The organism is Roseovarius sp. E0-M6, from assembly GCF_037083845.1.
In the GTDB taxonomy this organism is placed as follows: domain Bacteria; phylum Pseudomonadota; class Alphaproteobacteria; order Rhodobacterales; family Rhodobacteraceae; genus Roseovarius.
The window spans coordinates 226,753-342,095 of the sequence record NZ_JBAPLA010000002.1; the positions used below are offsets into that span (position 1 = coordinate 226,753).

The window sequence follows — 115,343 nt, forward strand, 5'->3', positions numbered from 1 at the left end:
ATCGAGAGACCATCCATCATTCGGATCGAGCGGCACGCCGGTGGCGCTACAGATAGATTGGGGGAGTGTTTCATGAGACTGGTAGTTAGGTGTGACAACAATGGCATGCGAGTCAGCTTCGAGAAGAACCGAGTTGGCCGCAAATATCCCTTCGCTTGCTCCAGCGAAGCAGACGACGTGGTCCATTGTTTGTGTCTTATAAGTATTTGCGATGGCAGAACGAAGATCAGGCGCACCCCAGGTTTCGGTGTATCCGAGCCACATTTCTTCGAAACCCGCCCTATCTTCATCCGATGCCATCGCCAGAAGGTCAGGCAATGACATGCTTTCAGCATCGGACGCCGTAAGGTGATAGCGGGCCGTAAACTCCCACTTGGCGAAATGCGTTTCGAGCCTGAAATCCGGTAGGGAGGCCATCATCTTCTCCTTTTGATCTGGGCGTCCCATGCACCCCACCTAAAACTTCAAGCCCACCAATTTTGATCTGATCGTCACTTCAGCACGTAGACCGAAGGTATGTCAGCAAAGGGGAAACCCATGCGTATCTTAATAGTAATGGTTCTGACAGTGGGCGTGGCTTTGCCTGCGGTCGCCGGAGATTTTATAAAGATCGACAATAAGGACCGATTTGTTTCACTCATCCAAAACCGCGACCTGACCCGTTTCGGAATTCGACTCTCTGTTACGCCTACCGGAGATATCGAAGGCCGGGCCTTCGGTCGTGAGGTCAGTGGTGCCTGGCAATGGTCCTCGGGCTATTTTTGCCGAGAGCTTTATTGGGGATCGAGAAATCTCGGTGCGAATTGTCAGGCGGTCGCGGTGCAAGGAAGCACGTTGAGATTTATCTCTGATCGAGGTCAGGGCGAATTCGCCGATCTTGTCCTTCGATAGGCAAGCCATCCCCGGTCAGAAGTCGATGGCAATGCCTTTCTTTTCCCAATCGCCGTAGCGCACCGGCTCTGGCCCCTGTCTACCACCCAATTCTTTGGGCAAGGGTTCTGACTTTTCAGTCTGTCTCCGGGCCTCGGCTTCGGCCAACGCCCTCAGCGCTTCGGGGGTCAGGTTGTTTTCGGGCTTACTCATGTCAGGCTTCCTTAACTGCTCAGTCATTGTTATATGCCGCCTCTGGCAATGATCAAGGAGAGCCAACATGAGCAAACCACAGGGTTCTGCACGTCGAAGTGCTGTGTGGCTGCTTGATCAGGTAATTGGTGACGGACGCATGCTATCTGATTTGCTGACCACCAGCAGCTTTTTACGACTTGAGCCAGCAGAGCGAGCCCGTGCGCAGCGCCTCGCAACCGACACGCTGCGAAGCATCGAGCGCGCTGACAGGCTCATTGGGCGCCACATTCAAAAGAAGCCACCCCTGCACATTCGCAACATATTGCGGCTTGCCACGGTTGAATTGGCTCGTGGCGGGGACGCTCATGGTGTTGTGGGCGAAGCTGTCGGAATGGTTTCATCAAACAATCGGATGGTTCGTTACAAGGGTCTAATCAACGCTGTTTTACGCAAGTTGAGCGATACAGCGCCACGATCGTGGAACGATCTTAGAACGCCCCGCCTTCCCAGTTGGCTGCGGTCTCCGCTTTTGACGGCATATGGGCCGGGTGCGGTTACCTCAATGGAGGCTGCGCATTACGCCGGTGCCCCGCTTGATCTGACTCCGAAGGAGGATGCGGAGCATGTGGCGCAACAAACCGATGGCATGGTCCTTCCGAGTGGGTCCGTGCGCGTCACGAGCCCTGGACAAGTATCCCAGATGCCCGGCTTTGCCGAAGGAGAGTGGTGGGTGCAGGACGCGGCAGCGGCGCTTCCGGTCCGAATTCTAGACCCTAAACAAGGCGAAACCGTCCTTGACCTATGCGCGGCACCAGGCGGGAAAACTCTTCAGATTGCGGCGTCTGGGGCTGATGTCACCGCTTTGGACATGTCCGAAGAACGGATGCGTCGCGTCCGAGAAAACCTTGAACGGACCGACCTTTCGGCGACATGCATCACGATGAAAGCGCAGGACTATGATGAAGGACTGTTCGACGCCATCTTGCTTGATGCGCCATGCTCGGCCACGGGCACACTTCGGCGTCATCCTGACCTGCCGTTTGCCAAGGATGGCTCGGATATAGGAGAGATGATTTCCCTTCAAGCCGAGATGCTCGATCATGCGCTGCGACTGCTCAGGCCGGGTGGCCGCCTCATGTATTGCACATGTTCCCTGCTCCCCGACGAAGGCGAATGCCAAGTCGAAGAGGCGCTTGCCCGTCATGACGGTCTATCAGTGGACCGGGACGCTCTTAAAATTGAGGGGGTTGATCCGAGATGGGTAACCGAAGAAGGAGGACTTCGCCTTCGTCCCGATTACTGGCCTGAACGGGGCGGGATGGATGGTTTTTACATGGCACTTCTTCGCCGGTGACGCCTTTGGCGGTGACTCACCCGTTCCTGCTATGTATAGTTTGAGCGGAGAGGCGCCGACAAGAGCGCGTAGAGGCTAGGTTGATGTGGACGTCCCGGGAGATATCCGCGCGTTGGGCGCATTTCATGAACCGGCTTACGGCTTGGCGGGCTGCGATGACGCGCCCCGCAACGGCGTTCCTCTCGCAACCTGAGCCGCGCTCGATTGGTAGCTTCGCCAAGGGGAGGCAACTTTGTTCGGGTAATTTTCTCTTTGCCGGGCAACTTGTTCACGCTCCGGACACTAGCATTTGGGATGTACCTGCGCCGGATCAGCCCTTCTCTAAAGAGCTTCACGGCTTCGCATGGCTTGATGATCTCGCGGCGACGGGTGACATAACCGCGCGCGAAAAGGCCCAGCAATGGATCTGGGAGTGGACCCAGCGCTATGGCTCCGGCTCGGGGCCCGGTTGGACGCCAGACCTCACCGGTCGGCGCCTGATACGCTGGATCAGTCACGCTTTTTTCATCATGCGCGGGCTGGATACCCAACAATCCGAGGCCTTCATGCGCTCACTCGGGCAGCAGGCACAGTTCCTTGGAAAACGATGGCATGCTGCACGCCCCGGCCTGCCCCGCATCGAAGCTCTGACGGGGCTTCTATATGCCGGGCTTTCACTGGAAGGGATGAGCACCTTTGTCGCTCCCGCCAATACGGCGCTTGCCAAAGAGTGCGACACTGGGCTCTCCCATACCGGATTGCTCCCATCACGTAACCCGGAAGACCTTCTGGATGTCTTTATGTTGCTGACATGGGCGGCCACCGCGCTTGAAGAGGCGGGTCAGACGCCAAAAGACCCCCTTCAAAACGCGATCGAACTCATTGCTCCGACGTTGCGCACCTTACGGCACGCCGACGGAGGGCTTGCTCGGTTTCATGGGGGCGGGCGCGGTCTGGAGGGTCGGCTCGATTCGGCACTGGCCTCAAGCGGAACCAAGACGCGCGCGCCCGACGGCCTTTCGATGGGGTTTGCCCGCCTCAGTGCCGGGCGAACGAGCATCATAATTGATGCGAGTGCCCCGCCCGCAGGTGCGGCATCAGGTGAAGCACATGCCTCGACGCTGGCGTTCGAGCTTACGTCGGGGCGCCGCCCCCTCATTGTAAATTGTGGTTCAGGCCAAAGCTTTGGTCCTGAGTGGCGGCGGGCGGGACGCGCGACACCTTCGCATTCGACATTGGTTTTGGCAGGGGAATCAAGCGCGCGTCTGGGCCCACCAGGCCCCAGCGAGAACTGGCTCGTCTCTGGACCAACAAAGGTGCCTATCGAACTACATCAGGCGAGTGACGGGTTGCGTTTCGAAGGCGCTCATGACGGATATGTGCGGCGTTTCGGGCTAACACACGCTCGCAGTATCGACATGACATTCGATGGTCGCGGGATCGCCGGGGAAGATATGCTGATCGCGCTTGATAACCGTGGCAAAAGCCGGTTTGACCGTGCGCTCGATGCGACAACTTTGGATGGGCTTGCCTTCGATATCCGCTTTCACCTGCACCCGGATGCCGACGCCACAATGGACATGGGTGGCAACGCAATCTCAGTCGCGCTCAAAAGTGGTGAGATATGGATATTTCGGTGCGATGGATCGGCCAAGATGTCCGTCGCGGCGAGTGTCTATCTGGAAAAATCGCGTTTAAGGCCACGTGCGACCAAACAGATTGTTCTATCCGGGCGCGCAATGGAGTATGCGACCCGCATCAGATGGTCCCTGGCAAAGGCTCAGGATACGCCAATCGGTATTCGCGACGTCACACTTGACGATCCGATCCCGCCGGCAGAGGACCCGATTGACACGACCAACTAGGGATTGCCGCCCATGCCTTCTTCCGATCTTGCGCCCGTAAAACGCGCGCTACTTTCAGTTTCAGACAAAACCGGTCTCGTTGAGCTTGGCCGGGCACTCGCAAAGATGGGGATCGACCTTGTCAGCACAGGCGGCAGCGCCAAGACCCTGCGTGACGCGGATCTCGAAGTCAGAGATGTCGCTGATCTCACCGGTTTTCCAGAAATGATGGATGGCAGGGTCAAGACACTTCATCCCAAGGTGCATGGAGGGCTTCTGGCCTTGCGGGATAACGAAGCGCACGCGGCCGCCATGGAAAAGCATGACATAGCACCGATCGACCTTCTGATTGTGAATCTTTATCCCTTCGAGGCGACGGTCGCGGAAGGGGCAGATTACGAAACCTGCATTGAGAACATAGACATCGGTGGGCCCGCGATGATCCGCGCGGCAGCCAAAAACCACGGTTTTGTTACGACCATTGTTGATGTCGAAGATTACGACGCATTGCTTGCCGAGTTACGCGCCAATGATCAGCAAACGACACTCGGGTTCCGGCAGAAAATGGCCATGACGGCCTATTCGCGCACCGCAGCGTATGATGCCGCGGTCTCGGGCTGGATGGCGGATCAGCAGCAGGACCGCACACCACGCCGCCGCACGGTGGCCGGCACTCTTGCCCAAGAGCTTCGCTATGGTGAAAATCCACATCAGAATGCCGCGTTTTACGTCGATGGCTCCAAGCGTCCAGGTGTCGCGACCGCAGTGCAGCATCAGGGAAAAGAGCTGAGCTATAACAACATCAATGACACGGATGCAGCATTCGAATTGGTAAGCGAACTTGCCCCCGGGGAGGGGCCCGCATGTGCGATTATCAAGCATGCAAATCCGTGTGGTGTGGCCCGTGGCGCGACGCTCAAGGAAGCTTATATGCGGGCTTTCGATTGTGATAGAACCTCCGCGTTCGGCGGGATCATCGCGCTAAACCAACCGCTTGACGGAGCCACAGCCGAAGAGATTTGCCAGATCTTCACCGAAGTTGTCATCGCGCCTAGCGCAGATGACGATGCGAAAGCTGTCTTTGCTGGCAAAAAGAACCTACGCCTGCTGACGACCGGCGACCTTGCGGATCCCGCGGCAGCGGTACGCACCATCGCTCAAGTCTCCGGAGGTTTTCTGGTGCAGGACAAGGACAACGGTGTGATTTCTGAAGGTGATCTGAAGGTCGTTACCAAACGGGCACCGACCAAGCAGGAAATGAGTGATATGCTGTTTGCTTGGAAAGTCGCCAAGCATGTGAAATCAAATGCCATTGTCTATGCCAAGGACGGGGCAACCGTTGGTGTCGGCGCAGGCCAAATGAGCCGGATCGACAGTTGCCGGATTGCCGCGCGCAAAGCTCTCGATATGGCCGAGGCGCTTGGCCTGCCCGAACCGCTTACACGCGGTTCGGTCGTCGCCTCCGACGCGTTCTTTCCGTTTGCCGATGGACTTTTGACTGCGGCGGTGGCCGGGGCGACGGCGGTCATCCACCCCGGTGGATCAATGCGCGATGACGATGTGATTGCCGCCGCAGATGAGGCGGGGCTGGCCGTTGTCCTGACCGGCATGCGCCATTTCAGGCATTGAGGAGGTACTCGATGCGTCTGGTATTCTGGGCCGGTCTGATCACCTTCGCTTTGGACCAATTGACCAAGTACATCGTCGTTCATGCGATGAACCTTCGCGAGGTTGGCGCCATTGATGTTTGGTCGCCATTCATCAACTTTCGCATGGCGTGGAACTATGGGATCAATTTTGGCCTCTTGTCCGGCGACTCGGATTTGACAAGATGGGTATTGATCCTCGTTGCGATTGTCATTTCGGCGTCTGTTCTATGGTGGGTCCGCGCGGACCCCGCTGGCCGGTGGCAAAAAATTGCCGCCGGGCTTTTGGTTGGTGGCGCCTTGGGAAATGTCGTAGATCGCATTGTTTATGGCGCGGTTGCAGACTTTCTCAACATGTCTTGCTGCGGTCTTGATAACCCTTATGCGTTCAACGTCGCAGATATTGCGGTATTCGCCGGTGCCCTAGGTGTGGTGATTTTCAGCAATACCGAAAAGCCCGCGTGACGCCGGTCACACGATGCGTTAGAACTCCGGGCAAATCCTGTGGAGGCACATGATGCGCAAGGCTAACATCTTTATCATGCTTACGGCGGTCGCGGTCACACTTACGGCGTGTGGAAACCGCAATGGGGATGTGAAGCTGACGCGCTTTCAGAACTCAGGCGAAGGACCGGATGAATTCACCATTCTGCCAACGAAGCCCCTGCAATCACCCGACAGCTACAACAATTTGCCGGCCCCTAATCCGGGCGGCGTAAACCTTGTCGATCAGAACCCCGAAGCAGAAGGCATAGAGGCATTGGGTGGTAACGCTGCTGTCCTTAGTCGCGGGGTTTCCGCCAATGAGACAGGTCTCATAAATCATGTGCGCCGGGAAGGCGTAACACCCGGCATTCGCCAAACTCTTGCAAAAGAAGACAGGGAAGTGCGCCGCAAACACGGGCGGGTCAATATCCTGCGTATCGGCCCGGTGGACGACTATACAACGGCCTACAAGCGCCAATGGCTTGATGCCGATGCCGAGCGTCAAAGGTTGCAGCGGCGAGGCATAGCCACCCCCTCTGCACCACCGCCTGAATGATAAGCGCGAGTTGGTTCTTGCTCACGTCCTCGTCAGTGCGGTTGAATGCGGGTCGAAAGAGCGTATCTATCCGCTGATGAAACACCTGCTTTTGGAGGACCGATGCGCGCTTTGATTGCGATAGTTGCGACCTGTCTGATCTCTGCCCTGCCCGCCCAAGCCGCGGAAGGGGTCACCGACTTTACATTGGACAACGGTATGGAGGTAGTGGTCATAGAAGATCACCGCGCCCCTGTGGTCGTTCATATGGTTTGGTACAAGGCCGGTTCGGCCGACGAAGTTCCCGGCGCGTCTGGCGTAGCCCATTTCCTTGAACATCTCCTTTTCAAAGGCACAAAAAACCTTGAGCCGGGAGAGCTTTCTGCGACGGTCGCACGCAACGGCGGGTCAGATAACGCCTTCACGAGCTATGATTATACCGCCTATTTCCAGCGTGTCGCCGCCGACCGTCTTGACTTGATGATGGAGATGGAAGCCGACAGGATGGTCAACCTGCAACTTTCACAAGAAGATATCGCAACCGAGCGGGATGTGATCATCGAAGAGCGCAATCAGAGGGTTGAAAACAGCCCTGGCGCACTCTTTCGCGAGCAGCGCCGTGCAGCACAGTATCTTAACCACCGATACGGTGTCCCCATCATCGGGTGGCGGCACGAAATGGAAGCGCTTGATCTTGACGATGCTTTGGACTTTTATTCAACGCATTATGCGCCAAACAACGCGATCCTCGTCGTGGCCGGGGATGTAACCCCAGAAGACGTCCGCGCTCTTGCTGAAAAGCACTATGCTCCCATCCCCGCAAACAAGGACCTGCCCCCGCGAGACCGTCCGCAAGAACCGCCGCAGTTGGCGGAACGACGCATGGAGATGAAAGATGCGCGCGTTGCGCAGCCGTATGTCTCTCGCACATATCTTGCGCCCGAACGTGATTCCGGAGATCAGGAAAAAGCCGCAGCTCTTACACTTCTGAGTGAAATTTTGGGGGGTGGTATTACGTCGGTTCTAACTCAAAAGCTTCAGTTCGAGGAGCAAATCGCGGTTCAAAGCTCGGCCTGGTATAGTGGTACCGTCCTTGATGATTCAACGTTCAGCCTTGGCGTCGTGCCCGTCGAGGGAGTCTCTCTTGTTGAGGCCGAAGCGGCGCTAGACAAGGCGATTGCAGAGTTTCTTGACGAAGGGGTGAACGAGGATCAGCTCGCACGGTTGAAGATGCAACTGCGGGCCGCGCGCATCTATGCCAGCGATGACGTTCAAGCCTTGGCAAACCGCTATGGACGCGCCCTTGCGGTTGGGCTTTCGGTTGAGGACATACAGGCGTGGCCAGATATAATTGATGCGGTCACAGCGGACGAGATCATGAGCGCGGCCCGTGATGTATTCCAAGCCAGAAACTCCGTCACCGGCTGGCTGACAGCTTCGGAGGTGTCGCAATGATGCGTGCATTCGTTTTGTTCCTGTTCTCACTTGCGATTGCTGCTCCGGCAACCGCAGAGGTGGATATAACTGAGTTCACAACTTCCAGCGGAATAGAAGCTTGGCTGGTCGAAGAGCACTCGATCCCCTTTGTTGCGCTGGAGCTTAGGTTTCGGGGCGGCGCGGCCCTGGATGAACCGGAAAAGCGCGGGGCGGTGACCTTGATGACCGCGACGCTTGAAGAAGGTGCGGGCGATATGAACGCCCGCGAGTTCGCAAAGCGCACCGAAGAGCTTGCTGCGTCATTCGAGTATGACGTATATGACGACGTCCTGACCGTCTCGGCCAAGTTTCTTAGCGAAAATCGTGATGAAGCCATAGCCCACCTGCGAAAGAGCCTGATCAACCCGCGCTTTGATCAAGACGCCATCGATCGGGTCCGCGCGCAAATTCTGTCGATCATTCGATCAGATAAGAAGGAGCCCCGCAGTATTGCTTCTAATGCGCTCGACACGCTCATTTACGATGACCATCCCTATGCCACATCGCGCAACGGCACGGTCTCGTCTGTTTCCTCGCTCACACGGGAGGACGTTGTTGCCGCTCATCGCACGACCATGGCGCGCGACAGACTTTATGTCAGCGCGGCGGGAGACATCACCAAGGAAGAGTTGGGAACGCTACTCGATGACTTGCTTGATGGTTTGCCGAAAACCGGCGCGCCTTTGCCCCCACGCGCTGAGGTGACCTTAACAGGCGAGACAAAGGTCATTCCCTTCGAAACGCCGCAATCTGTCGCGGTATTCGCACAACCCGGAATTGATCGTGATCACCCCGATTTCTTTGCGGTTTATCTTCTCAACCACATTCTCGGAGGCGGTGGCTTCGAAAGCCGTCTCATGCAAGAAGTGCGAGAAAAACGCGGACTGACATACGGCGTCTATACATATCTGGTCAACAAGGACAGCGCCGACCTCTGGGCAGGCTCAGTTTCCTCTGCAAACGACCGCGTGGCCGAGGCCATCAAGGTGATCCGTGATCAATGGGCAAAAATTCGCAACGACGGGGTTACCGAAGAAGAATTGGAAGACGCCAAAACCTATCTCACCGGCGCCTATCCACTTCGGTTTGACGGAAACGGCCCGATTGCCAATATCGCCGTCGGTATGCAGATGGAAGGCTTGCCCGTGGATTATATCGCGACCCGAAACGATAGGGTGAACGCCGTCACGCTCAAGGATGTCAACCGGGCTGCGCGGGAATACCTCAAACCGGATCAACTCACCTTCGTGGTCGTGGGTCAGCCAGAAGGGCTCATGAACGCAGAAAACTAACCTAAAGCAGGCGACCACAATATACTGGTCGTCTGCTTCAAGTGGCCCTCAGAAGCTTTATGGGCCAAGCTTTGCAAACCCAAATCGCCGCGCGACCACAGCCAGACCACGCGCGCGCATGTCCTCGGGCGCTTCTTGCTCGCTCGGCACTGCCATTCGATCCAGCGCAGCGACATAAGGCCACTCCGATCCGATCAGCCCTACGGCCTGACCCAGCCAGTAAGGCCTTGTAGCAGCCAATTCCGCGCCCAAGAGTGCGCCGGTTACGGCATCCGGTTTCTCAGCCAGCTCGGCTCGTCGCAGAAGCAACGCAAGCGTTTCGGGCCGTGATATAGCTTCGTCCATAGCGTCGATGTTTGCAGTCTCGGCGCCCCCCAAGGCGACGATTATTCGGCCGGTGGCAAATCCTTGAAAACTAATGATCTCGTTGGCGCTAACGTGAATCCAATATGTGTTATCACGGGTCACACGACAAATGACACCATCCCAATTTGGCCGCGTATCAAGAAATCCAGCGATCTCGATACGAGTCCAGGCGGTCAATCGATCTGCTGGCCGCGCCTGTACAACCTCTGAAATCCTACCCGCTTCGGGCAAGAGTGCAATCGGCGCAGCCGCGTCATCGCCTCCAATTTCGATCACACGTTCGGGCCGGACCTTCTTACCAAAAAGCGCCTCTTCCCTCGTGGATTCAAATGTTTCTTCCACAAGGACGGCACCGTCCATGAGGCAAGCCAACCACGTGTTCCCATATCGCCCAATGGCGACCCAGCTCACTGTCATCGGTTCTGCATCTCTTGGAGTTGAGCGACAAGACCCGACATGTCGTAACCCGCCTCTGCGGTTTTCTGCAAAATGACCTCCGGTGGCAACTCTCCGAATTTTACAATACTCCACAGCATCGTGCAGCGTGTCCCACTACGACAGTACGCAAGGATCGGGCCGGGTAAGGTCTGCAAAGCATCTTGAAATTCAGCAGCGGCGTTTTCCGTAACAATTTCGGACTGAATTGGTAGCATCTTGAACTCTAGTCCGATTTCCCGGGCGGCTGTCTCGATTTCGCTGTGGCTGCACTGACCGTATTCTTCGCCATCGGGTCGGTTACAGATGATACTGTGATATCCGGCGTCACGAATTGCGATCACATCTTCAGGCAGAATTTGCGGTGCAACGGCAAAGCCATCAGTAATCGGTCTAAGATCCATATTTCGATATCCTCGGCTGGTTCGCCCTTGGTATGCGACAATACGGGCCTGCGGATCAATGGCGCGTTGGCCGGAGTTTAACGCGGTGTTAACCATCTATGCCTCATTTTTGAGACATGTCGCGCCCCGTCGGTTTCTCAGATCCAGCCTTGCCACTCTTCGAACCGGATAAAGCGATCTCTCGGGCCGCACCGGAAGACAGGGGGCAACCCTCTTATATCCGCGACCACCGCAAGCGTCTGCGCGAACGATTTCTTGCCGGCGGCGCAAACGCCCTCCCTGATTATGAGATGCTGGAGCTTGTGTTGTTCCGTGCCATCCCCCGCCGGGATGTAAAACCGTTGGCGCGCCAGCTTCTGGATCAGTTTGGAGATTTCAATGGGGTTGTCTCCGCAGCACCGGAACGCCTGATCTCAATAGACGGCGTTGGCAGTGCGGTCGTGGCCGAACTCAAGATTGTCGAAGCCGCTGCTCATAGGCTCGCGCGTGCGCGGGTGATGCGCCGGCAGGTGATAAGCAGTTGGTCGACATTGCTCGACTATTGCAGAACTGCGATGGCACATCGCGAAACCGAACAGTTCCGGGTTTTTTTTCTAGATACGAAAAACGTCCTTATCGCCGACGAGGAACAGGCACGCGGGACTGTGGACCATGTTCCGGTCTATCCGCGGGAGGTGGTCAAGCGCGCACTCGAATTGAATGCCTCGGCCTTGATTCTGGTTCACAATCACCCTTCCGGCGATCCGACTCCGTCAGAAAGCGATATCACGATGACCCAGAGGGTAGAGGCGGCGGCAGGAACCATGGGCATAAGGCTTCACGATCACGTAATCGTCGGGCAGACCTGCAATTTAAGCTTTCGGGCAGACGGCTATATTTAGGCGCCGCTGACACGCCTTTAGCGGACCCATACTTCGACACGTCGATTGGCCTGCCTTCCCCACTCGCTATCATCGCAAGCCATGGGCATTGCTTCTCCAAATGCCAGAGTTTCAATCTTTAAACGCTCAAGGTTGGCTGTTTCCGCGGCCTCGGTCACGGCCGACTGTACCGCAGCGGCGCGACGCTTCGCGATACGGCGATTGACATTGGCCAGCCCGTCGCCGTCACTGAACCCCACGAACACCAAACGCCGGGTGTCATAGAGACCGCGCTCCAGCGCCTGAGCCAGCTGTGTGACATTAGACCTTGATTGAGCGTCAAGCCGCGCAGAGCCCGCTTCGAACCGAAAGGTGGTCGTGAGCCGCTTGAGCGGTGTCAGCGACGATACCATCTTTTGCAAGTCCTCAAGGCTCACTTCGTCGCCTGCTCGCAATACCGCATTGGCAAAGCGGTCGCCTTGTGAATCGACAGGGATCTCTTCGGGAAGCTGATCAACAAATCCTGCACGACGGATGACAAGCTGGGCGGAGGGGGTGTTCAAGAAAGCAAGAAATTCACGTACCAGCCTCGGAAAACGCCGTGCGGGGCTATACAAAAATATGGGCGCCGTAAGGGGGTAATCCTCGGTCTTGACGCTTTGGCGTGTTGCCATCATCTCGAATCCACATGCGCCAGTTAGGGCAACTTCGCGAAGCAATCCCGCGTCCGACCTGCTGCCAACACCGATGGCGAATGGGTCACGCGTGACGGCAGAGACCAAGGCACGCGAATCGCGGTGCCGGGTCGCATTTTCTGAAAACGATGTTTCCTCACCAATCAACATGCGGTCTTCCGTTGCCTGTCCCAGCCCTGATTCAGGCGCAAGAAGGTGTACCGCTATCGGCGCGTCAGGGCCGCCAAGCTCCTGCCAGTTAACTATTTTTCCAGACAGAACCTCAGCTAGGCGCGCCGTGGTGATACTTTGAACGGGGTTGTCGTTCGTGACGAGTGGCACCAGTGCATCAAGTGCCAAAACCCGGCTTCGTCTCCGATCTGTTAGATCGCCTATGCCCGCCTCTTCGGCTCTGAGCGCCTCAGCTTTCCGCACCTCGCGAAGCGTCATGACAATGTCTGTTTCGTTGGCAAGTAGATCGGCAAAGCCTTCGTCCGCGTTGGTCAAGTGAAAGAACAACCTGCCACGTGGTTTTCCGGTATCCCGGTCGAGAAGAGAATAGGTGACACGGCGAGCTTCGTCGCCGTCGACGATCACCAATTCATAGCCTTCCTTTTGACCGAACGCCTCAAGCAGTGCAGGGATCAACACGCGCCCCACAACCGGCGGCCCGGACAAACGTATTTCCGCAACAAAATTGGTGAGATCTGGACATCCTGGGCCTTCGCAGAGCACGCCGGACCCATCGACGGTCAGATCGCCATAAATGGTATTCACGCGATAGAATTCACCATCGAAACTTAACAGGTCACCGTTGATTTCAACCGAGCCATCGCGGGACGTCAGGGTGACATCCTGCGCATGGGCCTGGAACCCAGAGGCCAAAATTGAAAGTGCGGCGAATATCGCCGCACAAAGCCTTTTCATGGGAAGCCCCCGAATTCGCTGCGGATCAGTTGCCCGCGATCTTCAGGTCATCGAGAAGGTTTTTCAACACCAGAAAATCACCAACCGCACCGCAATCCGGAATTGAGAGTGTCAGATCCTGGGATCGTATTTCGCCACCGGTCGAAAACTCCAGTGTTTGCGCCTCAATATCCTGTCCGCAGTTTTCGCGCGTAACCTCCGCCTCAACACTCAATGCTACATCTGCGCTCAAGGCCGCTCCGCTTGAGAAACTATAGACGTCAGCCATCAGAGGCTCGGCGGCTTGAGGGTTTCCCAACCGAACCAGAAATCCATCAGACGCCGCTTTGTCTTGGTCGGCACCGGCCCAGATGTGACCTGGATCACCATATTCCGCCCCCGCTTCCAGTGCATGCAACTGAAGCCCACTTGGACCCTTCCACTGCACAACTCTCCTGTCATATTCCGTGAACGCAGGCACTTTGGCGTTTGCCACCGCGCCTTCTCCGTTCAGGAACGCAGCGATGAAAACCGGCTCGGTTGAAAGCGCCGGAACAAGCATTTCGCTTTGGCCTTCGGCATCGGTAACGCCTGTGAACATCATGCCATTGTGGTGCAATGTGAAGCGTTCGTTTTCAAGACAACGGGCGTTAAGTGTTAGACGCACCATAGCGCGCACTTCGGCCTTCGCGGTCAGAAGATATTCGCAATTCAAGCTTGGAACGCTTTCCTCCTGCGGTAAATCCGGCAAAGGAGCCTGCTCCGCAATTTCCGGCGCGGGCGCCGCTGCTGGCAACGCGGCCAGCGGGCTATCAAACGCCTCCGGCATTGACGGAAGCGCCGACGTCAGCGTGACATCCTTAATTTGAAGGCTATTGGTGGCATTCTCGGCTTGGTCCGCAGCCTTCACCTTCGTCGCGTCAGTTTGCGTCTGTGCGGGCATCATTGATTGCCGGGGCGCGTTGTCACTTTGCATGAAATGCGCAGCGGTAATGGCCACCGCCAAGGTGCCACAGGCCAGTGATGCATACTTGATCTTGGACATACCAAATCTCCCAATCCGCCTTCGGAATGGAAGATTTGTGCCTTCAGACTTGGGCGCACATATGGCGCTGATAAGATCGTTCTAGGGCTTTGGCTACTTGGTCAAAGCCTGCCGTGACAGTGTTTGAACTTCTTGCCGGAGCCACACGGGCATGGATCGTTCCGCCCCGGATTTCCCCAAGTCGACGGATCGTTTTCGTCAAATTCAGGTATTTTTTCGGTCTTGGTTTCGGCTTCTTCCGTATCACCATTGCCCTCGACCGTGGCCTGTTGCGCCAGCATCTGATCCATCATGGTTTTCTGCTCTTCGTCGGACATGGGCCGCACCATAGCAAGCTGGCGTGTCACGTCCTGACGAAGGCTGTCGAGCATAGATTCGAAGAGTGTGAACGCTTCGGTCTTGTATTCGTTCAAGGGATCACGTTGCGCATAACCGCGGAAGGCAACGACACTGCGCAGATGCTCCAGTGTGACCAGATGCTCGCGCCATTTGGTATCGATGGTGCTCAGGAGTACTTGCTTTTCGACCATGCGCATGGTCTCCGGCCCGAACTTCACAGCTTTCTGGGCCATCATATCGTCAGCGGCGGATTCGATACGTTCTGCGATTTGTTCATCATCCACGCCCTCTTCGTCTGCCCATGCAATGACAGGAAGATCCATGTTCAGGCTTTCCTTGAGAGCTTCATGCAGTCCTTCGGTGTCCCACTGATCAGCATAGGTTTTCTGCGGCATGTGCTGATCGACCAAATCGTCAATCACCTCGTTGCGCATGTCCTGAACGATATTCGAAAGGTCTTCGGCCTGCATGATGTCGAGTCTCTGCTTGAAGATAACCTTCCGCTGCTCGTTCATCACGTCATCGAATTTCAGGAGTTGTTTGCGGATATCGAAATTCCGGCCTTCGACCTTGGCTTGGGCCCGTTCAAGGCTCTTATTCACCCAAGGATGTATAATCGCCTCACCTTCTTTCATGCCAAGACCTGACAGCACCTTTTCAAGCCGTTCCGAGCCAAATATGCGCATCAGATCGTCATCGAGGCTTAGAAAGAAGGCTGATTTACCGGGATCTCCCTGACGTCCCGAGCGACCCCGCAACTGGTTGTCGATGCGGCGGCTTTCATGCCGTTCAGTGGCCAAGACAAAAAGCCCTCCGGCCTCTATGACCGCTTGCTCATCCGTGGCATGTTCTGCCTCGATCCGTTCACGAATTTCTTCGGGGTCTGTTTCGGGATCAGCAGCAATGGCCTCCATGATTTTCATCTCGACATTGCCACCGAGTTTAATGTCGGTGCCGCGCCCGGCCATGTTTGTCGCGATTGTCACGGCATTCAACTTACCGGCATCCCCCACGATCTGCGCCTCGCGCTCGTGTTGGCGGGCGTTGAGGACGTTGTGCGTTATGCCGGCTTCAGTGAGAAGTTCACTCAACTTTTCGGATTTCTCGATGGACGTTGTTCCAACCAGAATCGGCTGACCCTTTTTATGTGCCTCGGCAATTGCATCAATGATCGCCGCGTATTTGTCTTCTACGGAACGATATACAGCATCGTCCTTGTCTTCGCGCGTGATCGGCTTGTTTGTGGGCACTTCGACCACGCCCAACCCATAAATTTCGGCAAATTCTTCAGCCTCGGTCGCTGCGGTGCCGGTCATTCCCGAAAGTTTGTTATAGAGGCGGAAATAGTTCTGGAATGTCACCTGCGCCATGGTCACGTTCTCAGGTTCGATCTTGCAGCCTTCCTTGGCCTCGATAGCCTGATGCAAGCCATCGGAGAGGCGCCTGCCCGGCATCATCCGGCCGGTGAACTCATCAATGAGCATGACCTCACCGTTGCGAACGATGTAATCTTTGTCCCTCTGGAACAGCTTATGCGCGCGCAAGCCCTGATTCACATGGTGAACGATTGTCGTGCTTTCCGGATCGTAAAGGGACTGATCTTCCGGCAGAAGCCCACGTTGGTGAAGCAACTCTTCAAGAAACTCGTTCCCCTCGTCGGTATAGGTAACATTTCGAGATTTCTCGTCGATGGTGAAGTGCTCATCTGAAAGCTCGGGAATGACTATATCGATTGATTTGTAAAGATCAGTGCGATCTTCAGCGGGACCAGAAATGATGAGGGGCGTCCGTGCTTCATCAATCAGAATGCTATCCACCTCGTCCACGATCGCGAAGTTGTGCCCCCTTTGCGACATCTCCTCGAGTGTGGATTTCATATTGTCGCGCAGATAATCAAAACCCAACTCGTTATTGGTGGCATAGGTCACGTCGGCGGCATAAGCCTCTTTTTTCTCGCCGGCGGGCTGTTGGGGATAGACCACACCAGTCGAAAGACCGAGAGCTCCGTAGACCTTACCCATCCAATCCGCATCCCGTTTGGCGAGATAATCGTTCACGGTGACGATATGCACGCCTTTGCCCGTAAGTGCGTTGAGATAGGCGGGAAAAGTCGCCACCAGCGTCTTGCCCTCGCCGGTTTTCATCTCCGATATATTGCCCTGATGGAGGAAAATGCCGCCCATAAGCTGAACATCGAATGCACGCAGGCCCAACGCACGTTTAGCTGCTTCTCGGCAGTTTGCGAAAGCTTCGGGCAGGAGATCATCCAAACTTTCACCCTTCATCGCCCGCGTGGCCAATTCCTCGGTCTTTGCCTTGATCTCGTCGTCGCTCAGGGCTTCGAAGTCTGGCTCAAGGCTATTGATCTTGGCGACCAACGGGCGAGTTGCCTTGATCCTACGGTCATTCGGCGTGCCAAAAATCTTTTTGGTAACCGTTCCAAATCCCAGCATATCCGCTCCGCTTTTTTCATTTGGCCACCCATTCGGGGCAATTGCTTGCCCCCTGTTTCACACCACCCTACAACAGGCGTAAAGGCACGGGTTCCGCCTTGATCTTAAGGCGATGTAAGGGGCTGGTTCTTGAGTGTCAACGTCACGCACCCACGCAGCTCTACGGGCTGTATGTCCAAAGGATACCAACATGCTAAATAGTCTCCGTCCTCTTACCTTTGCCGCCGTCTTTACAATGTCTGCTGCTGGCGTGCCGACGCTCGCGGACGAAGCACCAACGGCGGACACCGTTGTGGCAACTGTGAATGGAACCGACATAACGCTTGGCCATATGATCGTGTTGCGCGCAGGGCTGCCCCAACAAGTGGCAGAGCTTCCGGCAGAGATTCTGTTCGAAGGCATTTTGGATCAGTTGATCCAGCAAGCCATTCTTGAGGAAAACTTTGAAGGAGAACTCTCCAAGACAGCGCAGCTCACGCTTGAAAATGAGCGCAGAGCGATCATTGCTGGCGAAATTCTCGCACGGATCAGTAAAAACGCGATTACGGACGAAGCAGTTCAACAGGTCTATCAAGAAAATTATGCCGAGTCGGCCAAGCCAACCGAATTCAAAGCTTCGCATATCCTTGTCGAATCCGAAGAAAAGGCCAACGAATTAGTAGCGTCTCTCAAAGACGGAGCCGAGTTTGCGACTTTGGCGCGTGAGCATTCTACCGGTCCCTCAGGCCCCAATGGTGGTGCGCTTGGTTGGTTTACTGCTGATATGATGGTTGAGCCGTTTGGCTCCGCTGTGGCCGAAATGGAGCCCGGTAGCGTTTCAAACCCGGTTGAGACTCAATTTGGCTGGCACGTGATCAAGTTGGAAGAGACCCGCCTTCAAGGCACACCCGATCTTGCGGAGGTACGGGGCGAAATTGAAGAGCAGATACGTCAAGAGGCAGTTCAGGCCCGGATCGAAGAGCTTTCTAAGGCTGTCGAGGTAAATCGCGATTCTGCCGAGACGATGGATCCATCGGTGCTCAACAATATTGACCTTCTCGAGGAGTAGTGAATGGGCAAAGATATCCCGGTTTCCCCGCTTGCGCCTAGTTCTTTCCCGTCCATGCCAGTTATCGGTGGAGTTCGTTTCTCCACCGTGGAGGCCGGTGTCAGATATTCCGGTCGCCCGGATGTAATGCTCGCGCATCTCGCTGCTGGCAGCACCATCGCCGGTGTCTTCACAAAATCTTCCACACGGGCCGCGCCCGTGCTCGATTGTCAGGAAAAGATTGGGGTGCATAGTGAAGCCGGTGCAGCAATTCTTGTAAACTCCGGTAATGCCAATGCCTTTACTGGAAAGCATGGTGTTGCATCCGTGAAGGCAGTTACCTCCGCTGTTGCGGAGGCACTTGACGTTCCGATGGCTCGGGTCTTCACATCGTCTACCGGCGTCATTGGCGAAACTCTGCCGCATGACCGCATTGTTTCGAAGATCCATAATCTGGCAGACAAACTAAGCGAAGCCACTATTGCCGAAGCTGCGCGTGCTATCATGACGACCGACACCTTCGCCAAGGGGTCACACGCCGAGATTCAGATCAATGGAGAGACTGTACGCATCGCCGGGATTGCCAAAGGATCAGGCATGATTGCCCCCGATATGGCGACGATGTTGGTATACATCTTCACCGACGCCATTGTAGAGCGGCCTGTCCTTCAGTCCATGGTGTCCGCCCTCAATGAACAGACCTTCAATTGCATCACGGTCGATAGCGATACGTCGACATCAGACACGCTTCTCGTTGCCGCTACGGGCGCATCGGGGGTCAAGATAAATGAGACCTCTCTAAACTTTATGGAAGGCCTTCGACGCGTCATGTTGGATCTCGCGCATCAAGTCGTGCGAGACGGGGAAGGGGCGACCAAGTTCGTCGAAATCGTGGTTACAGGTGCATCATCAGACGTGGACGCCCGCACCCATGCGCTTTCGATCGCCAATTCACCTCTGGTCAAGACGGCCATCGCCGGCGAAGACCCGAATTGGGGGCGCATCGTTATGGCAATCGGAAAATCAGGCGCTCCGGCGGATCGTGACCTTCTTTCGATATGGTTTGGCGACCTGCTCGTGGCCGAAAATGGATGGGTAAGCCCGGGCTATAACGAAGAGACCGCAGCAAACTATATGCAGCAGACCGACTTGCAGATCAGTGTCGATCTGGGTCTGGGTGGCGGAACCGCTCATGTGTGGACCTGTGATCTCACCCATCGCTATATTGAGATAAACGCCGACTATCGCTCATGAGGTCTTTGCTCGGCTTCGCTCCAATTTTTTCGAAGAAGATGTGATGAAGACAATTCTCGTATCGGCTGTTGCTCTGATCGATATTGATGGGCGCGTACTCTTGGGTCAACGCCCCGAGGGAAAACCCATGTCAGGAATGTGGGAGTTTCCCGGTGGAAAGATGGAACCTTGCGAAACGCCTGAACAGGCGCTGATACGTGAACTGGAGGAGGAGCTTGGCATCAACACTTGGGCCAGTTGCTTGGCGCCCCTCACCTTCGCAAGTCACCGCTATGAAGATTTCCATTTGCTGATGCCGTTGTTTGCCTGCCGTAAGTGGGAAGGAGTGCCGTACCCCCGAGAAGGTCAAAATCTCAAGTGGGTACGGCCTACCGAAATGAAGGCTTACCCCATGCCGCCGGCAGACTTACCCTTGATCCCGATTCTGCGAGATTGGCTGTAAAAAAACAGGATTGGTTAACTGAAAATTTAGGTATTTGTAACAACTTGAATTAACTCAGGACTTTCCAGTGGCCCAGATCGCAACTTGAAGTATATTGATTGGGGTTTGTTTGATGGTGCCATTTTTGAGTGACCTGAAATCACGATCGAAAATGCGTCACATCTGGGGGGATATGGCATGTTACGTACAATTCAACTTGGAAGTTGCGTCTCGGTGCAGGGAATATTTGTTCGTCTGCTGCCCGACGGGCGTATGCAGGTGCGAGTAGGCGACAAGCTCTTCGCTGGAACTCCAGTTACGGCACGTGCTGCCTAAAATTGGAATGATTCAATGCCAAAAGGGCGGCCATTAAAGGCCGCCCTTTTTATTTCAGAATATCTCGTAGCGTGTCAGTCCAGCTTGCGCTCTATCTCTTCACGCTCGAAAATTTCGATGACATCGCCTTCGCGCACATCTTCGTAATTCTCAAATGCCATCCCGCATTCTTGTCCGGACTGAACTTCGGAAACTTCATCTTTGAAGCGTTTGAGAGTTTTCAGCGTGCCTTCGTGGATAACCACATCGTCGCGCAGGAGGCGAACACCAGCCGAGCGCCGCGCGATACCTTCGGTCACGAGACAGCCCGCAACTTTACCCACTCCGGTTACCTTGAAGACCTCTTTGATCTGCGCATAACCGATAAACTTCTCTCGAATCTCGGCACCAAGGAGACCACTGGCCGCAGCTTTAACATCATCGACCAAATCATAGATCACGGAGTAGTAGCGTATTTCTACGCCTTTCTGATTGGCGCTGTTGCGCGCGGGCGCATTTGCCCGAACGTTAAAGCCAAGCACCGGTGAACCTGAGGCCTCGGCCAATCCGATATCACTCTCGGTTATGGCCCCCACACCCGAATGCAGCACGCGAACGCGTACCTCATCGTTCCCGATCTTCTCCATTGCCTGAACGATGGCCTCAGCAGAGCCCTGAACGTCGGCCTTCACAAGAATAGGTAGCTCAGCGACATTCTGATCTTCTTTGGCTTTGGCAAGAAGTTGGTCCAGAGTTGTGGCGGCACCGGCTGCGGCACGCTTATCCTTGGCAGCCTTCTCACGATACTCAGCGATCTCACGAGCTTGGGCCTCGGTTTCGACCACGTTCAAGACGTCACCGGCTTCTGGTGTACCATTCAAGCCAAGAACCTCTACAGGGACAGATGGGCCCGCTTCTTTGACCCGCTCACCAGTATCGCTGATAAGCGCGCGAACCTTGCCGTACTGCTCACCGACGACAAAGATATCGCCTTGCTTGAGAGTACCTTTCTGAACCAGCACGGTGGCCACGGGGCCACGCCCGACATCAAGCTGTGCTTCGATCACCGCCCCTTCGGCGGCGCGATTCGGATTGGCCTTGAGTTCGAGAATCTCTGCCTGAAGTGCAATGGCTTCGAGCAGTTCTTCAAGGCCCTGACCACTCACCGCCGAGACTTCGACGTCCTGCACATCACCTGACATAGCTTCGACGACCACCTCGTGGCGCAGCAGGTCTGCACGCACTTTATCGGGGTCGGCAGCGGGCAGATCAATCTTGTTGATCGCCACGATCATCGGCACCTTGGCCGCCTTGGCGTGATTGATGGCCTCGACGGTCTGCGGCATCACCGCATCATCGGCCGCCACGACAAGCACAACGATATCCGTCACTTGCGCGCCACGCGAGCGCATTGAAGTGAACGCCGCGTGCCCCGGAGTATCCAAGAATGAAAGAACCGATCCGCTATCCGTGGTGACCTGATAGGCACCGATGTGCTGTGTAATGCCGCCCGCTTCGCCCGACACGACCTTCGCATCGCGAATCGCATCAAGAAGCGACGTCTTACCATGGTCAACGTGGCCCATGATTGTGATCACCGGTGGGCGCGACTTGAGGTCTTCCGGCTTGTCATCCACCGTGTCGATGACATCCTCAACGTCGGCATCAGAAACACGCACAACCTTGTGTCCAAACTCTTCGATGATCAGCTCGGCGGTGTCGGCGTCAATGGTTTCATTCTGTGTCACCATCATGCCGTTCTGCATCAGCGCCTTCACGACATCACCGACACGCTCGGCCATACGGTTGGCCAATTCGCTGACGACAATCGCTTCGGGAAGCTGAACGCCACGCACAACCTTTTCACGCGACTCGCCCCCTCCGAGGGCTTTTTGCCGAGCGCGCTCTTGCTTTCGCTTCATTGCGGCAAGCGATTTCTGACGCCCGCCTTCTCCCGAAAGGGCTTGATTCAATGTAAGCTTGCCAGAGCGGCGGCCATCGTCGCGACCCTTCCCGCGCCCTTGACGCTCGGGGCGATCCTTGTCCTGCTTTCGCGCCGGTTGCGGCTGCTTTGCCGGTGTGGCGCGTCCTGCTGAAGGGGCTTCTTGCGGAGCTGCGGCAGCTGCGGCAGCTGCCTTGGCGGCTTCTTCGCTTTCGCGCCGCTTGCGCTCGTCCTCTTCGGCCTTGACGCGAGCGCGTTCAGCGCGCTCCTGTTCTTCGCGTTCCTTGGCTTCAGCTTCCTCGCGTCGACGCTGACGCTCATCTTCTCGGGCCTTCTCGTCGGCTTCGCGCTTTTCGGCCTCTTGGGTCTCGCGCGCCTTCGCGGCTTGCAGTGCCTTTAGGCGACGCTCCATCTCAGCATCAGAAATACCTGCGGGACGCTTGCTAGGATCACCGCCGGTCACACCTTTCGACGCGGCTCCACCCGACGCGGCTCCGCCTTGCTTGGGCATGACCACGCGCTTGCGCTTGGTTTCCACCACGACGTTCTTGGTGCGTCCGTGGCTGAAGCTCTGCTTCACATTCCCCGAGCGGGGACCGCCGCGCACACCCAATGTTTTCTTTCCGTCGTTGTCGCTCATCTGGTTCTACTTTCCTTTCCGGCGACTGCTGCCGCCGTCCGGGGCACGCAGGCCCTTCAACCTTTGCGCCTCCTCTACAACACGTTGCGCCAAACCTCCAGCGCGCAATGCCGCATGGATCGTCGTTTGGCGCCCGAACGCCTGACCCAACTCATTCGCGGTCAGCCATCCAATGAATTTGCCCCGATGGGGCGTGCTTAGCTTCGATTTTCCGCGCTCTGAGCCATCGCGGGCCTGAATGAGCGCGACCGCCTCTTCCTTTGAAAGCCAATCCTTGACCTTTTCATAGCCCGAGACGGCACCACCACCTTTCCGGCTCAGGCTGATCAAATCTATGACACGCCGCGCCAGCATCGATTCGACTTGGGCCACCAAATCTTCCGGTACGTTCACATGCTGTTTTGCAGCGCGCTTGAACAGACCTTTTGCAACGGCCTTTTCCAAGGCGTCACGCGACGCCGTGACCCATATGCCGCGTCCCGGCAACTTTGCGGCAACGTCCGCCACAATTTGAGCCTCGGGTCCGACCACAAACCGGATCAGTTCAGATTTAGGTCGTACTTCACCGGTTGCAATACATTTGCGTTCGGGACCTTCACTTCGGTCGTTGGGCTGCACCGCGCTACCCATGATAGACACCGAGGCCTGAAAGAATCAGGCCCCGACCTCCTCTGTTGTGTCACCCTCTTCTTCATCGGGCTCATCGGTTTCGAGATCGGCAGGGTCCACCCATCCAAGCATCACACGGGCCGTCATCACCATAGCCTGAGCTTCCTCGAGGCTCAGATCGAAGGGCTCGAGTATACCGTCATCCTTTTGTCTTTCACCATCGACAATCGTCCAGCCGCCAGCAAGCTCCCAGTCAGCGCAGGTTGCGAAGTCTTCCAGCGTCTTGACGCCATCCCCCGCAAGCGCCTGAACCATTTGAGGCGTAAGCCCTTCGAACTGGATCAAACTGTCTTCGACGCCAAGCTCACGCGCCTTTTCGAGGGCCTCTTTGGCGCGTGCCTCGAGGACATCGCGTGCGCGCGCCTGCAATTCCTGCGCAGTGTCTTCGTCAACGCCATCAATCACCAGAAGCTCGTCCAGTTCGACGTATGCCACCTCTTCAAGGGTGGTAAAGCCTTCGGACACCAGAAGCTGAGCGAAGAATTCGTCCAGATCCAGCGTGTCCATGAAAAGTTGCGTGCGCAACTCGAATTCCTTCTGGCGACGCTCACTATCTTCGGCTTCGGTCATGATGTCGATGTCCAGCCCTGTGAGCTGGCTGGCAAGGCGAACGTTTTGACCACGACGACCAATAGCGAGTGAGAGCTGGTCTTCGGGAACGACCACTTCGATGCGCTCGGCCTCCTCATCAAAGACGACCTTGCTCACCTCAGCCGGCTGAAGCGCGTTCACAAGGAAGGTCGGCTGATCTTCGTTCCAAGGGATGATGTCGATTTTTTCGCCCTGAAGTTCGTTGACCACGGCCTGCACGCGGCTGCCGCGCATACCCACACAGGCACCAACCGGATCAATGGACCCATCATAGGAGATCACGGCAATCTTGGCCCGGCTTCCCGGATCACGGGCACAAGCCTTGATCTCGATGATACCATCATAGATCTCGGGCACTTCCATCTTGAAAAGCTCTTCCATAAATTCCGGCGCGGTTCGGCTCAGGAAAATCTGCGGGCCACGTGCCTCGCGGCGCACATCTTTGATGTAGCAGCGGATACGTTCGTTCGGACGATAGCTTTCGCGACCGATTTTCTCGTTGCGGCGCAGGATCGCTTCGCCACGGCCAACATCAACGATGACATTGCCGTATTCCTCGCGTTTGACCATGCCGTTGATGATCGTGCCTGCGCGGTCCTTGAATTCTTCGTACTGACGGTCACGCTCGGCTTCGCGTACCTTCTGAAGGATCACCTGTTTGGCGCTTTGCGCAGCAATTCGGCCCATTTCGACAGGCGGGACTTCTTCAGTAAATTGATCACCGACCTTTGGATCTTCCAGATACTGTTTCGCCTGTTCGACGGTCATTTCGGCCTGATAGTTTTCAAGCTCTTCGTCTTCGACCACCGTGCGCACACGGGTGAAGGTGGCGCGACCCGTCTTGCGATCGATGCTGACCCTGATGTCCATCTCGGCGCCGTACCGGCTCTTGGCAGCGCGCGCGAGGCTTTCTTCCATCGCCTCGACCACGAGGCCGGGATCGATCATTTTCTCGCGTGCCACCGCTTCCGCGGTCTGCAAGAGTTCCAACTGGTTTGCAGAGGTAATTGCCATTTTCACTCCTCCCGCGACGCGTCATCTTCGATCGCGTCGAACTGGTCTTCATCCAATACGCCGGCTTCTTTGCGTTGGCGCAGCATTTCTTTGATCAGCTCGTCTGTCAGGACAAGCTTGGCATCTGACAGCCAGTCGAACTGAAGCCCGATGGTGCCTTCCTCGACATTGACAAGGACTTCCTCACCCTCGACACCCGCCAGAATACCTTTGAACCGTTTGCGGCCCTCGATCAGCTCGCTGGTTTCAAGCTTTGCTTCATAACCTTCGAACGTCTCAAAATCCTTGATCCGGGTCAGAGGTCGGTCAATGCCAGGACTGGACACCTCTAGTGTATAGGTATCGATAATCGGATCCTCGACATCGAGCACCGCGCTCACCTCGGTGCTGATACGGGCGCATTCGTCAACTTCGATACCCCCCTCTGGGCGCTCGGCCATAATCTGAAGCGTCGAAGTTTTACCGCCCATTAGCCGGATGCGCACAAGTTCGAACCCCATGTCTTCGATAACTGGGGTGACGATTTCGGCGAGTCGCCGATCTATCGCTGCCTTTGCAATCAGGTCGTTGGTCATTCGTCGTCCAAGCACAAAAAAACGGGCCCGCGGCCCGTCGATCTTTCCCGGTGGAACGCTGGGTCAGGACCCGCACGCGCCGCTGTTAGGGGGCATATACGCCGAGTTGGTTGAGTCTGCAAGTCCATTGGGCATTCGCAAATCCAATTCATACCAACCTTCTGGAAAATCAGCTCTAATAAATCGCTGTCAGCGGCGCCATACTCTGGCCTGCGATCATTTTCTGGCGCCTAACGCATCCATTACCTTGACCAAGGCTGCGCTTATCCCCGGCTCACTCAGCGCGTGGCCGGCCATTTGAACCATTTGCAACTCTGCGCGGTCCCATACCTGAGCCAGCCGCCAAGCCGAAACAGGCGGGCAAATCATGTCGTAGCGCCCTTGCACGATTACGCCCGGCACATCCCGAAGCTTTGACGCATTTTTGAGAATCCAACCGTCCTCATCAAGGAATCCCATATGGGTGAAATAATGATTCTCGAGCCTTGCAAAGGCCCGGGCATACTCTGGCGGTGCATCGCCCAGAGCACCTGTTGACCGCACTGAGGCCAGCGCATTTTCCCATGCGGACCAAGCCTTCGCATAGGTGATCTCAGTGGCGCGATCTCCTGAAAAGAGGCGCTTGTGATAGGCACCGATCATGTCCCCACGCTCGTTTTCCGGCACAAGCTTCTGAAATCTGTTCCATGTTTCAGGCCAGAAATGACCGGCACCGCCCCCATAGAACCAATCAAGTTCAGGCCGTGTCATCAGAAAGACGCCACGCAGCACGAGATGTCTGATTCTGTCAGGGTGTTTGATTCCATAAATAAGCGACAAGGTCGCCCCCCAGCTCCCTCCGAAGACAATCCACCGATGAATGCCCAGTGTTTCGCGAATTAATTCGATGTCACGAACAAGATGCCAGGTGGTGTTATTGTTGACTTCCGCATGAGGGCGTGACCGACCGCACCCGCGCTGATCAAATAAGACAATTCGATATATCGCAGGATCGAAGTATCGGCGCATTGCAGGGCTGCATCCACCGCCCGGACCGCCGTGAAGCACAACGACTGGCATGCCGTTAGGGTTACCAGACTGCTCCACATAGATCTGATGTCCATCGCCAACATCCAGCATCCGGCGGTCGAACGGGTCAACCGGCGCGTAAAGATACTGTACTGCGCTTTTTTGCTCCGGGAACTTGTCCATCAAAGACCTATATAGCAAGACAAACACAAATGATCACATGGAGATCAGAATGCAAGCCACCCAGACCACCATTGATCCTTCCGAAGTTGCCAAGTTCGAAGCGATGGCAACAGAGTGGTGGGACCCACAGGGAAAGTTCAAGCCACTGCACATGCTCAATCCCTGTCGTCTCGACTATATCACTGCGCAGATTGCGTCTGAGTTTGATCGTTCCCTTTCTGACGACAAGCCGTTCGCTGGGCTGCGCATCATCGATATCGGATGCGGTGGTGGCCTTCTGTCCGAGCCGATGGCGAGGCTCGGGGCAGACGTCGTTGGGGCCGACGCCGCCGAACGCAATATTCCAGTAGCGCAAATCCATGCCGAACGTTCCGGTCTCGAAATCGATTATCGTCATACAACCGCCGAGAACTTGGCGGCAGCAGGCGAACAGTTCGACGTGGTCCTGAATATGGAAGTGGTCGAGCACGTGTCAGACCCGCTGATCTATCTCATGGCATGTCAGCAACTTCTAAAGCCCGGAGGGCTTCACATATGTTCGACGTTGAACCGAAACGCAAAAAGCTATGTCATGGCTATCGTTGGAGCCGAACACGTCATGAGGTGGCTACCTAAGGGTACCCATGAATGGTCAAAGTTCATCACGCCCGAGGAACTCTATGATTTTCTGTCGCAAGCTGGCCTGAAACCGGTTGATAAAAAAGGCTTTATTTTCAACCCGATCAGTTGGTCTTGGTCTCTGTCCAGTCGTGATCTGAGCGTGAACTATGTCACCACCAGCATCAAAGCGTAAAATCCAGCATTATGCCTCGGATTCGAGCTTGTCCCGGAGCCCGCGAAGCACCGGAAGAACGCCACGGACTCGGTCATCGCCCAACTCGGCCACCATTTCCGATATGATCGGGGTGATTGCCGACATTGCGACATCACGCGCCTTACGCCCTGCCGGTGAAATCGCCACCATCTTGCGCCGCGCATCATCCCAATCCGGTCGGATATGCACATAGCCGGCCCATTCGAGTTTGTGCAGAGTGTTGGTCATAGCCCCCCGCGTCACATGAAAGCTTTTCGCCAACTGGGCGGGAGAGCGTTCGCCGCCCGCGCGCGCCAAATGGTTGAGCAATGTAAAATGGGAAATTTCCATCCCCTTGGGGAGGACACGCGAGAGCCTGCTCCGGATCATCTGATCGGCGATCAGAATTTCTCCGAACAATGCAACTGCGAGCGAGTTACTCGTGGAATCGGTCATATCGAATGGGGCTCTTGAACGATCTGTCATGACTAAGCGACGGAATGCGCTGTCGCGCTTCTGCCACCTCGGCCATATCCATATCAACGGTTAACACGCCTGCCGCCGTTCCACCATCCAGCAGAACCTCGCCCCAAGGGTTTACCGCCAGCGAATGCCCCCAAGTCTTGCGCATCTTCCCTTCTTTTGCTTCGTGGGTTCCACATTGCGCAGGCGCCAGAACAAAACACCCGGTCTCAATTGCCCGCGAGCGAAGAAGGCTTGCCCAGTGCGCTGCACCCGAAACCGGTGAAAAGGCGGATGGTACGGTCAGCATTTCGGCACCGGCCTGAGCCAGATGGCGATAAAGAGTAGGGAAACGCAGATCGTAGCAAATCGTCAGCCCAAACCGCCCCAGCGCTGACTCTGCGCATATCGCACGCTCGCCCGGCCGATAACCTGCTGATTCCCGATAACTTTCATCTTCCGAAATTTCGACGTCGAACATATGAATCTTATCATATCGCGCCACGATCTTTCCGTCAGGCGAGATGAGATAAGATCGATTGGCAAACCGACCATTCACATCATCCGTCTTGACGGCCAACGACCCGATCAACAGCCAAATATCATAAGCCTGCGCATCTCCGATCAACGCCGCAAGCGTTGGGTCCTCACTTTCGTGCCTGAGAACCAATTCTTGCCGCGCCCGACTGGCCGAAACACAATTCGTTACCTCTGGGGTTAGCACGACCTCCGCGCCACGTTCGACGGCTTCGCGTAAGAGCGCACGCGTCCGGGGAAGGTTCGCCTCTGGATCATCACTTGAATTGAGTTGAAGAAGGCCTGCCCGTATCATGATCAGGCCGCCAGCATGGCATCCAATTTGCCCGCGCGCTCAAGCGCGTGAAGCTCATCGCAGCCGCCCACATGAACATCGCCAACGAAAATCTGCGGAACGGTTCTGCCGCCATTGGCGCGTTGGATCATTTCAGGCTTGCGCGATGGGTCGGCAAAAACGTCGATCTCTTGAAAATTAACGTCTTTTTGCTTCAGAAGACGTTTTGCCGCGTGACAAAAGCCGCAAAGCGGGGAGGTGTAGATTTCAACTTGTTTCATGCATGCATCCTTTGTGGTTGGTTGCAATCTAGGCATCCTTTCCCGCCCTCGCCAGTACAACAATACTGATACTTGCTGCTCCATTGGCCAGACAGGCCTGTGTCGCCGCCGAAAGGGTCGCGCCTGATGTCATGACATCATCGACCAGAAGCACGGAGCGACCAACAATCCTGTCTCGCCAGCGCGGGTGGGTATTGATGGCATTTTGCATCGTTTTGTGTCGCATCTCGAATCCCAAGCCCCCCAAGCTTTGCGTCGATCGTGTTCGAGTTAGTAGATCTGGACAATAGGCAAGGCCGGCTTCCGCCGCCAATTCGCGCGCAAGAAGTGCTGACTGATTGAAGCGCCTTTTCAACATCCGCATCCAATGTAACGGGATCGGAGCCACAATCATTTCGGAGTCGATTATTGGCGTGGCAGCACGCGCGAGCCAACGACCGGCAGGTTTCGCAATGTCATGGCGATCCCCATGTTTGAGCGCGAGCACGATTTTTCTTCCATTCGCACCATATGTCATGACCGCTCGACCCGATGACCAAGGCCGCACATGCGTGAGGCAATCGTCACAGCACACGGCGCCCGGCGCATCCGGCCCTGCGGGAAGCGGGGTGCCACACATTTCGCAGCATATGCCTGTCACGAATGGCGTATCTCTCCAGCAGGGGCCGCATAAACCAAAATCCGTCTCTACGATCTCTCCACAGGCAAGACAGCGTGGCGGATAAATCAAGCGCAGTACGGATTGCACACCGGTCGCCTTCACGTATATCTGCAACGCATGACATCGCCTCCTGACCTGACAGATCGTTCCGCACTGAAAAGTCATCGAGCGCGCGCCTCTCGGAAGCCCGTCCGTTTCCTGCATGAGGCGGCCATCGACGAAATGCATGATCGCCTTTCGATGGTTAACAAGTCGTTTACCTCTGTCGCTTTGATAACTGGTCATCCCGAGATATGGACGCCCGCTTTCCCGAATGCGACAGTCGTGGAGGATGCCGAAACGCTTGGCCTTGATCCCGAAGCACACGATCTCATCCTGCATGCCATGTGCCTTCATTGGTCCAAAGACCCTGTGGGACAACTCATTCAATGCCGCCGAGCGCTCAAGCCCGACGGCTTGCTGCTTGTGGCGGTTCTCGGCGGTGAAACGCTTCACGAGCTTCGCACCGCACTCGCCCAAGCGGAGGTTGAGCTTTCTGGCGGACTTTCTCCGCGTGTCGCACCGATGGCAGAAATACGTGATCTGGGCGCTTTGATGCAGCGCGCAGGTTTTGCGCTTCCGGTGGCGGATATCGTTCCGATACGCGCGTCCTACCGTGATCTTTGGCACCTTGGTCACGATCTGCGTGGAATGGGTGAGACAAATGCACTTGCTGCCCGAATACGTCACTTCTCCGGGCGCGCCCTTTTTGACCGGGCGTCAGACATCTATCAGATGCATTTCTCCACGGATCATCATCGCGTCAACGCCAGTTTTGATCTCATTATGCTTACCGGTTGGGCGCCTGATGCTTCACAGCCCCAGCCTCTTAGACCGGGGTCCGCAAGCACCCGACTCGCCGATGCGCTAAGCACCAAGGAAACGCCGCTCAAAGATTAACGCATGCGCTTAGTAGCTTATTTCGCCCTTCAACGCACCTTATCGGAACGTCTTCATGAAAAATGCAACACGACCCGCCCACGCAGGCCCGGATCATCCGCCAGTGCGACACGGTCGCACCGGTATCCTTTTGGCCAACCTAGGAACACCGGATGCGACCGATTACTGGTCCATGCGCCGTTACTTGAACGAATTCCTCTCGGACAAGAGGGTTATCGACTATCCGGCCTGGAAATGGCAGCCACTTTTGCAGGCTATCATTTTGACCAAGCGGCCCTTCTCAAGCGGTGCGGCTTACAAATCGATCTGGAATGAAGAGCGGAACGAAAGTCCGCTCATGACCATCACGCGCGAACAGACGGATGCAATCTCGGATGCCCTGACCGAAGATTATGGCGAACAGGTTATGGTCGATTTTTGCATGCGCTATGGCAATCCCTCAACCCGCTCCAAGGTGCGGAAAATGGTTGAGGCCGGCTGCACCCGCATTCTCTTTTTCCCGCTCTATCCTCATTATGCTGGCGCAACCTCCGCCACCGCTAACGATCAGTTTTTTCGCGCTCTGATGCGGGAAACATGGCAGCCAACAGCGAGAGTTGTTGAACCTTATTTCGAAAATCCCGCATATATCGATGCTCTCGCGAAATCTGTCGAGACGGCCTATCAGAACACCTCTGAGCGGCCAGAAATCCTCGTTGTGTCCTATCATGGAATGCCCAAGCGATACCTGATGCAAGGCGATCCATATCATTGTCAGTGTCAGAAAACGACTCGCCTGCTCAAGGAGCGGCTAGGCTGGACTGATGCGGATATTACCACAACTTTTCAGTCGGTTTTTGGACCAGAAGAATGGCTCAAGCCTTACACCGTTGATGAGGTTGCCCGCCTTGCACGGGAAGACGGCAAGAAAAAGATCGCCGTAATCGCACCTGCTTTTTCGGCAGACTGCATCGAAACTTTGGAAGAGATAAATGAAGAAATTCGCGAAAGTTTCGAACATGCGGGCGGCGAGAATTTTACCTACATTCCCTGTCTCAATGCATCAGAGGATCACATCTGGGCTCTTACATCGATCATCCGTGACAACCTCGGGGGGTGGGTGTCCTGAATTGATAAAATAAGCAGAAAAAAAGGCGGTGAAATATCACCGCCTTTTTTGAACAAGAATGCGTTCAGTCAGCTGCGACAACTGCGGCCACGACGGCCAGAAGCAGCAGCGGAATCCAAACACCTGCAGCTGAAGAGCTTGCGGCCGTTTCTTCAACGATGACCGGAGCTTCCATAACGGGCTCGGACAGGTTTCCGGCCGATGCGGTTGTAGCAGCTGCGACAAGCGCGGTGGCGAGTGCGAGTTTTTTCATTATTTCCTCCGATTTTGGCCCTTCGTGCAAAACAAGCACGCCAAGCAAAGAATTACCTCGTGAGGCTTCCTATGCAGCCAATCATCTACGAAGCAAACGTATCTCGGAGGCGGGCCCGCACGAATCACGGGCAATTTGTCAAATTAGCAACACCTGCGTGCCAACTTCAGTCATTTCGAATAGCTGAGAAATATGCTCATTATAGAGACCGATGCATCCGTTGGATGAACGGCGCCCGATCTTGCGCGTGTCATGAGTTCCGTGAATGCGATAATACGTCCAGCTCAGGTATAGGGCGTGTGTGCCCAAAGGATTGTCCGGGCCCGGCCCTACGTATGCGGGCCAATCAGGATTTCGTTCAAGCATCGACGGCGTAGGACGCCAATCCGGGCCAACTACCTTGCGAACAACCTTGGTGCGCCCGCGCCTCGTCAACTCTTCGGACATAGGCACGCTTGATGGGTAGAGGAAGTATTGCCCGCTTTCGTCCCAGAAGTGCAAAGCACGACTGTCTATATCCACAAGGATCGCACCCCTGTTCAAATTCGAAAAGTAGGGCTGCCAGTCAAGTGTGCGGAACGCAGAAGTATTGCGGCGCACTTTCTGAGTGATGGCCGGCTCCATCTCGATTGTGCTGGAGTCAGACGTATCCTGCGCGACTGCCGGGAAGCCGATCAGCGCTGCCGAACTTGCAAGAAAGCGGCGCCTGCTCAAAGAATTTTCGAAAAACCGCGACACGGCATCCCTCCAGTTTCTCAAGGTTTAGAAATCGTAACGTGGGTTACGGTCTCATTGATATATTGCCCGAATGCCTCAGTCGCAATTCAAAGAATTGTCAGAAAGCGAAGAACCGCGGATGTGGGTTTGATAAGCAACGACAGTCGGGCTAGACAGCCTCGATACGAAATTGAGTCGGGTAGCGATCGCATGAAACGTCTTTTGGTGGTTCTTCTTTCAGGTGTGCTCACGCTTGGTGCCTGTGCCGCACCAGCGCCCATTCCGCAAATGGGTGCCGATGGCAAACCGCTGCCGAAAGTGTATCGCATCCGTTCGGGTGCGACTTCTCGTATTCAGTATAGCATGCTCGACTCAGTAAATGCACTGCGTCAAGCAGCTGGCCAACCAATCGTATCGCTGGATCCCAAGCTGACGGCGGCAGCCGCGACACATGCCCGTGACATGTCGGTTCAGAACCGACCGTGGCACTTTGGCTCGGACGGGTCTTCACCCATCGACCGAGTGCGCCGGATCGGATACGAAGGAAAACTCGTCGGAGAAGCTATTTCCGAAACCTATGAAACTGAGACGGAAACTCTGGCAGCATGGATGAAAGACGAAGGGTCGCGCCGCGTTATCCTCTCTCCTGACGCGCGGAATATGGGTTTCGCTTGGCTTCAGGAAGACAATGGCAAAATTTGGTGGACGCTTGTGATGGGCGAGTGACGCCCACCAAGGTAACCAACATATGGCTCGGTCAGGGATTGATCGTGACCGGCGTTCCATTTCGGACCATTGCATAGATATCTTCAATGTGGCGGTCTTTTACCGAGATACATCCGGCAGTCCAATCCGGGCCCAGCCCACGTTTCTTTCCATTGGGGCGGCCGTGAATAAAAATGTCCCCACCGGGACTTTTCCCCACAGAGCGAGCATAGGCGCGGTCTTTGGCGTTTGGGTAATCAATCCCGATCGAAAGATGGAAGTCGCTATTGGGGTTTCTTCGATCAACGCGGTATAGACCCTCGGGTGTCCGACCGTCGCCCTTGATGCGCTTGTGACCAGCAGGTGCAAACCCGAGATCAACCCGATATTGCTTCAAGACGTCTTCATGGTGCAGTAAAAACATTCTCCGGTCGCCCTTGTTGATAACAACATGGGTCACTTCAGGGCCATTATAGGTCTTGAATTTAGACCCACAGGCCGACAAAGACAGAACGGTCAGCATGACCGCAAGAATGTTGATTAAACGCATTTGCCCCATGCCTCCTGCTCTTTTTTGCCTTTAATACATCAGAGCAACCGATCCGGATAGAGGGATTAGGCGTTTCGTGTGAACCCGGCGACAAGCTCTACGTGCGGCGACCACCGGAATTGATCCACCACCTTCACCCGAGACATTTCAAACCCTGCGTCGATCAGCATACGCGAATCCCGGGCAAAACTGGTAGGGCTGCATGATACGTAAACAATTCTATGAACATCACTATTTGCCAGAGCGCAGACCTGCGCCTCGGCGCCTGCCCGAGGCGGATCAAGACAGACAGCATCAAAATCCGTCAGCTCTGCGGCTTCCAAAGGGTCCCTGAATAGGTCACGCGAATCCGCTGTGATCGTTTTGAGACCTTGGACATTGCGCCAAGCGGTTTTCAAAGCCTCTACCATCTCAGCATCACCTTCAACCGCGTGGACCTGTGCATTCTCGGCGAGCGGAAAGGTGAATGTCCCGCATCCAGCAAACAAATCGACCACACGCTTGGCACCGACCAAATGCGCGCGCACCTCTTCGATCAATGTGAGCTCGCCCTCCCGAGTGGCCTGCAGAAAGGCGCCCGGTGGAGGAACGACTCGCGCCTGACCAAACCTCTGCTCGGGTGGTCTGTCTTGAAACACCACCTCTTTCTCCCAAGACAGCCGTGCAACACGGTTCCGTCGCCCAATATCCCCAAGCGCCGCTCGCAATGGACCATCCAGCGGTTTGCCACCACGGGCCTCTACATCCAGCCCATTCTCAGTCACGGTAATAGAGACTGAAAGCTCGGCTTTCCGGCTGCCTCCGTTTTGAGCCAGTTCGCAGGCAATATTCGTTCCTGCCAACAGGTCGGGATGCAGAATCTTGCAGTCAGGAATTTCCACGATCGCATTCGATGCCCGTGCATGGAATCCTGCCATCGCAGATTTCTTGGTTCTTCGCGCAGAAAAAGATGCCCGCCGCCGCGTCATTGGCGGCGATACATGCGGCGCAAGAAACTCGGCATCAATGCCTTGATTGGACAAGGCCACCCTGACAATGTCTTGCTTCCAGTTACTTACGAATTCATCTGATGCATGCTGTACAGAACAACCGCCGCATGATCGAAAATGGCGGCACGGCGGCGTTACTCTTGCGTCGCTTGGCTTGATAATGCGGACATCCTCAAGCTGCTGACTCTCAAGTCGCCCTGTTACTTCCTCTCCGGGAAGCGTTATTGGCGCGAACACCGGCCCTTCGGCGACCCCGTCGCCGTGATGCCCAAGCCGCTCGATAACCCAATGCTTCTGACTCACAACAACGCCTCTCTGGATTTTGAAAACCCAGAGGCTATCCACTCGTCCTCGATCTGACGCAAACGTCTTCCCAGTGCAGGGCCCTCATACATAGGCATCAGGTCATTTGCGGATATCGGGAACACCGCTTTTGCCCCTTTTGTCACATTCGAGCACCAACCAAGCGGCAGCGGAAACCCCATCGCCGCGCGCAAGGCTAGAACACCGAGTGCCTCATGGACACCAAGGCGATAACCAAGCTCATCTGGCGGCTGCGCCGAGACGATACCGTCGCAATACCGTGTCAAACGTTTGGCTTCACTCCGGCTCAGCCGAAGCGCGCTCTCGGCATCTTCGCCACCGAGAGCAGCCAGTCTGCGCATCGCATCGGGTAAAAGGCCCATCAGCTTTTCCTGATGTACTAAGGTCGGCACGGCGCTGGCTTCTGCTCCGGGGAGTATTTGACCCAGAACGCCCACCGCTGACATCGAGGCCAGTGCTACCGAAGGATCATCCGCAGCCAACAATTTGCGCATCTCGGTTCCGATCCGCTCTCGCGCGAGACCGTCCAAACCATCAAGGCACTGCGCAATCGCCGCCAGCGCCTCGGCATCTATCGCGCTAGACCCATAGACTGCGGTGAACCGAAAAAACCGCAAAATCCGCAGATAATCTTCCTTGATCCGAGTGACTGCATCTTCGATGAACCGAACCCGACCAGCAATCGCGTCTTCAAGCCCATCCACAGGATCCAGAATTTCGCCGTCCAATCCAACATAGAGTGCGTTCATCGTGAAATCACGCCGGCGCGCATCTTCGTGAATATCGTCGGTGTAAGACACCAGCGCCTTACGTCCATAAGTCTCTTCATCACGCCGAAAGGTGGTGATCTCAAATGCCACGTCGCCACTTATCACCGTGACGGTGCCGTGATCCATCCCGGTTGGAATCGCGTTCAAGTTTCGATTTTCGGCAAGGTCTATAACACGCTCGGGTCGCGCGTCGGTGGCAATGTCCATGTCACCAACAGTATATCCCATGACACTATTGCGCACAGCACCGCCCACGACATATACCCGATGGCCAGCCCCTTCGAGCATGTCGAATATCGCGCGCAACTGAGGCGCTTTGAGCCAATCTGCCTCAAGCCTCATCGCGCACCGCCTCGGCCAATTGTCGTAGCATACGCGCCGTAGCACCCCAGATATAGTAGGGACCGAAAGGCGCTACATAGTAGCGGCGGATCGTTCCACGCCAATACCGCCCCTCGATACGATATCGGTCACATTGCAATACGTGTGAAAGCGGCACCTCGAAAATCTCATCCACCTCTCCTGCCTCTGGCACGGGCTCGAACACTGACTTTACGCGTGCCACCACCGGTGTCACGCGAAAGCCGGTTACCGTCTCATGGTCCGGCAACGTTCCCAAAATATCGATATTTGTATGAACAAGTCCGATTTCTTCTCGTGCCTCGCGCAAGGCGGCACATACCACACTTTGATCGGCTGCATCCAGCTTGCCGCCCGGAAAGGCGATTTGGCCCGGGTGATGCTTGAGCAACGACGATCTTTTCGTAAGAATGACCGAGGCGCCTTCCGATTTCTGATGTATGGCTATTAAAACGCCAGCAGGGCGAAGTTTGCGCCCTTCGGGCAAACCCTCCAGACGGTTCAGGTCAAAATCCGATGATGCGCGCATCGGTCGATTCAGCGCCCGAAGGACGCTATTCAGATCGTCAGACATTTTTGCCCGCGTCAAATCCCAGCGTGGCCGGATCAAGATCGTAATGCGCACCGCAAAATTGACAGTCGGCCGTCACTCTACCCTCATCTGTCGTCATCTTTTTGATGTCATTCGCAGAGTAAATCGACAGGCTCTGACGAACCCTATCCTCAGAACAGGTGCATCCGAAACGAACGGCCTGCATGTCAAAGACACGAGGTGTCTCTTCATGAAAGAGTTTATAAAGCAGGTCCGTTGGCGCAACTGACGGCCCAATCAGCTCAAACTCTTCTGCGGTATCCAGAAGCAGGTTGGCCCGGTTCCAATTCTCGCCGTCTTCCCCTTCCATGATATCGGCGGCCTGCAATAGACCGCCTTCGCCACTGCCTCCTTCTGACGCCGAAGGTGAGACTTTCGGCATATGCTGAAGCATCATGCCGCCTGCTCGCCAATGCTCATCTCCACCGGTCTCGGTTGATCGACCAAAGCTCAGCTTGAACCTTGTCGGCAGCTGCTCGGATTGCGCGAAATATGCCTCTGCACAAGCGGCTAGGCTTCCACCCGAAATAGGTGTGATACCTTTATACGGTGTTGTGCCTTCGCCTTGATCAATCAGAACCGCGAAGTAGCCTTCGCCCAGCTGAGAAAATGGCGGCGCATCGGTTATCCTGTCTGCATCAAAGCTTGCATATGCTCGAATATGCGCCGGCTCTCCTTCCTCGGATGGCGCAAAGTAATCCGTTGCGATCATCCGTACGGCGCCCTTGGTTTGAACCTGAAGGCTCAGCTTCCATCGCAATTTTATCGTTTGGCCTATTATCGCGGTCAGAAGCGCCATCTCCGCAATGAGCGCTTCGACTTCGGCTGGATAATTATGCTGTTTCAGCACTTCATCCAGCACACCGTCCAGCCGCGCCACCCGTCCGCGAACGTCGCTTACATCAAGCTGAAAGGGTAGGACAGTGTCGTCCCAAGCGATTTTTTGTGCAAGTGTCATGGGGTTTCCTTAGGGGCCTGAACTTGGCATATCGCGTCTAAATAGGGTGGAGCAAGGAGCGCTCCAAGAGGGGTTGAGCAAATCATGCGGCGCGTGGGTGAAGCGGTCAGATCTGACATTAATTATCGAAGCCGACCGGGCGTTTACGCCCTGCTGCCGTTAGATGCGGGTATTCTCTTAACTCATCAGGAAAGGCCAGAGCCTGAGCTTCAACTTCCCGGTGGCGGGATTGATCCCGGCGAATCACCGCTTCAGGCGTTGCATCGGGAAGTGTTCGAGGAAACAGGCTGGCGGATCGCTTCTCCCAGACGCTTGGGTTTCTACAGGCGGTTTGTTTTCATGCCTGAGTACGAGTTATGGGCCGAGAAGATCTGTACAATTTTCGTGGCTCATCCAGTACGCCGAATTTCAGAACCGGGCGAAGACGGCCATAGTGCGGTATTTACTGATTGGGAAACTGCCGCGACCCGGGTGGCCAGCACCGGTGACAGAATGTTCATCAAGAATTTCCGCAAATAAGATAAAGTTAGAAGCCGCGGGTTGTGATCAGTTATCTCCTGAAAGCCTCTATCCCACCGGCAATCTACCATTAAATTCAAGCAGAACCGCTGATACATCGTCATCAAAGTGATCATGACCTGCAAACTCCGAGAGCTTCCAGATGATCGATTCCAAGCAAGCCATACCGTGCGTTTGCTTCAACTGTTCCAGAAAATCTCTCATACCTTCGTCACCGAGAAGCCGCCCTTGCTCGTCCGCACATTCAACAATGCCGTCTGAATGGATCATCAAACGATCTCCGGGCTCTAGCATCACCTCGAAATCTTTGTAGGTGGCGCCTTCGATTAAGCCCACCGGAAGGCCGCCCGTGCCAATGTTCTCGGTTTCCCCGTCACCCCTTTGAACGATGGGGTTGGGATGTCCGGCCTGAGCCATTCTCACACATCCTGTGGTAAGGTTTGCCTCGGCCAGCAGGATGGTAAAGTAATGCTCAGTCTCAAGCTCATCGAGAAAGAGGGCGTTAAGTGTTTCTATAGCTTGGGCTGGCGACCGCATGCGGAACCCACCATCATCGTCACGAAATAGTGCGACATTCTGGTCCGGGGACGAGGAAGATAGGTATCCGGCAAGCCGCGCAGTCATCAGTGCCGAACTTATCCCATGCCCAGATACATCAATACTGAATAATCCGATTTGCTCTTCGCTGACGTCGAATACACCAACAAGGTCACCGCCCACATGTCCGCTGGAGCGGAGCAAAAGAGAAACATCAGCTACGCCAAATTCGCGGAATCTCTCTCGAACCAGCGATTGCTGAAGCTTTCGCGCCTCAAGAAGATCCTTGTCCAACCCGTCGTAGAGATTTTGAAGTTCTTCCAGTGTCGATCTGACGAGTCTGTTCTTCTCAACAAGCTCCCTCTCCATTCGCACGATGCGTTCGCCCGCTTCGATCCGCGCACGAAGTTCGCCTGCGTTTACGGGCTTTGTCAAAAAATCATCGGCTCCGGCGTCAAGCCCGGCAGTAATGTCATTTTTTTCGCTCTTGGATGTCAGCAGAATGAAGTAGCCATAGCGGTCACGAGCCGTTTCACGAAATGCACGACAGAATTCGAGCCCGGACATCCCTGGCATCATCCAGTCGCTTAGAACAAGGTCGGGTGCCTTTTCGGCGCAAAGATCGAGAGCCTGCTCAGCCAACTCCGCTTCACGCACTGAGAATCCCCACTTAGTCAGCAAGCTTACGAGTATGCGTCGCTGTAATCGGCTGTCATCAACGACGAGCACATCGTGGACAGCAGGCGCTTGAAGCGCCAATTCATTCTGGGGCTGGGCTAAGGTTTTCAAAGGGCAACTCAATCAATTTCCCTATCCGCATCGCATATGTCGGATTAACAGGCCCTGAATGAGAGACTTTTAAATACATTTCTATCGGACGAGGTAAGAGCGTTAATCATACTCGAGATAAGCTCAGCAAAACTTTGGCTGGTAGAAAAATGATTGATTGGGCGCGCGTCTCGGAACTAAAGAATGAAATTGGTGCCGAGGATTTCGCGGACATTGTGGACATATTTCTTGAGGAAGTGGAGATAGAGCTTGGGGCTCTTCGCGGCATCGTCCCGGATGCTGACCTCGAAAACAAACTTCATTTTCTCAAGGGAAGTGCGCTCAATCTTGGGTTCCACGAGTTTTCGTTGCTCTGCCAAGACGGCGAAACAGCAGCTGCACGTGGTGATTTCGAAAACATCAACCTGTCTGCAACCCTTGATGCCTATGACCGCTCAAAGATGGAATTTCTGGCTGGCCTAAAGGACACGGCCCGACCAATCTAAATCAGAAACTCGGCCAGAACCTCATCATTTGTGATATCTTGGTACGTGAAGCCCTTGGCCTCAAGCGCAGCTTCGATGCGTTCAAAATTTACAGCGGCATTCGTCTCGATTCCGATCAAGACCGAACCAAAGTTTCGTGCAGATTTCTTAAGATATTCAAATCGGGCGATATCGTCTTCGGGTCCCAAAATTGCCAAAAAATCTTTCAGCGCACCTGGCCGTTGTGGCATTCGAAGAATAAAATATTTCTTCACGCCTAAATACCTCTGTGCCCTCTCCTTGACCTCAGGCAGCCGCTCAAAATCGAAATTTCCCCCAGAGGTCACACAGATGACCGTCTTTCCAACGATTTCATCGCCCATATCTTTTAGCGCATCGATGGAAAGAGCCCCTGCAGGTTCAAGAACAATGCCTTCGATATTCAGCATTTCTATCATCGTAGTGCAAAGACGATCCTCACTGATCGTGCGAGACCGGGCAGGGTCAAGATCACTGAGTCTTGCGAAAGTGCGGATCCCGATTTGAGCGACGGCCGCACCATCGGCAAAGTTGTTCACATGACACAGTCGAACTGGCTTTCCCGCCGCCAATGCCGCATTGAGACACGCGCCGCCGTCCGGTTCAACAAGTGTCAAAATTGTGCTGTCGCCGACAAAGCTGCGTACGCCCGCCGAAAGGCCGCCACCTCCAACTGGCATGATAATGTGATCAGGCATTCCACCCAACTGCGCCTCAATCTCCGCAGCAACCGATGCTTGACCCTCTATGACATCTTCATCATCGAAAGGCGGTAGAAAGTGCGCGCCGATGTCCCGGCAGTGCGCCTGTGCGGCCGTTAAGGTGTCGTCGAAATAATCGCCAATAAGCCGTATCTCGACACTATCCCCTCCAAACTTGGACGTTTTTCCTATCTTCTGCTGTGGCGTCGTCACTGGCATGAATATGACGCCCCGCACCCCGAAATGCTGACACATGAAAGCAACGCCTTGGGCGTGATTTCCAGCACTCGCACATACGAACTCGGGTGCGTCGCCACCCGCCAGAACCTTTCGCATCGCATTAAACGCACCGCGCAGCTTGTAAGACCTCACTGGAGTAAGATCTTCCCTCTTCAACAGTATGTTTGCACCATAGCGTTCCGAAAGGTGTTCGTTGCGCAACAGCGGTGTCTCGGGAAAAACCGCTCTCATCGCGCGCTCGGCTGCGCGGGCTTTGTCGACAAATTCATTCATTTGGTTTCACTGGCGCATTCAAGTCTGCGTGGCAAGGGCCACACCTTGCTCACCTTCTCAAAAACGGCTATCCGCCCGCCATACGAGATCAGGAGGAACCCATCCATGTCCGCGCCGAAAAAAGTTGTCCTTGCCTATTCCGGCGGCCTCGACACCTCGATCATCCTCAAGTGGCTTCAAACAGAGTATGGCTGTGAGGTTGTGACGTTCACCGCCGATCTGGGCCAAGGTGAGGAGCTGGAGCCGGCGCGTCAGAAAGCCGAGCTATTGGGGATTCAGCCCACCAATATCTACATCGAAGATATCCGTGAGGAGTTTGTGCGCGACTTTGTGTTTCCCATGTTCCGCGCCAATGCACTTTATGAAGGTCAATACCTTCTGGGCACATCAATAGCACGACCGCTCATCTCCAAAAGACTGGTGGAGATTGCTGCGGAAACGGGTGCAGATGCGGTCGCTCACGGCGCCACGGGCAAGGGTAATGATCAGGTCCGCTTCGAGCTTGCAGCTTATGCTCTCAATCCCGAGATCAAGGTGATAGCGCCTTGGCGAGAGTGGGATCTAACCTCCCGCACGCGACTTCTTGAATTCGCTGAGCAAAACCAGATCCCGATCGCCAAGGACAAGCGAGGCGAGGCGCCTTTTTCTGTGGATGCGAACCTGCTTCACACGTCGTCAGAAGGCAAAGTTTTGGAAAATCCCGGCGACCAAGCTCCGGATTATGTATTTCAACGCACAGTCGACCCGGAACAAGCACCCGACAAGCCCGAGTATATCGAAATAGGGTTTGAACGCGGCGATGCAGTGAGCATCAATGACGAAGCGATGTCGCCTGCCACGATACTGACAAAGCTCAACGAGCTTGGAGGGGCCCATGGTATTGGCCGGCTCGATTTCGTTGAGAACCGCTTCGTCGGAATGAAATCCCGCGGTATCTATGAGACACCAGGAGGGACGATCCTGCTTGAGGCTCATCGCGGTATTGAGCAAATCACTCTCGACGGTGGTGCGGGGCATCTTAAAGATAGCCTTATGCCGCGCTATGCCGAGTTGATCTACAACGGTTTTTGGTTCTCGCCCGAACGCGAGATGCTGCAGGCAGCGATTGATAAAAGCCAGGAGCATGTATCCGGCACTGTTCGTCTGAAGCTTTACAAGGGTTCCGTAACTTGCGTAGCCCGCTGGTCGGAGCATTCTCTATACTCCGAGGCACATGTCACCTTTGAGGAAGACGCGGGGGCCTATGACCAGAAAGACGCTGCTGGCTTTATCCAGCTGAATGCTCTTAGGCTAAAGCTTTTGGCTGCTCGCGATAGACGACTAAAAGGCCGTTGACTGAAAATGGGGGCAGGGGCTTTAGATATTCCATCGATGAAGCCGCCTGACATGAACCTATCAAAAGCGTTTGTTTATATGTTGATCGAGTTACCATCAGATCAAAGTGACAATCATGCACCACCTGATAGGGCGACCACTTGGAACAGGGCAATTTGGGCCTAGGGTTTTGGAGTTTCGTTAGGTATGTTCTCAGCAAGTAGCGCAGGCAGATGAGGGATTGAAGTGATCGTAAGAAATAAAGCGATCATGGGGACGGTGGTTACTCTCATCATCGGGCTTCCGGTGCTGGGCGTGGCCGAGAACCTGACGACAACTCAAACCAACGTTTACGGAAATCCCGGTGGTCTGATCGACATGCCGACCGCCGAGATGGCGCCGGAAGGCCAGTTATCGACAACTGTGTCCGCCTATGGATCGGGCAACAATCTTACCACGCGCACGACCCTCACATTTCAGATGCTTCCTCGGGTCAGCGCGAGTTTTCGATACTCCGGTATAGGCGGCTTGACCCCTGCCGCTGGACGACCTGCATTTACCACATTTTATGATCGAAGCTTTGATCTACGCTATAGACTGCTAGATGAAACAAATTGGCGCCCATCCGTAGTGGTTGGACTTCAGGATTTCATTGGAACAGGGCTGTATAGTGGCGAGTATATTGTTGCGACGAAATCCCTTGGACCACGTGTTCGAATTACGGGAGGTATCGGTTGGGGCCGCCTAGGTAGCTACTCTAGCTTCGCCAACACTGGCAACCGACCCAACGCTTTCCTTGGTCAAGGCGGTGTTCCTACTTATGATCGGTGGTTTCGCGGCGACGTCGCGGCCTTTGGCGGGGTGGATTTTCAGCTCACTGACAAGCTCAGCTTTGCCGCCGAGTATTCCTCGGACGCTTACGATCGCGAAGTCTCAGATGGTGCGTTGACCCGCAAATCACCTTGGAATTTCGGCCTGACATACAAGTTCAGCGATTCCTTTCAGGCGAGCGCTTATTCATTGCACGGAGACGAGATCGGGGTAACAGCAACTCTGTCGCTTAACGTGCGGAAGCCTGCCGTTAAAGGCGGGATTGAGAGTGCGCCCCTTCCGGTCGCGCCACGCGCACCCGGAAGCGCTGCAGATCTTGGTTGGACCACTGACCAAGTTCAACAGGCCAAGTCGATCAATTCACTTGATGGGCTTCTGGAGCGTGACGGGATCAAACTGCATGGGCTGCAAGTTGGACCGAAAAAGGCGCACGTTCAAATCCGCAACACACGATACGATATGCGGCCTCAGGCGGTAGGGCGCACCGCGCGCGCCATGACACGCGTGCTGCCAGCCTCTGTTGAAACGTTCACCATAACTCAAATTATCAAAGGGCAGCCGACCAGCTCTGTCACATTGTCGCGCACAGATGTTGAACGTCTGGAGCATTCTGCTGCGTCAGATATCCTTGCCGCCAGCGTTATTCAGGATGGCGCGGTAACGGATCGGGGTATCACGCTGATGCCAGATACATTTCCGCGCTTCGAATACAACATTGGGCCATATCTCCGCTTTTCGGTCTTCGATCCGGAAAATCCGGTTCGTTATGCCGCTGGAATCCGGGCAAAAGGCGAATATCACATAGCGCCAGGTTGGATCGCTTCGGGATCAATTTCGCAAAAAGTAATCGGGAATTTGGATGACGTGTCGCTTCCTGGTCCGTCGGGTCTGCCCCGCGTGCGATCAAATGTAGCATTCTACAACCAAACAGAAGAGCCAACGATCGACTACTTGACGTTGGCCAAGTACGGACGACCAGCGAAAAGTGTCTATAGCCGAGTCACAGTTGGCTATCTCGAACGTATGTATGCAGGCGCTTCTGCAGAAGTTTTGTGGAAGCCGGTCGACAGCCGTTTGGCGCTGGGCGCCGAGGTCAACTACGTCCTGCCCCGCGACTTCGACCAGAAGTTCGACATACGGACGCGTGCGACCTCGACAGGTGTGATTCCTGAGTGGAATGGTCATTTGTCCGCCTATTATGATGTCGGCTACGGATTTCACGCACAGCTTGACGCAGGTCGCTATCTGGCCGGAGACTGGGGTGCGACGCTCTCGATTGATCGTGTCTTCGCCAACGGCTGGAGCATCGGGGCTTACGCCACAAAAACAAACGTAAGCTCCGCCACGTTCGGAGAAGGGTCGTTTGACAAAGGAATCAAGATCGAGATCCCGTTCTCTTGGGGAACAGGAAAGCCGACATTGCAAAAATCAACCACTGTTCTTCAGTCGCTAACGCGCGACGGTGGCGCACGACTTGACGTGAATGGGCGCCTTTACGACGAGATCAAGGATACTCATCGTCCCGAAATGGCCAAGACCTGGGGAAAATTCTGGAGATGAGAAAACAACGTATCCTGAAAAACTCGGCACTTGGTCTGTTCTGTCTCTCTATTGCCGCCTGTAGCAGCGGAACTGGAAATGACGTGACAGCCGTTGGAATTGCCAAGGGGATCGTCGGTGGTCTTTTTGATGGCAACAAGCCTTCTGGGCCAGATGTAAACGCCGTATCGCAACAAGCCGCCAAAGCATTGGCCAGCACTTCGGGTCAAGTCATAGTGGTCGCCATTCCACAGTCCAACGCGCTGTCGGTGATGCAGGAGATTGAACGAAACGGTCCTTATGTCACGTTCGGCACTGCAACCCGTCAGAGCATCACTCTTAAGAACGGCATTATGACCTCTTCGCGCGGACTGGGCGAAGACTTGATGTCCTCAGAAACAAATGCGGTCCAAGGTCTGATCGCAAAGCGCGCCACTGGCTCGGCCCCGCGCATACATCGCTTTTTAGATGGTGAGAATCTAACCGTCTCGCAACAGCTTTTTTGTAATGTGAATCCGCACAGTCAAGGTCACCTCACGATGGGAGTGATCGACACTCCAGTCACCAAGGTCACAGAGTCCTGTCTTTCAGACGATCTTGTCTTTACCAACACCTATCAGGTCACACCGGGCGGACGGGTTGTGCAATCTCGTCAGTGGCACAGCCCACTGAATGACTACATCGCCATTCAGTCTTTGCGCTAACGTCCTTACGGCCTCAAACCCCGGGTTCTAGCTCAGCAGATTTCATTTACCCAATGCAAAACCTGGAAATACTGTGATCTGCCACGGGTCGTCGCTGAGTTGTTTATCTCTCCGACAGACATGAAAAAAACGGGAAGCCAATTTCTGGCTTCCCGTTCAATGTCTCGCACATCTGCCCTGATCAGATAATCAGGCCAAACTCATTACTGCGCCGCCAGGCTGGCGCTGCTGGTGAGCAGGGATGGGACAAGCTGCTGCACAACACGGTTCCAGCGCGTTATCGGCTGCTCTGCGATAAAGACTACGTCGTTCGGGCGCATCTCCATTTTGGTGGCCAAAAGGAAGTTGCTGGCGTTACTGGCATTCAGGTGCCAAGCCGTGACCAAATCAGGATTGCCCGGCTCTGGCGATCCACGAAGCACATAAACTTGGCTAGGGTTGGCCGTTCTGTTTTCAAAGCCATCGCTATCGTAGAGGGCGTCCGCGAGCGAAGCTTTACGTCCGAAGGGGAGAGCAAAACGAGCATTCTTCAAGACCTCACCAGTCATGTAGACATAATCCCGATCAACCGCATCAAACTCAAGCTGATCGCGAAAGTTTGCGCGCTCCTCCTCGAGCGCAGCCCGCCTCAAAGAAACCTCGGAATTAAGCTCATTAAGCGCCTGAACACGTGCTTGCTGTCGAAATTCTGCCAAGGTTATTTGTTCTTCAAAGTATGCCTTCGCTTTGTCTAGTTCATATTCGGTATCAACATAGACATTGTCACCATCAATCAAGCGTGTTTTCTGAAGCTCGGGTTGCCGCAAATAAGCGTTGAGTGGGATCTGATACAGTGTCCCCTCGCGATAGATACGGATCGACGCATAATCGAGATCTTTCGTGCTTATGCTTCCCGCCGCAGCCAAGGCCTCATCAAGGGTCAATGGTGTTAACGTGACAGGGACGATCTGGGGTGCCGTAACGGCACCACCAATCGTTACCCGCTTGGAATTGAACTCTGCGATTTCCAAGCTGAAGGTTGGGTCGATCTGGTTTTCCACAAGGTTTTGGAATAGCTGCGCTTCAGCCTCCTCAAGGGTCAGACCGGCGACCATAACACGTCCCACCTCTGGAACGGCAATCGCACCATCATCTTGAACTGTATAGCCTTGACGACTGTTCTGCGCCGCTAAAAGGCCACTCAGCTCTTCGACGGTGTTCCCGGGGGTCTTGGTCGCAAGAAGCAGAACATCACCAACACCAATTTCATAGGGCCCAGGCGTGACCGCCGGCGGCACTCTCATCTCAAGCGCGGAGGGACGGTTCTGTCGTTCAAGAGATGGAGGTGGCGTCGCTCCTGCTCCGCGAACACCGCGGCCGCCTCCAGCATTGGCAAAAAAGACCGAAGGAAGTTCTTTGGGATAATAGGCGGAACTGTTGGCGGCTTTGACCGAATCGGCCGTCAACGACAGCACTCGAACTTTGCCGTCACTTGCCGCAACCTTCGGGGAAATATAGGCAACCCCACACCCAGATACCGCAGCCACGCTGATAGCCAGCACCAGTTTCTTCAGCATATTATGTCCCCACTCCGATATGTTCTTTGTTTGCCCGGAAACGCCACCATCTTTCAACCCGCAGTGCCGACGAATCCACAAAATTGGGCACAAAGGTAGCACGATGTTACTTGCATGCCGCAGACTGAAAATTTGAAGAGATCTATCAAATCCTTAGCTGTGGACTTATTCGGGATCAAGGTCTTGGCTACGTTGCTTTTTCTGAATGACGTTCATCTAACTTGTGAATTCCGCGTGTCGTGACTTGGCTGGGCAATCCTCAGATCTTATTGGCCCTCAGCATTTCGTAATAGGGTAAGGCGGCATCCAAAACGCTTTTGAGAGGCCCTACAACTTCCGGCAAGGGGCCCTCCGCTCCGGCAAACTCAGTGCTACGGTGCACAGCTCCATACCAATGTGAAGCCCATATGCCATCTGCGGGATGGCCCCCTACTGGCCAGGACAACATGCTTGGTTCAAATTCAAGTCCAATTGAGGCGCATAGTTTTTGGAGCATCCCCTCCGGGTCGTCTCGAATGTCATGACTGTCTACAACAACCGGGTCATCCCCGAGTTCAGTGGCTATTTCATAGAGCTCGGCCTGTTGGCGAAACCCGATGTCGTCGAGCGTAGGGTTTTCCCGTTTGGCCGAATAGCTCGCAATCACCCGTGCTGGATGACGGATTAGAAAGATGTTTCGCAACTGGCCCAACCAATCGCGCGGTACGCCCTCGATCATATGCTGGCTCATGTGCTTTTGGTATTCCACACGCCCTTCGGGAATTGGTGCTGTCAACCGCGCCGCGACGGCATGAGGATCAAGAGGTTGCGACTCCATGATTTCATGACGCATCGGATGCTCCAATCCGGTCAAGGCAAGGTAGGCGCCATAAAACGGTTCATCGATTACGTCACAATCTTTACGCGCCCCGAATGAATACATCATCGCAGTGCTGAGGTTGCGCGGCCCCGACCACATTGCAATCCGCATTTCAGGCCGCTTCCTTGGCGATCAAGGCTTTGTAAAGTTCTTGGATGCGTTTCGTTACTGGCCCCAGTTCGCCTGTGCCGATCGTGCGTCCATCCACTTCGGCGACCGGTGTCTGCGCCCCAAAAGTTCCGGTAAGAAAAGCCTCTTCTGCACCATAAGTATCGACCAGAGAATAGTTTCGCTCGTAGATTTTAATCCCCTCGGCCCGGCACACATCGATGACCTTCTGCCGAGTGATCCCATTCATGCAGTAATCCCCAGTCGAGGTCCAAACCTCACCTTTGCGCACAATAAAGAAATTACATGCATTAGTCGTGTTCACGAAACCATGCACATCCAGCATGAGCGCTTCGTCCGCCCCCGCCTTCTCGGCGGCTATACAGGCCAGAATGCAGTTAAGCTTGGAGTGAGAATTCAACTTGGGATCCTGCGTCATTGGCAGCCCTCGCATATGCGGGACCGTGGCCAGCCGAATGGGGCGTGCGATCGCTGGCTTGGAATGCTCCATTATGATCGCCAAGGTCGGCCCCTGACGCGAGAGAGAGGGGTGTTGAAACGGTCTCGTCTTCACGCCTCGGGTAACCATTAATCGGGCATGCGCATCAGTGGTCATTTCATTCGCGCGCTGTGTTTCAAGAATCGCTGCAATCAAGTCTGAGCGACTTAGCCCCAAATCCAGATCAATGGCTTTGGCCGCTTCGAATAGTCGATCAATATGTTCGTCAATGAATGCCCAGCGCCCTTCATAAAGACGGAGTCCTTCCCACACCCCGTCACCAAGCATGAAGCCACTGTCATATACACTGACCATTGCTTCGGATTTCGGAACCAGCTTACCATTCAACCAGATAAGTATCTGCTCGTTTCGTCTGTCTTCTTGTGCGGCATGGGTCGTCTGATGGTCTGTCATCGGTAACAATTCGCTTTCCGGTTTGTTTCAGTGAAAGGCTACGTTCCCGGATTCACACTGCCAACCCGTAAAAAGCGGTCACCATCCTGTGACTGAGGGGCTCCTCACCTTTCTGTCTCGGTCAAGCTTTGGCATTTTAATAGAAACAGAGGAGGCACCCAATGCCATCGACAGTTAAAATGTGGAAATCCGCGCTTCTTACCGCCCTGATTATCATCGGAATTGGCGCCCAAAAGCATCCAGCACATGCTCAGGCCCATGAAACGCTGACTGTTGCAGGCGGTTGCTTCTGGTGTGTCGAAGCAGATTTCGAATCCGTCAAAGGCGTGTCGGAAGTTGTTTCCGGCTTCACCGGCGGCAACCTCAAGAACCCGACATATGACCAAGTGACCGGCGGCGACACTGGGCACTATGAGGCCGTCCAGATACACTATGATCCATCACAGGTATCCCGCTCCCAGCTTTTTCATATGTTCTTCCGGTCCATTGATCCCACGGATGCTGGTGGTCAATTCTGTGACCGTGGCTCAAGCTATCGCAGTGCTATTTTCGTTTCAGACCCTGCCGCAAAGGCCGAAGCCCAAAAAGCGAAAGCCAACGCACAGAAGGCTTTGGGTCAGGAGGTTGTTACGCCGATACTTCCAAAACAAACCTTCTATAAGGTCGATGAATATCATCAGGATTACTACAAGAGTAGCGATCGGCTTGCGTTTTCAAGCGTTGGACTCGGAGTCAAGAAATCGGTCGCATACAAGCGCTATCGAAAGGGCTGTGGCCGTGACGCGCGTGTTAAGTCACTTTGGGGCGATGAAGCCCCGTTTGCCAAATAATAAGTGGAAAATGCAGATTACTGCCGCTTCAAATTCAGCATGAAGGTATCGACTTCTTTTGCCGAGGGAATGGCTTCTGCCGATCCGCGCCGTGTTACCTGAAGGGCCGCCGCTGCCATAGCCCGGTTCAACGCAGTTTCGTAATGTTGACCGTTCTCAAGTCCAGCAAGCAGGAAGCCCGCGAAAGTGTCGCCAGCTCCGGTGGTATCCTCTGCGTTGACACCAAACGCCGGAACGTTTGCCGTGTGACCGTTTCGTCTCAATTCAGCGCCATCGATACCCTTGGTCACAATCAAATCAACGGCGGGTGAGCCTTGAAAATATTGTTCGAACTGTAACGCTTCTCCTTCGTTCAGAATAAGGAGCGTAATCAGGTCCAATATCTCTTTAACTGACTCCACTTCGAAGGGAGCGGCAGAGTATGCAACACGCATACCCTTGGAGCGCGCAAGCTTGGCTGCGTCGACCTGATGAGAGGTTTCGTTCTGAAGCAGAAGCCAATCGTTAGCTCCACCTTTTTCAAGGGCCCGCGAAATAGATTTCAAATCCTGATCAAGGTTGGCGCCGGGCAATACCGTAATCTGGTTTTCGCCCGTTTCGTCAACGCAGATGTTGGCATGCCCAGTCGGCTTCCGACTCACGCTTACATGACTGATATCAACACCAAGGTTATGCATTGATGAAATGCACCATTCGCCCTCGGGGCCGATCCGTCCAATATGATAAACGCGCGCACCGGCCCTTGACGCTGCTATCGATTGGTTGGCGCCCTTTCCGCCCAGCCCACGCGAGGCAGTTGTAGCGATGACGGTCTCGCCGGGACCGGGTAAGCGATCGACCCTATAGGTGAAATCCACGTTGATCGACCCGAGGCAATAAAGGGCCATTATCCATCCCTAATCTGATCACGAGCGATGATGAAACTCACCCGACCTTGCAGGCTGCCAGCACCGCCATATTCAGAATGTCATTGGCGGTGGATGTCGACGAACAAATTTGAATCGACCTATCGACACCGGTAAGAATCGGACCGATCACGGTGGCGCCTCCCATTTCCTGCATTAATTTCACAGAAATAGATGCCGAATGCCGAGCAGGCACCACAAGTATATTGGCGGGGCCAGTTAACCTTTGGAAAGGATAGCTTTTTTGCGCCTCGGTATTGAGAGCGACGTCAACAGTCATTTCTCCCTCGAACTCAAAGTCAACGCCGCGTTGCTCAAGGACACGCGGGGCGATGTGCATCTTTTCCGCTCTCTCTGATCTGGGATAGCCGAACGTCGAAAAGCTGACAAAGGCGACACGTGGATCAAGTCCAAGGTGCCGCGCTACGCTTGCAGACCTTTCAGCAATGTTCGCAAGATCAGTTTCATTTGGCCATTCATGCACAAGCGTATCGGCAATCAAGACAATTCGCCCTTTGTGCATCACCGCTGTTACGCCGACTGCACCATGGTCCGCATCCGCATCAAAAACATGGTTGATCAGATCGAGAACATGCGCTGACTTTCGCGTCGCCCCGGTGACCAAACCATCGCCATGTCCATGGGCCAACATGAGTGACGCGAATACATGTCGGTCCCGCGCTGCAAGCCTATGCACATCGTGCCGGTCGTGGCCCCTGCGTTGTAGTCGCCCGTAAAGGAAGGCCTTATAGTCACGAAGATGATCGGTGTTGGCGGCGTTCACGATCTCCAGTTCGCTCACCGCATCACCGAGCCCTGCCGCGTGGAGCTTTTCGGCCACATCCGCTTCACGTCCTACTACCAAGGCCTGCCCAAATCCGGCTCTTTGGTATTGTACCGCTGCGCGCAATACCCGCGGATCGTCCCCTTCGGCAAAAATCATCCTTGCCTGTGCAGCACGCGCTCGAGCATTGATCGAGCGGAGCATGCTCGCTGTCGGATCCATCCGCGTCTTTAGCGTCACCTCATAGGCTTCCATGTCCACAATGGGCCGCCGTGCCGCTCCTGTATCCATGCATGCTTTGGCGACCGCAGGCGGGATGGTATATATCAGCCTCGGGTCGAATGGAGCTGGTATGATGTAATCTCGACCGAATGACAGCTTGCGACCATAGGCCATGCCCACCTCGTCGGGCACGTCCTCCCGCGCCAGCTTGGCCAGGGCCTGTGCGCAAGCGATTTTCATCTCGTCATTGATGGCACGAGCATGCACATCAAGCGCGCCCCGAAAAAGGTAAGGAAAGCCCAAGACGTTGTTGACTTGGTTTGGGTAATCGCTGCGCCCGGTCGCTACGATGGCATCACTGCGCACGGCATGTGCTTCTTCCGGGGTAATCTCGGGATCGGGATTTGCCATTGCAAAGATCACGGGATCCTTGGCCATGCTCTCGACCATTTCTGATGTCACAGCGCCCCGTACGCTGACACCTAAGAAAACGTCGGCCCCCTCCATGGCTTCTTCCAGTGTGCGCAGCTCCGTCTTGACCGCGTGCGCCGATTTCCACTGGTTCATTCCATCGCTGCGGCCTTGATAAATCACGCCTTTGGTATCGCATACGAGACAATTATCATGCTTCGCGCCCATGGATTTCAGCAATTCGATACAGGCGATACCCGCCGCACCTGCACCGTTTAAAACGATTTTGACATCTTCTATCTGCTTTCCACTCAGATGCAGTGCATTGATCAATCCGGCCGCACAGATCACCGCCGTGCCGTGTTGGTCATCGTGGAAGACGGGGATGTCCATCACCTCCTTGAGCCGCTGCTCGATGATGAAACATTCCGGCGCTTTGATATCTTCGAGATTGATCCCACCGAAGGTCGGACCCATGAGGCTTACCGCATTGATAAACGCCTCCGGGTCCTCTGTATCAAGCTCGATATCTATGCTGTTTACGTCTGCGAAACGCTTGAAAAGAACGGCCTTGCCTTCCATCACAGGCTTCGATCCCAGCGCACCTAGATTGCCAAGCCCAAGAACCGCCGTTCCGTTCGAGATTACGGCTACAAGATTACCCTTGTTCGTATAATCGTATGCCGTTTCGGGGTTCTCGGCGATCGCCTCGCAAGGAACCGCAACACCCGGGCTATAAGCAAGGCTCAGATCACGTTGCGTTGTCATCGGCACCGTTGCGGTGATCTCAAACTTGCCGGGCGTGGGTTCGAGATGAAAGGCCAACGCCTCTTCGCGTGTGAATTTGGGTTTGGACATGTCGCTCGCTTGGCTGAAAAGTTCAGTTTTCCAATCCTTATCTCCACCCAGCACTTTCGACAACCAGAACGCCCTTTCACACCTTCCCGACCATCTTTATCTTGGACTTCAAATTGGGGGACCCGGTGACAACAGTAACATCTGCGACAACGCCAATGATGGCACAGTATCTCGAGATCAAGTCGGGGTATCCGGGCGCACTGCTCTTTTATCGGATGGGTGATTTCTATGAGCTTTTCTTCGACGACGCTGCAGCGGCTGCGCAGGCGCTCGACATTGCGCTGACCAAGAGAGGCAAGCATCAGGGTCAGGACATACCCATGTGCGGTGTGCCGGTTCATTCTGCAGAAGGCTACCTTCTAACACTCATCCGGAAGGGATTTCGTGTTGCCGTATGTGAGCAGACAGAAGACCCAAGCGAAGCCAAAAAGCGTGGTTCGAAATCTGTCGTCCGGCGTGAGGTTGTGCGCCTAGTTACGCCGGGAACCTTGACCGAAGATACCCTGCTCGAAGCGCGACGGCATAATTTTCTGGCCAGTTTTGCCAGTGTTAGAGACGTATCTGCTCTCGCTTGGGTGGATATCTCTACCGGCGCTTTCACGGTCATGGCGCTTCCGCAGATTAAACTTGGGCCCGAGCTTGCACGTCTTACACCCGCCGAAGTTATCTTGGCCGAAGGTGCTGATCAGGAAATAGTTCACACTGTAGAAGAGAGTGGCGCATCCCTCACGGAACTAGGCAGGGCCGCTTTCGATAGCACAGCGGGGGAACGGCGCATATGCGAATTGTTTGAAACAGCTTCACTTGACGCCTTCGGTCAATTTACGCGTGCAGAACTGGCGGCTATGGGCGCTTTGGTAGAGTATCTCGAGGTGACGCAAAAGGGCAACCTGCCGCTTTTGCAGGCTCCACGCCAAGTCAACTCTCGCGGCGCGATGCAGATTGACTCCGCCACACGACGAAATCTTGAGCTCACTCGCTCTCTTTCAGGCGGGCGCGCAGGCTCGCTGCTTTCTGTTATCGATAAAACAGTCACTGCCGGTGGAGGCCGACTTCTTGAGCAACGTCTTTCCAGCCCATCCTGTGACCTTGGGACAGTTCAGTCTCGCCTGACATGTGTTGATTTTGCGCTGGAACAGAGTCTGTTTTCCGACAGTCTTCGGGAAACGCTACGCCGCGTGCCAGATATGGATCGTGCGTTATCTCGGTTAGGTCTGGACAGGGGTGGCCCCCGCGATCTTGCCGCCATAAGAAATGGATTGGAACAAGCCAGTGAAATCGCGCGGTTTGAAAGGCCAAGTGCTTGCCCCAAAGAGTTCGAAACGGCGATAGAAAAATTGACAGGGCATGACGATCTTCTGAATCGCCTCGACCAAGCTCTGGTCTCTGAACCACCGCTATTGGCCCGAGATGGTGGCTTCATCGCAGCCGGCTTTGACGCTGAGCTAGACGAAAGTCGAAAACTTCGCGATGAAGGTCGCGGCGTTATCGCCTCAATGCAAAGTGAATATGCCAAACAAACCGGCATCCAGTCTCTTAAGATCAAACATAACAATGTCTTGGGTTACTTCGTAGAGGTAACGGCCACGCATGCCGACAAGATGTTGTCTGCGCCTTTGAATGAGACCTTCAAACATCGTCAGACAACTGCCAATCAAGTCCGCTTTACCACCATACCGTTGAGCGAGATGGAAACCCGCATTTTGAATGCCGGGGGCCGCGCAGTTGAAATAGAAAAACGTCTCTATAACACTCTTAAGTCCGAAATTTTAGGATCATACGCCAGTGTTTGCGAAGCCGCTGCCGCTTTAGCAGAGCTTGATTTTTATACTTCGCTTGCCGCCATCGCCAGAGAGCAGCATTGGAGCATGCCCAAGGTCGACGACAGCCGATCTCTGGTAGTTTCAGGCGGACGCCATCCTGTTGTGGAGCAGGCGCTTAAGGCTAACTCTGGTGATCCGTTCATAGCCAATGATTGCGATCTCGGGTCAAGCGCGAACATCTGGCTTCTCACCGGCCCGAACATGGCAGGCAAATCCACTTTTTTGCGTCAAAATGCTCTCATCGTGATACTTGCACAGATGGGAAGCTTCGTCCCTGCCGAGAGTGCTCATATCGGTATGGTGAGTCAGGTTTTCAGCCGTGTGGGCGCATCTGATGATCTTGCCCGGGGGCGTTCGACTTTTATGGTCGAGATGGTGGAAACCGCCGCTATCCTAAATCAGGCAGATGATCGCGCCTTGGTCATTCTTGACGAAATAGGTCGCGGAACCGCCACCTATGATGGGCTCTCAATCGCATGGGCAACGCTTGAGCACCTGCACGAAGTCAACAAATCCCGAGCGCTATTCGCCACCCATTATCATGAACTCACGCGCCTTTCAGATCGGTTGGCTCGTGTCGAAAACGCGACTATATCCGTCAAGGAATATGATGGAGACGTCATTTTTCTACACGAGGTTAAGCGAGGATCCGCAGATAGATCCTATGGGGTTCAAGTCGCCAAACTCGCAGGACTGCCTGCTTCGGTGGTCGAGCGCGCGCGTGTCGTTCTCGAAGCGCTTGAAAAAGGCGAACGCGAAGACGGCGCCTCCCGTGAGATCATTATCGACGACTTGCCACTATTCTCAGCCGCGCAATCGGATCCCAAGAAAAGCGAAGCCAACGCTCCAGCCAAGGTTGAAGTGCGGCTTGCTGACGTCCATCCCGATGAACTTACCCCTCGCGATGCCTTGGCGCTTGTTTACGAGCTTAAATCGCTCGTCGACAAAGAGTGATCAGGCCAACGATACACGCCATGTAGTCGGCCCGCCGCATGCGTAGGTCGCGTATAAGCTTATTGTATTTTGACCGTTGGCTTTATCCTTTGTTGGAAGAAACACCAACTTGCGCGGGCCGCAGCATGCGGTCATGCAACATGAAGCCCTCGGCCGAAACTTGAATAATCTCACCAGCTTTCGTGCCTGGTACCGGTGCCTCGAACATCGCTTCGTGATGTTGCGGATCAAATTTGTCACCAACCTCCGGCGAAACCATTGTGATGCCGTGCTTTTTGAACACGCTTAAAAGCTCTCTCATCGTCAGTTCAACACCTTCGATCAAAGCCTTGGAGACATCTTTTTGCTCGTCGGTCGCTGCTTCCACGGCGCGTTTAAGGTTGTCATATACCGGCAGCATATCCCGCGCCAAACGCGATCCACCATATTGTTCAGCGTCACGGCGCGCCTTATCTCCACGTTTTCGTGCGTTTTCCGCGTCTGCCAATGCACGCATGAACTTGTCTTTGAGAGCATCCCGCTCTGCTTTCAATGCATCAATTTCGACTTCTTCATCCGACACTTCCAATGTCTCTGACTCAAGCTCTTCTGCAAGCGCTTGGTCAATATCATCAAGGAATTCATCGTTTCGGGACTCTGCCATTTCTTACCTCTTCAACCGCGGTCGGAAATCAGTTTGCCAACCAGCTGTGCTGTATAATCCACGATCGGCACGATGCGCCCATAGTTGAGTCGCGTTGGTCCGATAACCCCCACCGCGCCGACGATCTTACGATCAGCGTTCATATAAGGAGACACCACCAAAGAGGAACCCGAAAGTGAGAAAAGTTTGTTCTCCGAACCTATAAAAATGCGAACACCTTCGCCTTCGTCCGCCAGTTCCAAGAACTCAGCAATGTCTCGCTTGCGTTCAAGGTCATCAAAAAGCTCACGAATACGTTCCAGATCACCTTCGTCACCGTCTTCGCCCAAAAGATTGGCCCTGCCACGTACGATAAGTCGCTCAGGCGAATCACCTTCCCGATCCCAAACGGCAAGCCCGCTATCCACAAGCTCCCTAGCAAGAACATCAATCTCTTGCCGGCGCACCGAGATATCGGTGTTGAATCGCGATCTGAGATCACTCAGTGTCGTTCCCTCAATCAACGCATTCAGAAAGTTTGCCGCCTCTCGCATCGAACTCGGTGTTTGACCGGGAGGTGGGGTAAAAATCCGATTTTCAACGTTTCCGTCTGCGAAGACCAAGACCACCAAAGCCCGATCATGAGCCAAGCTCACAAATTCAATGTGTTTTATGGGTGCCTCGTGTTTCGGAGCAAGCACCAACGACGCTCCTTTGGTCACACCAGATAAAGCCGAGCCTACCCGATCAAGGACATCGGTGACATCCTGTGAATTGCCCGAAACCGTGGCGTCAATCTTCTCCCGGTCATCCGAGCCCAGGTTACCAACCTCAAGGAGCCCGTCCACGAAAATTCTCAACCCATCCTGTGTGGGAAGGCGCCCGGCGCTCACGTGAGGAGAACTCAGAAGACCGAGATACTCAAGATCCTGCATTACGTTGCGTATCGTAGCCGCGCTTACCTTTTCTGACATTTCTCGTGTCAGCGTACGGGAGCCAACCGGCTCTCCGGTTAGAAGATAAGAATCAACAACGCGGCGAAATACCTCTCGCGAGCGATCATTGAGTTCTTCAAGAAGTTTACCTGTGTTTGTCATTAAGGTTTCAACTCTGATCAGCGTCCGACCATTAAAGGTCGTTGATTCTTCGGGTCAATCCTACTTTCATTCCATCAAGGACAAAGGTATTTGCGGGTTGAGCAATTACAAGGATGATCAGATGCGCCCTTCCGGCAGAGACCTCGACCAGATGCGCCCCGTTACCATAGAAACAGGCGTAACCAAACACGCCGAAGGGTCATGTATGATCCGCATTGGCGATACCCACGTCCTTTGCACCGCAACAATCGAGGAACGGGTGCCCCCATTCGTCAAGGGCACGGGTCTTGGCTGGGTGACTGCTGAATATGGCATGTTGCCGCGTTCCACCACGAGTCGGATGCGGCGTGAGGCGACCGCTGGCAAACAGGGCGGTCGCACGGTGGAAATTCAGCGGTTGATCGGTCGGTCACTGCGCGCCGGTATCGATCGTGTCGCACTTGGTGAACGTCAGATCACCGTGGACTGCGACGTTATCCAAGCGGATGGCGGCACTAGATGTGCTTCAATAACCGGCGGCTGGGTCGCTCTAAAACTAGCAGTAAACAAGCTAATGAAAGCGGGTGAGGTTGTGTCTGACCCCCTCACCGATCCTGTCGCGGCAGTGTCCTGTGGCATCTATGCCGGGCAAGTTCTCCTTGACCTTGATTACCCGGAAGACAGCGAAGCCGGTGTTGACGGCAATTTCATAATGACCGCTTCGGGCAAGATGATCGAGGCACAGTTGTCGGCAGAGGGTTCGACCTTCAGCCGCGACCAGATGAATGGCTTGCTCGACTTGGCTGAAAAGGGAGTGCGCGAATTAGCTGATATACAATTGGCTGCTGTAAATGCGTAAATTTGCTGAAGATCGTCTTTTGGTTGCAACCCACAATCAAGGAAAGCTTGAAGAGATTGAGCATCTGCTGAAACCATATTCGGTTTCCGTGTGCGGAGCGGCCGAGTTAAATTTGCAGGAACCCGACGAAACAGAAACTACTTTTCTTGGAAATGCTCGCATCAAGGCGCACTCCGCGTCGAAGGCTACCGGCCTTCCCGCGCTTGCCGATGATTCCGGACTTTCCGTTGCCGCGCTAAACGGTGCCCCAGGGGTTTATACTGCCGATTGGGCAGAAACCGAGACTGGTAGGGACTTCGACATGGCAATGAACAAAGTTCATGTGCTCCTCAAGGAGAGCGGCAATTTGGAGCCGTGGCTAGCGAAATTTTGCTGTACGTTGGTTCTGGCTTGGCCAGACGGACACGACGAGGTGTTCGAAGGCGAAGTGCAAGGCCGGATAGTCTGGCCTCAGCGTGGTAAAAATGGCCACGGATATGACCCCATTTTTCTTCCCGACGGCTATAATGTGACCTTCGGCGAGATGGACAGGTGGGAAAAGAACAAGATCAGCCACCGTGCCGATGCCTTTGACAAGCTTGTGACGGGCTGCTTTGACTGAGGACTGGCAAAATGGCGGCTTCGGCATTTATGTGCATTGGCCCTTCTGCCAATCAAAGTGCCCATATTGCGATTTCAATAGCCACGTTTCTGATAACGTCGATCAGGAGGCATGGCTCAGCGCCTATCTAAAAGAACTTGACCGGTATTCTCGTCTTCTTCCCAACCGGGTCGTGAACTCGGTTTTTTTTGGCGGGGGAACACCGAGCCTGATGCAGGAGCATGTCGTTTCCGGCGTGATTGACGCTATTGCAAAGAACTGGACCACCGCGAATGATTTGGAAATCACGCTTGAGGCCAATCCCGGGTCCGTAGAAGCTTCGCGTTTCCAAGGTTATCAAACTGCCGGCGTCAATCGCGTATCTTTGGGTGTGCAGGCGCTCAACAATCACGATCTTAAACGATTAGGTCGCCTTCACACGGTTGAAGAAGCACAGTCAGCCTTAGACATCGCGCAAAACTGCTTTGATCGCGTGAGTTTCGATTTGATTTATGCTCGCCAGGACCAGACTATCACAAATTGGGAAGCGGAATTGAGCCAAGCACTCACTATGGCCGCTGACCACCTGTCATTGTATCAGCTTACTATAGAAGACGGCACAGCCTTCGGTGACCGCTTTGAACGCGGGCTTCTGAAGGGGCTGCCAGAAGATGATATCTCAGCAGATATGTTTCAGATAACCCAAGACATTTGCGCGTCTGCTGGCATGGCAGCATATGAGATATCGAATCATGCTTTGGCCGGAAGTGAATCCCGTCACAACCTTATCTATTGGAATTACGGGGATTATATCGGCATCGGCCCCGGTGCCCATGGGCGGGTGACAGTGGGTGGCCAAAAATACGCAACAGAATGCCACAAGAATCCAAAGGCATGGTTAGACGCTGTTTCCAGTAGTGACGGAGAAAGCATCTTTTCTTCCGTTTCAGCAGCAGATCAAGCGACTGAGTATCTATTGATGGGAATGCGGCTGACTTCAGGCATTGATAGGCAGAGGTTTCAACGGCTTGCAGGTCACAAGATTCCTGATGTCACCTTGGGTCAGCTCTCAGAATTGGGTGTTATCGAATTTACCGAAAGCACAATCCGGGCAACGGAACGCGGTAGGCCAATATTAAACGCCATCTTGGCCGAAATCGCCAGTTCAGACTAACTGGCTCCGCGTTCTATTCCTCACTAGATTTAAGGCCCATACTCAACATTGAACATAGCGCATCAAGCTGGTTCAGTGACTGGTAAGACAAGGTGATCCGGCCAGTCCCACTTGGTGAATGGTCAATCGCAACCTGCATCCCCAAATTGGCAGAAAGATCCTTTTCCAATGCCCGCGTGTCCGCATCTTTTGGCACCGAATTCTTTTTTGATTTACTGCGGCCGTCTTCGGTAAATACATTATCGCGTGCAGATTTAACGAGCTGCTCGGTCTGGCGAACAGACATACCCTTACTGATAACTGTCTTGGCCAGTGCATCGGGATCATCTGCGGTGATCAACGCTCTCGCATGGCCCGAAGACAAACGCCCATCCGCCAGATATTCTTGGAGCTGTGGTGAAAGCTGCAACAACCGCATCGTATTTGCAATGTGACTTCGGCTTTTGCCAAGAGCTTTCGAAAGCTGTTCTTGCGTATGTCCAAACTTTTCCATCAGCTGGACATAACCTGCAGCCTCTTCAACCGGGTTCAGGTCAGCACGCTGAATATTCTCTATAATGGCGATCTCGAGTACTTCTGTATCACTAAATTCTTTAATGATAGCAGGTACTTGATGGACATTCGCTCGCTGAGCTGCGCGCCAACGGCGTTCACCAGCAACAATCTCGAAGCATCCTTGCTTTTTGGGATGCGTCCTAACGATCAAAGGCTGAATGATACCCTTTTCCTTGATCGAGTTAGCAAGGTCGTCAAGCTTTTCTTCGTCAAAGCTGCGTCGAGGCTGATCAGGGTTCGGAAACACTAAATCAATTGCAATGGTTTGTGCCGAACGTCCGGAATCTTGGCCTGCACTCGGCGCACTCTCGTTAACGTCAGACATCAACGCCGAAAGACCTCTGCCCAGCCCACGCTGCTTTGGATTTTTATCGCTCATAGTCAGACCTTTCTAAGCGGCAAGCTGTGGCGCGTTGCGCATGACTTCTTTGGCAAGCTCCACATATGCCCGCGCCCCAGACGACGTCGGATCATAAGACAGCACCGGGACTGAATAAGAGGGCGCTTCGCTCAGACGGACATTCCTTGGAATTCGCGTCTTATAAACCAGATCACCTAAGTTCTCTCGCGCATCGTCCTCGACCTGACGAGAAAGATTGTTGCGAGCATCATACATGGTCAACACGATCCCCTCGATTCTCAAGGCTGAATTTGCTGACTCTCTCACGTCTCGAACTGTCAGCATCAATTGTGAAAGGCCTTCGAGCGCAAAGAACTCACTCTGGAGCGGAACGAGAACTGAATCAGCCGCCACAAGTGCGTTAACGGTCAACAAATTCAAAGATGGCGGGCAATCAATGATAATGAAATCGAACTCAAATTTGTCCATAGCCGGCTGTCTCAGAGCATCACGTAGCAGAAAGCTTCGTTTCTCGCTCGAATAAAGCTCAATATCCGCAGAGCTAAGATCCGTAGTTGCCGGAATGACATAAAGCCCTGGCGTCTTGGTTTCACCGATAGCGGACTGCAAATCTATATCTTCGAGCAGTAGATCGTAGGTTGTTGTCTGCCGATCTTCCTTCCCTACACCAAGACCCGTAGAAGCATTGCCCTGTGGATCAATATCTACCACTAAGACTCTTTGCCCAATCGCAGTCATTGCCGCGCTTAGGTTGATCGCTGTTGTGGTCTTGCCAACCCCACCTTTCTGATTGGCGATCGCAATGATTCTTGGTCCATGAGGACGACTTGGATCAGACACGAGAGATTTCCTTTACTCGTAAAATCCGTGCTTGAGTGCTTGTTGAACTATTAAACGCATCGCATTTGAATTTCCACCGGCTTTGAGCGTCGCGAAGCTCTTCTTGCCATTGCTCGCCTTTTAAAAAGATGGCTGTACCCTCTGGAGCAAGATGGCGTTCAACATACTCCAGAAGTCTATTCAGTGGGGCGAGTGCGCGCGCTGATATTACCTCTGCATGCAACGGTGGAATATCTTCAATACGTTCATTGATAATCTCTACCGAAAGACCTGTTTCACGTGAAACACTTCTTAGAAATGCACACTTACGGCGATCGCTTTCGATCAGCTTAAAGCACGCTTTTGGTCGAAGTTCGGCACACAGAATTGCAACAATAATGCCGGGAAATCCACCACCTGAGCCCAAGTCAACCCAATCTTCGAAATGAGGCGGAGCTATATCAAGCACCTGAGAAGAGTCTTTAAAATGACGGGTTTCCAAATTTAGCAAAGAGCTTGGCGACACGAGGTTTATCTTGCTATTCCACTTCGTAAGCAAATCTCTGAATATCTTTAGTCGCTCGCTTGTTTCACGTGAAACATTATCGCCTACACCCATTAAGACACCGCTCTTTGTCGTTCTGCCTGCTTTAACTTCGCAAGTATTAGCGTCAAAGCAGCCGGTGTCATGCCGTCTACACGACTTGCTTGCCCCATGTTTTCTGGGCGGATGTGATCAAGCTTAGTCTTTAGCTCGCTGGAAAGCCCCATAATATCGGAAAACGAAAAGTCAGACGGTATCTGTCTTTTTTCATCTTTCTTAAGGCTTTCAACATCTTTCTTCTGGCGATCGATATAGCCAGCATACAAAGCATCCCGCTCGAGCTGCTTACGCGAAACAGAATCAATCGTGGCAAAGGTCTTGTCCAATGACGCGAGCGCTTCAAAATCAAACTGCGGCAAGCCAAGTAGCTCATACGCGTTGCGCTTCTTTCCATCCTGATTGACAGAAAATCCTGCTTCAACAAGCTTGGTTGGAGTAAACACCTGAGATTCAAGCAGAGAACGCGCTGAGTCCAGCCGATCTAATTTCCCATTAAAAGCCGCTTTTCGGCCCTCTGAAACACAGCCTAGGGCGATACCCAAAGGCGTTAATCTTTGATCAGCATTATCCGCTCTCAGTGAAAGCCTGAACTCGGCCCTGGACGTGAACATTCGATAAGGTTCGCTCACACCTCGGGTGATCAGGTCATCCACCATCACCCCGATATAGCTGTCGCTCCTACTGAATGATACGGGTGGTTTATCTAACGACATCGCCGCCGCATTCAAACCTGCTACAAGGCCCTGAGCGGCGGCCTCCTCGTAACCCGTCGTTCCATTGATCTGACCTGCAAAAAACAATCCAGGAACTTCTTTCAAGGCAAGATTTGAATTCAGCGCCCTTGGATCAACATAGTCATATTCTATGGCATATCCGGGCTGAACTATCTCTACATTTTCCAGTCCCGATATCGATCGAACGTAAAGCTCCTGAATCTCAAGAGGTAAAGACGTTGAAATCCCATTTGGATAGATCAGGTCATCAGATAGGCTTTCGGGCTCCAGAAACACCTGATGGGAGTTTTTGTCTGAAAACCGCACCACCTTGTCTTCGATGGACGGACAATACCGAGGGCCTACACCATCAATCCGCCCACTATACATAGCTGAGCGGTCTAGATTTTCATTTATGATTTCATGCGTGCGCTCGTTAGTATGGGTAATGCCACAACTTATTTGGCATGTCGTTGGCTTGCCCGAAAGGAACGAAAACAGAGTTGGATCGTCATCGCCGGGCTGCATTTCCAAGCCAGCCCAATTGATGGTTTTTCCATTCAAGCGCGGGGGTGTCCCAGTTTTTAACCTACCAAGCGGCAGACCGAAATCGTCGATTCTTTCTGCAAGCTTGACTGAAGGCTTATCGCCCATACGCCCGCCGGGCCGCGAAACGTCGCCAATATGGATAATGCCGCGCAAAAACGTGCCTGTGGTCAAAACCACCGCTCTGGCATAAATCTCGGATCCATCAGCAAGGACGACCCCCGAGACCGCGTTGCCGGTCATCAAAAAGTCGGCAACCTCGCCTTCGACAATATCCAAACCTTCCTGTGATGCCATTTCGTATTGCATAGCAGAGCGATAAATACGCCTGTCCGCTTGCGCTCTGGGCCCTTGAACTGCTGGGCCCTTACGTCTGTTCAGAAGACGAAATTGAATACCGGACTTATCCGCAACCCGGCCCATAACGCCATCCAATGCGTCAATTTCCCGAACAAGATGTCCCTTACCCAATCCGCCGATCGCCGGGTTACAGGACATAACACCGATTGAATCTAAAGTAAGAGTTACGAGTAAAGTGCGCGCCCCAAATCGAGCAGAAGCGTGCGCGGCGTCCGCGCCCGCATGTCCGCCCCCTACGACGATTACATTATATGGGTTGTGTTTCACGTGAAACACTCCTTATTTACCCAAGCAAAAGCTCGAGAAAATTTCATCCAGAAGATTTTCTACCTCGACACGGCCGACCAAAGAGTCAAGCGCGTGAGCTGCAATTCTTATTTCCTCTACGATAATCTCGTATGGATAATCGCCCTGCAATAGTTTTGCGCGCGCATGTCCGAGCGCTTCCCTCCCATGCTCCATCGCTCTCTTATGCCGTAAATGCGTAGCAACGCCAGCATTGGCCGATCTCTGTGAAAGCGTTGTTCCGATACGTTCGACAAGCTCTGCTATACCTTGTCCGGTCAAACCCGAAATACCATCTTCGTACTCCGACAAATCTGACTTAGCCCTTAGTAATATGTCGCCTTCATCAAGGAAATCGGGTCCAACACCTTCATTCTCGGTAAGATACACCCGAAGATCAGCGTCCTTTGCCCTAGCGACAGCTCGCTGAATACCCATCGTTTCAATGACGTCATCGGTTTCTCTCAATCCGGCTGTATCTAGAAATGTCACCGGAAGCCCAAACAGGTCCATTCGCACTTCAATCACATCTCTTGTTGTGCCAGCAACCTGTGACGTGATTGCTGCCTCACGTCCTGCAAGTTTATTGAGAAGCGTTGATTTCCCTACATTCGGCGCACCTATAATGGCGACTTCAAACCCTATGCGTATGCGTTCCGCAGCCCCGAACCCTGCAATTTCCTGAGATAAACCCTGAGCAACTTGCTCTAATAAAGAGGCCACCTCATCAGTAACATCTTCTGGAACATCTTCATCAGCGAAATCAATGGTCACTTCCAAGAGCGCCATCGCCCGGATCAGACCTGCGCGCCAGCTCCCACACTTCAGACCGAGCTCGCCAGAGAATGTTTTCAAAGCTTGTAGCCGCTGATATTCTGTCTCAGCCTCGAGTAGATCCGCCAACCCCTCTACCTGTGTCAGATCAAGACGCTCGTTTTCCAAAGCGCGCCGTGTAAACTCTCCGTTTTCCGCGGGTCTACACCCTTCGAACCGTCCAAGGCATTCGCAGATAGCAGATACGGTTGCGACACTGCCGTGAACGTGGAATTCAACCACTTTTTCCCCGGTAAAACTGTGACCCTCTTCAAACGTCAAAACCAACGCTTGATCAAGGAGGCTGTCGTTATTTCTAAGCTCTCTCAGGGAAACCTGTCGTGCTGGCGGAACCGCACCTGCAAGCGCATGGCAGACATAAAACGCCTGCGGTCCGGATATGCGAATGACCGCGACCCCCGCTTTCCCCGGAGCGGATGAAAGCGCGAAAATTGTATCCATGGCAGAAACCTCGTTGCCGAGGACAACATCAAGTGTTCATTGAGTCGAAAAACTCGGAGTTGGTCTTGGTTTGCTTCAGCTTTGAAATCAAGAACTCAATCGCATCTGTTGTTCCCATCGGATTCAAAATGCGGCGGAGGACGAAAGTCTTTTGAAGGTCGACCTTGTCCACGAGAAGCTCTTCCTTCCGTGTCCCCGACTTGAGGATATCGATGGCAGGGAACACGCGTTTATCTGCAATCTTTCTGTCGAGAACGATTTCCGAGTTGCCGGTCCCTTTGAACTCTTCGAAGATCACCTCGTCCATACGGCTGCCTGTGTCGATCAGGGCTGTCGATATGATAGTAAGTGATCCGCCCTCTTCGATATTCCGAGCGGCGCCAAAGAAACGCTTGGGCCGCTGAAGCGCGTTCGCATCCACACCACCGGTCAAAACCTTGCCCGAAGATGGTACAACTGTGTTGAAAGCCCTACCAAGTCTTGTGATCGAATCCAGAAGAATAACAACATCTCGCTTATGCTCAACCAAGCGCTTAGCTTTGTCGATCACCATTTCTGAAACTGCGACGTGCCGCGCGGCAGGTTCGTCAAAGGTGGAACTGATAACTTCGCCCTTCACGCTCCGCTGCATATCGGTCACTTCTTCGGGCCGCTCATCTATCAGAAGAACGATCAGATAACATTCCGGATGGTTCTTCTCGATGCTCGCCGCGATATTCTGAAGAAGAACGGTTTTACCCGTTCGCGGTGGCGCCACGATCAAGGACCGTTGGCCCTTACCAATTGGAGCGACAAGGTCGATGATCCGTGCGGAACGATCCTTGATCGTCGGATCCTCGATTTCCATCGTCAGTCGCTCATCAGGATAGAGCGGGGTCAAGTTATCAAAAGCGATCTTGTGTCGTGCCTTGGCCGGATCCTCAAAGTTGATCTGCGACACAGACGTCAGAGCAAAGTAGCGCTCATTGTCTTCTGGCTGCTTGATCTCTCCTTCAACGGTATCACCGGTGCGAAGTGAATGCTGCCGAATGGTATCCGGAGACACATAGATATCGTCCGGACCAGGAAGATAGTTCGCCTCAGGTGATCGGAGAAACCCAAACCCATCTTGCAAGACCTCAAGAACACCATCACCGAAAACCGTCCAGCCTTCTTCAGCCCGCTCTTTCAGGATCGAGAACATCATCTCGCCCTTGCGCATTGTCGAGGCGTTCTCGATTTCGAGCTCCTCAGCCATCGAGAGCAGATCCTTGGCAGTCTGCGCTTTCAAGTCAGACAGGTTGAGGCGATCTTGGGACATGGGATAGTTCCTTGGTTGCGTGACAGATCACGGCAAGCGAAGTATTTGCGGAAGAGTTTTTGCCCCGGACGGGGACTTGCGGCTGTCCCTACGCTTCCTTCATCGCCGAGTCAATCTCCCGCGACCAGGATCAGAACCGGACCACGACCGAGAACACAATTAGGACGAGAAGCACCGTCGGCACTTCGTTCATCAAACGATATTTGCGACCGGCAATGCTATTCTGTCCAATCGCAAAATCCTTTCTCCGTCGCGCCAACCAGATATGGAAGCACGTAAGTCCGACAATGCCGATAAGCTTCGTGTAGGGCCACACAGCCGACCAATCCACGATTCCCGGAGTAGCCACTAGAAAAAGCCCAAAAAACCAAGTTGCGATCATAGCCGGGTTCATAATTACCCGGAGTAATTTGAGTTCCATCGTCTGAAGAAGAGTGTCCCGTTCATCTCTGAAACTCGAAGATTCGGCGTGATATACAAAAAGCCTGGGCAGATAAAACAAACCAGCCATCCATGCGACGACCGAGATAATGTGCAGCGATTTCGCATAAGGGTAAGCACCAGAAAGAAAGTTCTGAAAACCATCGAAGTAGCTCATTGATCGTCCTTCCGGATCGGGGCCTTTCTAACTTAAATATAATTAAGAGAAAGAAAAAAGATGATGTTTTTGTAGGGTGATAGATTTTGGTGGATTGATTTTTTATCCAGAGACTTATCCCATAGCTTCAAATCGCGGTATTCTATTTTTAGCGTGTTTAAGGCCATAAAAAACATTTATTTACAACGTATTAATAACGTTTATCGCCAGATTTCTACCTAACGTAGATAGCAAATAGAGACTCTGTCCACGACACGACTTGCTCTTTTCCACACGGGATAACCTGTGAGTTAAAGCCTAGAACAGCTCGCGGAATCTTGGACAAACACGCGACCACTGTTAGAGGTCAAATTCCTACATAAACCACATCGCTTTCACCCGCAGGGTTCTCCACATGTCCATGCACATCGTTCTCGCTTCTGGATCGGAAATCCGTCAAACTTTGCTCCGTAACGCAGGTGTTGAATTCACCGTTATTCCAGCGAGAATCGATGAGGAATCGATCATAGAATCCATGATCGCATCGAAAGCGCCTTCTCGTGATATCGCGGATAATTTGGCCGAGATGAAAGCAACCAAGGTCGGATCCAAGAATTCAGGCTCCTTGGTGATAGGCTGCGATCAAATTCTCTCGGTCGACTCGAAAATTCTGGTAAAGGCGCAGGATCGAGACACCGCCCGGAACCAACTTATCTCTCTGAGGGGGCGGACGCATGAGTTGCATTCCGCTGCCGTAGTGTGTGAAGGGCCCAAGCCAGTTTGGCGTAAGGTGACCAAGGTCAATATGGCAATGCGTTCCTTTTCTGATCGGGAACTGGATGAATATCTCGATAGGAATTGGCCAAGCGTGTCAGATGCTGTTGGGGCGTATAAACTTGAAGAGGAAGGCGTTCGGTTGTTTTCTGCGGTGCAGGGTGATTATTTTAGCGTGCTGGGTTTGCCGCTCCTTGACCTTCTGTCATATCTGACATTGCGCGGAGATATATGACATGGAAAATCGCAAAATCCCTCTCGCGGGCGTCATCGGATGCCCGATAGCTCATTCCAAGTCACCTCAAATTCATGGGCATTGGCTCAGAACGCTTGGAATCTCGGGTCACTATATCCCAATGGACGTGACTCCTGAGGATCTGGAAAACGTTATAAGAACTTTGCCCAGAGCCGGTTTTGTCGGCGTTAACGTTACTATTCCGCACAAAGAGCGGGTTCTCGAGATTGCCGATATCTGCACAGATCGTGCCACGCTTATAGGGGCGGCGAATACGCTTATTTTCCGAAAAGATAGCAAGATCCTTGCGGATAATACCGATGGCTACGGTTTCATGAAAAACCTTGAGATGGCTGAGTCAGGCTGGCAGCCCGGGTCTGGGCCGGCGGCACTGTTTGGGGCCGGAGGCGCGGCGCGGGCTGTGGTTGCGGCGCTTCTGCATGCAGGTGTGCCGGAAATCATGATTTCAAACAGAACACGGGTCCGCGCCGAGGCTTTGCAATCGGAATTCGGGAAACGGATCACCGTGTTCGATTGGGTTCAAGCCGGCAACATGCTTGATACGGCAAAATTGGTCGTGAACACCACGTCTCTTGGCATGATTGGCAAGCCTCCACTACGTGTGCCGCTTGATGGGTTGCGTAAAGGGACACTTGTTACGGATCTGGTCTACGCACCTTTGAAGACCAAACTTCTCCAAACAGCCGAAGAAATGGGCTGTTCTACAGTCGATGGTCTGGGAATGCTTCTACATCAGGCTGTGCCAGGTTTCGAACGTTGGTTCGGTGAGCGGCCGGAAGTTGACAGTGCAACGCGCGCCGCGGCTCTGAGATGACTTTTGTGCTAGGTCTGACCGGTTCTATCGGAATGGGTAAATCCACGACGGCGGGTCTTTTTCTGGATCAGGGTTGCGCGGTTTGGGATGCGGATGCGGCTGTTCATCGCTTGTATGGAGCAAACGGCGCTGCTCTGGAAGAAATGCAAATTGCGTTTCCCGAGGCCGTTGAAAACAACATGGTATCGCGCGACAGACTGCGAAGCATAATTGCAGAGGATCAGACCGCTCTGGGCCGCATCGAAGCGATCATTCATCCACTTGTCGCGCGTGATCGACATGACTTCATTGAGAAAAGCAATGCCGATATCGTAGTTCTGGACATTCCGCTGCTATTGGAAAACGGCTTAGAAAAAGAGATGGATGCGGTTGTCGTTGTTACCGCTCCCCCCGAAACGCAACGTGAGCGAGTGCTTGCCCGTGAAGGCATGACAGAAGAGAGATTTGAATTCATTCTTTCCCGACAGATGCCCGATGCCGATAAACGACCCAAGGCAGACTATGTAGTCATCACCGATACAGTTGATCATGCGCGTGAACAGGTAGAGCGTATCGTGACTGATATTCGCGAAAGGATTGAAAATGCGTGAAATCGTTCTGGATACAGAAACCACCGGGTTCGACCCTGAACAAGGTGACAGGATTGTCGAGATCGGTGCCGTCGAACTTTTCAATCATATGCCCACCGGCAATACCTATCATCAGTATATCAATCCCGAACGGTCAATGCCCCAAGAGGCGTTTGAGGTTCACGGTTTGGGCGATGAGTTTCTTCGGGACAAACCGCTATTCAGCGCGATCTCTCAGGATTTCATAAGCTTCATCGGCGATGCGAAACTCATAATCCATAACGCGTCATTTGACATGAAGTTCATCAACGCTGAGCTTGGATGGATAGGTGTTGCCGCCCTGCCAAAGGACCGTGCAATCGACACGTTAGATATCGCGCGGCGGAAATTTCCGGGGTCACCCGCGTCGCTCGATGCGCTATGCCGCAGGTTTGCGATCGACAATTCCGCGCGAACACTGCACGGGGCCTTGCTCGACTCCGAGATACTGGCAGAAGTCTACCTTCAACTTATCGGAGGACGACAACCGGATTTCGCTCTAAATGTTGTCGAAACGGCCCCGAAGCCAGGTGTGGATGTCACCGACTGGAGGCCAAAACCACGCTCTGAGCCACTGCCTTCTCGGCTAACCTCGAAGGAAAGCGAAGCCCATGCTGATTTCATCGCTAGCATGGGCGCCGAATCCCTATGGAGCAAGGTTGATCAAGCCTGAGGAATCTCGGGCTCTTGTTCCGATTTACGCCGAGCGATCTCGTTGCGGTATATCTGAACCCAGTCGATATTCTCAAGATTGAGAGGCGGAAAACCACCATCGCGCGTCACGTCACTGACGATCCGACGTAGGAACGGAAACATCATCCGCGGGCATTCGATCATCAAAAACGGATGAAGTTGATCTTCGGGCACGTTCTCGATGTGAAACACGCCAACATAGTCCATCTCCATCACGAAAAGGTGATTGCCGTCTTCCTTGTTCTTCGACTCCACCTTGAGTTTCGTAAGAACTTCATATTGATGTTCACCAGAGCGCTTCTTGGCATCGAGATTTACCCGAACCGAAACATCGGGCTGAACTTCACCCCCGGTTCCCTTTTGAGCGAGAATATTCTCAAACGAGAGGTCGCGCACGAATTGCGTTAGCGTTGACATCTTAACTTGCGGCGTTTCCGCCGCAGCACCATTTTCCTGTTCTTCCATTACAGGACTCCTCGCAAAGAAAACATTGCATGCCCTCTATCAGGTCGGTGATCGGGCCTCAATGCTTTGTCCAGCCCGAGTTTCCGGGCTCATGACTGGTACGAGGGTCAATCTCTTCATACTCGCCTTCAACTATTGTCGGTCCATCAGCTTCGCGTCGTTGAAAACCTTGGGTTTCAACCTTGATTCGCTTTCTTGCATAGCGAAGTACCGCCAGTCGAACTGCCGGGATCAGCAATGCGAAACCGACGGCATCAGTGAAAAACCCCGGCGTCAAAAGCAGAGCGCCCGAGAAAAGGATCATGGCGCCATGCGCCAACGGTTCTGTTGGGTTTTTTGTTTGCGAAAGGGCATTCTGTATGTCGGCCATCGCTTGCAAGCCTTGCGCACGCACAAGCAAGGTTCCAAGTATTGCGGTAAGCACGACGATAGCCAAAGTCGGCCATAGGCCGATAAATCCGCCAACTTGAATAAAAAGCGCAATCTCGATCAAAGGCACCGACAAAAAAGCGATGAAAAGCCACATGTAGGTATCTCCCAGCATTCAAGGGGTCAAACAGTGGACTCGCCCGACCCGGTCACCTACATAAGGGCAGTACCCGCTGCTTTCCACGCTCTAAAGGAAAATGAGACAAAAATGACCGGACCCATGATTCAGTTGCTTGTTCTTGCAGGAATTGCGGTATTTTTAATCCTGCGCTTGAGATCGGTACTGGGTTCTCGCGACGGGTATGAACCTCCGCGCGTCGAGACCGCTCAGGATTCATCGAGACGTCAGGAATTCGAGGTTATCGAGGGTGGCCCGGACCGAGATATCACCGATCACGTCCCCGAAGATTCAGACGCCGCTTCCGCCTTGGCGGAGATGAAAAGAATTGAAAATGACTTTTCGGTCAGCGAGTTTCTTCAAGGGGCTCGAGGCGCCTATGAGATGATCCTGATGAGCTTTGAGAATGGTAAGCTCGACCAAATCACGCCATTCCTTTCGAGTGATGTCTACGAAGCGTTTTCGCAGGTCGTTGATGCCCGTCAGGAACAAGGTCTCGTAGTTGAAGCTGAATTCATCGGCGTGCGCGACCTGACTTTGGCCGACGCCCAGTTGGATGACAGCACCAAAACAGCTCAGATTACGGTAAAATTCGTCGGAGAATTGATTTTCGTTGTGCGCGATAAGGACGGAAACATAATCGAAGGCGCCCCCGGGAAATCCAAGCGTCAGAAAGACACATGGACCTTTGAACGTGTCATGGGATCGAATGATCCCAACTGGCGATTGGTTGCTACTGGCGGATGATCCGCGCGGCTGTCCTCGCGCTGGGATTTTTTGCATCGCTTGCGTTCGACCGGGCGGTCTCGGAAGAGTTGAATTACGATATCCTCACATTCGAGGAGTTCAAGGGATGGAACTCCGACAATCATGAGGCTGCGCTTGAGGTGTTTCTCAATACATGTCCGGACATGCGCGATCCCGATTGGCTCTCGCTATGCGCCTTGGCTCAGCAAAAGCCCGCTGCCAAACCATTTTTTGAGCTTTTCTTCCGACCGGTCCTTATCTCTGACGGCAAAGACGCCCTGTTCACAGGATATTTTGAGCCCGAGTTGAACGGCTCCCGAAGCCGCTCTGACAAGTATCGCTATCCTGTCTACCGAGAGCCGAAAATCGCCAAGGCAATCAATCCGTGGCTCACTCGCAAAGAGATAGAGACAGGCACTTTCATGAAAGGCCGAGGGCTTGAAATTGCGTGGGTTGATGATCCGGTCGAGCTTTTCTTTCTTCAAATTCAGGGTTCAGGCCGCATTCGTCTTCGTGATGGCAGCGTCATCCGCGTCGGATATGGTGGTTCGAATGGCCACATCTATCGCTCGATCGGTGCAGAACTTGTGCGTCGTGGCGTCTATAAGCCGCATCAAGTATCCGCTCAGGTGATCAAGAACTGGGTGCGGCGCAACCCGGTCGATGGGCAGGAATTGCTGTACCACAACCCGGCTTATGTCTTTTTCCGCCGGATCGATTCCATACCCGCCGAGAAAGGACCACGAGGCGCCATGAACCGTTCGATCACCACCGGTCGCAGTATCGCGGTTGATCCCAAGTTTGTTCCTCTGGGCGCTCCTGTATGGATCGAAAAGAAGGGCGCCCAGCCTATCAACCGGCTCATGATCGCTCAGGATACCGGGTCGGCAATCAAAGGGGCTCAGAGGGCCGACATCTTCATGGGAACAGGCGACAAAGCCGGCAGATCTGCTGGACGGCTCCGCGATCCCGGTCGAATGATGGTTCTGATGCCAATTCAGCGTGCCTATGCAATGGCACCCGAGGCGCTGCCGTGAAACGCCGTAGGCCCGACAAAGATGAACTGGCACTTTGGCGTCAGGTTGCAGATACAGCGAAACCGCTTCATCCACGCAAGACAACTCATGCTCCTCTGAACACACCCGCTCTGACCGAGAAGCGCCCGACCAAGCAGGAGCGCGCCTTGACTCCGTTTCAGATCGGAGAAAGTGCAGAGAAAAGCGGGGTATCAAGCGAAGCCATGAAGCCGACCAAGCAGCCGCTTCGTATGGATAAAAAGGCATTCGACCGGATGAAGCGCGGCAAGCTAAAACCTCAGTCGACGCTTGATCTTCATGGCATGACACTGGACCGTGCGCATGACGCGACTACAGGATTCATTCTGCGCTGCCACGCTTCGGATTTGCGGTTGGTGCTTATTGTGACGGGCAAAGGCAAACGCACCAAAAGCGAAAGCATTCTACCCGAACGGCAAGGTGTCCTGCGAACTCAGCTTCCTCATTGGCTAGCCTTGCCGCCGCTCAATCAAATGGTTTTGCAGGTCACCGAAGCGCATGGGCGCCACGGTGGAGGTGGCGCATTCTATGTGTATCTAAGGCGCCGTCGATAGCATCGGCCGGGCGCGCAGAACGCCAATGGTCATCAGTATGGTTGTCATCACGAAATATGCGGCAACTCCTAGATACTGTGTCTCAATTCCGACACCTTGGTCGATAGCATAGCCGGTAATTCCGGGCCCTATGGCAGATCCCAGAACCATGATTGCCGCCGCCATGGCCTTAATGGATCCGATGAACCGCGTTCCGTAAAATTCCGCCCAAAAGGCAGCGGGCAAGGTCGTGTTGAAGCCCGATGTCAGCCCGAGAAAAAGGAAACCCGCGAACATGGCCGCCCCGTCCGAAGCGTAGGCAAAGATACCGAAGGCAATGACCATCGGGATTTGCATGAAAGGGATGAGCCGTGGAGTGCCGACCTTGTCAAGCGCCCAACCGCTCAGGATCATCGCAATGATCGAAACGCCGGTATAAAACGGGAAGTAGGCGACCAGCTGAAGGTGCGAGATGTCTTTTACATCCGCGAAGTGGACCTGATGAAAAAAGAAGGCCGTGTTAAAAGCTGATGGCCCGAGAAGCGCAGGCACCATAAGCCAGAAAAGCCAATGTTTCATCACATTTAGCCGTGTCCAGTGCCGTGAGAGCATACCTATGGAGCTGGATTGGGCGGAAATGCTTTGGGGTGTGCGCTCGGTTCTGAGGAGGAGGCGGAGAGCCGGAATGCCCAGGCACGCGATTAGCCCGGTGACCATCCAGAGATAGTGCCAGTCCACAAAAACCATAAGTGAAACAAAGAGTAACGGGAGCAGTGCTTCGCCGGAGGCGAAGCCGAGGGTGGCGACGCTGAGGGCTTTGCCGCGGGAGGCTACGAACCAGCGCGCCATCGATACGACGGCGATATGACTGAGCATTCCTTGCCCGGTGAACCGAAGCAGGAAAATCACCAGAGGCAGGAGCCACCATACCGGGTTGAGGGCCATGAAGAGACAGGAAAAGGTGAGCAGAACAAGGACGATCATTCCTAGATTGCGTGCTCGAAACCTATCGGTGAGTCCTCCGACCCAGACCATCGCGAGTGCAGAAGTTGCTGTTCCCAATGAATAAATAAGACCCCAGTCACCGTGACTTAAGCCAAAACCTTCGCGGATTTCACCGGCAAAAAGAGAGATGAAAAAGGTCTGTCCGAAGCTGCTGAGGAACGTCATGAGAAAGCCCGCAGCGAGCCAAGGTGTGTTTTCTCGGAGGAAGCTAAGAGAGTTCATGGCTCTAGGTGGCCAGAATTTCCCGGAGAGGAAAGTGAAATCGTTAACGCGATCTGAAGGGGCAGATCAGGACGTCGGTATCCACGTCGGTATTCACGTCGGTAATGCGTCGGTGCGATTTCGACAAAGCGCATGAGTGAAAACACCGCGCGGCCCGTCAGGGCGCGCGCGGTGGGTCAGGGTCTTGTGGCGATGTGAGGAAAAGTCAGAGCACGTAGCGGCTCAGGTCAGTAGAGCGCATCAGTTCACCGAGATTGTCTTCGACGAATTGGGCGTTCACCTCGACGGTTTCGCCCACGCGGTCCGGTGCGACGAAACTCAGTTCCTCGAACACGCGCTCCATCACGGTATAGAGTCGCCGCGCGCCGATATTCTCGATCGACTGGTTCACCTCGGCGGCAATACGGGCAAGCGCGTCGATGCCGTCCTCGGTAAAGGATACAGTGACGGACTCGGTTCCCATGAGCGCCTCGTATTGACGGGTCAGGGCATTGTCGGTTTCTGTGAGGATGCGCACGAAATCGGCTTCGGTCAGGGCACGCAATTCGACGCGGATCGGTAGACGCCCCTGAAGTTCAGGCAGAAGATCAGACGGCTTGGCCACGTGAAATGCGCCCGACGCGATGAACAGGATATGATCGGTCTTAACCGGACCATGTTTTGTCGAGACGGAGGTGCCTTCGATCAACGGCAGAAGGTCACGTTGCACCCCTTCGCGGGAAACGTCACCGCCGCGGGCGTCAGAGCGGGCGCAAACCTTGTCGATCTCATCGAGAAAGACAATGCCGTTTTCTTCGACAGCCTCGATGGCCTTGCGGGTGACAATCTCATCATCGAGAAGCTTGTCCGCCTCTTCGCTAATCAGGATGTCATAACTTTCCGCAACGGTCATGCGCTGCCGTTTGGTGCGTCCCCCCATGGCCTTGCCGAATAGATCGCCAAGGTTCAGCATCCCCATCTGACCGCCACCCGGCTGACCGGGGATATCCATCATGCCGAGCGGGTTCGACGTGTCGGCGATGTCGAGCTCGATCACCGTGTCGTCAAGCTCACCGTCCTTGAGTTTCTTGCGAAACATTTCGCGTGTGCCTTCGCGGGCGTCTTCTCCGGCAATTGCAGAGACAACCCGCTCCTCGGCGGCGTGATGTGCGTTGGCCTTGACCTCTTCGCGCATGTGTTCGCGTGTCATGGCGATGGCACTGTCCAGAAGGTCGCGCACAATCTGTTCGACGTCCCGACCGACATAGCCGACTTCGGTGAACTTCGTGGCCTCGACCTTGATAAAGGGCGCGCGGGCAAGCTTGGCCAACCTGCGGCTGATCTCGGTCTTGCCGACACCGGTGGGACCGATCATCAGGATATTCTTGGGATGCACCTCGTCGCGGAGGTCATCGGCAAGTTGTTTGCGGCGCCAACGATTGCGGAGCGCCACGGCAACAGCGCGCTTTGCGTCCTTCTGACCGATAATGAAACGGTCGAGCTCTGAGACGATTTCGCGGGGGGTAAGTTCGGTCACGGGATACTCCTGAGACGTGTTTCAGAATGAAAAACAGGCACTGATTCAGCCTGAAATGCTTTCAACCGTCAGATTTCCGTTGGTATAGACACAGATGTCGGACGCGATGGCCATGGCGGCGCGAGCCACCTCTTCTGCGGTGCGATCACTGTCGATCATGCCGCGGGCCGCGGCAAGCGCGTAGTTTCCGCCCGAGCCGATGGCCGCGATGTCATGTTCGGGCTCCAGCACGTCGCCCGCGCCTGTAATCACAAACAGATCCTTCCCATCCGACACGATGAGCATCGCTTCGAGTTTTTGCAGATACTTGTCGGTGCGCCAGTCCTTGGCGAGTTCGACAGAGGCACGTTGCAATTGGCCGGGCGTTGCTTCTAGCTTGGACTCGAGGCGTTCCAACAGGGTGAAGGCATCAGCCGTGGAGCCGGCAAAGCCCGCCACGACATCAAAGCCGCCGGGGCTTAGCCGGCGGACCTTGCGGGCGGACCCCTTGATCACGGTCTGACCCAAGGACACCTGACCGTCGCCTGCGATCACGATCTGGCCGTTCTTTTTGACACCGATGATCGTGGTGCCATGCCAGCCGGGAAATTCTTCGTTGCGCATCTCTGTCTCCTCTCGGGTTCCGACCCATATGGGGGAATTGAGTATTATTGCCAAGAAGAAGCGGGAAAAAGAAAGGGCCCCGCGGATGGCGAGGCCCTGAAATCAGTCACTAAAGCTGTTCGCTGCTTTTTGCGAAACGCCTTATTCAGGCTCAGATCGAGTCTTCGATCCAGCTTTGCAGCGCGGCCTTGGGGGCGGCGCCAGCGCGGTTCGAAACAACTTCGCCGTTCTTGAAGATGAAGAGGGCGGGGATGCCGCGCACGCCCATCTGAACAGCAGCGTTCGGATTGCTGTCGACATCGACCTTGGCGACCTTGATCTTGCCGTCCATCTCGGATGCGATCTCTTCCAGAGCCGGTCCGATCTGTTTGCAGGGTCCGCACCATTCGGCCCAGAAATCTACGACAACGGGAATATCCGAGTTTTTGACTTCGGCGTCGAAAGTATCATCGGTAACGGCAACGGTGGCCATGGCAGCTCTCCTAGCGGAATGAATCGAGTTTGTCAGAAGGTATGGACGCCCCCCGCCGAGGTCAAGGTATCTGGGTGTTGGCGAGGGCATCTGTCACAAGATCGTGTGGCAGCATCATGAGACTGGCCTTCTCGGTCCAGAGGATCGCGGTGTCAATACGCCGATCCGGGTAAAGTTGTGCAAGACAGGCGCGGTAGGCGCCCATCTGTCGCAGGATCCCCTCGGGGCACATGAGGGGAGTTTCGGGAATGACGGCGTTGGATTTGAAATCGACGATCAGCAGGTGATCGGGCGCGATAATCAGTCGGTCGATCACCCCGTGGATGCGCCGGTTTCCAAGCTCCGCGAGGGTGGCCGAGACTGGAACCTCGGCAAGAGTGCCGGGGGCGAAGATATGAGCAAGGTGCGGCGCGTCGATCAGGTTTTGCGCCTGAGCGCCGGGATCAAGCACGGGCCAATGATCGCGCGGGATCATCGGCAGACGCTCAAGCAGGTCGTGCAGGGCGCGGCCTTCGCGCAGGGCGGTCTCGGTATCGCGGCCACCCTCACCTTGCAGCGCCTTGGCACCCGGTAGGTCTGATGGGCTGAGCGTCTTGGCGGGAGGCGTGGGAGTTGCCGCGTGCCGCGAGAAGTGATCGGGGAGGGTGGGAAGATCGGCGGCTTTGTCGGGGGTGGTCTCGGGCACGGTCGAGAGCCACGTGCCACGCTCAACACGCAGGCCTGGCCCGGTGGGGCTTGGATAGGGGGCGGCATCGCGGGCGGTCATTCCGGCGGTAATCTGGCTGTGCCAGCTGTCGCGTCCCTGCCCGGTATCGCCCGCCGCCGCGACGATAAGCCATTTCTCGGCGCGGGTCATGGCGACATAGAGCAGGCGATCCCGTTCGGCCTGCTGTGCGGACCTGCGAGCTTCGCGCAGGGTGATGAGCGCGGGGGGGAGTTCGGCGGTAAGGGGCTTCCAGAAAACGGTCTTGTCGCTGGCGAGCAGGTCGGGTTCCTGTCCGCCGCCGCGCTTGTGGGTTTCGGGGAGAATGACGATCGGTGCCTCGAGGCCCTTGGCGCCATGAACCGTCATGACACGAATCAGATCGCCGGCATTGTCGAGCTGGCGCTTGACCTCGACATCGTCCTTTTCCATCCAGACAAGAAAGCCGGTGAGGCTATCGACAGCGTTGCGCTCGAACTGAAGCGACTGGGCCAGAAGCGCGTCGATGCCATCTTCGGCCTCGGGCCCAAGACGGGAGAGCAGGCGCGCACGACCACCATGCCGCGTCAGGATACGTTCGATGAGATCATAGGGGCGTAGAAAATCCACGTTGCCGCGCAAATCGTGCAGCACCGAGAGCGTTTTGGGGTGTCGTGCATCCGCCTTCCGAAGGGCCTGCCAGAGGTAAGCGCCGCCGCGTGGCTGGGCCAAGGCGAAGAGCTCCTGTTCGCTCCAGCCGAAAAGCGGGGAGCGCAGCGCCGTGGCGAGGGAGAGGTCATCCTCGGGCGTGGCCAGAAAGGACAGCAGTGCCGCAAGATCGCGCACCGCAATCTCGCCTCCAAGCTTGAGCCTGTCGGCGCCTGCGACCGGAAGTTTGCGGGATTTGCAGGCCCGGATCACCTCGTGAAAAACGGGGTTCGTGCGTGATTGCACGAGGATCAGGAAATCGCCCGCCGACATCGGTCGCCAACCGCCGGGCACATCCCGGTCCGGGATCGGTTGTTTGGCTTCGATCATGGCGCATATACGGTCTGCTATCTTCTCGGCGAGAAGGATAGCGGGGTCATTTTCGGCCGGCGTATCGACCGGGGAATACCATGGCGGATCCTCGGGCTTCTCGGGTTTGGGTATGGGGGGCCAGAGATCGACGCGCCCGGGAAGATCGGCATGGAACGCGATGTGGGTTTGTTCCGGGGTAAAACCCGCCTCGACTGCGTCACAGAATGTCGTGTCAACAACGTCAAGAATGGCGGTTGAGGACCGGAACGAATGTTCAAGCAAACTGTCGACCAGCGGCGTTTCGGCGTGTTTGAGCCGGTCGGCAAAAAACGCGCGCATGTCATCGAAAGCGCGCGGATCGGCCCCTTGAAAGGAATAGATCGACTGTTTCTTGTCGCCGACGACGAACACGGTGCGCAGTATGTCTGAGCGCGTGCCCGCGCCACTGGTCAGCTCCTGAGCAAGTTGCGCGATGACCTGCCATTGTGCAGGGCTGGTATCCTGGGCTTCGTCGACCAGTATGTGGTCAATGCCACCATCGAGCCGGAAGAGTACCCATTCGGCCACCGATGGGCTGGTGAGCAGATCGCGTGTCTTGTGAATGAGATCATCAAAATCAAGAAGCCCGCGGCGTTCCTTGGCCGTGTCATAGTTGGTGAGAAAGCATCGCGCGAACCGATGAAGTGTCTCGGTTCTCTCGTTGGCAAGTAGGGCGAGGCGATCGGTGCGGGCGTCTTCCACCCGCTGCATCCAAGCGTTCAACGGATCGATGATATGCGGGATAAGTTTTTGGGTCGGTTTGGTCGGCAGTTTGCCGATCTTGGCTGTGAACGGTGCCTTGCCACTGGCCGTCAGAAAGGTGGCCTCGAGGGCGGCCAGCGCCTCGAACCCCAGATCGGGAAGGTTTGAGAGCCGTTCACAAACCGACGCATCCTGAGTGCCACCTTGTCGAAGGGCGGGAATAAGATCGCGGAGGATGTCGTGCTCATTTCCAAGGAACACAGAGGCTGCAATGCTCTCGCGGGTCGTGCCGGGGGCAAGGCCCAATTCCGCGCGAATATCGACATCGGTTGCAAAGCGATCCCGGAAGGACAGGATATTTTGAAGAAACTTGTCAAACTCGGCCCCGGTGTAAATGCGCAGAAGATCGTGTAGCAAGCCCGCTTGTGGCCCGCGAGCCATGTCCTCGATCACGTCGCTTCGCAGGATCTCGGCGGTGCGATCATCCATTTCGGTGAATTGCGGTGTTACCCCCGCCTCGAGTGGGAAGCGACGCAGGAGCGAGGCGCAAAACGCATGAATGGTCTGAATTCGCAACCCGCCCGGGGTTTCGATCGCGGTTGCAAAAAGACGGCGTGCCTTGGGCAGGGAAAGATCGTCGGTGGTGACGCCAAGTGCAGTCAGCTGAGCGCGCAATTCTGTATCATCAAGCATTGCCCATTCGCCCAGCCGGTCGAACAGGCGATTCTGCATCTCGGAGGCGGCGGCCTTGGTGTAGGTGAGGCACAAGATGTTCTGTGGGTCCACATCCTCGAGCAGCAGGCGCGCGACCCGGTCGGTCAACACGCGCGTCTTGCCCGACCCGGCATTGGCCGAAAGCCATGTGGAGCGTGTGGGCAGCGCGGCCTCGACCTGACGACGGGTGGCGTCATCCATCGTCTGTCTCCAGTCTGATAAGGACAGGTTTGTCGGTGACATCCCATTCGCCGTAGCGCGCCAACTGATCGAAATCGCCTCGGTCCGTGATCTTTTTCATGGCCCGCCTTGAGACAAAGCCCTTATCGGGTTCCTGATAGGCGGCGATCAACTTGGCCAGTTCCGCCCAAGTCTGATCTGCGGGCATCGTGTCGAGAGGGGCTTCGGCCTCTCCGGATTTGGAGCCGAGACCGATATATGCGGCGCGATACACGTTTGCCGGTGCCAGATCAGCAAAAGCGCCGCGCTCTGCCATGGCGGCCTCGAGCAGGAGTTGCTTGTTGAAAGATTCCTGTTCTGGTTTGCTTGGCGGTGCGCCTGTCTTGTAATCATAAAGGATCAGGCCGCCCTCGGTTGTCATGTCAATGCGATCGGCCTTGGCAATAAGCGTAAATCCGAGATCGGGAAGAGTGGCCCGGCCTAGCGCTTCGAACGCGACAGGGCGGGCAAGGAGGCGCCGGTTGGCTTCGTCAGAAAGAAATGACCTGACCACACGCTCAAGCCCCGCGCGCCATTGCAGACGAACCTGCGCCCAAGGGACAGATTGGGCAAGAATAGGGTCTGCTATGGCGAAAAATCCTTCGCTTGTCAGTGCGTCATCATCATCTTGGGTCGTTTCGACAAAAGCCTCGAGCACAGCATGGATTGCATTGCCGCGCATCATCGGATCGGCCATCCGCTGAACCGGATCAAGCGGCGAAAGACGGAGTATGTGACGCGCGTATATGGCGTAAGGATCGCGGATGAGCCGCTCGATGGCGGTGACCGACAGGCGCGTCGGGCGCAACATAATCGGCGGGCACGGAGCGGGCCGCGGTTCGGGGTCCGACTTTGACACGGCTTCGAGCGCGTGAGCGCGTGAAAGCCACATGGCACCCCGGTCGCGCATCGCCCTGAGCGCATCGGTGCCGCCTGTATCGGGCAGCCCGGAAAGCAGATTGAGCAGACGGTTCAGCCAGCGGCTTGCCACGGTTTGAGCCTCGTCCGACCGGACCGACCGTGTGATCCAGACCTCGGGAGCGAGTGCTGCCTGCTGGAAATCATGCGCGGCAAGGCCGATACGCCTTTCGGGCAGGAGGAGACCCGCCTGCTTGCGCAGGGCACGGTTGAGCCACGGGTCGTGGCCTGTCGTTTCGGGCCACGTTCCTTCGTTGAGCCCGGCAAGGATGACCAGATCAGCGCCCTGAACCCTTGCCTCAATCGTGCCCCAGATACGGATAAGGGGGTGGGCGCGCGTGGCGTTGCGCACCTCGCCAGAGGACAGAAGGTTGTGCAGAAGGTTGGCATAGTCCATCGCACCGATGTCGCCACCATGCGGGCTCTGCGCCATAAGTTCGTCAAGTGAGGCGCGCGCCGCAATTCCGGCATCGTCTCCCCAAGCCTCGGGCCAATCGGTAGAAGGCTCGGGCCCCCATGCGATATGACGGGAAAGGGCGACGTGGCGCTCGATCATCTCGCTTAGCGGGGCGGGGCCGGAAGGCCGCTCGGCCAAGAGCGTATCGCCGAGCCAGCTTGTCCAGCTTTGAACAAGCGGCTCCTCCTGCCCGTCGGTCCATTCTGTCAGGTGATCGCAGGTGGGAAACGGCACCCCTTTGCGTCGCAGGTAAAGCTCAAGCTCTCGGGTCAGGCGGAGATGGGTTCCGCGGCCGCTTCCGCGGTGAGTCAGCGGGTGCTTGAGCAATGTGAGAAGCGCCTCGCTTGAGAGCCGATCTGTCCCGAGAGCGGCGACATGGCGCAGGAAGCGACCGGCCGAGGTGAGGTGCAGCGGTGTGCCGGCGCTGTCGTCGGGCAGGATACGCCAGCGATCAAGCGCCGCGGCGACCTGACGTGTCAAGTCACGGTCGGGCGTGATGAGCGCTGCAGTTTGGTCGTTCTCCGCAGCTTCGCGCAGGCGCATCGCAATGGTGAGCGCTTCGATCCGGCGGCTGGGGGCCTCAATGAGGGTGACATCCTGCATCGCGTTGCCGATATCGCTCAGGCTTGGGCCGTCGACGCGCCATTGATCGGTGACGGGAGCGGGGCGCAAGGCCAAGGAAAGCACCGCGTTCCGCGCTGGAGAGGCAGGGAGGGTTCCGGTCCATGGGATGACCGCATCAGGCGCGATGTCCACGGCGTCGTGCAGGGCGCGAAAGCGGAACTGTGGATGGTCCTCGCCGCCCATCCTGTTGTCGAGTGCTTGCCATGCGTGGGCTGGCATGTCGAAATCATAACCGGGAAGCACCACCGCGCCTTGGGGAAGGCGCGATATGGCTTCAAGCAGCATCCGGGTGGTCCCGCGCGATCCGGTAGAGCCCGCCAGAATGACCGGAGTGTCGGGCGGATCGGTGTTCCAACGGTCAATGAGAGCCGTGACGATGCGGCGATTGCGAGCCTCAGCGCCGGCGCTTTCGGTCCGGTTCTCGAACTCACGGGTGATGGATAGAAAGGCACGCAACCGAGCCCAATGCCCCGACTGGTCGGTGACATCCAGCGCATCCAGCGCGTCCATACCCACCCCCTCGCCGTGCATTTCGTCCATCAGGGCCGAAAGACTGTCGGCAAGGTCGAAGAGCGCGGACCTCGGCGCCAGATTTTCCTCGCGCTCAAGAAGGGCTGAAACAAGTTGAGCCAGTTCGAGCTTGCGCCTGAGAGGCGGGAGTGCGGGGGGCTCCTCGGCCATGGGCCAGAGGGCGTCGAGGGACGTCACTGTGCCGATGCGAGGTAGCAAACAAGGCGGACCAGTGTCGAAAATCTCTCGGAGACGCCGCGCCATGCGCCGGGTGTTGACGATGAGCGTGACACGAGCGAGCGCCTCTGGCGGCTGACCCTGTAGGCGCTGTCGCAGACCGGCGATCAGTTCATGGCTAAAATCGACACCGGGAGGGAGAGCGAATAGCCGTGGCGCGTCGGTGACTTCAAACATCATTCGCCTCACGCAACATGGCTTCGGCCTGCTCAATCCCGCCGGGGTGGCCGACATCACACCAACCGCCGCGGTGAACGACTCCGCTCAGGCGCCCCCGATTCATTATGTCATTCCAGACCGCATTCAAGGAAAAGACATCCTCGGGCCAGTTATGCAGGATATCGGTCCGGATGATCTGCGCCCCGGTGTAGACGAGATCGCCACCGCGTGACATGCGCCCCTCAGGCGACATCGAAAAATCGCCCGCTCCGGTGCGACCGAGCGCGCGGTCCTGGGGAATGCACAGTAAAAGTGCATCCATGGCGTGACTGTCCCACCCCCCCAAAAGCGTTTGAAGCGGGTTGGCCCCGGTCCAGACCGCATCGGTGTTGAGGGTTGCAACCACATTCCCGGATATCAGAGGCAGTGCCGCCTTAAGCCCGCCACCGGTGTCCAGAATGCGGCTCTCTTCCAGCGAAATAACGACGTTTTTGTCGCTGACATATGAGATCACCTGATCTGCCAGATAGTGTGCGTTGACGATGACAGACCCATTTGTGGCGGCCTTTGCGATATCATACGCATGCCGAAGCAGGGGGTGACCTGCCACTGAAATGAGCGGCTTGGGCCTGCTGTCTGTCAGCGGGCGCATTCGCGTGCCGAAGCCCGCGGCAAAAAGCATCACGTCAATTGCGTTGCGCATTTTGCTCTAAGCCTTTGAAGCGCACTTTCGGTGGGGTGTGGCAGAACATCTTGAACGACAGTCAAGAGAGGGCCCAACGCGGCGTGGTGCAGATCGCGCATCAGGTAATCCCAGACGCGCGGAATGAAATCAACGTAATGTGCCTTACCGTCGCGCAGGCAAAGCCGGGCAAAAACGCCGATAATCCGCAGGTTTCGTTGGGCTCCGAGCACATGATAGGCCGTATTGAAGGCCGCCGGATTGCCGCCCCACGCGGTCACATAGCGTTTGATCATATCGGATTCGACCTCTGGACTCACGTCGCGGCGCGCGTCCTGAAGCAGCGAGACGAGATCATAGGCGCGATGCCCGCGCATAGCGTCCTGAAAATCGAGCAAGCCGACCCGCGCCTTTCCCGACCGTTCGGGCAGCCAAAGCAGGTTTTCGGCATGATAGTCTCGTTGAATTAGCACATCTTCGAGCCCGTCGAGCAGAGCAAGCGCGCCGGTCATCGCGTCCTTGAGGCGCTGACGACCCACCGGATCTGAGGCGTCAAGACCGTCGGCATACCAATCGCAGGCCAGCGCCGCCATGTCGGCCATCATGGGTATGGAGTAGGGCTCGAGTCCCGATGGCGGTGCGGTATCATGAAGCGAGACAAGAACATCAGTTGCCGCGGAATAGAGACGGTTTTCCAGCTCAGGCGAGGTTTTCAGAACCCTCGCGAAAAGATCATCTCCCAGATCTTCGATGATGAGTAGACCCAGTTTGATATCGCGGTGCATGATTTGAGGCGCGCTGAGCCCCTGATCGGTCAGCACCTCGGCAATGTGTATGAAAGGTCTCACGTCCTCGCCTTTGTCCGGCGGGGCATCCATCAGGATCGCTGACGCTCCATTGGGCCGCGTGAGTCGCAGGTAACGGCGGTTCGAGGCATCGCCGGCAATAACCTTGCTGTCAGCATCGCTCCAACCGCTCTGAGCTATGAAATCTGTCAGGATGTCGCTACGTTTGGTCAAGTTTCACCCTGTCAATAAGGTCGTTCCATTTGTCGGCGCTCCACGAGATACGCGCGGTGCGGGCCTCGGTTGTTCCACCGGTCACGAACTCTATGCTGAGTGCGTTCGCGGGCGCAAGCGACCCAAGGCGGTCGGGCCATTCCACGAGGCAGATCGCTTCGGAGAAGGCATCGGAGAGGCCAAGCTCGACAAGTTCCGACGTGTCGCTGAGGCGATAAAGATCGGCGTGCCAAATCTCGCCCTTAGGGGAGTCGTAGGTTTGAACCAGCGTAAATGTGGGGGATGGCACATCTTCGGGAGGGTCGACCAGAGACTGAATGAGGCAGCGGCAGAAATGGGTCTTGCCCGCACCGATTTCACCGTCAAGGAGGATCGTATCGCCCGGGCGCAAATGGCCCCCGATTTTGCGGGCGAAGGCGCAAGTTGCGGCGGCACTCTCAAGGTCAATATCATGCGTCGGACTGATCATGGGCGCAGGTTACACGCGGCGCCCGTGGCTTCAACAGCGAGATCGGTATCAGGCGGGTTCGGTGGGCGAATTCTGATTAACGTGGGTCACGATCACAAGGCGGGTGCCGTCGGGCAGACGCAAGAACCGTGCAGAAAGCGGACCGGCCGAGGGGGAATTGGTTTGGTGAAAGATATGCCCCTGACGGTCGCCCGACCGGATCATTTGCCGCAGGTCTGACCAGAATTCATTATGGGGCAAGCGGGATTGACCCATCCGCAGGGCATCCTCCAAACGAATTTCGACCGCGCGGCTATCGGGATCGACCGCGAACATCTTGCGGAAGGCCGCATTGCTGAATGAGATCGTGTCGTCGGGGGCGAGCATCATTACCGCCTCGTCCATCGTTTCGATCATGGCGTCGCGCCTTGCCAGTTCGGACTGAAACCGTTGCGAGAGAACGATGTCGGCGGAGATGTCTTCGAACAGGAAGGCCACGGCGCCATCGGGATGCGGGCGTCCGGTTACCCTGTAGGTTATGTTGAAGGGCAGGGCCCAGGTTTCCTGATAGAGGCCGTTTTCGGCCGAGCTGAGAATATCCTGAATCTGATGCCGCCACGTCCCGTAATCACGCGGCTCGGGCATCACCTGTCGGTCGCGCAGATGATCGAAAAAGCTCATCAGGTCTGGCATCACGCTCAGGACGTCGACGGGAAGGCGGGTGAGATCGGTAAGCGCCGGATTGAAGAGCACCAGCTTGCGAGTGTGATCAAAGACCGCGAGTCCGATAGGCAGGGTGGCGAATGTTTTGGTCAGGGTCTGAATGAATTCGCTCCGTGCGGATTCGGCGCGAACGGCGTCTGTGATCTCTGTGGCATAGCAGTGAAAGCCGCCCTCCTGTGCCAGGATTCGGACGTCGAACCAGATGTTCGAGGCGTCTCCGGGAAGGTTCAGCATAATGCGTTCGACCGCGGTTTGGCCCGGCTTTGGGAGCGCCAAGGTATGCTGTGCGCCGCCGCGGTTGAAAAAGGTTGTGCTTGCGTTGTTCCGCCAAGTGACGTCGCCCGCCTTATCGAGGTGCCAGACGGGGTAGGGACATTGCATTGTCATGCTGCTCAAGGCCGTGGACTCGCGTTTGCGAAGAGCACTCTCATGCAGTTCTATCGGGTCGGCGGGGCGCGATGTGCTTAGCATAACCTGCAGGTGGTCCGGCGACGGGCGAAGGTGCAGCTGTGTCTTTTCGTCGTCATTGGCCTGAGCGGTCATGGGTGTCTCAAGTTTCGCATAATCTTCGGGCAGGTCAGGAAACCTCGGCGCAAGCCAAACCCGTAGCGCGCACCATGTGTCGGCGACGTTCCGATCAGAGAGGGCGCCGCAATTTTCCATGTCGATAAGTGCTCCGTCCCGATAGAGAAGCGTTGAGACCTGCCGAGAATGGGTATCTTGAGGCACGGTGTTGGATCGGTCGGAAAACTTCAGACGCGAGATGAACCAAAGCGCGGCTCCGGTTCCGGCGAACGCGGTTGATATCGTCATGATCCAGTTCAGAAAATCAGAGGTCATGGCCCACACCCTACCTTCCAGTTCATAGGCAGGGTGGTCCGCTAAGGTGAACAAGTGGTTAACAGCGGTCCGCTGTGACGTGTGCTCAGCCTTTTATTGGCTGATTATCTCCAAGAGCGGCACGCCGCCCTTCGGTTCCGGTTTCTAGTTCGGCGCGGGGCCAGACAACCTCGATCACTGCGCCGGTGCGTTCGGATTTGCGGTGACCGGCGGAAAACGAATCTACACCGTTGGCAAAGCTGAGATCGGCGCCCGAACGCTCGAGCAGCGTTTTGGCGATGAAGAGGCCGAGACCCATCCCGTCATACTCCGGTCGCCTTGCGTCTGAGCGCGGGGTTCGGCGGCGCATGAAAGGTTCACCTATGCGGGGCATGATCGGGACAGGAAAGCCCGGCCCGTTATCCATGATCCGAATGGTGATGTTTTCGGCAGACCATCTCGATTCGATCCAGACGGTATCGGTGGCGAAGTCGACGGCGTTCTGGATAAGATTGCGCAGCCCGTGAATAATCTCGGGCCGGCGCAAAACGAAGGGCTGCCCTGCGAGATCTCCACCTGAGCCGTGTTCACAGATCACGGTCTTGCCGCGGTTGACATGGGGTTCCGCGGCCTCGTCGAGAACGGCACTGAGGGGGGCTGTCCGCAGGTGCATATCGTCCTTGCCGGCACGCCCCATGGATCGAAGGATGTCGCGGCACCGGTCGGCCTGTTCGCGGATCAGAAGGGCGTCCTCGTGAGCGTCACTGCCGCTGGGAAGGTCGTCGGCCAGCTCGGAACTGGTGAGCTTGATCGTAGCCAGCGGAGTTCCGAGTTCATGCGCGGCAGCCGCAACGACGCCGCCCAGATCGGTCAGTTTCTGTTCGCGGGCAAGTGCCATTTGTGTTGCTTGAAGCGCCTGTGACATCGCCTGCATTTCCGACACGACCCAACGCGAATATACCCCAAGGAAAATGACGGCGATGACAATGGCGAGCCAGAAGCCGAACCGATAGATGTCCGGCATCCGTAGAATATCGCCCTGATCCGTGCGCAGCGGCATATAGAGCCAGAAAAGAGCCGTCACGATGGCGATCGCGGTCAGACCGAGAAAGAATGTGGAGCGTGTGGACAGCGACGAGGCCGAGACAATGACCGGACCGACAACCAGAATCGCGAACGGATTATTAAGCCCGCCCGTCAGATACAGAAGAAAGCCCAGTTGCAGCAGGTCGAACATCACGAAAAACAGGTTTTCGCGCTCATTCAGCCGCTTGTTCGCCGGATAGATCATCGACACGATCAGGTTGCTGACGACCGAGGCGCCGATCACCGCGAAACATAGTCCGATGTCAAAGATGAGATCATAGGCGAGATGCGCGATCACAAGCGCCGTGATTTGCCCGACAACCGCCCACCAACGTAACAGAACCAGTGTCCGAAGCCGGATCCAGTGACCCCTTTGCCGGGGCCCGGCGAGGCCGGTCAGGGGGCTTTCCATCAGTGCGCTTTGATCCCGTTGCAAGCTGGCATCGTGGCTTTAAATGTGACACACGCAATCATGAATGCCCAGAGCGCAGGAGCAAGTGCCATGACCCGCACATTCGCAGTTATTTTCGGTGTCGCCTTGGTGGCGGTGCTGGCCTTTACATATGTCATGACACAGGGCCGCCAGGACGGAGGAATGTTTGATCCCTGCCGTTCGGCAAAGGTAGCCGGAGGAGCGGGTCAGATTGGCGGGCCTTTCACGCTTGTGAGCGAGACTGGCGAGACTGTGACGAGCGAAGAAGTACTTTCACAACCGTCGCTGATTTATTTTGGCTATACGTTCTGCCCTGACGTGTGCCCGCTTGACGTGGCACGAAATGCCGAGGCGGTCGAGCTTCTCGAAGAGCAGGGGATTGAGGTGCAGCCTGTCTTCATCTCGGTCGACCCCAAGCGCGACACGCCCGAAGTTCTTGCCGAATGGACGGATTACATGCATCCCCGCATGATCGGTCTGACCGGTTCAGACGCACAGGTAAAGGCCGCGAGCCAAGCCTACCGGACGTATTTCAAGGCCCAGCCTGCTGCGGAAGGGGACGAATTCTATCTCGTGGATCATTCGACATTTACCTATCTGACTTTGCCAGAACATGGATTCGTGGAGTTTTTCAGACGGGAAATGAGCGCGGAGGACATGGCCGCAACGACCCAGTGTTTTATCGAAAACAGCTGAACAGCTACATTTGACCCGCGACAAAACGCGGCCTAAGTCATATTTTAATCTCACCTTTAACAGGAGATATGCCGTATGGCCGAGATGCTGGAACAGCTTGGAGACGATCGATCTCTCCTGATCATGGACGATGACGAGTCGTTTTTACGACGTCTGGCGAAGGCCATGGAAAAGCGTGGCTTCGATGTTGAGACAGCGGATTCTGTCGCGGGCGGAACAGCGATCGCAACGGCCCGTCCGCCTGCTTATGCGGTTTGCGATCTGCGGCTGGGAGATGGCAACGGCCTCGACGTGGTCGAGATTTTGCGTGAAAAGCGTCCTGATTGCAGGATCGTGGTTCTGACAGGTTATGGTGCCATCGCGACGGCGGTCGCGGCGGTCAAGATAGGCGCCACCGATTATCTTTCGAAACCGGCCGACGCGCGCGATATCATCAATGCACTCGTGGCCACGGCGGACGAGCTTCCGCCGCCACCGGAAAACCCGATGAGTGCCGATCGCGTGCGGTGGGAGCATATTCAACGGGTCTATGAACTTTGTGACCGCAATGTCAGTGAAACGGCGCGCCGCCTGAATATGCACCGCCGCACGCTTCAGCGTATCCTGGCCAAGCGGTCTCCACGCTAGGGCGTGTCAGCGACATAGGCGAGAAGGTCGTCAAGCACGGTGTTGAACCGGCGTGTAGCGAAGCCTCGTGATCCCCTAGATGAATAGATAAGCTTGACCAGACAGCCATCGACGACACCGAGGGTTATGAAATCATGCTGGCGTGTCCGGTTGTCATATTCCAGATGTACGAATCCGAGACCGAACAAGCCTAAAACGGGGGTGTCCGGTTGATCGAAGAAAACCTTGCCATCGGTGACGTTTCGATCCTCGGCGCGCAGGCGGTAAATCTGGCTCGTCGCGACGGAAAGCTCGGTTGCGAGCATCTTCTCTTTGAACGTGTTGCGCCCGCGATCAAAGAAAAACACGCTGGCCACCTGACCTCTGCGGCGATCAAACCGGAGATGGTAGCCCGCGCCGCGAGTCTTTTTCTCATAGTTCGTGCGCGCGACAAGGGTATGTCCACCCAACTTGGCAGGAGCGTTGCGAAAAAGGGCCTGACAGGTTTCAAGCTTGGCCTGGGCCATTCCCGCCGATGTCAGCAGGATGAGTAGGGCGAGACACGCGCGCATGGTGAGGCTCCGGCAAACTTTGAAAAACCTAAGGGTGTTGGCCGCTGCCGTCCATCCGGCTTAGCCGATGGCAAGCTGCAATTCGCCGAAACGTGCGGTATATTCCTTGCGAACTTCGAGCGGGGGCCGAAGGCGCAGTTCCAGCCCTTTGATCAGCTCGGGATTGGGGCGACCAAAGAACTTGTCAGCCTCGTCGGTTGTGAAACCGGCAAGACGGGTCGCCTCCATCCAGGCGCTGATCTTATCGGCCTTCTTGATCTGTTTCTTCACTGTTGCCGGAATTTGAGCCGGTAGACCAAAGCGAATATGTATCGCATCCGTGAGGCGTCGGTCGAGTTCCTCATAGGCCGGTCCGACCGCGTTTTTCACGGGCGAGATCATATCGCCGATTACATATTCCGGAGCGTCGTGCAGAAGCGCCGCCATCTGCCATTTCGCCGGGGTCTTGGGGGAAATGCGGCGAAAGAGCAATTCGACCAGAAGCGAATGCTCGGCCACTGAATAGGCATAGTCTCCATGAGTTTGCCCGTTCCAGCGTGCCACAAAGGCAAGGCCATGGGCGATGTCTTCGATCTCGATATCCACCGGTGTGGGATCGAGAAGATCAAGCCGGCGGCCTGATAGCATGCGTTGCCATGCCCGGAATGGTGTCGCCATTTGGCCGTGTCCTTCGATTTCCGCGCCTCGTGCCGGGTGTCGCGTGTCGCTTGCGATGGGCGGGGATGTGACGACCCAACGCGCCGAGGGGCCCAGCATCTTTCTGTATGTGCCCCGTTTCGTCGCAAAGCTGTAGCGAAAGGAGCATGATATGTTCAAGCAGTTGCTGAGCTCTGCGGTGGGAATCGCGCTGTGATCCGACGGGACGGGCACCTTTCTACCGCAGGCCAAGTCACATCTGCCGGACTCCGAGGCGAACGCGCAAACCCGATAAACACGGCGCGATTTGCCCGTTTTCTATGCGTCACTTCGTCAAAGTTGCCACCTTTGGTTTGTAGTGCTACTTGCCTCTGAGCATAGCATGACGGAATGGAGCAGACCGTGGCAAAAGATTATATCGTGAAGGACATTTCGCTTGCCGCCTACGGGCGCAAGGAACTGGACATTGCAGAAACCGAAATGCCGGGCCTGATGGCCCTGCGTGAAGAATATGGCGCGAGCCAGCCGCTCAAGGGTGCGCGGATCGCTGGATCGCTGCACATGACGATTCAGACGGCTGTTTTGATCGAGACGCTGGTGGCGCTGGGCGCCGATGTCCGCTGGGCCTCGTGCAACATTTTCTCGACACAGGATCACGCGGCTGCGGCGGTGGCCGAAAGCGGGACACCGGTCTTTGCCATCAAGGGCGAGACGCTTGAGGAATACTGGGACTATTGTGACCGGATATTCCAGTTCGAAGAGGGCGGCGCGAACCTGATCCTCGACGATGGTGGGGATGCGACACTCTATATCCTGATCGGCGCGCGCGTTGAAGAAGGCGAGACCGACCTGATTGAAACGCCGACCTCGGAAGAAGAGGTCGCACTTTTCGCCCAGATCAAGAAGCGCATGGCGGAAAGCCCCGGCTGGTTCGTGAAACAGCGCCACATGATCAAGGGTGTCTCCGAGGAGACCACAACCGGGGTGCACCGTCTCTACAAGATGATGGAAAAGGGCCACCTGCCGTTCCCGGCGATCAACGTCAACGATTCCGTGACCAAGTCGAAATTCGACAACAAGTATGGCTGCAAGGAAAGCCTCGTCGACGGTATCCGCCGCGCCACCGATACGATGATGGCGGGCAAGGTCGCCGTGGTCATGGGCTATGGCGATGTGGGCAAAGGTTCGGCGGCGTCGCTGCGCGGCGCGGGCGCGCGCGTCAAGGTGACCGAGGTTGACCCGATTTGCGCATTGCAGGCGGCGATGGACGGGTTCGAGGTGACGACGCTCGAGGATGTGGTGTCAGATGCCGACATCTTCATCACCACCACTGGCAACAAGGACGTGATCCGCATCGAGCATATGCGCGCGATGAAGGACATGGCCATCGTCGGCAACATTGGTCACTTCGACAACGAGATTCAGGTGGCGAGCCTGAAGAACCACAAGTGGACCAATATCAAGGAACAGGTGGACATGATCGAGATGCCGAACGGCAATCGGTTGATCCTTCTGTCAGAAGGCCGCCTTTTGAATCTTGGCAATGCCACGGGCCACCCCAGTTTCGTGATGAGCGCATCCTTCACCAATCAGGTGCTTGCCCAGATTGAGCTTTGGACCAAAGGCGAAAATTACGACAACAATGTCTTCATCCTGCCCAAGCATCTTGATGAAAAGGTCGCGCGGCTGCACCTTGACCGCATCGGCGTCAAGCTGACGGAACTGAGCACGGAGCAGGCGGAGTATATCGGCGTAAAACCCGATGGGCCGTTCAAGCCCGAGCACTACCGCTACTGATTTTCTCCAGAGCGTTCGACATCTTCGCGCCCCCGGACAGCTGTGTTCCGGGGGCGCGTTTCGTTTCAGGGGGTCATTGATGGCGGCCTGTGGGTCTGGCGATGAAGCGCGAGATCAACCGGTTCTGCATACTTTGCATTGGGGCCGGTGTTGGTGCGGCGGTCAGCCGCTAGACGTCGACCGGCTCTTGCTCTTTGGTCTGCGCCTGAATTTGATGCCGTTCTGAGAGCGGGCCAGCCTCAGTACTGCGAGTACGCCATCCCGCTTTCGTAATCGCTTTCGGCGATGAACAGGAATGTCTCCTCGCTGCCTTCCGGCCTCCAGAAATGGGTGTAGCACCACTGGCTCTGGCCATCGGTGACGATACGGCAGGCCTCGTCCGCGCCGGGGTCATTGCCATCGTCGCCCGCATCGGGAAGGCCATCGCCCCAGTAGGCCGCCGGGCGCCCCTCGAAGGTGTGAACAGGCTCCATCTCCTCCGGCCAGGAGCGGTCGTATTCGCCGGTGCCCGTGGCGGTGATTTCGGTCCCGTTGCCGATATCGAAGGTGGTTGTGGTCATCGACGTCATGTCCTCGGCGGGCTGCTCCCGAACGGTGCGGTTGCAGACCTGATGCCAGACCAGCTTGCCTGCTTCGATGCGGCCACAGAGGCCCCTGTCGTCCATGCGATCCGGCGCGCTTTTGGCAGAAACAGAGACTGTTTCGGCTTGGGTATCCGAGTGGCGCGCCAACTCTGATATCTGGGTTTCGGGCGTGAAGAAGGCGGGGCCATAGACTGCGCGGTAAAGCTCGATGCCGTCATCTTCGCCGAGTGTCAGGCTGACGGTGCCGACCCGCCCGGTGGGCAGGTCCGAGGGGCCGTAGACCGAGACACCACACTTCATTCTGGCATTTGAGGCCACTCGAAGGGTCACGCTGCCCCTTTGGGTGTTGCCGCTCAGGTCGACCTCGGGCGTTTCATAGCGCTGATAGTCCGGATTATAGGGCGGGCCGTCCACGAAATGCAGATTGGGAAGAAGCGGTGCGGCGACATTGTTGCAGGCCAGCCAAGTCGACAGAGGGCTGAGCGTGTCCGGGATCACGCTGGGTGCGACGCGGATCTGCCAGCGCGTCGCTTCGCCGACGGTGGTTAGTGTTCGGGCGACCGGGGCGTCCGCGATCATCGCACCGATCACCTCGGTGGGTATGTCGTAGGTGTCTTGCAACCCAATCAGCGTTTCGATTTCCGTGAGGGTCATCTGCGGCGCGCCTCTTTGGCCAAATCGCAATGTGCCCTTTGGGTGAACGATGCGCCCGCCCTGCTGCGTGTCGATGGTGCCGCCATCGCCGGAACGTCCGGCCATGAACAGCAGCGCGCAAGGACCGGCACAGGTCTTGCCCGCAGGGATCGCGGTGGCAAACTGACCACCCAGTTGGTTGATGATATCGAAAACGGCGGCATACTCACCGGTGGCACCGCTCAGGCACAGACGCGGCACACTGGGAAATTCGGAGCTGGAGCCGGCATCCTGATAGAGACGCAACAAAGCTTCCAGAGTTTCTGCATCACCATCGGCGGGCGGGCCATCCATGCGCAGGTAGCACGACATGGCGGGGTCATCATGCACGTCCAGTTCGGCGGCAGACACCGGGACATGTTGAAATACGCCAATCAGGCCAAAAAGTATCGTGGCGAATGGGAAAAACGTGCGCATTTGAAAACCCTTGCAAAAAAGATGCTCTGTTTTTTTGAAACGCATCTCACATCCTGTCAAGCCACGAGGCAGGTGGCAAGGCGCAGATGATCGAGGCGCGCTGTTTGCCCATGAAGCCGCTTGAGGGAGTGGACTCGCATTTTCCGGTCCGCAGCATTTTGCTGCGGGGAAGGCGTGCCAACATTTCCCTTTGTTCGCGGTGGCACGTTGGTTATCGTATGACGTATGCCGATAAGGGCACAAATTAGAACGCAGGCCGGCCGAATGCCGGAGCAGAGGGAGAGATTTTATGGGAAAACGCGACGATTTGATCGCCACATACGCAGAAGATTTGCGCAGCAAGTGCGGAATGACGCCGGATATGGATTTGCTGACCAAGGTGACGATTGGCTGTGGGCCAGCGATTTACAACGCAGACGCATCCACAGTTGCAGCGACGCAGGAAGCAGAACTTGAGACCGTCAAGAACAACTTCCTGATCAAGAAGCTGGGACTTGCTGACAGCCCTGCCCTTATGGACGCGATCAATCAGGTGCTCGACATCTATGGACGCAGCGAGCGCAACAAGTATCGGGCGGTCGTTTATTATATGCTGACCAAGCATTTTGGGAAAGAATCGGTTTACGGATAAATTCAGTCTCAACGAAACAGTTTAAACGCCCGCCTTTTGGCGGGTGTTTGCATTTCGGGGAATGACGACCCTGTAGGCGCATTTCCCGCGGAAATGGCCGGACCATGTGGGCACCCTTGGGGGAGGCGCAACTTTGAACGTGACGGCGCGTCGCTGTGGACGGACTGGGGCCCGACGCCTAGTCTGGTGCGGGCAGATAGGAGATCATCATGGACGAAATCGTTATCCTTGGCGGGGCGCGAACCGCAATCGGCACCTTTGGTGGATCGCTGGCCACAGTCGAACCAACAACCTTGGGGGCCACCGTCACCCGCGAGGCTTTGACACGCGCTGGTGTCGAGGGTGTGCAGATCGGGCATGTAATTTTTGGCCATGTGATCAACACGGAACCCAAGGACATGTACCTCGCGCGGATCGCCGCGATGGAAGCGGGCATTCCGGAGACCACGCCTGCGATGAACGTCAATCGCTTGTGCGGTTCGGGTGCTCAGGCTGTTGTCTCGGCTGCGCAGGCCCTCATGCTCGGGGATGCGGATTTCGCGGTTGCGGGCGGAGCGGAAAGCATGAGCCGCTCTCCCTTCATCCTGCCCGAGCTTCGCTGGGGCCAAAAGATGGGGGACATGCGCACGCTCGATATGATGCTTGGGGCGCTGAACTGTCCGTTTGGCACGGGACATATGGGAGTCACCGCCGAGAATGTCGCGAATGAGCACGGCATCAGCCGCGAGGATCAGGACGCCTTCGCGCTCGACAGTCAGAAGCGCGCCAGCAAGGCGATTGAGACGGGGCGTTTCGAAGAACAAATCGCTGCGGTCGAAGTCAAATCCCGCAAGGGTAGCGTCGAATTCAGGGTTGATGAGCATCCAAAGCCCACCACCGACGAGGCACTTGCCGGTCTGCGCCCGGTCTTTCAGAAGGATGGCACGGTCACGGCGGGCAATGCGAGCGGGATCAATGATGGCGCGGCGGCGATCGTCATGGCGCGCGCGGACGCTGCCGAGCGTGCCGGTCTTACCCCGCGGGCGCGCATTCTTGGCTATGCGCATGCCGGGGTCCGGCCCGAGGTGATGGGCATCGGTCCTATCCCGGCTGTCGAGGCCCTGCTAAAACGGACGGGGCTTAGCTCAGAGGACTTTGATGTCATTGAATCGAACGAAGCCTTCGCCGCTCAGGCGATTGCGGTAAACCGGGCCTTGGGCCTTGATCCCGCGAAGGTGAACCCAAATGGAGGCGCGATTGCGCTTGGGCATCCTGTCGGCGCCACGGGTGCGATCCTGATGGTCAAGGCGCTCTATGAGCTTGAGCGTATTGGTGGGTCAAAGGCACTCGTCACCATGTGTATCGGTGGCGGTCAGGGGATCGCGGTAGCGCTTGAGCGCACAGGGACTTGATCCCATGACATTTGCAAGTTGTTAAGAGTATTGCATTAGCGTCACCGGCGACACGATCGCGAGGGGACGGACATGTATGTGGCGCTTGGTCATGTGTGGACCATCCGGGGAGGGAGGGCCGACGGCAAACGGATTGTCGACGTTTGCCTGACGCTTGCCGCGGCGCCGCTGATTTTTCCGATGATCGTGATGCTTGCCTTGTTTGTCTGGCTGCAGGATGGGCACGGACCGTTTCACCGGCAGGAGCGTATTGGCCGCAACGGAGAGCGTTTTCGGATCTGGAAACTGCGCAGCATGAGCCCGGACGCCGAAAGGAGACTTGCGGTTTTGTTGCGACAGGATCCTGCGCTTGCGCGGCAATGGCGCGATGCACGCAAATTGCGGCACGACCCGCGCGTGACGCCGGTGGGCCGGTTTCTCCGGCGCTATAGTTTGGATGAGTTGCCGCAGGTGATCAATATCCTGCGCGGAGAGATGAGCCTTGTGGGCCCTCGCCCCGTGACAGCCGAAGAACTATGTTCGCATTACGGGGAAAGCGGCGCGCGGGCCTATTACCGTGTTCGACCCGGAGTGACCGGACTCTGGCAGGTTATGGGGCGGAATGAGCGGACATATGCGGACCGTGTGAGCTTTGATAAGCTTTATGTCGAAGGCCGTTCGCCGTGGCTCGATATGTGTATTCTGCGGCGGACGGTTCTCGTGGTTCTGCGTGGCAATGGCTGCTGAAGCCTTTTGCGAACCGATCGTGACCCCGACACGCCCGTGCCTTGAGGTAATGGCGGCTTTGGGCATTTCGCCTTCCGCTGATGTCTCAGGCTAAAGGCGAAATCCTTTAATCCAGACGAACGGAGACGCGGGCCGCGCGGCCTTTGGCGTCGATCACCGAGACTTGGGAGAACCCCGTAGAGATGCCCGGAAGATCGGCTTCGCGCCGACGCACGCCGGTGAGAATGGGCACACCATTGGCCAGCCACGTAAACGGCGGTTTGCCATCGCGCACCTTGACCGGAAGAGCCGCCGCGCCGATTTCGAGCCGCGCACCGTCAGGTGGAAAGATGAGCTTGGGTGCATCCGAAGCAGGCTCAAAAGCAGCGTTGCGGCCTTTGAAACGGCGTAACGGCAGAGGCAACTCCGCCGTCGAAACCATAAGAGTTTCAGGTGGCGGCGGTGGCAAAGGGGCGGCCTCGGTGCGTAACCTTTGAAACGCTTCGAAAAGAATGGGCGCCGCAAGGTCACCACCAAAAGCCCCCGGTACGGGCGTTCCATCGGGCCGTCCGATCCAGACGCCGGCCACATGCCGCCCGTCAAAGCCAAGCGCCCATGCGTCGCGATGCCCATATGATGTCCCGGTCTTGTAGGCGAGCGCGCCGCGCGGAGCGCCGGCTGGCGGCGCAAGGCCGGAAAGAATGTCCGACACCTGCCACGCAGACGCACGGCTGATCATTCTACGCCTTGGCGCGGCGGGCTCTTGGTCATGCCAGCGCAGCGGTCTTGCCACTCCGCCCTGAGCCAGTGTCGCGTAAAGCTGTGTCATGTCGGTGAGTGTGACGCCGACGCCGCCCAAGGCCACGGCGAGACCGGCCTGATCCCCCGGAAGGTTGGGCGAGAGGCCCGCGCGGCGCATCGCCTCCATAAGATGGGCGGGTCCGATTTCATCAAGCAAGAGCACGACGGGAATGTTGAGAGACTGACGGAGTGCGTCGGTCACTGTCAGTTCGCCACGGAAAGAGCCGTCGAAATTCTGTGGCGCATAGCCACCAAAAGCCACGGGTCGATCATTGATCAGGGTTTGTGGATGCGCCAACCCCCGGTCAAACGCCAAGGCGTAGACCACGGGTTTGAGTGTCGAACCGGGGGAGCGCAATGCATTGGTCATGTCCACGAAGCCCTGACGCCCATTGCGAGCCGCGTAGCCCGGAGACCCGACCGAAGCCAGAATTTCGCCCGTATGATGATCCGCGAGAACGATTGCCACGGAAACCGCATCCGGCAGACCGCGCGTCGCGTCACTTGCCAGATGCTCAAGCTTAGCCTGAAGTTCAGCGTTCAGAGTTAGGTGGTGAATCGCTTGGGCCGGGTTAAGGGCGCGTGCGCGGTCCGAAAGATGCGGGGCCAGTGCGGGAAAGCTCCGTCGCGAATGCGGCACCGGATCAAACCGAGCGGCGAGAGCGTCTTCTTTTTCGAGCGCATCTGTGCGCCCGACACGGGCAAGCACACGGTTGCGGGCATCGCGAGCCGTTTCGGAATTCCGATCGGGGCGGCGCGCGACAGGCGATTGCGGTAGCGCCACAAGAAGGGCGGATTCCGCAGGGGTCAGGCGGGTAGGCTCTTTGCCGAACCAAGCCAGCGTGGCGGCGCGAACCCCTTCGATATTGCCGCCATAGGGCGCGTGGGTGAGATAGAGTTCGAGAATCTGGCTTTTGGTCAACCTGCGTTCGAGCGCAAGGGCAACGCGCATCTGCCGCAGCTTGCTTTTGAGTCGTCCGGTGCCGCTTTCTTCGAGCAGGCGGGCCACCTGCATTGTCAGTGTGGACCCGCCCGAGACCACTTCGCCGTTCCAAGCTGCTTGTGCCAGCGCGCGTATCATGGCGCGATAGTCGACACCGTTGTGGCGGTAAAAGCGTTTATCTTCGAAGGTGATGAGCATGTCGAGGAACGTGGAGTCGACCTGTGCGGGTGTGACCGCGAGCCGCCAGCGACCGTCTGCCACGGTATAGACGCGCAGAAGCTTACCGTCTCGGTCGCGAACTTCGGTCGACGTGTCCGGCACAAGCGGGGGGAGTTCCGTGCGGGCGACCCAATCGTCGCCCACATCGCGGCCAAGCGCCAACGCGAAGAGGCAGAAAACCGCGAGAATACAAAGTCGGTCAGCCCGCATTTCGCACCTCGCCCTCCCAGAAACCGGGGTAGTGGGTGACAAATCCGCTGTCATCGACAGTCAAATCAGCCGCGAACCCGTCAGAGCGATAGGATACTGTGCGGGACTCGCGGCGTGTATAGGTCTGATCCAGCCGTTCGAGCCGCGCCGAAGGCCAGTGGAACCACGCCGCCGAGACATGCGTGTCCATACCCGGTGCGGGATCAAGTCGGCGCAGCGGGAGAAGATTGGTGGCGGGAGAGAAGCCCAGATCGACATCCTGACAGTCCGATAACCCCGGACAAATTTCGTCGTTCATGTGCCAATCTCCACGGGTGTCCCGACTGATGTGCCACCCGACGGTTTCGCCGCCCAGCAAGCCAGAGATGTCGGCGCTGGTCGTGACCCAACCCTTATCGCATCGAACCACATAGTCGAGCGCGGCGGGGCAATGTGTGTCGCTGAAGCGGGCATGCCCCATCAACATCCAGCCAGACGACCCATAGACGAGCCGGCAGGTTTCATCCCCCGCACAATCGAGGCGTCGCCACTCGGCGAAGGCGACCTCGACCGGTTTCACTTCGCGCTCACTTGCATGGAGCCAGTGTCAGTATGCGCGCGATATTGCGGACGATACATGTCCTCCACGGTTGCCGCCGGATGATGATAGCGCCCCGGAGAGACTGCGCGCACTACATAGGCGATGCGAAACGCATCGTCCTTGCGCCAGTTGACCGCCGCGATGAAGCGATCGGACCTGAACTCGGTGGACTCGGCGGGAACCGTCTTGAGCCAATCGAGCGCCCGCACATCACCCGACCGCAGGAGGCTGGGATTGTCGATCTCAAGGCCGGCCGGAAGCGGATCATCAATGATGAGGCGTGCTTCGCTTTCGCCTGAAGGGCGAACCGTAAGCACCGAAACAAGCCGGGTTCCGCTTGTGACATTATCGAGGGACACGGGCTGCCCGTCGAGATCGTAATAGGCGCGTTCGATCGTGTAGCCATATCCGCCAGCGGGCTCAGGCACCTCGGGAACACCCATGGTGGTCATGGTGATATCGCTGTCGCGGGTGCCGGTATTGCTGATGGTTTGGGGCGACATGGCGCTCTCTTCCACCTTGGTGACGAGCGCGCCAGAGACGGCGTCGCCATTGAGGGTAAGATCGGCGCTACCGGGATTGTCGATCAACGCGTGAGTTGCGAGCAAAGTCCAGGATTTTTCCTGCGTGGACATGTGCGGGCCTTGCTTGCCGAGACTGTCGGTCAATGCCGCAGAGCCGGCCACGGTGCTGCCGGCCTCGACGATGAGGGCCACAACACCGGCCTTGTCCCGATACCGCGTGCCGTAATCTGCACGCCACACCTGACCTTCTGAGCCTGTTGGTTCGGCCATCTTGGCGAGGGCATGCCGGAACATCCGGTCTGCGCGGGTCTGATCGCCGTAGGATGCCAGCGCCGCACCAAGCTGTGCCATGGCAAGAGGTGTGGCGAAATCATCGGCTTTCACATCCGCATAGTAGCGAAGGTCGCCCATCTTGGCCGCGCCTTCGCGGGCCAGCACCATGAGCGCATAGGCGAGATCTTCGCCCCCTTCATCGAAGTCGGGGGCATAGTTTACGCGGTTGCGAAGGTTATCCATGGCCATCGAAAACGCGCGGTCCGGCACCTCGTGGCCTTCTGCGCGGGCGCGGCTCAGGAAATCGGCCACGTAGGCGTCGAGCCAGAAATCGCCGGACCCCGCTCTCCAGAGCCCGAAGGCACCGTTCGACGACTGCCGGGTCAGGATGCGATCTACGGCCTGATCAATGCGCTTCTCGATTTCGTCGGCGTTACCAAGGCCGAGGGCCGTTGCAACCTGATTAAAGTAGAGAAGGGGCATTGCCTTTGACGTCACCTGTTCGGTGCAGCCATAGGGATATCGGTCAAGTGCCTGAAGCAGCGTCGGTGCGTCAAGTTTCGCGAGCGGACCGGCCGATAGCACAGCCTCGCCGGTGCCCGGACGGAAGCCGGAAAACACCGACGCATCAAGTGTGAACGTATCGCCACCAGCCAGCGAAAAGCGTCTCGTCTTTGAGACAGCCGGATCGTTGGAGCGCACCGGCAGGGTGAGCATCTTAGTCAGTTGTTTGCCATCCGGTGTGGTAAGCGCGATGCGGATACTGTGGTCGCCCACCTCTCCGGCTGTGACGGGTACGGAGAATGTTGCCTTCTCCTGTTTCCCGAGTTCGACACCCGAGGGTGTATTGCCACCCAGCATCACGCCCTTTGCCGACATGTCGAGACCCATGCGCCCTGTGGGGCCGTCTGCATGGACGATTTCCAACAACATCCGGCTTGTGTCGCCGGGCGCGAGAAAGCGCGGAAGCGATGCGGTGACCACCACGGGGTCGCGCACGATCACATCTGTGTTCGCCTCGCCAACAGAGCTGGAGGACCATGCGATCGCCATCAGGCGCACGGTGCCGTTGAAATCAGGAATATCAAAGCTCGCCTCGGCCTTGCCGTCCGGTCCGACCGCGATGGGCCCGGTGAAATAGGTCACGAGCTCTTCGGTCGGTGGAGGCGATTCAAGGCTTCTGCCGCCGTCCTCGCCACCGCCGGAGCGCACCTGGCCCGGCGCGCCGTTCATGCCGTCGATCAGCCGTCCGTAGATATCGCGCATCTCAACGCCAAGGCGGCGTTGGCCGAAATAGTGGCCGGAGGGGTCGGGCGCGTCGAAGCCTGTAAGGTTGAGAATGCCGACATCTACCGCAGCCAAGGTGACGAAACCGGTTTCGCCTTCGGAGAGGCCATTAACCTGAACGCTCGCCTCAAGGGGGCCACGCGGCCTTGTCATATCGGGGGCGTCGATCGACACGGACAGCTTCTGTTCGCCGGGGTCAATCTTGGCATAGCTGAGCCCGAGTGCGCGCGCGGGATTTTGATCCGCCGCGACGTTCATTGGGCGGATGACCTGTGCGGTGACATAAGCGCCGGCACCCCAGTCATCCGTCACGGTAAGTGGCACGGTGTTTTCGCCCTCGCTTACGTCGACGGCTTGCATATCTATGACACGGTTCGACATCACGGTGATGAGCGCGGTGCCCGCGTATCGCGGCACGATCCGAAGTTGCGCCGTTTCGCCCGGTGCATACTGATCGCGGTCGAGCGACAGTTCGAGCGTGTCGGGCGTTTGCGACGTATCGGCAGGAGCATACCAGCCCGCATAGAAATCGTGCGATGCCGCGACGTAGTCACCCGAAGTGCTTTCGACGACAAGTTCGTAACGGCCCCATTCGACAGGCGCCGACACGGTCAGCGGATCACTGCCCGTCTGCCCTTCGCCAGTGGCGATGCGGGTGCGGGTCGTGATCGGTTCCCAGTTCCAGTTGCCGTATTGTTGATACCACTGATAGCGCGTTTTGACGCGATTCAGGGTCCATTTTACCGGTATTTCCTGTTTTTCGAGCATAGCACCGACGGCAATGATATCGAGTTCCGCGTCGCTGTTTTCGGCAACGACATCGTCGAAACCGGGCTTGATCCCGATCATCGTCGCGGAAGGAGCAAGCATCCGGGTCATGCGCCGCTCAACCGGGCGGCCCGAGCCTTCTTGGACCCGCAGAGTGAAGGTGGCCTCGTAGGGGCGATCTGTCACTTCGGATTCCGGGAGTTCGACATCTGTCACGAGGCGGCCCTGTGAATCGGTCGGGCCATCTTCGATATAGGCCGAAACAGGATATGTGCTGGCGTCATGGCGGCCAAAGACATAGCCGGGAAACTGTTCAAGGCGGCGCTTGGCTGAGATCCTGACCGAGCCATTTGCATCGAGACCGGCACCGGGCGCACCAAAGAGATACCGGGCGTCGATCGTGAGCGGAACGGTCTGGCCCGGGCGCAAGGGCGTCTCGGGCAGCGACATGTCAAAATCAATGCGCTCGGGTAGAAAATCCTCGACCAGAACGGTTTTGGTCACAAGTGGCTCGGCATCGACATCGGCCTTGATATCAAGCCGCCATGTGCCGCGGGGTGCGGTGCTGGCTACTGGCATATCAAAGACGTGGCCGCCTGCTGTATCCTCGGTCGAGAGGTGGCGAGAGTATTCCACGCCATCGGGCCGGGTCAGAATGGCGGTGAGCGGCACACCGGGGATCGCCTTGGCCACCCCGTCACGTGCAAGGGCGGTCGCATGAATCACGTCGCCAGCCCGGTAAGCCCCACGATCCGTGGCAAGAAAGACGTCGATGGCAGGTGCCGGAGCGCGCCCTTCGACGCCGCGATCCGACAGGTCAAAGGCCGGATCAGTAAGCGAGAGAAACGCGAAATCCTGTTCCCCCTTGCGAGCCAGCACCATTGCGGGTGCGGATCCGCCCGTGCCCCGTGTCAGCCCCGGTTCAAAAAGGGCATGCCCGCGCGCGTCCGTCGCGACCGTGCCAAGCTCGCGGTTTGAGCGCGACAGAAGCGTGAGTTCGATGTCTCCCAGTGCCTCTGCATCAGCAAGACTGCGGGCGAATACGTGTAGCCCGTCCGTACCCTTGAGAGTGGTCAGCCCGAGATCGGTCAGGACGAACCACTGTGTCGCGCCGGGATCGTCATAGAGCGGCACGCCATCCATGCGCGCACGAAGGGTATAGATTCCGGGCTCCATGTCCGCCAGCACCTCACCCATGGGCAGGCGCGTGGTCATGTTTTGGTTCAGCTCGTTCTGAACATCGCCCGTTCCGGTCCAGACCTCCTCGGCGATTTCCTTGTTGAAGTCCTTGATGTCGTATTCCGAGAGCGGGCGACCGAAGAAATCCTCCTGAATGGCGCGGAGAAGGTTGCGGTCCGAGACGCGGTTGAGCTTGAGCTCGACCGAGTCGAGATTGACAGTTTCGATAGGCAGGGCCGCATCGGCGGCACGGGGCAGGATGTAGGCCCGACCCGGGAAAGCAACCCGTGGCGAGCGGTCGCGCACGTAAAGCGAGATGTCCACGTCCTTGATGAGCTTTTCGCCGCTGGCTGCGGGCATTCCCTCGCGAAAGGTGATTGTATAGCGTTCACCATGCTGAACCCCGTCGATGCAGAGCTGGCTTTCATCTGCTTGCACGACAAGACCGGGATCAGGCAGGCGTACATAGGGTGTGTAATCGACACCGCTTTCCACCAGAGGTTCGGAAAACTCGGCGCAGATGCGCGGAGCGGCGCTTTCGTTGTCGGCCCGATGTTCGACTATACGAAAGCCGTATTTCGCAATGGCCTTGTCCAGACTGTCGATGACGTCTTCGCGAGGCTGAATATCCTCGGCAAGACGCAGGGCGCGCACCATGTCACGCCCGCGACCGTCACGTTCCAAGGCGTTGGCCATGACAACAAGCGCGCTGACCCGGGCCGGATCATTGAGTGCGCGCAGATAGGCATTGATCGAGGCATTGAACGCGCGATGGGTATTTTTCCTTTTCTCGCTGCTGTTGTCATGGTCAAGAGCCAGCGAAAGCCGGGCGTATTCACTCCATTGATCCGAGGCGTCCGTGAGCGAGACCGCCGCCCCCATCCAGCGCATGGCATTGAGCGTGTCACCCTGAGCGGCGCGGTCACGAGACGCCTGAAGCAACTGTTCAGCGGTCCAGTCGGCAGCGGGGTGAACGCTTCCTATGCGAATGGCAAGATCGTGGGCCCGGTCGAACGCATAGTTGGAGACGAAGGAAAGATCGGACTGTCGCGCATCCGCGATTGCGAGAATGTCGCGATCGGTAGCGAGGGCTCTTGCGGAATAGGCCCCCTCGAACGGCACACGGTCACTGATGTCGGATTTCGGGAAGCAAGCCTTGGATTTGGTATTGAAGGTGAAGGCCACGCAATCGGGGTTATTGAAACAGGCAAGGCGGCAATCGGCATACGAGGTGTCGAAGATGGATTGCAGGTCCGCCCCGTAGAAATCCATGTTGGGCACCACCACAAAGCGCCGGTCGGGCACAGCATTTTCTGCAGTGGCCTGAGCCGCGATGAGAACGAAAAGAATTGCTGAAATAAGACGGCCGAGCATGGCACCCTCCCGGAAAATTCATGGAACACAGGTATGGTGACATGTGGGCTTCGACCTGTCCATGATTCCAGACCAACTCAAAATTAGTAGCTTTTGAAGACCGATACCCTTTGGGTGTTGAAAACGATTTCTTCACCATAATCGTGGATTGTGGCGTGAAACATGCAACGCCTTCGGAGGACGGCATGAGCCTTGCCAACAAGCTGGCCGAGGAACGCCGTGGGCGATTGGCGGCGGAGCGGCTTCTTGAACAAAAGCAGGCGGAGCTTCATGCCGCCAACCGGAAGCTGGGCAAGCATGCGCGCGCACTCTCGGACGAGATTGTCGAGACGCGCGCGAAGGTGCGCGATGTCGAGGACGAGAATCAGCGTGTCAAAACCGAGCTCACGGTTGCCAACGAGAAGGTCGAGGTAGCAGAGCGGCGGCTCTGGCATTCCATTGAAACGATTCAGGACGGCTTTGCCTTTTTTGATGCGGATGGGCGCATGATCGCGGCAAATCACGCCTATCTGTCTGTTTTCGAGGGGCTTGAGGCGGTGCGGCCCGGCATCAGCTATGTCGAGATCCTTCAGTTCGCCACAGAAGAGGGACTCGTGGACATCGGCGACCAAGCACCGGCGGCCTGGCGTGAAGATATGCTTGACCGGTGGCAAAGCGAGGATCAGGTTCCATGGGTCATCAAGCTTTGGAGCGGGCATTCCATCAAGCTTATCGATCAGCGCGGGCATGGTGGAGATGTGGTGAGCCTCGCGCTCGATATCACCGACACGGTGCGCTATGAGGAGCGGCTTCGCGATGCCAAGCACAAGGCGGAGGCCGCCAATCGCGCCAAGTCTTCATTCCTCGCCAATATGAGCCATGAAATCCGCACGCCGATGAACGGCGTGGTAGGGATGGCCGATCTGCTCAGGGATACCGACCTTGACGAGGAACAGGCGCTATATGCAACGACCATCAAGAACTCGGGCGAGGCGCTTCTCGTTATCATCAACGACGTTCTGGACTACTCCAAGATCGAAGCGGAGAAGCTTGTCCTGACCCCCGAGGTTTTCGATCTCGAGCGATGTCTGCACGAGATCATCATGCTTATGCAGCCGAAGGCGCGAGATCAGGGGATTGAAATCCTTCTGGATTACGACCTGTTCCTACCAACGCTTCTGATCGGAGATTGTGGCCGTTTGCGGCAGGTTCTGACCAACCTGATCGGCAACGCGGTCAAGTTCACGATGGAGGGGCATGTCCTGATCCGGGTCGTCGGCATTACCGAAGAGGATGGCAATCTGCGTCTGCGTATCATGGTTGAAGATACCGGCATCGGCATACCGGCGAACAAGGTGACTCATGTATTTGGAGAGTTCAATCAGATCGACGATGAACGTAACCGGCGCTTTGAGGGAACGGGGCTCGGGCTTGCCATCTCGCAAAAGCTTATCCGGCTTATGGATGGGGAAATCTGGTGCGAGTCAGAGGAAGGTCGCGGCTCGGTCTTTGGTTTCGCGGTCACATTACCGGTGGCCGAAATGTCCGATCCCGAGCCCTGTTTGCTTGGACCGGATATGTGCCGGGCGTTGGTCGTGGACCCTCAGGCCGCCAATCGCCTGATCCTTGAGCGGCAACTGTCTCAACTCGGGCTTGAGGTGCGGGGATGTGCGACCGGTCAAGAGGCATTGAAGCATGCGCGCGCTGGTGTCGACCTCGTGGTTGCCGATCATGAGATGGCGGGGATGGACGGGTTCGAGCTTGCCGAAGCGATGGCCGAAACGGGTCTGGATGCCCCCGTGATCATCTTAAGCCAAACCGCGCGCGCCACAGACAGCGAACCGGCGGGGCGATATGTTCAAAGCGTGCTTCAGAAGCCGGTGCCGAGACGCGCATTGTTTGCCGCGCTGGGCGCGCTTGCCCCGGTTGGGCGCGCGCCTTTCGCGCCATCTGGGCGGGACGGGGAAGGCAAGCTGGAATTCCGGTCGCATGCGACGGCCAATACACCGATCGTGACCGAACCCGCCGAAGTCGCGGTTGATGAAGGGCCGGTGCCCATGTTTCGGGCAAGGCGCGGCGACGAGACCGCACCGAACCAAGACCCTAGACCGAGTGTGCCGAGCGCAGAGGCGGCTGCGCCCCGGCAAATGCGGGTTCTCGCGGCTGAGGACAACAGGACCAACAGGTTGGTCTTGTCCAAGATGCTGAAGGCGCTCGATATAGAGTTGCAATTCGCCGAAAACGGGCTTGAGGCGGTGGAGAAATATCAGAAATTTGACCCGGATATTGTTTTCATGGACATCTCCATGCCCGAAATGGACGGCAAGGAGGCCACCCGAGCCATACGCAAAATCGAACAGGGCACGGGGCGGCATGTGCCCATCGTTGCAATGACCGCGCATGCGATGACTGGCGATGATGAGGAAATTCTCGCGGCAGGTCTGGATCACTATCTCACAAAGCCGCTACGCAAGGCGGCGCTTGCCGAGCGGATCGCAGACGCACAGCCAGAGGGTGTGCGCGCGCCAGCCACAGACAAGTCCGCATGATCTAACCCGCTGTGGCCCGGTTTAACTCGGTCTTACAAAGACAGGCTTGTCCGTGTCCGAAAGATCGAGACGGTATTCATAACCGCCGCTGTCAAAGTCGCTCAGGGCTGCGGGGTCGGTCAGGCGGTTCTGAATGATAAATCGCGCCATGGCGCCGCGCGCACGCTTGGCATAAAAACTGACGACTTTCGGCGTGCCATCCTTGTCCTCCATGAAGACCGGCGTGATGACCCGCAATTTGAGCGCCTTGGGCGAGACCGCCCCGAAATATTCCTGACTGGCACAATTGATCAGGGTGTCGGCGCCGGTTTCGTCGGCTTGGGCATTCAGCGCCTCCGAGAGAGTATCCCCCCAGTAGTCATAAAGGGATTTGCCGCGACGCGTGTTGAGCCGGCTTCCCATTTCGAGGCGATAGGGTTCGATACGATCAAGCGGACGCAAAAGACCGTAGAGACCGGACAGGATACGCAAATGTTCCTGAGCCCAGTTCATTTCATCAGGGTCGAGGGTGCGGGCTTCGAGCCCCTGATAGGTGTCACCAGCAAAGGCGAGGGCCGCCGGCTTGCGTTCCATCTCTCCGAACGACGCGAACCGGTCGACATTGAGCTTGGCGAGGTTTTCACTGATCCCCATCAGCTTTTGAAGCTGAGAGACGTCAAGATCGCCCGCCACGTCCGCCAATTCGCGCGCGTTCTCGGCAAAGGCGGGGTCGGTTCCGGTCACGTCGGTGACCGGGTCCATATCGAGTTTCTTGGCGGGGGAGACAACGACAAGCATATGCGGTTCCTTCTATTGGCTCGCTTGACCTAGTCCGTGTTAGCCAAAACGTCCAGAAAGGCTGGCCCGAAACGCTCGGCCCTGCGCTCGCCCAGGATACGGGTGAGGCTGGCGCTGTCGCGGGGACGGGTCGAGGCGACCTTGGCCAAAAGAGATGTCGAGCATGATAACGGTTTTTCAGTGCCGGTTTCGCCGTGTTTGAGACTGTTTTGCGCATCAAGGAGCCTGTCATAAAGGCTCCCCGACGGCTTTCCGGCAAGCTTGCGCCGTGTGGGATGCACCGTGTCGGTGGCCCCGTTGATGACGGATAGAAATGCATCACCATATTGATCAAGTTTTTTCGCACCAACCCCGGTGATGCCGGCCATCTGATCAAGTGAGCCGGGGCGGCATTCGGCCATTTCGATGAGGGTACGATCGTTGAACACGATATAGGCCGGCACCCCCGCAGTTTCAGCCAGCGCCCGGCGCTTGGCCGTGAGTGCTGAAAGAAGTGGTGCGTCTTCGTCGGAAACCAGTGTCTTGACCGCCGGTCGCGGCGATTTCGAGGCGAGCGTGTCACGCCGAAGGGTTACCGTCGCCTCATCGCGAAGGATTGGGCGTGCGGCTTCGGTCATGCGCAAGGCGCCATGACGCTCAGGATCGGGCCGGACAAGATCGAGCCCCATCATCTGTCGGAAGATGCCCTGCCATTGGCCGCGTGGAAGATCGCGACCGACGCCGAACGTGGGAAGCTGATCATGTCCGCGCGTGCGCACCTTGTCCGTGGTGTTGCCGATAAGGATGTCGATCAGGTGGCCGGCGCCGAAATTTTCGCCCGTCCGTAGGATGGCCGAAAGCCCTTTGCGCACCGGCTGTGTTCCGTCAAAAAGATCGGGTGGCGTGTCGCACAGATCGCAATTGCCGCAGGTGGTGGCGGAATCGCCGAAATAGCGCAGAAGCGTTGCGCGACGGCAGGTATGCGCCTCGGCCAGCCCGAGCAGTGCGTTAAGCCGTGCATGATCGGCCATCCGCCGTTCAGGCGGTGCCAGCCCTTCGTCGATCTGGGCGCGGCGCAGGCGGATGTCATCCGGCCCAAAGAGCGTGAGAGTTTCCGCCGCTGCCCCGTCACGGCCGGCGCGACCGATCTCCTGATAATAGGCTTCGATGGATTTGGGCAGGTCGGCATGCGCGACCCAGCGGATATCCGGCTTGTCCACGCCCATACCGAAGGCGACGGTGGCCACGACGACAAGCCCGTCTTCGGTGTTGAAGCGGTGCTCGACCTGACGCCTGTCATCCGCGTCCATTCCGCCATGATAAGAGACGGCATTATGTCCGCCCTCGCGTAGCGCCTGCGCCAAAGTTTCGGTTTTGGCCCGCGTGCCGCAATACACGATACCGGATTGGCCCTTCCGGGCCGCTGCGAAGGCCATGATTTGACGGCGTGGTCCGTCCTTGGGTGCGAAAGCGAGGTGAATATTCGGCCGGTCAAAGCCGTGAAGGTAGCTGATCGGCGGGTGGCCATCGAACAGCTTTTGCACGATTTCGTCTTGAGTTTCAGCGTCGGCGGTTGCGGTGAAGGCCGCAAGCGGCACGTTCAGAGCGCGCCGCAATTCACCGATGCGAAGGTAGTCAGGCCTGAAATCATGCCCCCATTGCGAGACACAATGCGCCTCGTCCACTGCAATGAGCGACACTCCGATGCGCCGCAACATGCCAAGCGAAGAGCCCGCGGCAAGACGCTCGGGCGCGATATAGAGCAGTTTGAGCCGCTGATCCGAAAGCGCCTGCCAAACGGCCTCGGTCTCTTCTTCGGTGTTGCCCGACGTGAGCGCGCCGGCCTCGACCCCGGCAGCCTTGAGGGCGCGGACCTGATCGCGCATCAGTGCGATGAGCGGAGATATCACGACCGTGACACCGTCACGCATGAGCGCGGGAAGTTGATAGCACAAGGATTTTCCGCCGCCCGTTGGCATGATGGCGAGGACGTTTTGCCCGGTGGTCACCGAGTGAACGATCTCCTCCTGTCCCGGACGGAAGGCATCGAATCCAAACACATCGCGCAATAGCGTGGCAGCGCCGGGCATCGGGGGGATCCTGTCAGATGTTTTTCTGCTCTTAACAGGACTGTTTCACACTAAGATTCGGTAAACAAGGCCCCGACGCTTAGGCAAGGCCGAAGAGCACTGGCAGAATATACAACTGAAGCGAAATCACGATCAGGAAAGCCACAAGCGGCGCAAGATCGAGAGGACGCGTATCCGGAAGAATACGGCGCAGGGGCCCATAGATGGGTTCAAGCAGGCGGTTGAGCCCATCCCAAATCTGCGCCACGATTTGCTGATGGAGGTTGAGCACTTGAAAGCTGATAAGCCAGCTCATGATCACATGGATCAGGATGATCCAGTAGATGACCGAAAGGATCAGTTGCAAAGGTCCGTAAATCGCCAGCATGGAAGTTCCCCGAAATGTCTTGGCCAAGAGGTAAGGCGCTGTAGGCAAAAGCGCAAGCCTGACGCGCGGTCGCGGTTGACCCGCTTTGATATGGTCGTAGGTGCAGTGCGAAAAGGAGACCGCATATGTATCCCGTAATCCGCCTTCTCTGGCAGCTTTTCAAGCACCGCAATGATGCGCGGCTTCCGCTCACCGGCACACATGTTTCGAGCCATTACTGCATGCCTTGGGACATTGATCTCTGGTGGGAGCTTAACAACGGCCGCACGCTCACGATCTTTGATCTGGGGCGCATTCCGCTGGCCATGCGGACGGGGCTTGTTGGGGTGCTGCGCAAGAAACGATGGGGCCTGACGATCGCGGGGGCCATGGTCAGGTATCGGCGGCGCGTTCGGATGTTCGACAAGGTCGAAATCAGAAGCCGCGCGGTGTGTTGGGACGATCGCTTTATCTATATCGAACAGTCGATGTGGAAGCGGAACGGCGAATGTTCGAGCCACGTCGTGTATCGGAGTGCAATCACAGGCAAAGACGGGATCGTCCCGCCCGACGACGTGTTGATCGCATTGGAGCACGACAGAAAAAGCCCTGAGATGCCTGCTTGGATTCGGGCGTGGGTCGATGCCGAAGAGCACCGGCCATGGCCGCCCATGCAGGACTGAGTTCAAGAATGACTTGCTCCGGCGCGCAAGGCCCTGTCATATCGCAGCAAGTGGCGGGGGACAGTTATGGGCGATGTATCGCAGAGGAAGCGTATTTGGGGCTGGTATTTCTTTGACTGGGCGAGTCAACCGTATCACACGCTTCTTGTAACCTTCGTTTTTGGCCCGTTTTTCGCCAGTATCGCCACGGCCTTTTTTATGGACCAGGGCCTGAACGAAACCGCCGCGGATGCGCAGGCACAGAGCCTTTGGTCCGCGTGTCTCACGATCACCGGGCTGATCATCGGATTTGGCGCCCCGGTGCTGGGTGCGATGGCGGACACGGTGGGCAAGCGCCTGCCATGGATCCTGTTCTTCTCCGCGCTCTACGTTGTTGGCGCGGCGGGAATCTGGTGGACCAACCCGGACGGGTCAAACCTGATGTGGGCGCTTGTCACCTTTGGCGTCGGGTTCATCGGGGCGGAATATGCCCTGATTTTCATCAACTCCCAGCTACCCTCATTGGGAAGCAAGGCAGAGGTTGGCAAGATTTCTGGGTCTGGCTTTGCGTTTGGTTACGCGGGCGGTTTGGTCGCGCTGACGATCATGCTGGTTTTCTTTCTTGAACAGCCGAACGGAAGGACCCTTGTCGGGCTTGAGCCGGCGCTCGGTCTGGATGCCAGCGCGCGCGAGGGAGCGCGTTTCGTCGGGCCGTTTACCGCGATCTGGTTCGCGGTCTTCATGATTCCCTATTTTCTATGGGTGCGCGACCTTGGTCCGGGGCGGCGCGGGCGTGGGTTTGCCGATGCGCTTCGTCTTCTACGGGCCTCCGTATCCAATCTGGGAAACCGCCGCAGCCTGCTGACCTATCTCGGATCGTCCATGCTCTACCGAGATGCGCTTAATGGGCTCTACGGGTTTGGTGGCACCTATGCACTATTGGTGCTGAACTGGGATATCGTGCGTGTCGGGGTGTTCGGCATCATCGGCGCGTTGTCTGCTGCTGCGTTCAGTTGGATCGGGGGGCGTATGGATGGGCGTTTCGGGCCCAAGCCGGTTATCGTCGGGGCCATTGTGGGCCTGACGGTGGTGTGCATCACGATTGTGAGCATGGACCGAGAACAGATTTTCTGGATGCCGATTGACCAGGGTTCGAGCCTGCCGGATCAGGTGTTCCTTGTGTGTGGTGCCCTGATCGGCGGTCTGGGCGGCACACTTCAGGCCGCGAGCCGGTCGTTGATGGTGCGTCACACCGACCCCGATGCGCCAACCGAGAGCTTCGGTCTTTATGGCCTGTCAGGCCGCGCCACGGCGTTTCTCGCACCCGCACTTGTCTGGACCGCAACCGAAATGAGCGGGAGTGCGCGGATCGGCATCTCACCGGTGATCGGACTTTTTCTGATTGGTCTGGTGATGCTATTGTGGGTCAAGGCAGAGGGAGATCAGGACATATGATACGAGTTTTTGCGATCTGTGCCGCGTTGGCACTTGCGGCATGTGGCGAGTCGGGAGCCGATGCACAGGAAATACCGATTTCGATGAATGGCGTAGCCGCAAAGAAACTCTTCGGAGCCAAGACAGGCGGATCGCAACAAAGCCCACGCCCCTACGGCGGCTATGCCAAAGGGTGTCTGGCGGGGGGTGTGCAACTGCCCGAAACGGGGCCAACCTGGCAGGCCATGCGGCTAGGCCGGAACCGCAATTGGGGCCATCCAGAGACGATAGATTTCATCAAAACCCTGTCAGCCAAGGCCGCGCGTCAGCCCGGGTGGAACGGTCTTTATGTCGGCGACATCAGCCAGCCGCGCGGCGGCCCCATGCTCTCGGGGCATCGCAGCCACCAAATGGGTCTGGATGTAGATATCTGGATGCTGCCGCCCAAGAACCTTAACCTGACACGGTCGCAGCGTGAAAACATTTCATCGGTTTCTCTGAGGCGATCCAACGGGGCATTCACGAATAAAAGCTGGTCGCGCGCGCATCATGAGATCATCAAGGCCGCCGCTCAGGATAGCCGCGTGGCGCGGATATTCGTCTTTCCCGGCGCCAAGGTGCGCATGTGCAACGAAGAAAGCGGCGACCGTAGCTGGCTTCGCAAGATCAGGCCTTGGTGGGGGCATCATTATCATTTTCATGTCCGGCTGAAATGCCCGGCGGGTGTGCGCGGGTGCATCAATCAGGATCCGCCGCCACGGGGTGACGGATGCAAAGACGCACAGTCATGGGTGAACAATATCCTCAATCCACCGCCGCCTGATCCGACCGCGCCCAAGCCCAAGCCGCGCCAGGATTTAACGATGGCCAACCTGCCACAACAATGCGTG

Annotated in this window: 104 protein-coding genes and 1 pseudogene (2 of these 105 only partly in view); 44 read left to right on the forward strand and 61 right to left on the reverse strand. The window is 56.1% G+C overall.

The window, feature by feature from the left end:
* Window positions 1-447: the 5' end (the start) of a pyridoxal phosphate-dependent aminotransferase gene (locus tag V8359_RS07500; protein ID WP_336428148.1), read on the reverse strand. 708 nt of this gene lie to the left of the window's left edge; the window shows 447 of its 1,155 coding nt (coding positions 1-447); it begins with the start codon at window positions 445-447; the stop codon falls past the left edge of the window.
* A 90-nt stretch (window positions 448-537) separates the two neighbouring features.
* On the opposite strand from V8359_RS07500, the gene V8359_RS07505 reads away from it, so the two are divergent.
* Window positions 538-891: a dihydrodipicolinate reductase gene (locus V8359_RS07505; RefSeq protein ID WP_336428149.1), complete on the forward strand. Its 354-nt coding sequence runs from the start codon at window positions 538-540 to the stop codon at window positions 889-891.
* 15 nt (window positions 892-906) lie between these two features.
* Here the strand turns inward: V8359_RS07505 and V8359_RS07510 are convergent, their stop codons facing one another.
* Window positions 907-1,083 (reverse strand): DUF1674 domain-containing protein, encoded by a 177-nt coding sequence (locus V8359_RS07510; protein ID WP_336428150.1) that lies wholly within the window; start codon window positions 1,081-1,083, stop codon window positions 907-909.
* A gap of 67 nt (window positions 1,084-1,150) precedes the next feature.
* Here V8359_RS07510 and V8359_RS07515 point away from each other — a divergent pair.
* The 8 genes and pseudogenes from V8359_RS07515 to V8359_RS07550 all read left to right on the forward strand — a co-directional run.
* Window positions 1,151-1,513, forward strand: a pseudogene (locus V8359_RS07515) (transcription antitermination factor NusB); the annotation flags it as partial.
* 114 nt (window positions 1,514-1,627) lie between these two features.
* Window positions 1,628-2,419, forward strand: a complete 792-nt coding sequence (locus V8359_RS07520) for an RsmB/NOP family class I SAM-dependent RNA methyltransferase (protein ID WP_336428604.1) — start codon at window positions 1,628-1,630, stop codon at window positions 2,417-2,419.
* An 83-nt stretch (window positions 2,420-2,502) separates the two neighbouring features.
* Entirely contained in the window at window positions 2,503-4,263 is a 1,761-nt protein-coding gene (locus V8359_RS07525; RefSeq protein WP_336428151.1) for a heparinase II/III family protein, read from the forward strand.
* 12 nt (window positions 4,264-4,275) lie between these two features.
* Window positions 4,276-5,871 (forward strand): bifunctional phosphoribosylaminoimidazolecarboxamide formyltransferase/IMP cyclohydrolase, encoded by a 1,596-nt coding sequence (purH, locus tag V8359_RS07530; protein ID WP_336428152.1) that lies wholly within the window; start codon window positions 4,276-4,278, stop codon window positions 5,869-5,871.
* 11 nt (window positions 5,872-5,882) lie between these two features.
* Window positions 5,883-6,353: a signal peptidase II gene (gene lspA, locus V8359_RS07535; RefSeq protein WP_336428153.1), complete on the forward strand. Its 471-nt coding sequence runs from the start codon at window positions 5,883-5,885 to the stop codon at window positions 6,351-6,353.
* Between the two features lie 49 nt (window positions 6,354-6,402).
* On the forward strand, window positions 6,403-6,930 hold the full coding sequence (locus V8359_RS07540) for a DUF3035 domain-containing protein (RefSeq protein WP_336428154.1): 528 nt from the start codon (window positions 6,403-6,405) through the stop codon (window positions 6,928-6,930).
* Window positions 6,931-7,032: 102 nt separating this feature from the next.
* A complete protein-coding gene (locus tag V8359_RS07545; RefSeq protein WP_336428155.1) occupies window positions 7,033-8,364 on the forward strand; it encodes a M16 family metallopeptidase in 1,332 nt (443 codons plus the stop codon).
* Window positions 8,364-9,677: a M16 family metallopeptidase gene (locus V8359_RS07550; protein WP_442970348.1), complete on the forward strand. Its 1,314-nt coding sequence runs from the start codon at window positions 8,364-8,366 to the stop codon at window positions 9,675-9,677. Before V8359_RS07545 ends, V8359_RS07550 begins: the two co-directional genes overlap by 1 nt.
* 57 nt (window positions 9,678-9,734) lie before the next feature.
* Here the strand turns inward: V8359_RS07550 and V8359_RS07555 are convergent, their stop codons facing one another.
* Together V8359_RS07555 and V8359_RS07560 are read right to left on the reverse strand one after the other, a co-directional pair.
* Window positions 9,735-10,403, reverse strand: a complete 669-nt coding sequence (locus tag V8359_RS07555; RefSeq protein WP_336428157.1) for a 2-dehydro-3-deoxygalactonokinase — start codon at window positions 10,401-10,403, stop codon at window positions 9,735-9,737.
* Window positions 10,404-10,456: 53 nt separating this feature from the next.
* On the reverse strand, window positions 10,457-10,978 hold the full coding sequence (locus V8359_RS07560; protein WP_336428158.1) for a TIGR01244 family sulfur transferase: 522 nt from the start codon (window positions 10,976-10,978) through the stop codon (window positions 10,457-10,459).
* Window positions 10,979-10,998: 20 nt separating this feature from the next.
* On the opposite strand from V8359_RS07560, the gene radC reads away from it, so the two are divergent.
* Entirely contained in the window at window positions 10,999-11,763 is a 765-nt protein-coding gene (gene radC, locus V8359_RS07565; RefSeq protein ID WP_336428159.1) for a RadC family protein, read from the forward strand.
* 17 nt (window positions 11,764-11,780) lie between these two features.
* Here radC and V8359_RS07570 read toward each other — a convergent pair whose 3' ends face one another.
* The 3 genes from V8359_RS07570 to secA form a co-directional block, all read right to left on the reverse strand.
* A complete protein-coding gene (locus V8359_RS07570) occupies window positions 11,781-13,343 on the reverse strand; it encodes a substrate-binding domain-containing protein (protein ID WP_336428160.1) in 1,563 nt (520 codons plus the stop codon).
* Between the two features lie 25 nt (window positions 13,344-13,368).
* Window positions 13,369-14,367 (reverse strand): hypothetical protein, encoded by a 999-nt coding sequence (locus V8359_RS07575; protein WP_336428161.1) that lies wholly within the window; start codon window positions 14,365-14,367, stop codon window positions 13,369-13,371.
* A gap of 101 nt (window positions 14,368-14,468) precedes the next feature.
* On the reverse strand, window positions 14,469-17,159 hold the full coding sequence (gene secA / locus V8359_RS07580; RefSeq protein ID WP_336428162.1) for a preprotein translocase subunit SecA: 2,691 nt from the start codon (window positions 17,157-17,159) through the stop codon (window positions 14,469-14,471).
* A gap of 190 nt (window positions 17,160-17,349) precedes the next feature.
* Here secA and V8359_RS07585 point away from each other — a divergent pair, with 190 nt between their 5' ends.
* The 3 genes from V8359_RS07585 to V8359_RS07595 are packed head-to-tail and all read left to right on the forward strand — an operon-like array spanning window position 17,350 to window position 19,882.
* On the forward strand, window positions 17,350-18,207 hold the full coding sequence (locus V8359_RS07585) for a peptidylprolyl isomerase (RefSeq protein ID WP_336428163.1): 858 nt from the start codon (window positions 17,350-17,352) through the stop codon (window positions 18,205-18,207).
* A 3-nt stretch (window positions 18,208-18,210) separates the two neighbouring features.
* Window positions 18,211-19,440 carry a bifunctional glutamate N-acetyltransferase/amino-acid acetyltransferase ArgJ gene (argJ, locus tag V8359_RS07590; RefSeq protein ID WP_336428164.1) on the forward strand — a complete coding sequence of 410 codons (1,230 nt, stop codon included), beginning with the start codon at window positions 18,211-18,213 and terminating at the stop codon, window positions 19,438-19,440.
* A gap of 43 nt (window positions 19,441-19,483) precedes the next feature.
* The gene (locus V8359_RS07595; protein ID WP_336428165.1) at window positions 19,484-19,882 is read left to right on the forward strand and encodes a (deoxy)nucleoside triphosphate pyrophosphohydrolase; all 399 of its coding nucleotides are present in this window, start codon (window positions 19,484-19,486) and stop codon (window positions 19,880-19,882) included.
* A gap of 389 nt (window positions 19,883-20,271) precedes the next feature.
* On the opposite strand, the gene infB is transcribed toward V8359_RS07595, so the two are convergent.
* The 5 genes from infB to pip form a co-directional block, all read right to left on the reverse strand.
* Complete coding sequence (gene infB, locus V8359_RS07600; RefSeq protein WP_336428166.1) at window positions 20,272-22,758, reverse strand: translation initiation factor IF-2; 2,487 nt, start codon at window positions 22,756-22,758, stop codon at window positions 20,272-20,274.
* 6 nt (window positions 22,759-22,764) lie between these two features.
* Window positions 22,765-23,388: an RNA-binding protein gene (locus V8359_RS07605; RefSeq protein ID WP_336428167.1), complete on the reverse strand. Its 624-nt coding sequence runs from the start codon at window positions 23,386-23,388 to the stop codon at window positions 22,765-22,767.
* A 24-nt stretch (window positions 23,389-23,412) separates the two neighbouring features.
* Window positions 23,413-25,032: a transcription termination factor NusA gene (gene nusA, locus V8359_RS07610; RefSeq protein WP_336428168.1), complete on the reverse strand. Its 1,620-nt coding sequence runs from the start codon at window positions 25,030-25,032 to the stop codon at window positions 23,413-23,415.
* A 2-nt stretch (window positions 25,033-25,034) separates the two neighbouring features.
* Window positions 25,035-25,607: a ribosome maturation factor RimP gene (gene rimP, locus V8359_RS07615; RefSeq protein ID WP_336428169.1), complete on the reverse strand. Its 573-nt coding sequence runs from the start codon at window positions 25,605-25,607 to the stop codon at window positions 25,035-25,037.
* Between the two features lie 216 nt (window positions 25,608-25,823).
* Complete coding sequence (gene pip, locus V8359_RS07620; RefSeq protein WP_336428170.1) at window positions 25,824-26,798, reverse strand: prolyl aminopeptidase; 975 nt, start codon at window positions 26,796-26,798, stop codon at window positions 25,824-25,826.
* A gap of 49 nt (window positions 26,799-26,847) precedes the next feature.
* On the opposite strand from pip, the gene ubiG reads away from it, so the two are divergent.
* The gene (gene ubiG, locus V8359_RS07625; RefSeq protein WP_336428171.1) at window positions 26,848-27,591 is read left to right on the forward strand and encodes a bifunctional 2-polyprenyl-6-hydroxyphenol methylase/3-demethylubiquinol 3-O-methyltransferase UbiG; all 744 of its coding nucleotides are present in this window, start codon (window positions 26,848-26,850) and stop codon (window positions 27,589-27,591) included.
* 9 nt (window positions 27,592-27,600) lie between these two features.
* On the opposite strand, the gene V8359_RS07630 is transcribed toward ubiG, so the two are convergent.
* Genes V8359_RS07630 through V8359_RS07645 form a run of 4 tightly spaced genes read right to left on the reverse strand, consistent with a single transcriptional unit; the run spans window position 27,601 to window position 29,908 of the window.
* Window positions 27,601-28,047: a MarR family winged helix-turn-helix transcriptional regulator gene (locus V8359_RS07630; protein ID WP_336428172.1), complete on the reverse strand. Its 447-nt coding sequence runs from the start codon at window positions 28,045-28,047 to the stop codon at window positions 27,601-27,603.
* Complete coding sequence (locus V8359_RS07635; RefSeq protein WP_336428605.1) at window positions 28,028-28,882, reverse strand: carbon-nitrogen hydrolase family protein; 855 nt, start codon at window positions 28,880-28,882, stop codon at window positions 28,028-28,030. The genes V8359_RS07630 and V8359_RS07635 overlap by 20 nt, the downstream gene beginning before the upstream one ends.
* A 5-nt stretch (window positions 28,883-28,887) precedes the next feature.
* The gene (grxC, locus tag V8359_RS07640; protein WP_336428173.1) at window positions 28,888-29,145 is read right to left on the reverse strand and encodes a glutaredoxin 3; all 258 of its coding nucleotides are present in this window, start codon (window positions 29,143-29,145) and stop codon (window positions 28,888-28,890) included.
* 28 nt (window positions 29,146-29,173) lie between these two features.
* Complete coding sequence (locus V8359_RS07645; protein ID WP_336428607.1) at window positions 29,174-29,908, reverse strand: ComF family protein; 735 nt, start codon at window positions 29,906-29,908, stop codon at window positions 29,174-29,176.
* 15 nt (window positions 29,909-29,923) lie between these two features.
* Here V8359_RS07645 and V8359_RS07650 point away from each other — a divergent pair, with 15 nt between their 5' ends.
* Window positions 29,924-30,745, forward strand: coding sequence for a methyltransferase domain-containing protein (locus tag V8359_RS07650; protein WP_442970339.1), 822 nt, complete (start codon window positions 29,924-29,926; stop codon window positions 30,743-30,745).
* A gap of 55 nt (window positions 30,746-30,800) precedes the next feature.
* Window positions 30,801-31,853, forward strand: coding sequence for a ferrochelatase (gene hemH, locus V8359_RS07655; RefSeq protein ID WP_336428175.1), 1,053 nt, complete (start codon window positions 30,801-30,803; stop codon window positions 31,851-31,853).
* 64 nt (window positions 31,854-31,917) lie between these two features.
* Here the strand turns inward: hemH and V8359_RS07660 are convergent, their stop codons facing one another.
* On the reverse strand, window positions 31,918-32,106 hold the full coding sequence (locus V8359_RS07660) for a hypothetical protein (RefSeq protein WP_336428176.1): 189 nt from the start codon (window positions 32,104-32,106) through the stop codon (window positions 31,918-31,920).
* A gap of 138 nt (window positions 32,107-32,244) precedes the next feature.
* Complete coding sequence (locus tag V8359_RS07665; protein WP_336428177.1) at window positions 32,245-32,844, reverse strand: L,D-transpeptidase; 600 nt, start codon at window positions 32,842-32,844, stop codon at window positions 32,245-32,247.
* A gap of 189 nt (window positions 32,845-33,033) precedes the next feature.
* Between V8359_RS07665 and V8359_RS07670 the strand changes: the two genes are divergently transcribed.
* On the forward strand, window positions 33,034-33,549 hold the full coding sequence (locus tag V8359_RS07670; protein ID WP_336428178.1) for a CAP domain-containing protein: 516 nt from the start codon (window positions 33,034-33,036) through the stop codon (window positions 33,547-33,549).
* 31 nt (window positions 33,550-33,580) lie between these two features.
* Here V8359_RS07670 and V8359_RS07675 read toward each other — a convergent pair whose 3' ends face one another.
* The 5 genes from V8359_RS07675 to hslO form a co-directional block, all read right to left on the reverse strand.
* Window positions 33,581-34,078, reverse strand: coding sequence for a L,D-transpeptidase family protein (locus tag V8359_RS07675; protein WP_336428179.1), 498 nt, complete (start codon window positions 34,076-34,078; stop codon window positions 33,581-33,583).
* A gap of 65 nt (window positions 34,079-34,143) precedes the next feature.
* On the reverse strand, window positions 34,144-35,370 hold the full coding sequence (locus tag V8359_RS07680; RefSeq protein ID WP_336428180.1) for a class I SAM-dependent RNA methyltransferase: 1,227 nt from the start codon (window positions 35,368-35,370) through the stop codon (window positions 34,144-34,146).
* Window positions 35,367-36,503, reverse strand: coding sequence for a CCA tRNA nucleotidyltransferase (locus tag V8359_RS07685; RefSeq protein ID WP_336428181.1), 1,137 nt, complete (start codon window positions 36,501-36,503; stop codon window positions 35,367-35,369). The genes V8359_RS07680 and V8359_RS07685 overlap by 4 nt, the downstream gene beginning before the upstream one ends.
* Entirely contained in the window at window positions 36,493-37,095 is a 603-nt protein-coding gene (locus V8359_RS07690) for a CoA pyrophosphatase (protein WP_336428182.1), read from the reverse strand. The genes V8359_RS07685 and V8359_RS07690 overlap by 11 nt, the downstream gene beginning before the upstream one ends.
* On the reverse strand, window positions 37,088-38,071 hold the full coding sequence (gene hslO, locus V8359_RS07695) for an Hsp33 family molecular chaperone HslO (RefSeq protein WP_336428183.1): 984 nt from the start codon (window positions 38,069-38,071) through the stop codon (window positions 37,088-37,090). Before hslO ends, V8359_RS07690 begins: the two co-directional genes overlap by 8 nt.
* 81 nt (window positions 38,072-38,152) lie before the next feature.
* Here hslO and V8359_RS07700 point away from each other — a divergent pair, with 81 nt between their 5' ends.
* The gene (locus tag V8359_RS07700) at window positions 38,153-38,590 is read left to right on the forward strand and encodes an NUDIX hydrolase (protein WP_336428608.1); all 438 of its coding nucleotides are present in this window, start codon (window positions 38,153-38,155) and stop codon (window positions 38,588-38,590) included.
* A gap of 48 nt (window positions 38,591-38,638) precedes the next feature.
* Here V8359_RS07700 and V8359_RS07705 read toward each other — a convergent pair whose 3' ends face one another.
* Window positions 38,639-39,916, reverse strand: a complete 1,278-nt coding sequence (locus V8359_RS07705; protein ID WP_336428184.1) for a PP2C family protein-serine/threonine phosphatase — start codon at window positions 39,914-39,916, stop codon at window positions 38,639-38,641.
* A 149-nt stretch (window positions 39,917-40,065) separates the two neighbouring features.
* Between V8359_RS07705 and V8359_RS07710 the strand changes: the two genes are divergently transcribed.
* The gene (locus V8359_RS07710; protein WP_336428185.1) at window positions 40,066-40,401 is read left to right on the forward strand and encodes an Hpt domain-containing protein; all 336 of its coding nucleotides are present in this window, start codon (window positions 40,066-40,068) and stop codon (window positions 40,399-40,401) included.
* Here V8359_RS07710 and ilvA read toward each other — a convergent pair.
* Window positions 40,398-41,633 (reverse strand): threonine ammonia-lyase IlvA, encoded by a 1,236-nt coding sequence (gene ilvA / locus V8359_RS07715; RefSeq protein WP_336428186.1) that lies wholly within the window; start codon window positions 41,631-41,633, stop codon window positions 40,398-40,400. The genes V8359_RS07710 and ilvA overlap by 4 nt on opposite strands.
* A 105-nt stretch (window positions 41,634-41,738) precedes the next feature.
* Between ilvA and V8359_RS07720 the strand changes: the two genes are divergently transcribed.
* From V8359_RS07720 to V8359_RS07730, 3 genes are all read left to right on the forward strand, one after another.
* Window positions 41,739-42,968 carry an argininosuccinate synthase gene (locus V8359_RS07720; protein ID WP_336428187.1) on the forward strand — a complete coding sequence of 410 codons (1,230 nt, stop codon included), beginning with the start codon at window positions 41,739-41,741 and terminating at the stop codon, window positions 42,966-42,968.
* A 225-nt stretch (window positions 42,969-43,193) separates the two neighbouring features.
* On the forward strand, window positions 43,194-45,338 hold the full coding sequence (locus V8359_RS07725) for a YjbH domain-containing protein (RefSeq protein ID WP_336428188.1): 2,145 nt from the start codon (window positions 43,194-43,196) through the stop codon (window positions 45,336-45,338).
* Window positions 45,335-46,021, forward strand: a complete 687-nt coding sequence (locus V8359_RS07730; RefSeq protein WP_336428189.1) for a YjbF family lipoprotein — start codon at window positions 45,335-45,337, stop codon at window positions 46,019-46,021. Before V8359_RS07725 ends, V8359_RS07730 begins: the two co-directional genes overlap by 4 nt.
* Window positions 46,022-46,224: 203 nt before the next feature.
* Here V8359_RS07730 and V8359_RS07735 read toward each other — a convergent pair whose 3' ends face one another.
* The 3 genes from V8359_RS07735 to V8359_RS07745 form a co-directional block, all read right to left on the reverse strand.
* The gene (locus tag V8359_RS07735; RefSeq protein ID WP_336428190.1) at window positions 46,225-47,577 is read right to left on the reverse strand and encodes a polysaccharide biosynthesis/export family protein; all 1,353 of its coding nucleotides are present in this window, start codon (window positions 47,575-47,577) and stop codon (window positions 46,225-46,227) included.
* A 259-nt stretch (window positions 47,578-47,836) separates the two neighbouring features.
* Entirely contained in the window at window positions 47,837-48,547 is a 711-nt protein-coding gene (locus V8359_RS07740; RefSeq protein ID WP_336428191.1) for an HAD family hydrolase, read from the reverse strand.
* 1 nt (window position 48,548) lies between these two features.
* Window positions 48,549-49,457, reverse strand: coding sequence for a D-amino acid aminotransferase (locus tag V8359_RS07745; protein WP_336428192.1), 909 nt, complete (start codon window positions 49,455-49,457; stop codon window positions 48,549-48,551).
* Between the two features lie 161 nt (window positions 49,458-49,618).
* Here V8359_RS07745 and msrA point away from each other — a divergent pair, with 161 nt between their 5' ends.
* Complete coding sequence (gene msrA / locus V8359_RS07750) at window positions 49,619-50,287, forward strand: peptide-methionine (S)-S-oxide reductase MsrA (RefSeq protein WP_336428193.1); 669 nt, start codon at window positions 49,619-49,621, stop codon at window positions 50,285-50,287.
* 17 nt (window positions 50,288-50,304) lie between these two features.
* Here the strand turns inward: msrA and V8359_RS07755 are convergent, their stop codons facing one another.
* Both V8359_RS07755 and V8359_RS07760 read right to left on the reverse strand, forming a co-directional pair.
* On the reverse strand, window positions 50,305-51,174 hold the full coding sequence (locus tag V8359_RS07755; protein ID WP_336428194.1) for a ribokinase: 870 nt from the start codon (window positions 51,172-51,174) through the stop codon (window positions 50,305-50,307).
* 37 nt (window positions 51,175-51,211) lie between these two features.
* Window positions 51,212-53,467, reverse strand: a complete 2,256-nt coding sequence (locus V8359_RS07760) for an NADP-dependent malic enzyme (protein WP_336428610.1) — start codon at window positions 53,465-53,467, stop codon at window positions 51,212-51,214.
* 155 nt (window positions 53,468-53,622) lie between these two features.
* On the opposite strand from V8359_RS07760, the gene mutS reads away from it, so the two are divergent.
* Window positions 53,623-56,244: a DNA mismatch repair protein MutS gene (gene mutS / locus V8359_RS07765; protein ID WP_336428195.1), complete on the forward strand. Its 2,622-nt coding sequence runs from the start codon at window positions 53,623-53,625 to the stop codon at window positions 56,242-56,244.
* An 82-nt stretch (window positions 56,245-56,326) separates the two neighbouring features.
* Here the strand turns inward: mutS and V8359_RS07770 are convergent, their stop codons facing one another.
* Complete coding sequence (locus tag V8359_RS07770; protein ID WP_336428196.1) at window positions 56,327-56,887, reverse strand: nucleotide exchange factor GrpE; 561 nt, start codon at window positions 56,885-56,887, stop codon at window positions 56,327-56,329.
* A gap of 11 nt (window positions 56,888-56,898) precedes the next feature.
* Window positions 56,899-57,963, reverse strand: coding sequence for a heat-inducible transcriptional repressor HrcA (hrcA, locus tag V8359_RS07775; protein ID WP_336428197.1), 1,065 nt, complete (start codon window positions 57,961-57,963; stop codon window positions 56,899-56,901).
* A 121-nt stretch (window positions 57,964-58,084) separates the two neighbouring features.
* Here hrcA and rph point away from each other — a divergent pair, with 121 nt between their 5' ends.
* Genes rph through hemW form a run of 3 tightly spaced genes read left to right on the forward strand, consistent with a single transcriptional unit; the run spans window position 58,085 to window position 60,555 of the window.
* A complete protein-coding gene (gene rph / locus V8359_RS07780) occupies window positions 58,085-58,801 on the forward strand; it encodes a ribonuclease PH (RefSeq protein ID WP_336428612.1) in 717 nt (238 codons plus the stop codon).
* Window positions 58,794-59,402, forward strand: coding sequence for an RdgB/HAM1 family non-canonical purine NTP pyrophosphatase (rdgB, locus tag V8359_RS07785; protein WP_336428198.1), 609 nt, complete (start codon window positions 58,794-58,796; stop codon window positions 59,400-59,402). Before rph ends, rdgB begins: the two co-directional genes overlap by 8 nt.
* Window positions 59,395-60,555 (forward strand): radical SAM family heme chaperone HemW, encoded by a 1,161-nt coding sequence (hemW, locus tag V8359_RS07790; RefSeq protein WP_336428199.1) that lies wholly within the window; start codon window positions 59,395-59,397, stop codon window positions 60,553-60,555. Before rdgB ends, hemW begins: the two co-directional genes overlap by 8 nt.
* Window positions 60,556-60,568: 13 nt before the next feature.
* Here the strand turns inward: hemW and V8359_RS07795 are convergent, their stop codons facing one another.
* The 7 genes from V8359_RS07795 to hemJ all read right to left on the reverse strand — a co-directional run bounded on the left by V8359_RS07795 (window position 60,569) and on the right by hemJ (window position 67,971).
* Window positions 60,569-61,489 carry a ParB/RepB/Spo0J family partition protein gene (locus tag V8359_RS07795; RefSeq protein ID WP_336428200.1) on the reverse strand — a complete coding sequence of 307 codons (921 nt, stop codon included), beginning with the start codon at window positions 61,487-61,489 and terminating at the stop codon, window positions 60,569-60,571.
* Window positions 61,490-61,501: 12 nt separating this feature from the next.
* Window positions 61,502-62,311: a ParA family protein gene (locus V8359_RS07800; protein ID WP_336428201.1), complete on the reverse strand. Its 810-nt coding sequence runs from the start codon at window positions 62,309-62,311 to the stop codon at window positions 61,502-61,504.
* A complete protein-coding gene (gene rsmG, locus V8359_RS07805) occupies window positions 62,304-62,909 on the reverse strand; it encodes a 16S rRNA (guanine(527)-N(7))-methyltransferase RsmG (protein WP_336428202.1) in 606 nt (201 codons plus the stop codon). Before rsmG ends, V8359_RS07800 begins: the two co-directional genes overlap by 8 nt.
* On the reverse strand, window positions 62,909-64,789 hold the full coding sequence (gene mnmG, locus V8359_RS07810) for a tRNA uridine-5-carboxymethylaminomethyl(34) synthesis enzyme MnmG (protein ID WP_442970340.1): 1,881 nt from the start codon (window positions 64,787-64,789) through the stop codon (window positions 62,909-62,911). Before mnmG ends, rsmG begins: the two co-directional genes overlap by 1 nt.
* Window positions 64,790-64,792: 3 nt before the next feature.
* Window positions 64,793-66,073, reverse strand: a complete 1,281-nt coding sequence (gene mnmE / locus V8359_RS07815; protein ID WP_336428204.1) for a tRNA uridine-5-carboxymethylaminomethyl(34) synthesis GTPase MnmE — start codon at window positions 66,071-66,073, stop codon at window positions 64,793-64,795.
* Between the two features lie 28 nt (window positions 66,074-66,101).
* Window positions 66,102-67,373, reverse strand: coding sequence for a transcription termination factor Rho (gene rho / locus V8359_RS07820; protein WP_336428205.1), 1,272 nt, complete (start codon window positions 67,371-67,373; stop codon window positions 66,102-66,104).
* Between the two features lie 130 nt (window positions 67,374-67,503).
* A complete protein-coding gene (hemJ, locus tag V8359_RS07825; RefSeq protein WP_336428206.1) occupies window positions 67,504-67,971 on the reverse strand; it encodes a protoporphyrinogen oxidase HemJ in 468 nt (155 codons plus the stop codon).
* Window positions 67,972-68,365: 394 nt separating this feature from the next.
* Between hemJ and V8359_RS07830 the strand changes: the two genes are divergently transcribed.
* From V8359_RS07830 to dnaQ, 4 genes are read left to right on the forward strand one after another with little or no spacing between them, the layout of a single operon-like run.
* The gene (locus V8359_RS07830) at window positions 68,366-68,959 is read left to right on the forward strand and encodes a Maf family protein (RefSeq protein WP_336428207.1); all 594 of its coding nucleotides are present in this window, start codon (window positions 68,366-68,368) and stop codon (window positions 68,957-68,959) included.
* Window position 68,960: 1 nt separating this feature from the next.
* Window positions 68,961-69,794: a shikimate dehydrogenase gene (locus V8359_RS07835; RefSeq protein ID WP_336428208.1), complete on the forward strand. Its 834-nt coding sequence runs from the start codon at window positions 68,961-68,963 to the stop codon at window positions 69,792-69,794.
* Window positions 69,791-70,384 carry a dephospho-CoA kinase gene (gene coaE, locus V8359_RS07840; protein WP_336428209.1) on the forward strand — a complete coding sequence of 198 codons (594 nt, stop codon included), beginning with the start codon at window positions 69,791-69,793 and terminating at the stop codon, window positions 70,382-70,384. Before V8359_RS07835 ends, coaE begins: the two co-directional genes overlap by 4 nt.
* Window positions 70,377-71,075 carry a DNA polymerase III subunit epsilon gene (gene dnaQ / locus V8359_RS07845; protein WP_336428210.1) on the forward strand — a complete coding sequence of 233 codons (699 nt, stop codon included), beginning with the start codon at window positions 70,377-70,379 and terminating at the stop codon, window positions 71,073-71,075. The genes coaE and dnaQ overlap by 8 nt, the downstream gene beginning before the upstream one ends.
* Here dnaQ and secB read toward each other — a convergent pair.
* Window positions 71,066-71,560: a protein-export chaperone SecB gene (gene secB, locus V8359_RS07850; protein ID WP_336428211.1), complete on the reverse strand. Its 495-nt coding sequence runs from the start codon at window positions 71,558-71,560 to the stop codon at window positions 71,066-71,068. The two genes, dnaQ and secB, sit on opposite strands and share 10 nt — an antisense overlap.
* A 58-nt stretch (window positions 71,561-71,618) precedes the next feature.
* Window positions 71,619-72,086 (reverse strand): FxsA family protein, encoded by a 468-nt coding sequence (locus V8359_RS07855; protein WP_336428212.1) that lies wholly within the window; start codon window positions 72,084-72,086, stop codon window positions 71,619-71,621.
* Window positions 72,087-72,197: 111 nt separating this feature from the next.
* Between V8359_RS07855 and V8359_RS07860 the strand changes: the two genes are divergently transcribed.
* Genes V8359_RS07860 through V8359_RS07870 form a run of 3 tightly spaced genes read left to right on the forward strand, consistent with a single transcriptional unit; the run spans window position 72,198 to window position 74,463 of the window.
* Entirely contained in the window at window positions 72,198-72,854 is a 657-nt protein-coding gene (locus tag V8359_RS07860) for a Tim44/TimA family putative adaptor protein (protein ID WP_336428213.1), read from the forward strand.
* Window positions 72,851-73,891 carry a murein transglycosylase A gene (mltA, locus tag V8359_RS07865; protein ID WP_336428214.1) on the forward strand — a complete coding sequence of 347 codons (1,041 nt, stop codon included), beginning with the start codon at window positions 72,851-72,853 and terminating at the stop codon, window positions 73,889-73,891. The genes V8359_RS07860 and mltA overlap by 4 nt, the downstream gene beginning before the upstream one ends.
* Window positions 73,888-74,463, forward strand: a complete 576-nt coding sequence (locus V8359_RS07870; RefSeq protein WP_336428215.1) for a Smr/MutS family protein — start codon at window positions 73,888-73,890, stop codon at window positions 74,461-74,463. The genes mltA and V8359_RS07870 overlap by 4 nt, the downstream gene beginning before the upstream one ends.
* Here the strand turns inward: V8359_RS07870 and V8359_RS07875 are convergent.
* The 11 genes from V8359_RS07875 to regB all read right to left on the reverse strand — a co-directional run bounded on the left by V8359_RS07875 (window position 74,446) and on the right by regB (window position 89,730).
* Window positions 74,446-75,669 (reverse strand): MFS transporter, encoded by a 1,224-nt coding sequence (locus V8359_RS07875; protein WP_336428216.1) that lies wholly within the window; start codon window positions 75,667-75,669, stop codon window positions 74,446-74,448. The genes V8359_RS07870 and V8359_RS07875 overlap by 18 nt on opposite strands.
* 205 nt (window positions 75,670-75,874) lie before the next feature.
* Window positions 75,875-77,185, reverse strand: a complete 1,311-nt coding sequence (hslU, locus tag V8359_RS07880) for an ATP-dependent protease ATPase subunit HslU (protein ID WP_336428217.1) — start codon at window positions 77,183-77,185, stop codon at window positions 75,875-75,877.
* Window positions 77,186-77,230: 45 nt separating this feature from the next.
* Window positions 77,231-77,788, reverse strand: coding sequence for an ATP-dependent protease subunit HslV (gene hslV, locus V8359_RS07885; protein ID WP_336428218.1), 558 nt, complete (start codon window positions 77,786-77,788; stop codon window positions 77,231-77,233).
* A gap of 151 nt (window positions 77,789-77,939) precedes the next feature.
* Window positions 77,940-78,260 (reverse strand): thioredoxin, encoded by a 321-nt coding sequence (gene trxA, locus V8359_RS07890; RefSeq protein WP_336428219.1) that lies wholly within the window; start codon window positions 78,258-78,260, stop codon window positions 77,940-77,942.
* Between the two features lie 61 nt (window positions 78,261-78,321).
* Entirely contained in the window at window positions 78,322-81,618 is a 3,297-nt protein-coding gene (addA, locus tag V8359_RS07895; protein ID WP_336428220.1) for a double-strand break repair helicase AddA, read from the reverse strand.
* A complete protein-coding gene (gene addB, locus V8359_RS07900; RefSeq protein WP_336428221.1) occupies window positions 81,611-84,559 on the reverse strand; it encodes a double-strand break repair protein AddB in 2,949 nt (982 codons plus the stop codon). The genes addA and addB overlap by 8 nt, the downstream gene beginning before the upstream one ends.
* Entirely contained in the window at window positions 84,552-85,244 is a 693-nt protein-coding gene (locus tag V8359_RS07905; RefSeq protein ID WP_336428222.1) for a nucleotidyltransferase family protein, read from the reverse strand. Before V8359_RS07905 ends, addB begins: the two co-directional genes overlap by 8 nt.
* Window positions 85,223-86,242 carry an aminoglycoside phosphotransferase family protein gene (locus tag V8359_RS07910; RefSeq protein WP_336428223.1) on the reverse strand — a complete coding sequence of 340 codons (1,020 nt, stop codon included), beginning with the start codon at window positions 86,240-86,242 and terminating at the stop codon, window positions 85,223-85,225. The genes V8359_RS07905 and V8359_RS07910 overlap by 22 nt, the downstream gene beginning before the upstream one ends.
* The gene (gene tsaE / locus V8359_RS07915; RefSeq protein WP_336428224.1) at window positions 86,229-86,711 is read right to left on the reverse strand and encodes a tRNA (adenosine(37)-N6)-threonylcarbamoyltransferase complex ATPase subunit type 1 TsaE; all 483 of its coding nucleotides are present in this window, start codon (window positions 86,709-86,711) and stop codon (window positions 86,229-86,231) included. Before tsaE ends, V8359_RS07910 begins: the two co-directional genes overlap by 14 nt.
* A 48-nt stretch (window positions 86,712-86,759) precedes the next feature.
* Window positions 86,760-88,253, reverse strand: a complete 1,494-nt coding sequence (locus V8359_RS07920) for a PAS-domain containing protein (protein ID WP_336428225.1) — start codon at window positions 88,251-88,253, stop codon at window positions 86,760-86,762.
* An 85-nt stretch (window positions 88,254-88,338) separates the two neighbouring features.
* Window positions 88,339-89,730, reverse strand: coding sequence for a sensor histidine kinase RegB (gene regB / locus V8359_RS07925; RefSeq protein ID WP_336428226.1), 1,392 nt, complete (start codon window positions 89,728-89,730; stop codon window positions 88,339-88,341).
* Window positions 89,731-89,820: 90 nt separating this feature from the next.
* On the opposite strand from regB, the gene V8359_RS07930 reads away from it, so the two are divergent.
* Window positions 89,821-90,447 (forward strand): SCO family protein, encoded by a 627-nt coding sequence (locus tag V8359_RS07930; RefSeq protein WP_336428227.1) that lies wholly within the window; start codon window positions 89,821-89,823, stop codon window positions 90,445-90,447.
* 75 nt (window positions 90,448-90,522) lie between these two features.
* On the forward strand, window positions 90,523-91,074 hold the full coding sequence (locus V8359_RS07935; RefSeq protein ID WP_336428228.1) for an ActR/PrrA/RegA family redox response regulator transcription factor: 552 nt from the start codon (window positions 90,523-90,525) through the stop codon (window positions 91,072-91,074).
* Here V8359_RS07935 and V8359_RS07940 read toward each other — a convergent pair.
* Window positions 91,071-91,625 (reverse strand): hypothetical protein, encoded by a 555-nt coding sequence (locus tag V8359_RS07940; RefSeq protein ID WP_336428229.1) that lies wholly within the window; start codon window positions 91,623-91,625, stop codon window positions 91,071-91,073. The two genes, V8359_RS07935 and V8359_RS07940, sit on opposite strands and share 4 nt — an antisense overlap.
* A 60-nt stretch (window positions 91,626-91,685) precedes the next feature.
* On the reverse strand, window positions 91,686-92,282 hold the full coding sequence (locus V8359_RS07945) for an HD family hydrolase (RefSeq protein ID WP_336428230.1): 597 nt from the start codon (window positions 92,280-92,282) through the stop codon (window positions 91,686-91,688).
* A 369-nt stretch (window positions 92,283-92,651) separates the two neighbouring features.
* On the opposite strand from V8359_RS07945, the gene ahcY reads away from it, so the two are divergent.
* A complete protein-coding gene (gene ahcY / locus V8359_RS07950) occupies window positions 92,652-94,058 on the forward strand; it encodes an adenosylhomocysteinase (protein WP_336428231.1) in 1,407 nt (468 codons plus the stop codon).
* A gap of 239 nt (window positions 94,059-94,297) precedes the next feature.
* Here the strand turns inward: ahcY and V8359_RS07955 are convergent, their stop codons facing one another.
* On the reverse strand, window positions 94,298-95,752 hold the full coding sequence (locus tag V8359_RS07955) for a hypothetical protein (RefSeq protein ID WP_336428232.1): 1,455 nt from the start codon (window positions 95,750-95,752) through the stop codon (window positions 94,298-94,300).
* Window positions 95,753-96,041: 289 nt separating this feature from the next.
* Here V8359_RS07955 and V8359_RS07960 point away from each other — a divergent pair, with 289 nt between their 5' ends.
* The 3 genes from V8359_RS07960 (at window position 96,042) to V8359_RS07970 (ending at window position 98,500) form a co-directional block, all read left to right on the forward strand.
* Window positions 96,042-96,383: a DUF2853 family protein gene (locus tag V8359_RS07960; RefSeq protein WP_336428233.1), complete on the forward strand. Its 342-nt coding sequence runs from the start codon at window positions 96,042-96,044 to the stop codon at window positions 96,381-96,383.
* A 209-nt stretch (window positions 96,384-96,592) separates the two neighbouring features.
* Window positions 96,593-97,774 carry an acetyl-CoA C-acyltransferase family protein gene (locus V8359_RS07965; RefSeq protein WP_336428234.1) on the forward strand — a complete coding sequence of 394 codons (1,182 nt, stop codon included), beginning with the start codon at window positions 96,593-96,595 and terminating at the stop codon, window positions 97,772-97,774.
* Between the two features lie 72 nt (window positions 97,775-97,846).
* A complete protein-coding gene (locus tag V8359_RS07970; RefSeq protein ID WP_336428235.1) occupies window positions 97,847-98,500 on the forward strand; it encodes a sugar transferase in 654 nt (217 codons plus the stop codon).
* A gap of 106 nt (window positions 98,501-98,606) precedes the next feature.
* Here the strand turns inward: V8359_RS07970 and pbpC are convergent, their stop codons facing one another.
* From pbpC to V8359_RS07985, 3 genes are read right to left on the reverse strand one after another with little or no spacing between them, the layout of a single operon-like run.
* Window positions 98,607-100,652: a penicillin-binding protein 1C gene (gene pbpC, locus V8359_RS07975; protein ID WP_336428236.1), complete on the reverse strand. Its 2,046-nt coding sequence runs from the start codon at window positions 100,650-100,652 to the stop codon at window positions 98,607-98,609.
* A complete protein-coding gene (locus V8359_RS07980) occupies window positions 100,642-101,211 on the reverse strand; it encodes a putative glycolipid-binding domain-containing protein (protein ID WP_336428237.1) in 570 nt (189 codons plus the stop codon). Before V8359_RS07980 ends, pbpC begins: the two co-directional genes overlap by 11 nt.
* The gene (locus tag V8359_RS07985) at window positions 101,208-106,637 is read right to left on the reverse strand and encodes an alpha-2-macroglobulin family protein (protein ID WP_336428238.1); all 5,430 of its coding nucleotides are present in this window, start codon (window positions 106,635-106,637) and stop codon (window positions 101,208-101,210) included. Before V8359_RS07985 ends, V8359_RS07980 begins: the two co-directional genes overlap by 4 nt.
* 185 nt (window positions 106,638-106,822) lie before the next feature.
* On the opposite strand from V8359_RS07985, the gene V8359_RS07990 reads away from it, so the two are divergent.
* Window positions 106,823-109,165, forward strand: a complete 2,343-nt coding sequence (locus V8359_RS07990) for a response regulator (RefSeq protein ID WP_336428613.1) — start codon at window positions 106,823-106,825, stop codon at window positions 109,163-109,165.
* Between the two features lie 21 nt (window positions 109,166-109,186).
* On the opposite strand, the gene yaaA is transcribed toward V8359_RS07990, so the two are convergent.
* The 3 genes from yaaA to V8359_RS08005 form a co-directional block, all read right to left on the reverse strand.
* The gene (yaaA, locus tag V8359_RS07995; RefSeq protein WP_336428239.1) at window positions 109,187-109,942 is read right to left on the reverse strand and encodes a peroxide stress protein YaaA; all 756 of its coding nucleotides are present in this window, start codon (window positions 109,940-109,942) and stop codon (window positions 109,187-109,189) included.
* Window positions 109,943-109,971: 29 nt separating this feature from the next.
* On the reverse strand, window positions 109,972-112,011 hold the full coding sequence (recQ, locus tag V8359_RS08000) for a DNA helicase RecQ (RefSeq protein ID WP_336428240.1): 2,040 nt from the start codon (window positions 112,009-112,011) through the stop codon (window positions 109,972-109,974).
* Between the two features lie 79 nt (window positions 112,012-112,090).
* Window positions 112,091-112,378 (reverse strand): YggT family protein, encoded by a 288-nt coding sequence (locus tag V8359_RS08005; protein ID WP_336428241.1) that lies wholly within the window; start codon window positions 112,376-112,378, stop codon window positions 112,091-112,093.
* A 125-nt stretch (window positions 112,379-112,503) separates the two neighbouring features.
* Here V8359_RS08005 and V8359_RS08010 point away from each other — a divergent pair, with 125 nt between their 5' ends.
* The 3 genes from V8359_RS08010 to mepA all read left to right on the forward strand — a co-directional run.
* Window positions 112,504-113,040, forward strand: coding sequence for an acyl-CoA thioesterase (locus tag V8359_RS08010; protein WP_336428242.1), 537 nt, complete (start codon window positions 112,504-112,506; stop codon window positions 113,038-113,040).
* A 66-nt stretch (window positions 113,041-113,106) separates the two neighbouring features.
* Window positions 113,107-114,474, forward strand: a complete 1,368-nt coding sequence (locus V8359_RS08015) for an MFS transporter (RefSeq protein ID WP_336428243.1) — start codon at window positions 113,107-113,109, stop codon at window positions 114,472-114,474.
* Window positions 114,471-115,343 carry the 5' portion of a penicillin-insensitive murein endopeptidase gene (gene mepA, locus V8359_RS08020; RefSeq protein ID WP_336428244.1) on the forward strand. 21 nt of this gene lie beyond the right edge of the window, so only the first 873 of its 894 coding nucleotides appear in the window; its start codon is at window positions 114,471-114,473; its stop codon lies off the right edge, out of view. The genes V8359_RS08015 and mepA overlap by 4 nt, the downstream gene beginning before the upstream one ends.

Coding starts and splice junctions, on each gene's coding strand:
- yaaA (WP_336428239.1), bottom strand. CDS start 109,942: ATGCTTGTCGTTGTCTCCCCCGCCAAGAAACTCGATATGGACCCGGTC.
- V8359_RS07595 (WP_336428165.1), top strand. CDS start 19,484: ATGAAGACAATTCTCGTATCGGCTGTTGCTCTGATCGATATTGATGGG.
- addB (WP_336428221.1), bottom strand. CDS start 84,559: ATGTTTGAAGTCACCGACGCGCCACGGCTATTCGCTCTCCCTCCCGGT.
- msrA (WP_336428193.1), top strand. CDS start 49,619: ATGCCATCGACAGTTAAAATGTGGAAATCCGCGCTTCTTACCGCCCTG.
- rdgB (WP_336428198.1), top strand. CDS start 58,794: ATGCGTAAATTTGCTGAAGATCGTCTTTTGGTTGCAACCCACAATCAA.
- V8359_RS07555 (WP_336428157.1), bottom strand. CDS start 10,403: ATGGACGGTGCCGTCCTTGTGGAAGAAACATTTGAATCCACGAGGGAA.
- hemJ (WP_336428206.1), bottom strand. CDS start 67,971: ATGAGCTACTTCGATGGTTTTCAGAACTTTCTTTCTGGTGCTTACCCT.
- V8359_RS08015 (WP_336428243.1), top strand. CDS start 113,107: ATGGGCGATGTATCGCAGAGGAAGCGTATTTGGGGCTGGTATTTCTTT.
- purH (WP_336428152.1), top strand. CDS start 4,276: ATGCCTTCTTCCGATCTTGCGCCCGTAAAACGCGCGCTACTTTCAGTT.
- V8359_RS07570 (WP_336428160.1), bottom strand. CDS start 13,343: ATGAAAAGGCTTTGTGCGGCGATATTCGCCGCACTTTCAATTTTGGCC.
- hslV (WP_336428218.1), bottom strand. CDS start 77,788: ATGCGCAACGAAGAATTTCCCGGCTGGCATGGCACCACGATCATCGGT.
- ahcY (WP_336428231.1), top strand. CDS start 92,652: ATGGAGCAGACCGTGGCAAAAGATTATATCGTGAAGGACATTTCGCTT.
- V8359_RS07605 (WP_336428167.1), bottom strand. CDS start 23,388: ATGGGTAGCGCGGTGCAGCCCAACGACCGAAGTGAAGGTCCCGAACGC.
- mnmE (WP_336428204.1), bottom strand. CDS start 66,073: ATGGATACAATTTTCGCGCTTTCATCCGCTCCGGGGAAAGCGGGGGTC.
- V8359_RS07935 (WP_336428228.1), top strand. CDS start 90,523: ATGGCCGAGATGCTGGAACAGCTTGGAGACGATCGATCTCTCCTGATC.
- grxC (WP_336428173.1), bottom strand. CDS start 29,145: ATGAAACAAGTTGAAATCTACACCTCCCCGCTTTGCGGCTTTTGTCAC.
- secB (WP_336428211.1), bottom strand. CDS start 71,560: ATGGAAGAACAGGAAAATGGTGCTGCGGCGGAAACGCCGCAAGTTAAG.
- V8359_RS07860 (WP_336428213.1), top strand. CDS start 72,198: ATGACCGGACCCATGATTCAGTTGCTTGTTCTTGCAGGAATTGCGGTA.
- rph (WP_336428612.1), top strand. CDS start 58,085: ATGCGCCCTTCCGGCAGAGACCTCGACCAGATGCGCCCCGTTACCATA.
- hslO (WP_336428183.1), bottom strand. CDS start 38,071: ATGACACTTGCACAAAAAATCGCTTGGGACGACACTGTCCTACCCTTT.
- secA (WP_336428162.1), bottom strand. CDS start 17,159: ATGCTGGGATTTGGAACGGTTACCAAAAAGATTTTTGGCACGCCGAAT.
- V8359_RS07630 (WP_336428172.1), bottom strand. CDS start 28,047: ATGACCGATTCCACGAGTAACTCGCTCGCAGTTGCATTGTTCGGAGAA.
- regB (WP_336428226.1), bottom strand. CDS start 89,730: ATGGAAAGCCCCCTGACCGGCCTCGCCGGGCCCCGGCAAAGGGGTCAC.
- ilvA (WP_336428186.1), bottom strand. CDS start 41,633: ATGAATGAATTTGTCGACAAAGCCCGCGCAGCCGAGCGCGCGATGAGA.
- recQ (WP_336428240.1), bottom strand. CDS start 112,011: ATGCCCGGCGCTGCCACGCTATTGCGCGATGTGTTTGGATTCGATGCC.
- argJ (WP_336428164.1), top strand. CDS start 18,211: ATGGGCAAAGATATCCCGGTTTCCCCGCTTGCGCCTAGTTCTTTCCCG.
- V8359_RS07710 (WP_336428185.1), top strand. CDS start 40,066: ATGATTGATTGGGCGCGCGTCTCGGAACTAAAGAATGAAATTGGTGCC.
- V8359_RS07965 (WP_336428234.1), top strand. CDS start 96,593: ATGGACGAAATCGTTATCCTTGGCGGGGCGCGAACCGCAATCGGCACC.
- mltA (WP_336428214.1), top strand. CDS start 72,851: ATGATCCGCGCGGCTGTCCTCGCGCTGGGATTTTTTGCATCGCTTGCG.
- hemH (WP_336428175.1), top strand. CDS start 30,801: ATGAAAAATGCAACACGACCCGCCCACGCAGGCCCGGATCATCCGCCA.
- V8359_RS07990 (WP_336428613.1), top strand. CDS start 106,823: ATGAGCCTTGCCAACAAGCTGGCCGAGGAACGCCGTGGGCGATTGGCG.
- V8359_RS07690 (WP_336428182.1), bottom strand. CDS start 37,095: ATGTCTGACGATCTGAATAGCGTCCTTCGGGCGCTGAATCGACCGATG.
- addA (WP_336428220.1), bottom strand. CDS start 81,618: ATGGATGACGCCACCCGTCGTCAGGTCGAGGCCGCGCTGCCCACACGC.
- trxA (WP_336428219.1), bottom strand. CDS start 78,260: ATGGCCACCGTTGCCGTTACCGATGATACTTTCGACGCCGAAGTCAAA.
- V8359_RS07855 (WP_336428212.1), bottom strand. CDS start 72,086: ATGTGGCTTTTCATCGCTTTTTTGTCGGTGCCTTTGATCGAGATTGCG.
- V8359_RS07720 (WP_336428187.1), top strand. CDS start 41,739: ATGTCCGCGCCGAAAAAAGTTGTCCTTGCCTATTCCGGCGGCCTCGAC.
- V8359_RS08010 (WP_336428242.1), top strand. CDS start 112,504: ATGTATCCCGTAATCCGCCTTCTCTGGCAGCTTTTCAAGCACCGCAAT.
- V8359_RS07920 (WP_336428225.1), bottom strand. CDS start 88,253: ATGACCTCTGATTTTCTGAACTGGATCATGACGATATCAACCGCGTTC.
- V8359_RS07905 (WP_336428222.1), bottom strand. CDS start 85,244: ATGCGCAACGCAATTGACGTGATGCTTTTTGCCGCGGGCTTCGGCACG.
- V8359_RS07685 (WP_336428181.1), bottom strand. CDS start 36,503: ATGAGGCTTGAGGCAGATTGGCTCAAAGCGCCTCAGTTGCGCGCGATA.
- V8359_RS07520 (WP_336428604.1), top strand. CDS start 1,628: ATGGAGGCTGCGCATTACGCCGGTGCCCCGCTTGATCTGACTCCGAAG.
- V8359_RS07875 (WP_336428216.1), bottom strand. CDS start 75,669: ATGAACTCTCTTAGCTTCCTCCGAGAAAACACACCTTGGCTCGCTGCG.
- V8359_RS07830 (WP_336428207.1), top strand. CDS start 68,366: ATGTCCATGCACATCGTTCTCGCTTCTGGATCGGAAATCCGTCAAACT.
- V8359_RS07660 (WP_336428176.1), bottom strand. CDS start 32,106: ATGAAAAAACTCGCACTCGCCACCGCGCTTGTCGCAGCTGCTACAACC.
- V8359_RS07795 (WP_336428200.1), bottom strand. CDS start 61,489: ATGAGCGATAAAAATCCAAAGCAGCGTGGGCTGGGCAGAGGTCTTTCG.
- V8359_RS07930 (WP_336428227.1), top strand. CDS start 89,821: ATGACCCGCACATTCGCAGTTATTTTCGGTGTCGCCTTGGTGGCGGTG.
- pip (WP_336428170.1), bottom strand. CDS start 26,798: ATGGACAAGTTCCCGGAGCAAAAAAGCGCAGTACAGTATCTTTACGCG.
- V8359_RS07960 (WP_336428233.1), top strand. CDS start 96,042: ATGGGAAAACGCGACGATTTGATCGCCACATACGCAGAAGATTTGCGC.
- V8359_RS07835 (WP_336428208.1), top strand. CDS start 68,961: ATGGAAAATCGCAAAATCCCTCTCGCGGGCGTCATCGGATGCCCGATA.
- V8359_RS07505 (WP_336428149.1), top strand. CDS start 538: ATGCGTATCTTAATAGTAATGGTTCTGACAGTGGGCGTGGCTTTGCCT.
- V8359_RS07735 (WP_336428190.1), bottom strand. CDS start 47,577: ATGCTGAAGAAACTGGTGCTGGCTATCAGCGTGGCTGCGGTATCTGGG.
- V8359_RS07970 (WP_336428235.1), top strand. CDS start 97,847: ATGTATGTGGCGCTTGGTCATGTGTGGACCATCCGGGGAGGGAGGGCC.
- V8359_RS07985 (WP_336428238.1), bottom strand. CDS start 106,637: ATGCTCGGCCGTCTTATTTCAGCAATTCTTTTCGTTCTCATCGCGGCT.
- V8359_RS07770 (WP_336428196.1), bottom strand. CDS start 56,887: ATGGCAGAGTCCCGAAACGATGAATTCCTTGATGATATTGACCAAGCG.
- lspA (WP_336428153.1), top strand. CDS start 5,883: ATGCGTCTGGTATTCTGGGCCGGTCTGATCACCTTCGCTTTGGACCAA.
- tsaE (WP_336428224.1), bottom strand. CDS start 86,711: ATGATCAGTCCGACGCATGATATTGACCTTGAGAGTGCCGCCGCAACT.
- radC (WP_336428159.1), top strand. CDS start 10,999: ATGTCGCGCCCCGTCGGTTTCTCAGATCCAGCCTTGCCACTCTTCGAA.
- V8359_RS07945 (WP_336428230.1), bottom strand. CDS start 92,282: ATGGCGACACCATTCCGGGCATGGCAACGCATGCTATCAGGCCGCCGG.
- rsmG (WP_336428202.1), bottom strand. CDS start 62,909: ATGGGTGTAGGCGATAATGTTTCACGTGAAACAAGCGAGCGACTAAAG.
- V8359_RS07550 (WP_442970348.1), top strand. CDS start 8,364: ATGCGTGCATTCGTTTTGTTCCTGTTCTCACTTGCGATTGCTGCTCCG.
- V8359_RS07740 (WP_336428191.1), bottom strand. CDS start 48,547: ATGCGGATTGCAATGTGGTCGGGGCCGCGCAACCTCAGCACTGCGATG.
- V8359_RS08005 (WP_336428241.1), bottom strand. CDS start 112,378: ATGCTGGCGATTTACGGACCTTTGCAACTGATCCTTTCGGTCATCTAC.
- ubiG (WP_336428171.1), top strand. CDS start 26,848: ATGCAAGCCACCCAGACCACCATTGATCCTTCCGAAGTTGCCAAGTTC.
- V8359_RS07650 (WP_442970339.1), top strand. CDS start 29,924: ATGACATCGCCTCCTGACCTGACAGATCGTTCCGCACTGAAAAGTCAT.
- infB (WP_336428166.1), bottom strand. CDS start 22,758: ATGAGCGACAACGACGGAAAGAAAACATTGGGTGTGCGCGGCGGTCCC.
- dnaQ (WP_336428210.1), top strand. CDS start 70,377: ATGCGTGAAATCGTTCTGGATACAGAAACCACCGGGTTCGACCCTGAA.
- hrcA (WP_336428197.1), bottom strand. CDS start 57,963: ATGACAAACACAGGTAAACTTCTTGAAGAACTCAATGATCGCTCGCGA.
- V8359_RS07545 (WP_336428155.1), top strand. CDS start 7,033: ATGCGCGCTTTGATTGCGATAGTTGCGACCTGTCTGATCTCTGCCCTG.
- V8359_RS07575 (WP_336428161.1), bottom strand. CDS start 14,367: ATGTCCAAGATCAAGTATGCATCACTGGCCTGTGGCACCTTGGCGGTG.
- V8359_RS07755 (WP_336428194.1), bottom strand. CDS start 51,174: ATGGCCCTTTATTGCCTCGGGTCGATCAACGTGGATTTCACCTATAGG.
- coaE (WP_336428209.1), top strand. CDS start 69,791: ATGACTTTTGTGCTAGGTCTGACCGGTTCTATCGGAATGGGTAAATCC.
- V8359_RS07540 (WP_336428154.1), top strand. CDS start 6,403: ATGATGCGCAAGGCTAACATCTTTATCATGCTTACGGCGGTCGCGGTC.
- V8359_RS07745 (WP_336428192.1), bottom strand. CDS start 49,457: ATGACAGACCATCAGACGACCCATGCCGCACAAGAAGACAGACGAAAC.
- V8359_RS07940 (WP_336428229.1), bottom strand. CDS start 91,625: ATGCGCGCGTGTCTCGCCCTACTCATCCTGCTGACATCGGCGGGAATG.
- V8359_RS07730 (WP_336428189.1), top strand. CDS start 45,335: ATGAGAAAACAACGTATCCTGAAAAACTCGGCACTTGGTCTGTTCTGT.
- pbpC (WP_336428236.1), bottom strand. CDS start 100,652: ATGCGGGCTGACCGACTTTGTATTCTCGCGGTTTTCTGCCTCTTCGCG.
- V8359_RS07525 (WP_336428151.1), top strand. CDS start 2,503: ATGTGGACGTCCCGGGAGATATCCGCGCGTTGGGCGCATTTCATGAAC.
- V8359_RS07675 (WP_336428179.1), bottom strand. CDS start 34,078: ATGCGTTTAATCAACATTCTTGCGGTCATGCTGACCGTTCTGTCTTTG.
- V8359_RS07560 (WP_336428158.1), bottom strand. CDS start 10,978: ATGGTTAACACCGCGTTAAACTCCGGCCAACGCGCCATTGATCCGCAG.
- V8359_RS07510 (WP_336428150.1), bottom strand. CDS start 1,083: ATGAGTAAGCCCGAAAACAACCTGACCCCCGAAGCGCTGAGGGCGTTG.
- rimP (WP_336428169.1), bottom strand. CDS start 25,607: ATGACCAACGACCTGATTGCAAAGGCAGCGATAGATCGGCGACTCGCC.
- nusA (WP_336428168.1), bottom strand. CDS start 25,032: ATGGCAATTACCTCTGCAAACCAGTTGGAACTCTTGCAGACCGCGGAA.
- V8359_RS07955 (WP_336428232.1), bottom strand. CDS start 95,752: ATGCGCACGTTTTTCCCATTCGCCACGATACTTTTTGGCCTGATTGGC.
- rho (WP_336428205.1), bottom strand. CDS start 67,373: ATGTCCCAAGATCGCCTCAACCTGTCTGACTTGAAAGCGCAGACTGCC.
- V8359_RS07585 (WP_336428163.1), top strand. CDS start 17,350: ATGCTAAATAGTCTCCGTCCTCTTACCTTTGCCGCCGTCTTTACAATG.
- V8359_RS07760 (WP_336428610.1), bottom strand. CDS start 53,467: ATGTCCAAACCCAAATTCACACGCGAAGAGGCGTTGGCCTTTCATCTC.
- V8359_RS07670 (WP_336428178.1), top strand. CDS start 33,034: ATGAAACGTCTTTTGGTGGTTCTTCTTTCAGGTGTGCTCACGCTTGGT.
- mutS (WP_336428195.1), top strand. CDS start 53,623: ATGATGGCACAGTATCTCGAGATCAAGTCGGGGTATCCGGGCGCACTG.